The organism is Edwardsiella piscicida, assembly GCF_001896205.1.
In the GTDB taxonomy this organism is placed as follows: Bacteria; Pseudomonadota; Gammaproteobacteria; order Enterobacterales; family Enterobacteriaceae; genus Edwardsiella; species Edwardsiella piscicida.
In genome coordinates this window covers 856,279-957,068 of the sequence record NZ_MPNU01000001.1, presented here as the reverse complement: position 1 = coordinate 957,068, position 100,790 = coordinate 856,279, and the positions used below count along the sequence as shown (strand labels likewise).

Genomic DNA, 100,790 nt, shown 5'->3' with positions numbered 1-100,790 from the left:
TGTCCCGCCAACGCATAGCGGAGCTGGAAGATGAAAAAGAGTACATCAGCAAACGCTTTAAAGAGGCCGATCTGATAGTCGGGAGAAACCTGATCGCCATGCGGGCGGCAATTATAGAGTGGCGAGCCACTGGCGATGCCAAGAGCGGAATGGCGTGGATTTTTAACACTCTGATTGGGCCTGGTGAATTACCAAGTGAAAACGAGAAAAACGCACAAGCTTATTTCGACCGAGAGGATGATCAGATCGATAAGGAAATGATGGATCTTCATAAGTGGTTCTGGGAGCGCAGCAAGCGCATCGAAGCAGAGCGCGGCTGCTGGCGCCAGTAAGGGGGAGTGAGGCATGAGTTATTCAACAGTGGTTTCAGTATGGCCCGGCGAAAAATCAGAGGAACTGGAAGAGTTGCAGAACGCTTATGGTAGTGGTCCGGTCATCTGGAATGACATGGCTGTACGCTATCTCGGTATGGCCAGGAACTCTTACACCTGGGAGATCGATAAAGTCTGGCCTTTACCTAAACGCATGGATATCCCAGAACATAATCGCGCTGTGCTGGCGATGACGTACGACAACATGATCGTCGTTCGAGAAGACTATGCCCGCGCTGCGCAATGCATTCGCCAGTATCTAATTGATTTCCCCGCGGACGAAAGATACGTCAATCACTGGCCTCGAATTGCTGAAATTTTCGAGAGCAATCCTGAATCACCAGCAATCGGTTTATGGCTCACATCTGTTTGCGAAAACCCATTTACTGGGGAATGGAATGAAGATGCTGATGAGTACGATCAGCCAGATTGGTCGAAATACTGGAATGTATTTGAATGGCTGGACGCTGGCACCAGTAAGGGGGAGTGAGATGACTGACATACAAAAGGGGTTCTGGAAAGAGTGGGGGCGCCTGTGCCGATTGTGTGGCAAACGCCACACCCGAACCTATGTTGGCACGCCGAAATTCTACTACGGCGCACTAAGCAAAGCCCAACAGATAAAATGGACGGACTAACCCATGACTGTAGAACTCACAGATAAACGTCGTAGTGGGCAGCGCATCCCCGGCCTCGGTATGGCTAATGGCACATGGTTTGCCGTGCTGGATATACCAGGCATGGAAAAGCTGGTTAATCAGCAGCACACCAATGATCCCCTCAATGTCACGCCAGCCAAGGCGAAAAAGATGGCCGATCTTGTAGAACGGTGGACGCCGCCGAATGGATGGTCTGGGCCGTATCAGGAAAAAATGAAGGGATATATCGTCGAATTTCTTCGCGGTTGCAATGGATTCAGGAGCCACTAACCCATGACCACTATTACCAAAAAGCAGCGCGAAGAACTTCGCATGAAATTTGGCGGTCGCTGTGCTTATTGCGGGTGCGAGCTTCCAGGTAAGGGGTGGCACGCCGATCATGTAGAACCAGCATTGCGTAAGTGGGAGTTCGTTAAAAATAAAACAAGTGGAGTGCTACAAACTGCTTCTACTGGGGAATTTTGGCGACCTGAAAACGATACGCTCGAAAACCTGTTCCCATCCTGTGCTTCATGCAATCTATTCAAGGCAACTTTTAGCATAGAGCTATTCCGAGAACAGATCGCAGAACAGGTAAAACGCGCACGGTCACGCAGTGTCAATTTCCGCACAGCGGAGCGATTCGGGCTTATTGAGGTTATTGATAGGCCGGTTGTTTTCTGGTTTGAGCGGTATCAGGAAGGGGAAACAGCATGACCACTATTACAAAAGAGCAGGCGCTGGCTGTTTCCGATTTGAAGGCCGGATACACGCTGGGTCATGCCGATGTGTCAATCATGAAAGAGCTGGCGCGCATCGCTCTGGCGTCGCTGGATCCAGCAGCGATAGACGAGCGGGCATCGTTCAACGCGTGGAATAACGAAGACAACCTTCCAATTGCAGGGGTTGGTGCGAAAAACGCTGCCTGGTTAGCATGGCAAGCCCGATCTCAATTGGCCTCTCCTCCATCGCCAGCGCCAATGGTGCCGTATGAAATCCCGTTAGGATTAACTAGTCAAATTATTAACCTAATTTCCTCCGATCTACGCGGCCACAACTTGACTCAGAGAATATGGAACGCCTGCCGCGCGGCAATGATTGCAACAGCACCACAGCAGGAGGCCAGCAATGACTAAAGACGTCGTTATCGATACCGAGACCATGGATACCGTGCCCAGCGCCCTACTGCTGTCTATCGGTGCCTTTGCGGTCGATGTCAGCGATCTGGAAGATACCCAGGCCAACATCCTGAAAGTTGCCCGCGATATCGATCTGCAGGACTTCTCCGTACTGGCCTTTTACACCCGGCTCGACGCCACAGATCAGCTGATGCTAGGCCGAACCGTCAGCCAAAAGATCCAGACGTGGTGGAAAGACCAGGCCGAAGATGCACACGAAGCCCTAACCGGCGATCGCGTAGCCCTCAGCGAAGCCCTGATCGGTCTCTCTCGCTGGCTGGATTATCACCCCGGCGCCAGGGTGTTTTTCCGTGGGCCAGATTTTGATGGCGCCATTCTGGAGAACGCCTACCGCATGTGCGGTCTGGAGTGTCCATGGCGTTACAACGGGAAGCGCGACGTTAGGACATACATCGATACCAAGGTCCCAACCCGCGGGCGTAAGGGCTATTTAGAGGGGCACCAGCCGTGCTTCCAGATGATTAAGCACCATGCGCTTCATGACGCTATGAATGACGCAGAACAGATGGCCATCGCGTATCAGGAGGCGTGTTAATGGAAACCTTTGCTAAATACTCAGCCACCGATTGGATGATCATGCTTCAGGTTATAAGCGTCTGGCTCTGGATGACCATCAAAGCGTGGCAGTGGATTTTCGCCATAGCCTTGCGTAAAGGCTGGAGGTGGTTGAATCGCAAGGACGAGAAGTCATTGGCCCTAGAATCATTTTGCGAGGCGTTCAACCTTGAGACCATTCAGCCAGGGTGCTCCATAGTGGTCAAAACCAAAGGTGACATGCTGATTCTCATCAGCAGGACAAAGGAGACCAGCAATGGCTAACTCATTCAAGCAAATGCTGAAAAATGGAACCATCAAACGCCGTGACAGCGGCATGTTTATCAAACTGGATGATATCCATGTACAGCAGGGCTTCAATAAACGTGTGGCCGATGAGCGCACACAGCAGGCCGATGATGAACTGTTCCAGTACATCCTGACCGGCGGCACCGTTCCCCCTATCGAAGTCCGCCCCAGCGATGATGGCGGCGTCTGGGTAGTTGAAGGACATCGCCGTACAGCAGCATTCCGGCGCGTTCGCGCCGAAGGTAAGCCGCTGGAGTGGATCGCCATCGCTCCCTTCACGGGTAGCGATGTGGAGCGCGTAGCGCGCATCATGACCAGCAACAACCAGCTGCCGCTGACGCAGTTCGAACAAAGCCTCGTTGTGAAGGAGCTGGCCGCGTTCAATCTGACACCGGATGAGATCGCCAAGCTGATCCACAAAAGCCGCGCAACCGTAGACAAACTGCTGATCCTCAGCGCGTCAAATTACGACGTACAGCAGCTGGTGAAAGATGGCGAGGTAGCTATGGATGTAGCAGTCGATCGCGTGAAGGAGCACGGTGAGAGCGCCGGGGATGTACTGCAGGAGGATGTGAAGCGGGCGAAAGCCCAGGGGAAAAAGAAAGTTACCCGCAGCGTCACCCGCAACGTCACCGGCAGCCAGTTTAGCGCGACACGCGCCCGCCGGCTGGTTGAACTGCTCAGCGATGCAGAGATCGATGGGGATGGACGCACCCTGGTCCTGCGGGAAGGTATCGGGAGCGAAGTGATGGGGATCCTCAACGACTACATGAAATCAGCGGGGGTTTAGCCGTGGAGCAGTACTCATTAACACTCAATGAGGCGTGCGAGTTCCTGGGCATATCCCGCCCCACAGCTACAGCGTGGATCAGATCCGGGAGGCTGATGGCCACCCGGAAAAATCCGGGGAAACGCCAATCGCAGTACCTAACAACTCGACAGGCATGCATTGCCGCACTGAACTCACCACTGCATACTGTAGCCGTGAGCGCGGCGGATGACGTAGAGGAGAAAACATGTCCATCTTCCGCAGGGGTGAAACCTGGTACGCCAGTTTCACATTGCCAGACGGCAAAAGATTTAAACAGTCTCTTGGGACAAAGGACAAAAGGCAGGCCACGGAACTCCATGACAAGCTGAAAGCTGAAGCATGGCGTGTCAGTAAACTGGGCGAATGCCCGGGGATGACATTTGAAGAAGCCTGTGTGCGCTGGCTTGAAGAGAAGGCAAATAAAAAATCACTGGACGATGATAAAAGCCGAATCAGCTTCTGGCTGAAGCATTTTTCAGGGATGCAACTTAAAGACATTTCGGAGCGGCATATCTATGCCGCGATCCAAAAAATGACCAATAGGAGGCATGAGGAAAACTGGAGGTTGATGGCTGAGGCCGCGACGAAGCGAGGGAAGAAGCCGCCGGAATACGTACCGAAGCTGGCTTCTACGGCAACAAAGGCGACACATTTAGCGTTTATCAAAGCCCTGCTGAGGACGGCGGAGCGTGACTGGAAAATGCTAGATAAGGCCCCGATCGTCAAAGTGCCACAGCCGAAGAACAAGCGCATTCGATGGCTTGAACCACACGAAGCAAAAAGGCTGATAGATGAATGCCCGGAGCCACTAAAATCAGTCGTTGAGTTTGCTCTAGCTACCGGGTTAAGGCGATCAAATATCATCAATCTTGAATGGAAACAGATCGATATGCAACGCCGGGTAGCATGGATAAATCCAGAGGATGCTAAGGCAGGCCGAGCAATTGGGGTGGCACTCAACGACACAGCCTGCCGGGTGTTAAAAAAACAAATTGGTAACCACCAAGAGTGGGTATTTGTCTACAGAGAGAGTAGCACACGCCCAGACGGCACTAAATCACCGGTAGTCAGGAAGATGCGTTACGATGCCAACACGGCATGGAGAGCTGCGCTAAAGCGAGCTGGTATTGAAGACTTCCGGTTCCATGATCTGCGACATACGTGGGCAAGCTGGCTGGTACAGTCTGGCGTACCACTATCAGCACTACAGGAAATGGGCGGTTGGGAGTCAATCGAAATGGTGAGACGGTATGCACACCTCGCACCAAATCACCTTACCGAGCACGCACGGCAAATAGACTCGATTTTTGGTGACGCTGTCCCAAATCTGTCCCACAGAAAAGCGGGTGGCTAAATAATGATGTGTAACTTGTTGATTTTAATGGTGCCGATAATAGGAGTCGAACCTACGACCTTCGCATTACGAATGCGCTGCTCTACCAACTGAGCTATATCGGCACTGAGGGAGTTGGGCGTGTTGCCCGAAGTGCGGGAGATACCATAGTGAAAAACCAAAGGAGCGTCAAGAGCTGGCAAAACGAATGGTTATTTACTCGACAATACACCGTTCATGCTATGGGCCGTGATAGCGTCAACACCGTCACGTTGCCCTACTCGATTTTGCTCTAGGCTGTCTCTGTTAGTCTCTACAACTCGGCGACAAAGGAGCAAATGATGACACAGACAGGAGCGATGAATCGGCGTTTCGTGCTACGCCAGCGGCCCTGTGGCATGCCGACGGAGCAGGACATATCGCTGCAGCAGGTTGCCATCCCGCGGCCCGCCCAGGGGCAGCTCTTGCTGCGTACCCTCTACCTCTCGATCGATCCGTATATCCGAGGACGGATGAATGATGGCCCTTCCTATACTCCCGCCATGCGGTTGGGTGATGTGATGGTCGGCAGCACCCTATGTCGGGTCGAGTGCTCACGCCACCCCGACTATGAGGCTGGGGAATGGGTGCTGGCGCAAAGCGGCTGGCAAGATTATGCCCTCTCCGATGGCGATGGCTTGCAGAAAGTACCCGCGGGGATGGCGCACCCAACCTGGCTACTCGGCGTGCTGGGAATGCCGGGATTCACCGGCTATATGGGGCTGACCGCCATCGGCGATCCGCAGCCCGGTGAGACGGTGGTGGTTTCCGCCGCGAGCGGCGCAGTCGGTTCGGTCGTCGGCCAAGTGGCCCATCTACGCGGGGCCCGAGCCGTCGGGATCGCCGGGGGCGCTGAGAAGTGCCGCTACGTGTGCGATACCCTCGGTCTGGCGGCCTGTATCGATCACCGCGCGCCCGACTTCCCCGCCCAGCTGCGTGCGGCCTGCCCGAACGGGATCGACGTTTACTATGAGAATGTCGGCGGTGCCGTCTTCGATGCGGTGCTCCCGTTACTCAACACCCTGGCTCGGGTGCCGCTCTGTGGCCTGATCAGCCAATACAATAGTGTGCCGAGCGATAACCTCGACGATCGCTTACCGATGCTGATGGGCACCATCTTAAAAAAACGGCTGTTAGTCCGCGGGTTTATCATCGGCCAAGACTTCGGCCAGCATTATGCGGCCTTCTATCAACAGATGAGCCAATGGTTGGCTCAAGGGCAGATCCAGTATCGGGAGGATGTTATCGAGGGGCTAGAACATGCCGTAACCGCGTTACAGGGGCTACTCTCGGGCAAAAACTTCGGCAAACTGTTAGTGAAAGTCGCCGATTGAATCGAGCCCCCCGCTGACAGACCGCGGTGAATGCAACGGCTCACCGATATAGTGAGCCGTTGCAACGCGATCAGGCGCGCACCAGATCGTCGCCGTAGCCGATCCACTTATAGGTGGTCAGCGCCTCCAGCCCCATCGGGCCGCGCGCATGCAGCTTCTGGGTGCTCACCGCGACCTCTGCCCCCAGGCCAAACTGGCCGCCGTCGGTGAAGCGGGTGCTAGCGTTGACGTACACCGCCGCCGAATCCACGCTATTCACAAAGCGTTCGGCCGCGCGCATATCGCGGGTCAGGATGGCGTCCGAGTGCTGGGTGCCGTGGAGACGAATATGATCGATGGCGCCATCAAGGTCGTCCACCAGCACCACGCTGAGATCCAGCGATAGCCACTCATCGTCCAGCGCGGCCAGATCCAGCGCAACCGTCGTCGCCGGGCCGTCCTGCAGCAGCGGCAGCGCGCGCGGACAGGCGTGCAGGGTCACGCCGGCGCGCTTCATCTGCGCGCTGAGCGCCGGCATAAAGGCGGGGGCGATGGCGGCGTTGACCAACAGCGTCTCTACCGTATTGCAGGTGCTGGGGCGCTGGGTCTTGGCGTTGGTGATAATCGTCAGCGCCGCGTCGATCTCCATGCCGCGATCGACATAGATATGGCAAACGCCGATACCGCCGGTGATCACCGGGATCGTCGCCTGCTCGCGGCACAGGCGGTGCAGCCCGGCGCCGCCGCGCGGAATCAGCATGTCGACATAGCGATCCAGGCGCAGCAGCTCGCTGACCAGCGCCCGATCCGGGCTCTCGATCACCTGCACCGCGTCCTGCGGCAGGCAGGCCTGCTCCAGCGCCCGGCGGATCGCCGCCACCGTCGCCCGGTTGGTGCGCCAGGTCTCTTTACCACCGCGCAGGATCACCGCGTTACCGGTCTTCAGGCACAGCGAGGCGACATCCACCGTGACGTTGGGGCGCGCTTCATAGATAACCCCGATCACCCCCAGGGGAACGCGGCGGCGCTGCAGCGTCAGGCCGCTGTCCAGCTGGCGGCCATCGATGATCTCGCCGACCGGATCGTGCAGGCTGCATACCTGACGGACGTCGTCGGCGATCGCCGCCAGGCGGGATTCGGTCAGCAGCAGGCGATCCAGCATCGCGTCGCTCAGGCCATCCGCGCGCGCCTGGGCGACGTCTTCTGCGTTGGCCTGTAAAATGGCCGCGCTGTCCTGCTGCAGGCAGTCGGCGATCAGCGCCAGCGCCCGGTTTTTCTGCGCGCTGCTCAGCAGCGCCAGCTGATATGAGGCCCGTTTGGCGGCCTTTCCCATCTCTTCTAGCATGATGGCTCCTTAGCTAACGATCATATCGTCACGATGTACGGCTACCGGGCCATATTCATAGCCGAGGATCGCACTGATTTGCAGCGAATGGTGGCCGGCAATCATGCGCAGCGCATCGCTATTGTAGCGGGAGACGCCGTGCGCCAGATCGCGCCCGTCCAGCGTGCGGATACGCACCACCTCACCGCGAGAAAAGTCACCGCTCACTTCGCGGATCCCCTTGGGCAGCAGCGAGCTGCCGCGGGTGACGATCGCCTCCAGCGCGCCGTCGTCCACCACGATTTCACCGGCCGGCGGGGCGCCAAAGATCCAGCGTTTGCGGTTTTCCAGCGGCGTCTGCAGGGGATGAAAGCGGGTGCCGACGGAGACGCCGTCGATAACCTCGCCGATCACGCCGGGGCGACTGCCCGCGGCGATAACCACCTCGATACCGGCGCGGCAGGCCACGTCGGCGGCCTGCAGCTTGGTGGTCATGCCGCCGGTGCCCAGCCCAGAGACGCTGTCGCCGGCGATGCCGCGCAGCGCATCATCGATCCCGGTCACTTCACGGATCAGCTCTGCCGCCGGGTTATGGCGCGGATCGGCGGTAAATAGCCCGGCCTGATCGGTCAGCAGCAGCAGTTTGTTGGCCCCGGCCAGGATCGCCGCCAGCGCCGACAGATTGTCGTTGTCGCCCACCTTGATCTCCGCCGTGGCGACCGCGTCGTTTTCGTTGATCACCGGAATGATACGGTTGTCCATCAGGGCGTGCAGGGTATCGCGGGCGTTGAGAAAGCGTTCACGATCCTCCATATCGGCACGGGTCAGCAGCACCTGGCCAATATGGATGCCGTAGATGGCGAACAGCTGCTGCCACAGCTGGATCAGGCTACTCTGCCCCACCGCCGCCAGCAGCTGCTTAGAGGCGATGGTCGCCGGCAGATCCGGGTAGCCCAAGTGCTCGCGCCCGGCGGCGATCGCCCCGGAGGTCACTATCACAATACGGTGTCCCGCGGCGTGCTGCTGGGCACACTGACGGACCAATTCTACGATATGGGCGCGGTTGAGGCGGCGGGAGCCGCCGGTCAACACGCTGGTGCCCAGTTTTACCACCAGGGTCTGACTGCCACTCGTCATGTTCTATAACCGTTGTGTTTTCACAGAATAAAGAGAGGAACCGTGGTTCCCGGCACGCTAATGTGGAGGCGGCGGACGCCCGCGGGCGCCGCCTTACCCCGCCTGCATTTTTATCAGGCGTAGCCCATTATGCCAACAGGTGGGGTGTAAAAGCATACGCAAAGCCGGTGAAAAGGCGCTGCGTATGATCCAAATCAGCGTTCGGCGCGGCTCAGCCGCAGGGAGTCGTCGTCGGCGGGGTGCAGCGACATCGAAAGGGTATCCAGCAGGCGCTGCAGATTGCCGTGGAAAGTGGTCAGGGTCTGCAGCAGGCGCTCACTCACCTGTTGGTCGGCGATCTCCAGCGTCTGCCAGCGTCCGGCTTTATCGTATAGCCCCAGCGCATAGCGGTAGTGAAAACGCTCGCCCTCGGCCTGTAGATCCAGCCACCAGCCCCAGAATTCGCGCTTCTCCGGGTCCGGCTTAACGTTGACGCATACGGCCAGGCAGTCAAAGAAAAAACGGTTGTCAGCACACTGATCGGCGCGCAGGTAAGGTCCCAGCGCCATGAATTTTTTGATCAATCGTCCTTTGGGGTAGCCTTGGGGTAATGTCATTAAGCAATCTCCTTATTACGGTTACCCTCTTTTAACAAAACCGCCAAATTAAGCAATTAAATTAATATGAGTGCTTCTTGAACCATTCACAAATCTGACGTAGCGCACGATCGAACCCTTGGTACAGCGGCGACGAGGAGACCGCCAGCAGCTCCCCCTGCGCGGAGGAGTTGGCGATCAGCTGCGCCTCTTGGCGCGGGCAGAACGGATCGCGATCCCAATAGGCCGCCAGCATCGGCGTTGGGCAGCGGCGCCCCAGCAGCCCCTGGGTCTTCAGCGAGTAGCAGCGCAGCTCCGTCAGCAGCGCGGCATCGGACACCGACGCCATGCCCAGGCGGCTGGCCAGCACGTCGATATACATCGGCGGCACCCGCTGATGAAGGTTGCCGTCGCACAGCAGATGGTGCACCACCGGTCCCAGGCAGGCGACGGCGCGCAGGCGGCGTGGCTCCAGGTAGGCCAGGCGCACCGCCACGTTGGCGCCAAAGCGGAAGCCCAGCGCCGAAATCCGCGTGCTGTCAACCCAGGGCAGATCGGCCATCTGCTGCAGCACCGCCTGGTGCAGGCGGCTGGAGTCCTGCGACAGGGTATAGTGGGATGAGAGGCCTACCGACGGCATATCGATGGTCAGCATGGCCATTCCGGCCGGCGCCAGGTAGTCGCGAAACAGGCGGTGGCAGTCGCTCTGCAGCATATCGAGGCCGCCGCACAGCAGCACGGTGGGATAGGGCCCCGCCTCGCCGCCGTCCGGCAGGTGCAGAAACCCGGTAATCGCCTTGCCGCCGGGCACGCTGAAGGTCAGCTCTCTCAGCTCATATTTCAACAGGCGGGCGGCCTCGCCGTAGGCCCGGTTGGCCAGCGCCTCGGCCTGCTCGGCCAGATCGTCCCCTTTCAGGTGCGGGTAGGCGGCAATGCTGTACAGATTGGCCGCCTGCAGCCACATCTCTCCGGCGCGCTGCTCCTGCGGCTCCTGCTGCGCGCGCTGCTGCCACGTCATCGCCTGATGAGACCACTCATAGATCCAGTTGCCGCTGCGGTAGCCCACCACGGTGTCCAGCAGCCGATCATCGCTGCGCTCGGCGTCGCTGGCGGCAATGCGCGCCAGCACCATTTCGACCTCCAGCGGATCGGCGCCGCGCCAGGCCCACATAACCCGGTTAATAATGCGATACCAGTTTGCCTGCGAACGGCCATCCAGCGCGCTGTTGATGCCGGGGAGAGTCGCGCCGGCGACGCGATTGACCAGCGTGGACGTTTCGCGGTGTTTAAAACGCGGTTTAAACAGCGTTTCCGACAGGTTGGCGCGGGGTTGGTTGATTTCGCTCATAGCGGAACGACGGCCTCCATAGACAGGTTGCTAACGAAAACTGCCGGGCAGCCCTGTCATTATAGGCGGTACGGCAGCACCATTTATCATGCCGAGCCGAAGGGAAATTGGCAACGCAGGACGTACGCCAAAAACAACAGCGCCCGGCATCATGCCGGGCGCTGGAGGGAAAACCGCAGACGAATTAACGGCTGCTCAGGGGCTCAACAAAGCTGACGCCCATATCCCACGGCTGCTCGATCCAGGTGTTCTGCGGGATATCGACCACGTAGTCGTCCACCAGCGGACGGCCGGCCGGTTTAGCGAAAAGGGTCACGAAGTGCGCCTTGGGATACATGTCGCGAATGGCCTTGGCGGTGCCGCCGGTATCGACCAGATCGTCTACCACGATAAACCCTTCACCGTCGCCCTCGGCGCACTTCAGCACCTTGAGCTCACGCTGGTTGTCATGGTCATAGCTGGAGATGCAGACGGTATCCACGTGGCGGATACCCAGCTCACGCGCCAGCAGGGCCGCAGGCACCAGACCGCCGCGGCTTACCGCGATGATCCCGGTCCAGCGTTCGGCGGGCAGCAGGCGGGCAGCCAGTTTACGCGCATGCATCTGCAGCACGTCCCAGGTCACAACGTATTTTTCGCTCATAAAACGTATCCCAGCCAATGATAACAATCTGTTAAATGGCTTATAAATTAGTCGGGGGGAAAAAAGGTTGCGCGAGATTATAGTGACCTGTCACGATAAAAACCAGTCCCGTGATGTCAAAGCGCCGCCGCGCTCGCGCTAATTGTGCTTGAGTGCGCCTGTGCGCCCCCCGCAGCCTGCCCAATAGATGCCAAAGCCGGCCTCTCGGGGGCAAATTGATGTCAAAGCCTGCCCCACCGGGTCAATATGGTGGTATTCTCTGAAAATCTGGCTGTGCCGCGCATATTGTCTGCGGCCAGCGGCGGTGCGCAACCTATTACGCCCGCGTTTGATCGCATGACACCGACTCGGGCATGCACCCTCACAGCACAACCGTATATCAGGAGACTTAACGTGTCTGAAGTGTCTCAACTGTCGCCACAGCCGCTGTGGCAGATCTTTGCCGATATCTGCGCCATTCCGCATCCCTCCTACCACGAAGAAGCGCTGGCCGCCCACATCATGACCTGGGCCAGCCAAAAAGGGATCCACGCCGAGCGCGACGCGGTAGGCAACATCCTGCTGCGTAAACCGGCCAGCCGCGGCATGGAAAAACGCATTCCGGTGGTGCTGCAGGCACACCTGGACATGGTTCCGCAGAAGAATAACGACACCGACCACGATTTTACCCGCGATCCCATTCAGGTCTATATCGACGGTGATTGGGTTAAAGCGCGCGGCACCACCCTAGGCGCCGATAACGGCATCGGCATGGCCTCTGCGCTGGCGGTGCTGGCCGATGACAGCGTGGTTCACGGCCCGCTGGAAGTGCTGCTGACCATGACCGAGGAAGTCGGCATGGACGGCGCCTTCGGCCTTCAGCCTAACTGGCTACAGGGTGAAGTCCTGATCAACACTGACTCCGAAGAGGAAGGCGAAGTCTACATGGGCTGCGCCGGCGGTATCGACGTGATCACCAGCCTGACGCTGCAGCGTGAAGCGATGCCGGCCGGTCTGAGCGTGGTTCGTCTCGGCATCAAAGGGCTGAAGGGCGGCCACTCCGGCGGCGACATCCACCTGGGGCTGGGCAACGCCAACAAGCTGCTGGGCCGCTTCCTGGCCGGTCACGCCGACGAGCTGGGCGCCCGGGTGCTGGACATCAACGGCGGCACCCTGCGTAACGCCATCCCGCGTGAAGCCTTCGCCACCCTGGCGCTGCCGGCGGCAAACCTCGATCGTCTGCAGGCGCTGGCGCAGCACTTCCAGTCGATCGTCGCAAACGACCTGAGCGCCGTTGAGAAGAGCCCGCGCGTCACGGTCGACGCGGCGCAGAGCGCGCTGCTGCCGCTGGACGCCGCCAGCCAGTCCCGCTTTATCGCGCTGCTGAACAGCACGCCGAACGGGGTGATCCGCATGAGCGACGAGGTCAAGGGCGTGGTGGAAACCTCGCTTAACCTGGGCGTAGTCACCACGGCGGAGAGCGAGGCGCAGATTATCTGCCTGATCCGCTCCCTGAACGAAAGCGGTAAAGACGCCGTGGTAAGCCAGCTGACCTCGCTGGGCGCGCTGGCCGGCGCCCGCGTAGAGGCCAAGGGCAGCTACCCGGGCTGGGAGCCGGACGCCAGCTCCCCGGTGATGCACCTGGTGCGCGACACCTACCACAAGCTGTTCGGCACCCTGCCGAACATCATGGTGATCCACGCCGGTCTGGAGTGTGGTCTGTTCAAGAAACCCTATCCGCTGATGGATATGGTCTCCATTGGGCCGACCATCACCGGGCCGCACTCGCCGGACGAGCAGGTCAACATCCCGAGCGTTGGCCGCTACTGGCAGCTGCTGACCGCCCTGCTGAAGGCGATCCCGGAAAAAGCCTGATCCCGCGCTGACGAACGCCGCGCGACGAACGACGCGGCGAATCACGCCTCATCCGCACGCCCTCGGGCGCGCGGATTTTTTTATCGATTCATCGGCCTACCGCATCGGCCCACCGCAGCTGCTCAACCGCAAACCCGAGCGCATCTGCCCGGCGGATATACGCCTGCCTGACCGCGGGCGGCAGCGTCGGCGTTCGCGACAGGATCCACAGGTAGCGGTGGTTTGGCCCACAGACCAGCGCATAGCGGTAGTCATCGTCCAGCGCGATCACGTTGTAGCCGCCGTAAAATGGCCCAAAGAAAGAGACCTTCAGCGCTGCCGTCGTCGGCGCGTCGATAAAGTAGGCTTTGCCCTGACTCTGACGCCAGCGCCGACGCTGCGCGTCGTAACCGCGGTTGAGTACGCTGATGCCGCCATCCTCGCGTAAGGCATAGTGGGCGCTCACCTGCTCCAGCCCGCGCTCAAAGCGGTTGTCCAGACGGGCGACCTCATACCAGGTCCCCAGATAACGCGCGACATCAAACCCCCGCAGCGGCTCGACGCCGCGCGGCGGGGTCGGCGAGCGGCAGGCCGCCAACAACAGCGCCAGGGGGACGGCGCACAGCACGGGCCACGCTTTCATCGGCTCTCTCCTCCTCACTCACGGATAATCTCAGTGTAGTCCGCTTTACGGCGGGCAAAAAAAGAGGCCGCAGTCTTCACTCTGCGGCCTCATCGCACCGAGCGTGTTCACGCCTAGCGCATCACGCCAATACTCAGTAGAACAGGCCGATCAGCGCCGTATGGAAGATAAAGCCCGCGATCAGCGGCACCGAGGTACGCCGCACCACCTCAAAGGGCGAAAGCTTGGCGCCGCTGGAGACGGCGATCACCACCCCGGAGACTGGCGACAGCGCGCGCCCCATATGGGAGGCCTGCTGCATCGGCAGGATCATCGCCACCGCGTTGGCGCCCATACTGCTGGCGATCTGCGGGATCAGCTCCACAAAAGCCAGGAAAGGCGCATTGCCCGATCCCATGATAATCGCGGCGGCGAAGGTCACCAGCGCAAAGACAATGGCCATGGCGAAGGGGGGCAGCCCGACGTGTTCGGCCAGCAGGATCACCTGATCGATGGCGCCGATCACCTTGATGCCGTGCGCAAAGACCCCGGCGGCCACCAGCAGCCCGACCACGCCGGCAAACGCCTGCCCCATCCCTTTCAGAAAGTGGCTAAACCCATCGCACACCGACTTGAAGTCGCGCAGGCGCAGCAGTTCGATCAGCATGCAGATCGCCATGGCGATCATCACGATGGTGACGATATTCAGGTTGATACCGCTGACAAACAGCTTGGAGGAGCCGACCGCCATCAGAATCGGCAGCATCGGCAGCAGCGCGTAAAAGGCGGGCGAGCGGGCGGGCGTGTCCTCCTGCTGCCGCACCGCCGCCTGCGGCAGCGTACCGGCGCGCCGATCGCAGTGACGCTGCCAGAAGACATGGCAAATGCCCACCACCAGCACCGTCGCCAGCGCCGCGGGCCCTTGGTGGTACAGCACATACTCCACCACATCCATCTCAACGGCCTTGGCGCCGCGGATGGCGTCGATCGCCGTCGGGGTATAGGCTACCCCGAGCGACGTCGCGATCACCCCCGCCGCCGACGCGGCGGACAGCCCGAGCCCCAGCATGATGGGAAACATGGTGCCCATCAGCAATACCGCCAGGCCGGTGGCCGACGGAATCGCCAGCTGCAGCAGACTGGCCAGCAGGTAAGAGAAGAACAGCAGGGTATAGGGCGACTGCAGGCGACGCAGCGGGCGGGTCACCACCCGCACCACCGCCTCGTTGGCGCCGATGTGATCCATATAGTGGGCAAAGCCCATCAGCGCCATGATCATCAGCCCCAGATCCGCCGCCCGGGTGCTGAACAGATCGCGCATCACCTCAAAGGGGTCGAGCGCCGCGATCCCGGTCGTGGCCACCCCTTTGGGCAACACGCTGCCCCAGCCCGCCAGCTGGGTACAGAACATCAGCAGCAGGCCGGCCACCAGCAGCACCGGCTCCGCCTTATAGCCGCGCAGGATCAGGCGGGCTACCGCCACGATCACCAGCAGCGCGATAATCACCTGGATCATGCTGTCTCCTCTGCGCTGAAGTGGGCGTGGGTCTCAACGATCGCCGCCACCACCACCTCGCTGGCCGCCCGCAGGGATTTCACCGGCAGATACTCATAGATGGAGTGAAAGTTATGCGCGCCGGTAAACAGGTTGGGACAGGGCAACCCCTTCTGCGACAGCACCGCGCCGTCATAGCCGCCGCGCATCGGCACCGGGCGCGGGGTAATACCGCAGCGCCGGTAGGCGCGCAGGGCGATCTCCACCGGGAAGCTCGCGGCGCCCTGCAGGCTGTTAGCCACGTTGGCATAGCGGTCAGCGAGGTGGGCCACTACGCTCCCCTCGCCCCACAGCGCCTCGCAGCTCTGCGCCAGCTGGCGGATAAATGCCATGCGCTGGCGATAACCTGCTTCGGTAAAATCGCGGATATCCAGCTTGAGCACGGTACGCGCGCTGTTGCCCGACAGCTGCTTCACCCAGTAGTAACCCTCGCGCCCTTCGGTGTACTCCGGCGCCTCGCCCGGCGGCAGCATGGCGATGAACTTGTGGGCCATCAGCAGCGAGTTCTTCAGCTTGCCCTTGGCCGACATCGGGTGCGCCGAGGCGCCGGTAAAGATCACTTCGACATCGCCGGCGTTCCAGTTTTCACACACCAGCTCACCGATGCCGCAGCAGTCCAGGGTATAGGCGAAGTCGGCGCCGAAGGACTCGGTATCAAATGCCTTGGCGCCGCGCAGCCCCTGCTCTTCGTCCGGGACAAAGCCCACCTTGACCGGGCCGTGGGCAATCTGCGGGTTGGCCTGCAGGTGCTGCAGGGCGTTCATGATGGCGGCGATGGCCGCTTTGTCGTCCGCCCCCAGCAGGCTGGTGCCGTCGGTCACGATCAGATCATCGCCAACGTAGTCGGCCAGCTCGGGAAACGCGCTCTGGCGCAGAAAGATCTGCCGCTCGGCGTTCAGGCACAGATCGCCGCCGTGGTAAGGCAGCACCTGAGCGTGGGTATCGGCGCTCTGCTCGGCGCTGGTGTCCAGATGGGCAAAAAAGGCAACCGTCGGCAGCGGGCGATCGCAGTTAGCCGGTAGCGTCGCGGTGACGATGGCATTCTCCCTGACCTGCACCTCCTGCAGGCCGAGCGCGCGCAGCTCCTCTCCCAGACGCTGCGCCAGCACCCGCTGGCCCGGCGACGACGGCATGATGCCCTGGGCCCCTTTTTCACGATCGGTGGTGGTATTAATTTGGGTGTAACTAATAAAACGGTCAATAATATCCATTACTTAGATTCCTTTAGGGTCAACCGCCGGAATTATAAAAGCAAAGGTGTCATAAAAGTTTGAAGCGCCCGCAAGAACGGTGATAAAGCCACGTCCGGCTCAAAGAATATCCAGCGACAGCTGCTTCTGCTGCCCGGGGTCGGGCAGCATCACATGCAGCCCCACCAAGCGCACGCCGCGTCCGGCGCGACGCAAATCCCACGCCTGCCGCGCCACCGCCAGCAGGTCGTCCCGATCCAGATAGGGGTAAACGTGCTCCTGCGTAGTCAGCTGAAAGTCGGCAAACTTGAGCTTTACCCCCTGGCGGGCAATGCGCAGATCCGGCTGAACCCGGGCCAGACGCCGCTCCAGCTCGGGATACAGCTGCTCGATCAGCTGACGACATGCCGCCCAGTCGTCGATGTCCTGCGCCAGCGTCTTCTCCACGCCAACCGATTTGCGCTGCCGAGTGGGATTGATCTCACGCTCATCGCGCCCCAGGCTGCGCTCCCACAGCACGCGGCCAAACTTGCCGAAGCGGCGCAGCAGCGTGGCCAGATCGTAGGCGCGCACGTCGGCGCAGGTATGCAGCCCCAGCTCGGCCAAGCGCGCGGCGGTCACCTTTCCCACGCCGGGGATCTTCGCCAGCGGCAGAGCCAGAACAAAGGCATCGACCTGCTCCGGCGGGATCACATATTGGCCGTTGGGTTTGTTGATGTCAGAGGCGATTTTCGCCAGAAACTTCAGCGGAGCGACGCCGGCCGAGGCCGTTAGCCGCAGCTCGGCGGCGATATCGGCGCGGATCTGCCGGGCTATCAGCGTGGCCGAACCGTGGTGCAGCGGGCAGTCGCTGACGTCCAGATAGGCCTCATCCAGCGACAGCGGCTCGACCAGCGGGGTGTAACGGTGAAAGATGCGTTGGATCTCGGCAGAAACGCCCTTATACACCGCCATCCGCCCCGGACGCAGCGTCAGATGGGGACACAGCTTCAGGGCCTGCGCCGTCGGCATGGCGCTGCGGACACCGTAGCGCCGCGCCGCATAGTTGGCGGTGCTGATCACCCCGCGCCGCTCGCCGCTGCCGCCGATGGCCAGCGGCACCTCGCGCAGCGCCGGAAAATCCCGCATCTCGACCGCCGCAAAAAAACAGTCCATATCGATGTGAATGATCTTACGCATCAGCCTGCCCACGCCTCCATTATACTGTATGAGTATACAGCACAATTAGGGCGATTCAACCGCCGTGCTATCGCGACGGCGACGTCGGACAGAGTCCGCCGGGAAAACCGTTCCCGTCCGTTCGTAAATAATGACGCCGTTAAACTCTACGCACGTTTTAATTACAGCGGAGTGATATTCAGCGCGCGTAAAATACCCTCTGCACAATTATCATTCATAATAATTAAAAACAACCATTGCATAATGTTTCATATGTCACCCACTCTGTTTCATTCGAAATTAGCAATCAAAAGCATTTAAATATTCAGGCACAGGATTTGCATAGTCATGATATTGCGCCACAATTGGGATGACCATCACGCAATAGTACACTTACGGCATAGTTTCATTTGTATTATAAAAGGATCAGCTCGCTTTACGTCGCAATCGGCTTTTTGTCGTGTTTACACTCTTTATTTCATGATGACTGCATATGCGGTGCTAGAATTAAAAACGTTAGCTGAGCAAGCACGACTTATTTTAACCGGCGCGTTCAGCACATTACTACATGCTGTTTTAATACAGCCGATATTTTTGTTTCCAGAAAACAGAGTTAATACATGCAATATAGAGTTTGCTGACATTTCCATAGCCGTTTTCCTTTTCGCTGTGATGCCATGCCACAGGAAAATGGGTCTGCGGCTTATCACTGACGTGATAGAGACCATATCAAGGACATTAAAAATGAAAACGTGTAACTGTAATAATGACAAACAGTGGACAAAATACCGCGAAGAGATGCGTTCTGCATTTCCGTCTGCATTCAGTGACGATCATGATCCTTTAACCAAATCGATAGCCAAAGCCATTGAACAGCTGAATAAGCTACGTCCTGCCGACGGCGGCCCCGCCTATTTGGGACAGAATCCGGCTTTGACTATCGATTTCGATAAAGTCAAAGACATTGAAATGGCCGATAAAATGAGCAGCAGCGACCAGGTCATTGCTGAGACCAGCGCTCTGTTTGAAGGGCTGCCTAACTGGGGCCACCCGCTGACCATGTGTAACGTGATCCCGCAGGCGAATACCGCCTCGATTATCGCGGCCGTGATGTCAGAAATTTTCTCTCCGAACATTTTGGAAGGTGAATACTCCTGGAACGTTCACCGCGCCGAGTTGGAAAGCGCCGGGATGCTGGCCAACATGGTCGGCTGGGACGCCAAACACGCCGGCTGCCTGTACACCTACGGCGGCTCAGGCTGCTGGACTTACCATGTTAAGTATGCGCTGACCCGCGTATTGCCGAACTCCCGCCACAGCGGCGTTCGTACCGATGCCAAGGTGCTGTGCTCTCAGCAGGCGCACTACACGATGCTGAACAGCACCGACTGGATGGGCCTGGGGATGGACAACATCATCCGCATCAAGACCGATCCTGACACCAACGCGATGGATCTGAACGACCTGGAAGCGGTGCTGAAATCGCTGCAGGCCAAGAAAATCCCGGTAGCCTCCGTGGTATGTACCATGGGGACCACCGACGCCAACGCCTTTGACCCGGTGGGCGGAGTACGTAAGCTGCTGGATCAATATCCTAACGCCGCCCCCTACGGCAAGGCCCTGCTGTACTGCGACGCCGTTACCAGCTGGTCATGGCTGGCCTTTAAGAAATATGATTTTGCCAAGAACCCGCTGCAGTTCACCGAAGAGCTGCTGCCGTTCATCGAGGCCAACTGCCGCGCGCTGCAGGAGATGAAATACGCTGACGCCATCGGCTTTGACTTCCATAAAGCCGGCTTTACCCCCTACGCCAGCAGCTGCTTCACCTACCGCAACGCGGAAGAGTTTGAAAGCATCCTGAAACGTCCGGGCTCCGCCTATCTGCAGCCGCGCTCCCCGTACAACCCGCTGGACTACACGCTGGAGGTCTCCCGTGCGGCGACCGGCGCGCTGGCGGGCTGGGCTACGATGAAATACTTTGGCTATGAGGGCTTCCAAGCCATCATGGGCGGGATTCTGGAGAACCAGTATTACCTGCGTAACCTGCTGCATGAAAATGCCGCGACCGTCTGCGTCAACCCCGATGACTACAGCTTGGTAACGCTGTTCCGTATTTATCCGGAAGGTGTTATGGCGCATCAACAATATCAGCATGAGCTGAGTGACCCGGCCTATAAATCTCAGCTGATCGCCAATAACAAATTGACCATGGACGTCGGTAATAAACTTTACGAGTGGTTCCGCAGCGGTAAGAAAATCAACGGACAATATACTCCGTATATGAGCTTCAGCACCGGCTTCCGCGTAACTGAATATAACCGCGACGCGCACGACCCGGATGCAACCGTATTTGCTCTGAAAGTGTATCCGATGAATGTTCATTTAACTCATGAAATTATGCAGCACGTTGTAGACTGCGTCACTGCCGCACGTAATGAGGTGCTTGGCATTAAATAATGCCACGCGGCTGTCCCGTGACGGGGCATCACATCGATGCGCATACCCCGCTGCGGGACACCGCCATCAATATATGCACAGGCCGGGTTATCCCGGCCTATATGCCTCTTTATTTTCGCCTAGCTGACCCATGAAACACGCATAAATCAGGTTTTATCAAGGAGCATTTATGGCCTCCACATCGGACTCCACGACGCAAGGGAAACCTTCCGCCAAGCTCAGCATTGTGACGCTGGCAATAATGAATATCACCACGGTGGTCAGTTTACGTGGTCTGCCATCCGAAGCTGAGTATGGCATTACATCGGCCTTCTATTATCTTTTTGCCGCCGTTTTCTTTTTAATTCCCGTTTCACTGGTTGCCGCCGAGCTGGCGACCGGCTGGCCGCAGAAAGGCGGCGTCTTCCGCTGGATCGGTGAAGCCTTTGGCCACCGCTGGGGGTTTGTCGCTATCTATCTACAGTGGGTGGCGACCACCATTTGGTTTCCTACGGTGCTGATCTTCGCCGCCGTGTCGCTGGCCTTTATCGGGCCGCACCCCGACGCCGACTCCCACCTGGCCGCCAACCGGCTGTATACCGTGGTGATCCTGCTGCTGGTCTACTGGCTGGCCACCCTGGTCGCCCTGCGCGGGATTAAATCCTCCGCCAAGCTGGCGACGCTAGGCGGGCTTATCGGGACCATCATCCCGGCCATCATCCTGATGGTGCTGACGCTGGTGTACGTCCTCAGCGGTAATCCGGTGCACTTTGTGGCGCGCGCCGCCGACTTCTTCCCCGATCTGACCAACCTGAACAATCTGGTGCTGGCCTCCAGTATCTTCCTGTTCTTCGGCGGGATGGAGATCAACGCCGTCCACGTGGTCGAAGTGGACAACCCGTCGCACAACTATCCGCTGGCCATCATCAGCGCCGCGGTCGCCACCGTCGTTATCTTTGTCTTCGGCACCCTGTGTATCGCCACCCTGATCCCCAAGCAGCAAATCAACCTGGTGCAGAGCCTGCTCATCGCCTATAACGCGCTGTTCGACCACTTTGGTCTGCACTGGCTGGGCGAGGTTCTAGCCGCCATGCTGGCGTTCGGGGTGCTGGGGCAAATTACCGCCATCGTCGCGGGCCCGTCCACCGGTCTGCTGCAGGTCGGCCGCTCCGGCTATCTGCCGCCCTTTTTACAGAAGACCAACCGCCACGGCGTGCAGCAGCACATTCTGATCTTCCAGGGCATCGTGGTCAGCATCATCTCCGTTCTGCTGGTGGTGCTGCCCTCCGTGCAGTCCGCCTATCAGATCCTGGGACAGCTGGCGACCATTCTCTATCTGCTGATGTACATCATGATGTTCGCCGCCGCGATTTACCTGCGCTATAAAGAGCCCAATACGCCGCGTCCGTATCGGGTTCCCGGCGGCGCGGTGGGGATGTGGATCATCGCGGGCGCCGGCTTTATCGGCTCTCTGGTGGCTTTCGTCCTCAGCTTCATTCCCCCCTCCCAGATCCCGGTCGGTAATCCGGGCAGCTATATCCTGATCCTGATGATCGGATCGGTCTGCTTCTTCGTTATTCCGCTGATTGTCTACGCCTGCCGCAAGCCCTCTTGGCAACCGGCCAACGCCGATCGGCAGTAACCGCCACACCCGGGCCGCCTCGTGCGGCCCTTTACGCGTGAGTGCCTTATCATGAATTCGCAATCGAGCAGCAAGCCTGCGCTGGCGGCGGTGAGCCTAGGGGCTGGCACCTTCGCCATGATGAACATTACCACCGTGGTCAGCCTGCGCGGACTGGCGGCAGAGGCCGAGTACGGGCTGGCCGCCGTCTTTCTCTATCTGTTTGCCGCCCTGTGCTTCCTGGTGCCGGTCTCCCTGTGCGCCGCCGAGCTGGCCACCGGCTGGCCACAGAAAGGCGGGGTTTTTCGCTGGATAGGCCAGGCCTTTGGCGATCGCTATGGCCTGCTGGCCATCTTTCTACAGTGGCTGGCAACCACCATCTGCTTTCCCACCATGCTGATCTTTACCGCCGTCGCGCTGGCCTACGCGCTGCCCTTCCCCGGCGCCGACGCCCATCTGGCCTCCAACGCATTCTATACGCTGGCCATCGTGCTGGTCGTCTATTGGCTGGCGACCTGGATTAACCTGCACGGCGTCCGCTCGGCGTCACGCATCAGCGCCATCGCCGGGATGATCGGGACCCTGATCCCGGCGGCGATCCTGATCGGCTGCGGCATACTCTACATCGCCCGCGGTAATCCGGTGCACTTTACCCTGGGATGGGGCGCTCTGTTCCCCAACATTACCCATCTGCATAACCTGGTGCTGGCCGCCAGCGTCTTTCTGTTTTACTCCGGGATGGAGATCAACGCCGTCCACGTCCGCGAGCTGAACAACGCATCGCGTAACTATCCGCTGGCTATCGGGATCAGTGCGCTGCTGACCGTGGTGGTACTGGTACTGGGTACGCTGACCATCAGCGCACTGATCCCCGCCGATCGGATCAATCTGGTGCAGAGCCTGCTGGTGGCCTATGACCTGCTGTTTAGCTCGCTCGGTGTCCCCTGGCTCGGCCACGTGGTCGCGCTGATGGTCGCCGTCGGGGTGCTGGGGCAGGTCACGGTGATCGTCGCCGGGCCATCGCGCGGCCTGTTCGAGGTGGGGCGAGAGGGATATCTGCCGTCGCTGCTGCAGCAGAGCAACCGCCGCGGCGTACAGCGCAATATCCTGCTGCTGCAGGGCGCTATCGTTACCCTGATGGCGATCATGCTGGTCTGCCTGCCGTCTGTGCAGGCGGCGTTTCAAATCCTGGGCCAGCTGGCCGCTATTCTCTATCTGCTGATGTATATCCTGATGTTTGCGGCGGTGATCTCCCTGCGCTATACCCAGCCCAATACGCCGCGCCCCTACCGGATCCCCGGCGGTAACGCAGGGGTTTGGCTGGTGGCCGGCGTCGGGCTGGTCGCCGCCCTGCTGGCCTTTGTGCTGAGCTTTATCCCGCCGGATCAGATCCCGGTCGGCTCACCGGCGCGCTACGTCCTGCTGCTGCTGGTCGGCACCGCCGCCTTTGTGGCGCTGCCCCTGCTGCTGCACGCCTACGCTCAGCGCAGCGCGGCGCACCACGGCCAGCCCCATGCCGGCGTCTAGGCGGACAGCGCGCACGACGGGGGAGCCGCGCCGCGGCGTCGGCTCCCGTGGATATGACGCCGTGGCTAGGGTTTACTCGGCGCCCGATAGGCGTCAAAGGCCGCCGAGGCTCGCTCCTCAAAGCCGTGTTCACCCTTGACGATCATATAGATGGGAATATTCATCTGATTGGCCAGCGCCATGGCACGCTCCGGTCCCATGACAAACAGCCCGGTGGACAGGCCATCGGCGGTCATACAGGTCGGCGCCAGCACGGTGATCGAGGCCAGACGGTGCGTGACCGGACGTCCGGTATTGGGGTCAATCTCGTGGGAAAAGCGCTGGCCATCCTGCTCAAAATAGTTGCGGTAGTCACCGGAGGTCGCGATCGCCATCTGCCCCGGTTGGATGATCGTCTGCACCCGCTGCTGGGCATCGATCGAGGGTTTTTCGATGGCGATACGCCACGGCACGCCCTCTCCGTTATGCCCTTGGGTACGCACCTCACCGCCGATATCGACCATATAGTTCTCAATATGCAACGACTGCAGATATTCGGCGACGACGTCTACCCCATACCCCTTGGCGATCGCCGACAGGTCAACGTACAGCTGGGGAATGTCCTTCACCAGAGCGTTGCCCTGCAGCGACAGGTGCTGAATGCCGACCCAGGCGCGACGCTGCGCTATCTGCGCCGCCGCAGGCTCACGATCCGGGCGCCCCTCCGGGCCGAATCCCCACAGATTGACCAGCGGCCCCACGGTGACATCCAGCGCGCCGTCCGTCAGCTTGTTGATACGCAGCGCCTCTTTCACCACCCGCGCCGTGTCCGCCGACACCGGGAACGGCACGTCCACCGTCCGGCTCTGGTTAAAGCGGCTCAGCTCCGAGCCGGGGCGATAGGTGGACATCTGATCGTTGACCCGCTCCAGGCGACGGTCGATCTCCGCCTGAACCACCGTCGGCGCCGGAGCGCCGTCCACGCCGACATATTTAACCGCATAGTAGGTGCCCATGGTTTTCCCGGCGAGATCCACCTGGGTCGGGCCGCAGCCGCTCAGCAGCAGCGCCGCCGTCAGCAGCGCGAGAAAGCGGGCCATCAGCCCGCGTCCGGTTGATTGATGTTTCATCATGCCTATTGCCTGTCTTACGGGGTGCGCTACGCGGCGCACCGTTTATCAATTTATCAATGGCGCACATTATGGGGACAAGGCCCCGTCGGCGTCCAATCCTGTAAAATAGATATAATCAGCGGGCGGAATTCACACCTCTGGTTATAAAAAAAGGGCGTGAGACGCCGCCGCATCGCTTTCCTCATCGTGAACAAAAAAAATCGCTCACGATGCCCTTCGGCTCTGGATTACACTGTGCCCACTTTGGGGAGCGTCAATCGACCTTATCCTAAAAATTCTTGGTATTACTCTCTTTGACAGGGTCTTAAATGGGTAAGATAGTTGCCATGCTGGCGATATGCCTAGCATTGCCGCTGGCGGCGTGCAAATCGTCCGCCAGTGAGTCCGGTACTGCGCCGCGCAGCGGCGTCAATAGTCTGCTGGGATCGCAGGTCTATATTCAAATCTTCAAGGAAGAGCGTCAGCTGGAGCTGTATGCCAAAGTACAGGACAAATACCAGCTGGTAAAAAGCTTCCCGATCTGTAAGTTTTCCGGCGGTCTGGGCCCCAAGCGCACCGAAGGGGACTTTAAGAGCCCGGAGGGCTTCTACCAAATCGACGCCCGTCATCTGAAGCCCGATAGCCGCTATTATCAGGCCATCAACATCGGCTATCCGAACAGCTTCGATCAGTCCCACGGCTATTCCGGTAAATACCTGATGATCCACGGTGACTGCGTGTCGGTCGGCTGCTATGCCATGACCAACGACGGCATCTCGGAAATTTACCGCTATGTGCAGAGCGCATTCCGCCGCGGCCAGACGCTGGTCAATATCAATATCTATCCGTTCCGGATGACCGACAAGAACATGCAGCGCCACCGTAACTCCAGCTACATCGGCTTCTGGCGCCAGCTGCAGCCGGGCTATCAGTACTTTGCCCAGCACGCGCTGCCGCCGCAGGTCAACGTGCAGGATGGCCGCTACGTGGTCAACGGCCCGCTGCCGGGCAGCGATGCGCCGTCACGCCTGGCGTTCACCCAGGCAGAATAGGACATACTCCCCCGGCGCGATGCGCTGCCAGGACTCATCGCAGGTCAGCGGCTGGGTCGCAATCACCGAAACGACGTCGTTCGGCGTCGTTTCGGCCTGAAAATCGATCGCCACATCCTCATCCACCAGCGTCGCCTTGCCAAACGGCGCGCGCCGGGTGATCCAGTGCAGATGGGTGCTGCAGTAGGCCATCACATAGCGGCCGTCCGACAGCAGCATGTTGAACACCCCACGCTCGCGCAGCGCATCGGCGCAGTCGGCGATAAAGCGGAACAATTCCGCGGCACTCTCGGGCTCCGTCGGATAGCGCTCCTGCAATCGATGCAGCAGCCAGCAAAAGGCGTATTCGCTATCGGTCTGCCCTACCGGGCAATACCTCCCCGTCGGCAGCGACAGATAGCCCTCAAGCTGTCCGTTATGGGCGAAAGTCCAGTTACGCCCCCACAGCTCGCGGGTAAACGGGTGGGTATTCTCTAACGAGACGGCCCCCCGGTTAGCCTGACGCACATGGGAGACGACGGCGCAGGATTTGATCGGGTACTCGCGCACCAGGCGGGCTATCGGTGAGCTGTGGCTGGGCTGCGGATCTTTAAAGGTCCGACAGCCTTTCCCCTCGTAAAAGGTGATCCCCCAGCCATCCTTGTGTGGACCGGTACGGCCACCGCGCAGCGCCAGCGCGGTAAAGCTAAAGCAGATATCCGTCGGCACGTTGGCGCTCATGCCCAGCAGTTCACACATTCCCGCTCCTTATCGCGGGACAGGCGCCGCCTGCCCCATCGCCGTCAGGCTGACGCCATCTCTTTTTCGATCAGTTGAATCATAATATGGATCGCCTTGATGTGGATCTCCTGGATACGATCGGCGTAGCCGAAGTGCGGCACCCGGATCTCCACGTCGGCGCTGCCGGCCATCTTGCCGCCGTCTTTCCCGGTCAGGGTGATCACCTGCATCCCCTTGGCGCGCGCGGCCTCGATGGCCTTGATGATGTTGCCGGAGTTGCCCGACGTCGAGATCCCCAGCAGCACGTCCCCTTCACGCCCAACGGCCTCGACGTAGCGCGAAAAGACATAGTCATAGCCGAAGTCGTTGCTGACACAGGAGAGATGGCTGGGATCGGAGATGGCGATCGCCGGATACCCGGGGCGATTCTCCCGATAGCGCCCGGTCAGCTCCTCGGCAAAGTGCATCGCATCGCAGTGGGAGCCGCCGTTGCCGCAGGAGAGTACCTTACCGCCGGCCTTAAAAGAGGCAGCCAGCAGCTGCGCTGCCCGCTGGATGGCCAGGATGTTGGCCTCGTCGGCCAGGAAATTATTCAGTGTCTGCGCCGCTTCGTTCAGCTCGCTACGAATCAGATCTTGATACATGGGCACGCCTCGTCAATGAGTTCAATACGGATACCCCTGCAGTGTAACGGATTGACCAGGCGACGAGAAGCAAGGCGGGCGCGCTTTCCCGCCGCGGCGCTATTTTCTTTTTCGAACGAAAAATGATTATATTCGAACAAAATACCGCCCCGCGGGGAGCGGGCCGGCGGCGCAGCGAGAAAGGAGACGGTCGACGGCGCCGCAGAAGGCGACGCCGCTAGCGGAGAGCGCCGCAGCGCCCCGGGGGTCAGATAGCCTCTTCGTCCTGCTCGCCGGTGCGGATACGAACGACCCGCGCCACGTCGTAGACAAAAATCTTGCCGTCGCCGATCTTGCCGGTCTGCGCCGTCTGCATGATGGTCTCAACGCAGGTATCGACGATATCGTCGGCCACCACGATCTCCAGCTTCACCTTGGGCAGGAAATCCACCATATACTCTGCGCCGCGGTACAGCTCGGTGTGTCCCTTCTGGCGGCCAAACCCTTTGACTTCGGTTACCGTCATCCCGGTAATGCCGACTTCGGCCAGCGCTTCACGCACGTCATCCAGCTTGAACGGCTTAATAATCGCATCAATTTTTTTCATCACTGCTCCTCAGTCACCAGTTTTTGCGGCCAAAGCCGGAGGTAATCGGATAACGGCGATCTTTGCCAAAGTTACGCGCCGTAATGCGCGGCCCCACGGCGGCCTGGCGGCGCTTGTATTCGTTGATATCCACCAGACGAATCACCTTACGCACCACCGCCTCATCGAAGCCGTCGGCCACCAGCTGCGCCACCGACTTGTCCTGTTCGACGTAGCCCTGCAGGATAGCATCCAGAATATCATAGGGCGGCAGGCTATCCTGATCGACCTGATCCGGCGCCAGCTCGGCGGAGGGCGGCCTGTCGATGACCCGCTGCGGGATGGCCGGCGAGAGGGTATTGCGGTAGCGCGCCAGCTGGAACACCAGCGTCTTCGGCACATCTTTCAGCACGTCAAAGCCGCCGGCCATATCGCCGTACAGCGTGGCATAGCCGACCGCCATCTCACTCTTGTTGCCGGTGGTCAGCACCAGACGACGGCGCTTGTTCGACAGCGCCATCAGCACCACGCCGCGGCAGCGCGCCTGGAGGTTCTCCTCCGTCGTATCGCGCTCGGTACCGGCGAACATCGGCGCCAGCTGTCCCATAAAGGCATCGAACATCGGCTCGATGGAGAGGATGTCAAACTCGACCCCCATCGCCAGCGCCTGCGCTTGGGCATCGGCAACGCTGATGTCGGCCGTGTAGCGAAACGGCATCATCACCGCCTGCACCTGCGCCTTGCCCAGCGCATCCACCGCGATAGCCAGCGTCAGCGCGGAGTCGATCCCGCCTGACAGCCCCAGCACCGCGCCCTGGAAACCGTTCTTACCAACGTAGTCACGCACCGCCAGCACCAGCGCCTGGTAGATCTGCGCCAGCGGCGGCAGCTCCGCCGCCGGCGAGGCCATCGGCAGCAGGCGTCCATCGTCCAGGCGAACCTGGGTCACCTGCTCGTCGAAGGCGGCCAGACGGTGCGTCAGCGCGCCGCGGGCGTCAAAGGCCTTGGAGCAGCCGTCGAACACCAGCTCATCCTGCCCGCCCACCTGATTGAGGTACAGCAGCGGCAGGCCGGTACGGCGGCAGTGATCCGCCAGCAGGGTATTGCGTATATAGGGCTTTTCGCGGTTATAAGGCGAGGCGTTAATGGTCAGCAGCACTTCGGCCCCGGCGGCGGCCAGCGCATCGACCGGCGCATCGAACCACACGTCCTCACAGATCAGCAGCCCCAGGCGGTAGCCCTTCAGGGTGACGGTGCACGGGGTATCCCCGGCGCTAAAGTAGCGTTTCTCATCGAACACGCCGTAGTTGGGCAGACACTGCTTGTAGTAGCAGGCCAGCAGGCGTCCTTCGGCAAACACCGACAGGGCGTTATACAGGCACTCGCCGTCGCGCCACGGGTGGCCCACGATCACGGCGATCTCGGCGGAGGCCTGCTGCAGGCGCGCGAGCTGACGCTGACAGCGCTGATGAAAATCATCGCGATACAGCAGATCCTCCGGCGGGTAGCCGCAGAGCGCCAGCTCAGAGAACATCACGACGTCGGCGCCCGCCTGCTGCTGCTGCGCCAGGGTGGCCAGCATACGCTCGGCGTTGCCTTCGATGTCACCGACCAGCAGATTCAGCTGGGCCAGTGCGATGGAGAGGGTTCGACTCATAAATACTCACTGTCCGATATGCCGCAGGGCGCCGCACGCGGCATACCGCAGCCTGACTGATAAAAATCCGCAGGGAGTGTAAATCATTCCGGCGACTTTGTTTAGCGGCAGCGGCGGGCGATCCCCGCCGCGTGAGAGATAATTAGGCGATTACTCTTTGAAATCATTAGGATCTAGCTCATGACGCGACAGCAGCTTATAAAACTCGGTGCGGTTGCGCCCGGCCATGCGCGCCGCATGGGTCACGTTTCCTTTGGTGATCTGCAGCAGCTTACGCAGGTAGTGCAGCTCAAAGTGGTGGCGCGCCTCGACAAAGGTCGGCAGCGCCGTATTTTCGCCCTGTAGCGCCTGCTCCACCAGCGCCTCGCCGATCACCGGCGCCGTCGTCAGCGCCACGCACTGCTCGATGACATTGACCAGCTGACGCACGTTGCCCGGCCAGCTGGCGCTCATCAGCGCCTTCATCGCGCCGCTGGAGAAGCTGCGCACCAGCGGCTTATGGCGCTCGGCGGCCTGACGCAGCAGGTGGGCAGCCAGCAGCGGAATATCCTCCGGGCGCTGGTTCAGCGCCGGCAGGCGCAGGGAGACCACGTTGAGGCGATAGAACAGATCCTCGCGAAACTCCCCCAGCTCCATCGCCTTGGGCAGGTTGCGGTGGGTGGCGGAGATGATGCGCACGTCGATATCGAGGTCGCGGTTGCTGCCCAGCGGACGTACCTTACGCTCCTGCAGCACCCGCAGCAGCTTCACCTGCAGCGTCAGGGGCATATCGCCGATCTCATCCAGAAACAGCGTGCCGCCGGCGGCGGCCTGAAACAGCCCTTCACGGCTGCTGACGGCGCCGGTAAAGGCGCCCTTGGCATGGCCAAACAGCTCTGACTCCAGCAGCTGCTCCGGCAGCGCGCCGCAGTTGATGGCGATAAAGGCCTTTCCAGCGCGCGGACTGGCGCGGTGGATCGCCCGCGCCAGCAGCTCTTTGCCGGTCCCGCTCTGGCCGTTGATCAGGACGCTGACGTCCGACTGGGCCACCATGCGCGCCTGCTCCAGCAGACGCAGCATCAGCGGGCTGCGGGTCACAAATGCCTGACGCCATGCGTCATCGCCCCCCTGCGGCATCGACTGCGCCAGCGCATCGTCGATGGCGCGGTACAGGGCGTCGCGATCGACCGGCTTGGTCAAGAAGCTGAAGACCCCCTGCTGGGTGGCCGCCACGGCGTCCGGTATCGACCCGTGAGCAGTCAGAATGATCACCGGTAGCCCCGGCTGACGTCGCTGAATTTCGCTGAACAGCGCCAGGCCATCCATCTCGTCCATGCGCAGATCGCTGATCACCAAATCGATGGGATCGCGGGCCAACAGACGCAGCGCCTCTTGGCCGCTGGCGGCGGTCGTTACCCGAAACCCCTCGCTGCTCAGGCGCATGCCCAGCAGCTTCAGCAGGCTGGGATCATCATCGACCAGCAGCAGGCTGGCAGAGTGGGCGGATGTCATCCGTTAGGGCTCCTTGCTCATGTCGCCACCGGCCGGCGCCGGGAGGCTTCCCTTCGCCTCCGGGACCATCTGCTTGCGCGATGACAGCTGGCGTTCAATATCGGTTAGGTTTTCCAGCTTACGCTGCGTCTCATCCAGACGCGCCTGCAGCAGCTGGCGCTCATCGCGCAGGCTCTCCAGCTGCGTCTCACTGGCGGAGAGCAGCCGCTGATAGCGGGCCCGCTCCTCCTGCAGGGCGATCGCCTGCGCCTGCTGGGCGCGCCACAGCTGCACCAGCGGCTGCAGCGCCGGCGGGATCTGGCCGTCTAGACTCGCCAGACGATCGAGGATCTGGCGCCGCTCGGCCACGCTGGGGTCGGCGCGTCCCACCAGTAGGCTCTGCTTCAGGGCCGCCTGCCAGCTTTCCCCGCCCAGTCGATGCGCCTGCGCCCGCGCCTGAGTTCGGTTCAGGCGCTCTGCGCAGGTCATGGCGCGCAGCCAGTACAGGCCGTTCCCCATCGCCTGAGCGGACTGCTCCTGCCACAGCGTATCGCAGGCGGCGTGCTGGTAGTCGCGCATCACCGGCGTACCGGCGCAGGTTCGCACCTCGGCGGGCTCCACGGCGCGATCGCCGCCGCGGCTACAGCCGCCGAGCAGCAGCAGCGTCATCAGCCACAGGAGCACAGGCTGTCGCCGCCGCAGACGGCCGCAGTTCGAGGGAGACGGAAGGGGTAAGAACCACATACTCATGCTTGGTGTTATCTCGCTATCGGGAGTTCAATGCGGAAGCAGACGTCGGCATCGGCGTCGGCGACCAGGCGCAGATCGCCGTGCATCCGGCGCAGCGAATCGCGGGCGATGCTCAGGCCGAGGCCGCTGCCCTTGACGGCGCCTTTGCGCTGATGACTCCCCTGAAAAAAAGGCTCAAAAATCATCGCGTGCTCGTTGGCCGGGATCGGAGCACCGCTGTTGGCGACCTCGATCACCAGACGCTCCCCTTCCCTGCGAGTGCGCAGCCAAATGGTACCGGATTCCGCGCCATAGTGCACCGCATTGGAATAGAGATTCTCCAGCACCCGCTCCAGCAGCACCGGCTGCGCGCGGCAGTGGGTCTCATCCAGCGCGTAGCGCGTCTGGATATTCTTGGCCCGCGCCGGCAGGCGGTGGGCGGCGACCACCCGCTCCAGCAGCGCGGCCAGATCCAGCTGGGCGGACTCCGGCGGCGCATCGGCCAGGCGGCGGTTATAGTCCAGCAGCTGTTCGATCAGCACCTGCAGGCGGCGGCTGCTGTCATCCAGAATCGCCACCACCTCGCGCTGATCCGCGCTCAGCGGTCCGGCGACCCCGTCCGCCAGCAGTTCGGTGCCCTCTCGCAGGCTGGCCAGCGGGGTCTTTAGCTCATGGGAGAGATGGCGCAAAAACTCATGGCGCTGGGACTCCAGCCAGGCCAGCCGATCGCTGAGCCACAGAATGCGCTGCGCCAGCGTACGAATTTCACGCGGCCCGCGAAAGGGGGGACACGCCTGCAGGCTCAGCCCCTCCCCCAGGCGCCGGATCATGCGCTCTACCCCCTTCACCGGGCCGATGATCATGCGAGTAAACAGCGCCACCAGCAGCACGCTGACCAGAAACAGCACCAGCGCCTGCCAGCCAAAGTAGCGGCCGCGCTCGGCGATCGCCTGCTGCAGCTGCTGGCCTCGGCCAAACAGCACGTTACGGGTCGCCTGCACCATCGCGCCGTTGGCGCGGGAAAACTGGGCCAGCTGGCCGTCGGCGATCGCCAGCGGCATGCTGTTCTCACAGCGCGGCGCGGCCAGCTGCCGCAGCAGGCTATCCAGCTGCGCGTAGTCGCTGCCGCCGGGCAGCAGCGCGGCGTGGCGCTCCAGCAGCTGACGGTACTGGGCGTGCTGACGCTGATACAGCGCCGCCAGCGTCTCATCCCCCAGCACGCAGTACTGACGATAGCTACGCTCCATCTCCAGCGCCAGCGCGGCCATCGCCTCGCTGCGGCGGGCGTCGCTCAGGGTGGTATGGTTGATATCCGCCGCCTGGGCGCTCAGGTGATTCAGACTCTGGTAGGCCTGGTAGGCCAGCACCAGCAGGGGCAGCAGCACCAGCAGAAAGGCCAACAGCACCAGCTGGCGCAGCGAACGGGGAAACAGGGGCCACGGCATGACGGCATCACTCCCAAAGGTCAAAGGGGGTCGCCACAGGCTAACCGAACGGCCATAACGGGAAAAGCCCGGCGGCGGGAACCGGCGGGCCTGATGGCGTGCCGACGGGACAGCGGCCCCGTCGCGCGGCCTGCGCCTTATCGGCACAGGGCAGAATAGGTGGCGCCTCACTCAACGTGTCGTCCTGTGCCTGATAAAGCGCCGAAGCGACTGTTATCGATATTTCCGGACGGTAGGCACCGTGCTAATGGCGTCATTCAATGTTTTATGGAGCCGGCCATAACTGGCGCTGACATAAAGGGCCGAATGAGCAACCACTAATATGGTTACATAACTCACTCAAAATAAAAAGTGGTCACGATTAATATTTTGTAATATTAGGAGCAATCCCAGCGCCGCGCCAACCGCAGCGCCGCGTTTTTTCCGCGCGCGGCAAACGGCAGAAAAAAAGCGGCCCGAAGGCCGCTCGCTATCCCCCGGGCGACTCAGCCCAGCGCGCGCCGCGCATTGCGGAACATGCGCAGCCACGGGCCATCCTCGCCCCACTCGGCGGGGTGCCAGGAGTTGCTCACCGTGCGGAATACCCGCTCCGGGTGCGGCATCATCACCGTCGCCCGCCCGCTCTGCGTGGTCAGGGCGGTGATCCCGTTGGGGGAGCCGTTCGGGTTGGCCGGGTAGCGTTCGGTAACCTGCGCAAAGTTGTCGACATAGCGCAGCGCGACCAGATTCTGCTGCTCCAGCGCCGTCAGGTGAGCCTCATCGCGCACCTCGACCCGCCCCTCGCCGTGGGAGACGGCGATCGGCAGGCGCGACCCGGCCATCCCCTGCAGGAACAGCGACGGGCTGTCGCTGACCTCGACCAGGCTGAAACGGGCCTCAAAGCGCTCGGACTCGTTGCGGACAAAGCGCGGCCACAGCTCGGCGCCCGGGATCAGCGAACGCAGGTTAGACATCATCTGGCAGCCGTTACACACCCCCAGCGCCAGCGTATCCGGACGCAGGAAGAAGGCGCTGAACTGGTCGCGAGCGCGGGCGTTGAACAGAATCGACTTGGCCCAGCCCTCTCCGGCGCCCAGCACATCCCCGTAGGAGAACCCGCCGCAGGCCACCAGCCCCTGGAATGTCGCTAGCGTCGTCCGCCCGGACAGGATGTCGCTCATGTGCACATCCTGCGCCTCAAACCCGGCGCGATGGAACGCGGCGGCCATCTCGACGTGTGAGTTCACCCCCTGCTCTCGTAGCACCGCCAGGCGCGGACGTGCGCCGCGGGCGATGAAGGGCGCCGCGATATCCTCCTGCGGATCGAAGCTCAGGGTCACGTTAAGGCCGGGATCCTCCTCCACCAGCTTGGCCTGATGCTCCTGATCGGCGCAGAGGGGGTTATCGCGCAGGCGCTGCATCTGCCAGGTGGTTTCTGCCCACCAGGCGCGCAGCGTAGAGCGCGGCTCGTCATACACCGTCTGTCCACCACGCTGGATCCGCAGGCGGTCACCCGGCAGCGCCCGACCGATCTCGTGGCTGACCGCCGCCAGGCCGTGCTCCGCCAACAGCGCCTGCGCCGCCGCCAGATCGCGGCGCGCCACCTGGATCACCGCCCCCAGCTCCTCGCTGAACAGCGCCGCCAGCGCATCGTCGCCCAGCGCGGCGATATCGATATCCAGCGCACAGTGGCCGGCAAAGGCCATCTCGGCCAGGGTGACCAGCAGTCCGCCGTCGCCGCGATCGTGGTAGGCCAGCAGCAGCCCCTGCGCCACCAGCGCCTGCATCGCGCTAAAAAAGCCCGCCAGCTGCGCTGCATCGCGTACGTCGGCGGGCGTATCCCCCAGCTGGCGATACACCTGCGCCAGCGCGCTGCCCCCCAGCGCGTTGCGACCGGCGCCCAGATCGATCAGCAGCAGCGCGTTATCCTGCGCGGGCTGCAGCTGCGGCGTTACCGTACGCCGCACATCCTCTACCCGGGCGAACGCGGTGATCACCAGCGACAGCGGCGCAGTCATCTCCCGCGTCTCGCCCTCCTGCTGCCAACGTGTCTTCATGGACATGGAGTCCTTGCCGACCGGAATAGTCAGCCCCAGCGCCGGACACAGATCCTCACCTATCGCCTTCACCGCCTGATACAGGCCGGCGTCCTCGCCGGGATGCCCCGCCGCCGCCATCCAGTTGGCGGAGAGCTTGATCCGCTTAATATCGCCGATGTAGCAGGCCGCCAGGTTGGTCAGCGCCTCTCCCACCGCCAGGCGGGCCGAGGCGGCGAAGTCCAGCAGCGCCACCGGGGCGCGTTCCCCCAGCGACATCGCCTCGCCGTAGTAGCTGTCCAGACTGGCGCTGGTCACGGCGCAGTCGGCCACCGGAACCTGCCACGGGCCCACCATCTGGTCGCGGGCGACCATGCCGGTCACGCTGCGATCGCCGATGGTGATCAGGAAGGTTTTCTCCGCCACCGCCGGCAGGTGCATCACCCGGCGCACCGCCTCGGCCAGCACGATGCCGTCGCGATCCAGGGCGTGCCCCGTGGCCCGCAGGGTTTCCACCGTGCGCGTCATCTTCGGCGTTTTCCCCAGCAGCACGTCGAGAGGCATGTCGATGGGGCGATTGTCAAAGTGGCGATCGCTCAGGGTCAGCTCTCGCGCCTCCGTCGCCTCGCCGATCACTGCATAGGGGGCACGCTCACGCTCGCAGATGGCGGCAAAGCGCGCCAGATCCTGCGGCGCCACCGCCAGGACATAGCGCTCCTGCGATTCGTTGCACCACAGCGCCAGCGGGCTCATGCCCGCCTCGTCGTTGGGAATGTCGCGCAGCTCAAAGCGGCCGCCGCGGCCGCCGTCGCTCACCAGCTCCGGCATGGCGTTGGAGAGGCCGCCGGCGCCCACATCGTGGATAAAGCGGATCGGGTTGGCATCGCCCAGCTGCCAGCAGCGGTCGATGACCTCTTGGCAGCGGCGCTCCATCTCCGGGTTATCGCGCTGTACCGAGGCGAAGTCGAGATCGGCATCGGACTGACCGGAGGTCATCGACGAGGCGGCGCCGCCCCCCAGGCCGATATTCATCGCCGGACCGCCCAGCACGATCAGGCAGTCGCCGGCGGCGATATCCCCCTTCTGCACGTGCTCGGCGCGAATGTTGCCGAGGCCGCCCGCCAGCATGATCGGCTTGTGGTAGCCGCGCAGCTCCGCGCCGTTATGGCTGTCGACCCGCTCCTCATAGGTGCGGAAGTAACCCAGCAGCGCCGGGCGCCCAAACTCGTTGTTAAACGCCGCGCCGCCCAGCGGTCCGTCGGTCATGATATTCAGCGCGCTAACGATGCGCGCCGGGCGGCCAAAGTCCTGCTCCCAGGGCTGTTCGAATCCCGGGATGCGCAGGTTGGAGACGGAGAAGCCGACCAGCGCCGCCTTTGGCTTGGCGCCGCGCCCCGTCGCCCCCTCGTCGCGGATCTCCCCGCCGGATCCGGTCGCGGCCCCCGGCCAGGGCGAGATCGCCGTCGGGTGGTTGTGGGTCTCCACCTTCATCAGAATGTGCGCCGGCTCCTGATGGAAGTCATAGCAGCCGCTGTCGGCGTCGGCAAAGAAGCGCCCCACCGCGGAGCCTTCCATGACCGCCGCGTTGTCCTTATAGGCGGACAGCACATGCTCCGGCGTCTGCTGATAGGTGTTTTTAATCATCTGGAACAGCGATTTATCCTGCGGCTGCCCGTCGATAACCCAGTCGGCGTTAAAAATCTTGTGGCGGCAGTGCTCCGAGTTGGCCTGGGCGAACATATACAGCTCGACGTCGCTCGGGTTGCGCTCCAGGCGGGTAAAGGCGTTTAGCAGGTAGTCCATCTCATCCTGCGCCAGCGCCAGCCCCAGCCGCTGGTTGGCCTCCTCCAGCGCGGCCCGTCCCCCGCCAAGGATATCCACATACTGCACCGGCTGCGGCGTATGCTGCTCAAACAGCTGCTCGGCCTGCTCCAGCGCAGTGAAGACCCGCTCCATCATGCGGTCGTGCAGCCGATCGCACAGCGTCTGCCACTGCGCCTGATCCAGCGCTTCGGCCTCAATGTAGTAAGCCAGACCGCGCTCCAGCCGACGGATCTGCGCCAGCCCGCAGTGACGGGCGATATCCGTCGCCTTGGATGACCAGGGGGAGATCGTGCCCGGGCGCGGCGTGACCAGCAGCAGCCGTCCTGACTGCGGGCGGGCAGCCTGCGACGGCCCGTAGGTCAGCAGCTGGCGCAGCGTATCGTGCGCCGCCGGATCCAGCGGCGCGCTGACGTCGGCAAAGTGAATGTACTCAGCGTAAATCGCGTCGACGGGCAGGGACGCGTCGCGGCAGGCAGACAGCAGCTGGTTAACACGAAAGGCCGATAAAGCGGGGGAGCCGCGCAGAATTTCCATGATGATTTGATTCTCTCGTCTGCGAGGAAGCTGTTTACAGCCGCCTCAATGGGCGAAACAGGGGGAAACCGGGCGCCATTATAGTGAATCTCCCACGCCGACGAAACCGTTTGCGTAGCCTTTCTTGTAAAGATCGCGATCGGCTCATTTATTGCCCAATAATGCGGTTAAAGTTGCACGCTGGCGTTTTGTTAAGCAAAATGCGCCTGCCTGATTGGCTTTACCTTTATTCCACTTTTAACACCAGCAACCGCATCCCGCTAGACCGTCATGGGATAACTATTTGAAACGTATAAAATATAATTATTACCTTATCGGTATTGTCTCCGCGCTTTTGGCGCTGGCGCTGTGGCCCAATATTCCGTGGCGCAGCGGTAATGAAAGCCAGCTACAGCAGATCCTCGACCGGGGAGAGCTGCGCGTCAGCACCATCGTCTCGCCGCTCACCTATCAGCGTGAGGGCAATGCGATCTCCGGCCTGGACTATGAGCTGGCCAAACGCTTCGCCGACTATCTGGGCGTGAAGCTGCGCGTCACCGTGCGCCCTACGCTGCCGGGTCTGTTTGACGATCTGGATGGACAGGATGCTGATATGGTCGCCGCCGGACTGCTGTACAACAGCGCGCGGCTGCACCGCTATCGCACCGGGCCGACCTATTACTCCGTCTCCCAACAGCTGGTCTACCGCCAGGGCAAAGTGCGCCCGCGTAACCTGGGCGATCTCAGCGGCGCCCTGATGGTGCAGTCCGGCTCGGCCCATATCACCACCCTGGACCACTACCGCCAGCAAAAGTACCCTGGTCTGCAGTGGCAGAGCAGCGACAGCCTGTCGGCAACCGAGCTGCTTAAGCAGGTCGCCGAGGGCAAGCTGGACTATACGGTAGCGGACTCGATGGCCATCTCCCTGTTTCAGCGGATCCACCCGCAGGTGGCGGTCGCCTTCGATATCAGCGATGAAGAGCCGGTCATGTGGTATCTCAACCGCAGCGAGGATGACAGCCTGTACGCGGCGATGCTGGACTTCTTCAGCCAGAGCGCTGAAGACGGCACCCTGGCGCGCCTAGAGGAGAAATATATCGGCCACGTCGGCAGCTTTGACTACGTCGATACGCGTACGTTCCTCTCCGCGATCGATAGCGTGCTGCCGTCGCTGCAGGACTTTTTTACCCAGCATGCGCGCAAAATGGACTGGCGGCTGCTGGCCGCGATCGCTTACCAAGAGTCGCACTGGAACCCCCAGGCCACGTCGCCGACCGGCGTACGCGGGCTGATGATGCTGACCCGCGCCACCGCCGAGGGGCTGGGGGTGAAAGATCGTCTCGATCCGGAGGAGAGCATCGCCGGCGGCTCGCTGTACCTCGAACGGCTGATGGAGAGGCTGCCGGAGAGCATTCCGCAGGATGAGCGGATTTGGTTCGCCCTGGCCGCCTACAATATGGGCTATGGGCACATGCTGGATGTCCGCCAGCTGACCCAAAAACAGGGAGCCAATCCCGACAGCTGGGCCGATGTCAAACAGCGCCTGCCGCTGCTGAGCCAAAAGAAATACTACCAGCGGCTGACCTACGGCTACGCGCGGGGACACGAAGCCTACCAGTACGTCGAAAACATTCGCCGCTATACCGTCAGCCTGCGCGGCTACCTGCAGGAGAAAGAGAAGCGAGAGGCGGCAGAAGCGACCCAGCTGGCGCTGCTCGGTCCGCGCTGAGCCGCGCCGGCCTCCGCTATTCTGCGTCGTCGCGCTCGGCGCTGCGCCGGGCGTCGCGCTCGGCCCTCTTCTGCGCCCGCCGCTGGCGAAAGAAATCGCTCAGCTGCGCCGCGCACGCGTCGGCCAACACGCCGCCGCACACCTCGATCCGGTGATTCATCCCCGGGTGCCCCAGGACATCCAGCAGCGACCCCGCCGCGCCGGTCTTGAGATCCGGCGCACCGTACACCAGCCGCCGAATGCGGCTGTGCACCATCGCCCCGGCGCACATCACACAGGGCTCCAGCGTCACGTACAGCGTCGCCTCCAGCAGACGATAATTCTGCATGATGGCCCCGCCCTGCTGCAGCGCCATGATCTCGGCGTGCGCGGTCGGATCGTGGCGGGTTATCGGCCGGTTCCACCCCTCGCCAATCACCCGATCGTTCAATACCAAAACGGCGCCGACCGGCACCTCGCCCTGCGCTCGGGCCTTTTCCGCCAGCTGCAGGGCATGGCGCATCCAGTCACTGTCATCGCGTTGCGTCACACGTTTCCCCTCTCTATTTCCGGCGCGCATTATACACAGCCCCTGCTCACCCGCCGCGCCTAATTGGCGCTATTGCCCAATTTCTCTGCGCGGGGGCGGACAGCCGCCGCGGCGCAGGCGTATGATACGCCGGCACCTGCCCGCCGTACCGATGGGGCAAAAGGGCACAGCCTAATTATTCTCAGGAGATATCTGGATGTTTGCACAAATTCGGCGCATGAAACAGGGCCTGCTGATGGCAGGCCTGCTGGCGACATCCGCCCCGCTGTGGGCGGCAGAGTACTGGATCGATGTCCGTGTACCGGAGCAATACCAGCAGGAGCACGTCAAGGGCGCTCACAATATTCCGCTCAAAAACCTGGCCCAGCGCATCGGCGCACTGACCCAGGACAAGAATGACACCCTGCACCTGTATTGCAACAGCGGACGCCAGTCAGGCCAGGCGGAAACGCTACTGCAGCAGATGGGCTATCGTCACGCCGTCAATGCGGGCGGGCTGGAGCAGGTCGCCGCGCACCAGCAAATGGTAAAATAGTAACACCCTGCGCGCGGCGGTCCGCCGCAATGCCGCCGCCGCGCCGCCGCATCGTTCAATGTCGACTTTTTATCCACTCAGTAAAAAAATCGCGTTAAGTCGACGTAAAATAGCAACGACATCGGCTAATTATGGCAATTTAATACAAAAAAACCTTAATTGTTAGTTTTCTAAACATTTAATTTTCATCATTCCGTGCGCGGGATCGCTGTAATAATTCATCGACAGGCTATCTTGGTTGTTAATTTAATAACATCTAAGGAGTTGTCGATGACGACCTCAACGTTTTTCATTCCCAGTGTAAATATGATTGGTCACGGTTGCCTGAACGAGGCGGCGGCGACGATGAAAGAGTACGGCTACCATCAGGCGCTGATCGTCACCGACAGCGTGCTCAGCCGTCTGGGCGTCGTCGGCGACGTGCAGGCGCTGCTGGCCAAGGTGGGCATTCAAAGCGCGGTGTATGACGGCACCCATCCCAATCCGACCACCGATAACGTCGCCGCAGGGCTGACGCTGCTGCGCGAACACGGCTGTGACTGCGTGATTTCGCTGGGCGGCGGCTCGCCCCACGACTGCGCCAAAGGCATCGCGCTGGTGGCGACCAACGGCGGGGATATTCGCGACTATGAGGGGGTCGATCGCTCACAGCACCCGCAGCTGCCGCTGATCGCCATTAACACCACCGCAGGTACCGCCTCGGAAATGACCCGCTTTTGCATCATCACCGACGTGCAGCGTCACATTAAGATGGCCATTGTCGACAAGCATGTCACCCCGATCCTTTCCGTCAACGATCCGCAGCTCATGCGCGGCATGCCTAAGGGGCTGACCGCCGCCACCGGGATGGACGCCCTGACCCACGCCGTCGAGGCCTATGTCTCTACCGCCGCGACCCCGATCACCGACGCCTGCGCGCTGAAGGCCATCACGATGATCAGCACCCATCTGCGCGACGCCGTCCGCAACGGCGACGATATGGCGGCGCGCGAAGCCATGGCCTATGCCCAGTTTCTGGCGGGGATGGCCTTTAACAATGCCTCTCTGGGGTATGTCCATGCGATGGCGCACCAGCTGGGCGGCTTCTACGATCTGCCGCACGGCGTCTGCAATGCGATACTGCTGCCCCACGTTCAGAGCTTCAACGCCCGCGCCTGCGCGGGGCGTCTGAAAGATATCGCGGCGGCGATGGGCGTTGCGGTTCAGGAGATGGACGACGAACAGGGCGCCGAAGCCTGCATCGCCGCAATCCGCGGCCTGGCCCACGACGTGGAGATCCCAGCGGGGCTGCGCGAGCTGAAGGTGCGTGAAGAGGATCTGGACACCCTGGCCAACAACGCCCTGAAGGATGCCTGCGGTCTCACCAACCCGATCCAGGCCAGCCATGCGGAGATCGTGGCGATCTTCCGCGCCGCGCTGTGATCCCCGGCCCCGCCGCCGGCGGGACCCTCGATTAAGGCAGGCGCCGCAGCGCGCCCTCCTTATCGACCCGATAGCGAAAGCGGCAGTGGCTCAGCACCACGTCATCCTGGCGGCTATCGCTATAGCCGCTGTACAGCTGCAGCGGACGCCCGAGACAGCGCTCTAGCTGCCGCACCTTTTCCCGCCCCAAACAGCGGCGCGTCAGCGTCCAACCGCCGAAGCGACGGCGCATCTGGGTGCCGATCAGCGTCACGCCCATCAGAATACCGCTGTCGCGATACACCTGCTCCACCAGCTGCTCAGGCGAGCCGGTCAGCAGCCAGACCCGCGTCATCGGACACGCCAAATAGTCATCCAGACGCGCCCGAACCTGGGGAAAGGGCTGAACCCGGCGGCGAAACTGCGCCACGAACCGCGTCTCCAGCCCCCGCAGGCGCCCTTCCGAGCGACCGGCGGTCATACTCCACAGCAGCAGACTGATCGGACGCCGCGCCGCCCGCCCGCCGAAGAGCAGCCCCAGCCCCACCGGCGGCAGGCACAGCAGCACCAGCGGCCAGTTCAGCGGTAGACGCCGCAGCATAAAGCGCAGAAAGCAGCCAAACAGATCCTGGCGGTGCAGCGTACCGTCCAGGTCAAAAAAGACCTGTCTGCGCACCGAATTTTCCCGCTGATGTATCACGACCGCCTCCCGTTACCCACGTCGAGTCTGCGTCGCTCGCGCTGACAAATTATGACGATGGCGTCATGATATGGCGTTTATGCCGCAAGCGAGGTTTCACCTCATAGGGCTGACTATGGCAAACTATCCCCTCGCATGCAAAGGGGACATTTATGAGCAGCTTGGTGAGAATAAAACAGCTTTATCATTCGCTGGCACAAAACGAGCGTAAGCTGGCCGATTTTATCCTCTCCTCGCCGGAGCAGCTGGGCAAGCTGAGCTCTCAAGAGCTGGCCAATACGCTCGGAATCAGCCAGTCCAGCGTAGTTAAGTTCGCCCAAAAGCTGGGTTTCCGCGGCTTTCCCGCGCTAAAGCAGGATATCTCGGCCCATCTGCTGCGTCATCAGGCGCCGGCTAACGAGGCCGCGCTCCAACACGGTATTCTACGCCACGATCCGCTCAAGGTGGTCGGCGAAAAGCTGATGGCAGAAAAGATCGCGGCGCTGCAGTCCACCCTGACCATCAACCATGAGGAGCAGCTGCAGCAGGCGCTGCGCATGCTGCTCAGCGCGCGGCGCATCGTCATTACCGGCCTCGGCGCCTCTGGTCTGGTGGCCAAGGACTTCGCCAATAAGCTGATGCAGATTGGCCTAGCGGCCTACGCCGAATCGGATGCCCATGTACAGATAGTCTGTGCCCAGGCCATGCAGCCGCAGGATCTCCTGATGGCCATCTCTTACAGCGGCGAACGAAAAGAGGTCAACATGGCCGCCGCAACGGCCCGGCGCCGCAGCGCTCAGGTGCTGGCCCTGACCGGCTTCTCCCCCAATCCCCTGCAGGAGCTGGCGTCGCTGACGCTGTACACCGTTATCGATGCCCACGCCGATCAGACGACCGCCATCTCCTCGCGCATTGCGCAAAGCGCCCTGACGGATCTGCTGTATATGGGGATCGTCCAGCAGAACGCGGAGCACGCCTGCCAGCATATCCGCAACAGCTGCGCGCTGGTCAAAACGCTGGAGTAAGCGGCGCAGAAAGGTTTTTCAATGTGCGGGGGAGTGTGCAAAAATACGCGGCATACGCGATCGCGCAGAGGAAGTTAATCACGCTATCTGCATGATATTTAAATTATATTTTTTAAGTGACTAGAATGGCGTTACTGATTACCAAGAAGTGCATCAACTGCGACATGTGCGAACCGGAGTGCCCCAATCAGGCGATCTCGATGGGGGAGCAAATTTACCAGATCGATCCGGCGCGCTGCACCGAATGCGTCGGTCACTACGACGAGCCGACCTGTATGAAGGTCTGCCCGATCGATAACACTATCATCCGCGATCCGGCGCACGCCGAAAGCGAAGAGCAGCTGTGGGACAAGTTTGTGCGACTGTACCACAGCGACGTCCTGTAAGCGGGCCGCCGCCCGCGTTGCTCAGCGGCAGCGGCCGCGGGCGTCGAAGCGGGCTTCGCCGTCCGGCACCAGCGTTTTCTCCACCTGCCCCTCTTCCATGGAGGGCAGTACCGCAAAGTGCCCCTTCATCTCCACGTAAACCGCCTGCCCCGGCGCCGGGCGGGCGTTAATATAGGCCTGCTCGAGCTCGATCGTATTGCTCACTGGATATACGTTGTCCGTCGCGCAGTCGTGGAACGTGGCGGCATCCGCCATATAGCGGTACATCCCTTTCACGTTCATCGCCGTCACCGGCAGCGGCGAGGTGGCCGCCCTCAGCGTGTAGTTGAACGGCGAGTCTATCTCATTACCGCTGGCGTCCAGCAGGCGCATGTCATTCCCGACCGGACGGAAGTAGCGCTTCTCGCCGTCGCTGCCGATCAGCACCAGGCGATCGGCGGTGCGCTGCCAGCGCCCGTATTCGGCGAAGCTCTGATCGCCATCGCGGCTGGCGCGGTAGATCGACTTCAGTACAAAGCTGCCGTCCTTGTCCAAGAACAGCGACATCTCCATGCCGCCGCAGTCGGCGCACGGCAGCGTGCCTTGAAAACTCTGCGCCATCGGCACCAGAGGCTGTTCAGCGTACTGCGTACGCGCATGACACCCAAACAGGGTGATCACCCCCGCCGCCAACAACAGCGAAATAGCCAGTTTTTTCACAGTTTCTCTCCTACTGTGCAAACGAATGCAATATCAAACGGGCGACCTGCATGTCCCCCGGCGCCGCCGACGCGGCGGCAGCGCGAAAAAAGCGTCACGATCTAGCCCGGCGTGACCTTGCCGCGCAGCGACTTCAGCGATCCGCGCCGCGTTTTATCGTCGGTGCGCCGACGACGCGCGCTGCGGCTGGGCGCCGTGGCCCGGCGCGGCTTCGCCACCTCTGTGGCTTGGCGGATCAGCGCCGCCAGGCGGGCCAGCGCATCGTCTCGGTTCTGCGCCTGGGTACGGAACGACTGGGACTTGATCACCACCACGCCGTCATCCGTAATCAGATGGTGCTGCATGGCCAGCAGCCGCTGCTGGTAAACCGGCGGCAGGCTGGAGGCCCGAATATCAAAGCGCAGGTGAATGGCGCTGGACACTTTATTGACATTCTGCCCGCCGTTTCCCTGCGCGCGAATGGCGCTCAGCGAAATCTCCCGTTCGGGGATCGTTAGGCGGGCGTTGATATACAGCATCTCAGACGCTACCCTGCTGCCAGACATCCAGCGCGATCTCGACGCTGTGCGCGGGATCGGAAACCCACAGCTGCCCCTCTTGGCGCGTCACCTGCAAATCCATAGTTCTGGTCGCCAGCGCCGCCAGTTGGCTCAGAGCCTCGTCATCGATAAAATAGATGCTCAGCGGGCGCAGCGTCGCCAGGCGCGCCTGATTCTGCTGCCACCAGACCCGCGCGGCCCGCTCACTATAGGCGTACAGCACCACCTGGCGCGAGAGCGAGCAGGCTTTTTTAAGACGTTTCTCATCCGGCAGGCCCAGTTCAATCCACAGATCCACGCCGTTGTAGTCGTTGCGCAGCCACAGCTCTGGCTCGTCGTCTGCGCAGAGCCCCTTGGTAAACGTCAGCCGCTCATCCGCATGACAGCACCAGGCCAGCAGGCGCAGCATCATGCGCTGCTCCGTCTCGGAGGGGTGCTGCGCCAGCGTCAGCGCGGCATCCTGATAGTGGTGCCGATCCATGTCGGCAATATTGACGTTGGCCTTATAAATGGTTGCCTTCAGTGCCATGCGTTTCCCCATTTCGAATCTTTACTCCATTTTACCCGTTTTTACCGCCCGGCACGAATCCATGCCGGGGGAAAAGCGCACTTTTTATCGTCGGGCGCCGTTGTGCCCCGCTGCCGCCGGCGCAACCCTGTGATATAGTCAAAATGGAGATTTATCCGCAGGTAAGCGCACCTCACCCGCAGGATAACGCCAGCGGGTTACGCTCTATAGGAGAAGACGTTGCAACAATACTCTGCGTTGGTTCGGCGTAGATATGCCGAGATCGCCAGCGGCGACCTTGGCTATATCCCCGATGCAATAGGGTGTGCCTTAAAGGCACTGGATGCGGTTGCGGCCGATGAACAGCTGCCACCGGCCGTTAGGGAACAGGCGGCCTATGCCGCCGCGAACTTATTGGTGAGTGATTATGTCGACGACTGAAGAGTATCAACCCATCAACTGCGATGATTACGACAGCCTGGAGCTCGCCTGCCAGCACCATTTGGTTCTACAGATCGTTCTGCGCGACGGTGAAACGCTTGAGGGACAGGCCAGCGATCTGATCTCCCGTAAGCACGTGGAGTATCTGCTGGTCACCAGCCAGGGCCAGCACCGCGAACTGCGTCTGGATCACATTGCCCGCTTTAGCCACCCGACGCTGGGCACCATCACCATCAGCATGCCGTAGCAGCGTGCGCTCTCCCATTCGGTCGGGGCCCCACGGCGCCCCGACTCTCCATTACGATTACGGCGCCGCCGGCGGCGTCAGGCTGGCATAGTACGCTGCCAGATCCTTCATATCCTGTTCGCTGAGACGCGCGACGTAGGCCGACATGATCCCCGCCTGCCCACCGTGGCGCGTCCCCGCCTTATATCCCTGCATCGCCTCGACCAGGCGCTGCGCACTCAGCCCAGCCAGCGGCGGATAGATCGGCGCCAGCCCCTGCCCCTGAACCCCGTGGCAGGAGGCGCAGGATGCCGACTTCTGCCGTCCAGCGGCAGCATCGCCGCCCGCCTGCGCCGCCAAGGGCAACGCTAGCGCGAGCGCCAGTATCCCCATCACACCCCGTTTCATCGCCATCCTCCTGAGAAATCCGTTGTCGACCGCTACATCCAGTCCTTAGACCAGTGAATATTCCACGCCGTCGCGCCGGCCGTCGCCTGTCCCTCTTGGGTAACAAACACGCCCAGCGCGGCGATCAGGCGCTCACCATAATACAGCATCGGGGTGCGTTCACGCTCCCAGGGCGGAATATGCAGCTCCTGCCAGATTTTTTTTATCGCCCGAGAGTGGCGGCGACCCACGATGCGCAGCACGCCCTGCGCACAAAAACGGATGGTGACGGCTTCGTCGGGCGCGGGTGCCCGTACGCTGACGCCCCGGCTGCCTAGCTGCAGCTCCCCCAGCCCATCGGGCAGCGTCAGCGGCTGGCGCGGATCCCAGCGCAGCACCTCGTCACGCAGCGAGCGCAGCGGCGGCAACAGGTAGAGCCGACGTCGGAAGCGGCGCACCTGACACTTGGCCAGGTGCAGCTGCGGCTCGGCGTCCTCGCGGGCCAGCGCGACCTCATGCCATAGGCGCTGCAGCTGCTCGCGCGTCGGCATCATCACGCCAAAGCAGGCGATCCAGCGCCGCAGCAGCGCATAGCGTTTGGCCTCGGACAGCGGCAGCAAGCCGTCGATGCTCAGGGCATCATCTTCGCTCATCAGCGCCTGCAGCGACTCCATCAGCAGTTCGTCCAGCAGCTGCTCCTGTTCGGCGCACAGGCTGGCGCTGCGCGCCACAGCCTCTGAAAAATGGGGCCAGCGCTCACGCAGCAGCGGCACAATGCGCATACGCAGGAAGTTGCGATCGAAGCGGGCATCGGTATTGCTGTCATCCTCGACCCAGGAGAGATGGTGCGCCTGCGCATAAGCCGTGAGCTGTTCACGGGAGATATCCAGCAGCGGACGCAGCTGTTCGCAGGCGAAAAACGGCATGCTTTGCGCCATCGCCGACAGCCCGGTCGGGCCGCTGCCGCGTTTAAGCGCCAGCAGGAAGGTTTCACACTGATCGTCCAGATGCTGCGCGGTCAGCAGAGTTTCGTGGCTGTCGATCAGTTCGGCAATCCCCCGGTAGCGGGCATCGCGCGCCGCGGCCTCCACGCTGTTGCGCTGGGTATCGACCTGAACGTGCAGTACGTGCAGCGGCACCTGCCACAGATAGCACACCGACTCACAGTGGTCGACCCACTGATCGGCGAAATGGCTCAGCCCATGGTGCACATGCACCACCCGCAGGCGTAAGTGGGGAAGACGGCTGGCGCGCAGCTGTACCAGCGCATGCAGCAGCACCGTGGAGTCCAAACCGCCGCTAAAGGCAACCAACAGATGCTGACGCCCGGCCAGCCTGTCGGCGATGTGCCTCTGGATATCTAGGGTATTCATGGAAGTATTTGCGGCTTTCACCGCCCTGCATCGATAAGTATCAGCACGTTAACCAGCAATTCCGCGAGAAGCAAGCCTCTTGCTCTCCACGCCGCGCCGGGGAGCGTTCCCCCGCGCAAACGCCGTCGGTCTCCGTGCCGTTTGATGCCGCCACGCGGACGGCATCCCCGGCATCCGATTTTACTCTGACACCGCCTGCGGCGCAGCGCGCCGTACCAGCAGCAGGTTAACCAGCCAAATCACGGCCACCAGCGCGACGCATCCCAGCGCCCCCCAGGCGATATCGCTAAAGACGTTGGCGTAGGCCATCACCGAGTGGGTGAGCGCGTCGCCGCCGTGGGCAAAGCTGGATTCGGCGGTCTGATTGGCGATGATCCCGGCCAGATAGTTGGCTACCGATCCGGTCGCCAGCATATAGATCCCGGTGAGGACGCCCGTCACTCCGGGGATCGTCAGGCGCGTGATCTGCGCCATGGCGACCGGATCGATAAACAGTTCTGCACAGCCCATCACCGCCAGCCCCAGCACGGTCAGCCCCATGGACGCCTGCCCATGCAGCGCCGCCCAGCGGGCGTTGAAGGTCAAAATGCCGAAGCCGACGCTGATCAGCGCCAGCCCTAGGGCGAACTTGCCCCAGATGCGCAAAATACGGTTACCGCCGCTGCGCTCGCTGACCAACCAGGCCAAAACCACCCCGCAGGCCATCACGGCAAAGCCGTTCACGGACTGGAACAGCGCCGTCGGCACGGTGAAGGAGAGCAGATGACGATTCACAAAGCGGTCGATAAACAGGCTGATCGAGCTGCCGCCCTGCTGGGCAAAGGCCCAGAACAGCGTACCCAGCGCCATCAGGATCACTATCTGGATTAGCCCACGACGCTGTTCGGGCGTGGCCCGACGAAAAATTTTGCCCAGGATGATCATCGCCGCCGCGCAGACCAGCGCCAGCGCATAGCTGGACCAGTCGCGCCAAAACAGGACGGCGACCAGCAGCGGGGAGAGCAGCAGTCCCAGCAGCAGCCAGCTCCAGTTGGGCAACACGGCCCTGCGCGCCTGCAGCGCCTGACGATTCACCCCGCTCGTATGGCGGAAGTGACGATGTCCGCACATAAAAATCACCAGACCGGCAAACATGCCGATCCCCGCCAGCGCAAAGCCGACGTGCCAACCGTACTGTTCGGCGGCCAGACCACAGGCAATCGGCGCTATGATCGAGCCAATATTTCCCGCCGCATACAGTAAGGAGAAGCCCCCGTCACGGCGCGGATCCTCTGCAGAGTAGAGTTCGCCGAGCAGGCAGCTGATATTCGATTTGAACAGACCATAGCCGCACACAATGATGGCTAGGGCAAGATAGAGAGAGAACGGAGAGACGGCGCTGAGTCCCAGAACGACGTGTCCCAGCGTCATCAGCGCGGCGCCGGTGACCACCGCCACGCGGTTGCCCAGCAGCTTATCGGCCAGGATACCGCCCAGAATAGGCGTGACATAAACCAGCGATGCATAGGCGCTATACAGGCTAAATGCGTGGGTATCGTTATACCCGAGCTGGTGGGTGAGATAGAGGATCAGTAACGCACGCATGCCGTAAAAGCTGAAATATTCCCAGATTTGTAGCGCTACGACATAGTAGATTGCGCGCGGTTGTGAGGGTGTTTTCATAGATTCTCCCTGACGCGGGGGATAGAACGGAGGGTAAAAATAAAGGGCGCCCCCTGACGGGACGCCCTCGGTCATCAATTACTTCTGTTCAGTTTTGAGCACTTTCACAGTGTAACGACCGTCAGCCTGGCGATAGGCACCGTGGATGTCGGTTTCGAAGCCCGGGTAGTGAGCACCGATTTCGCACAGCATCTGCAGGAACTCCAGAACCGGACGGCTTTCTTCGGTCAGCATTTCACCCGGCATTACCAGCGGAACTCCCGGCGGGTACGGCAGGATCATGTTGGCGTTAACTTTGCCGATCATATCCTCGAGGTAAACCTCTTCGGTCTGACCACGCAGTTCCATCTGGAATGCGTTGTGCGGGTTCATCACCATGGTCGGCAGAACTTCGAAGGCACGGTACATCAGATCCGGCAGGTTGTGATGCTGGATCAGCGCGTGGATGCCCTGGGCCAGTTCCTGAATACGCATGTTTTCATAGAACTCCGGATCTTCACGGTACAGTGAAGGCAGCATGTTCTTAACGCGCAGGTTCAGGTCATAGGCACGTTTGAAGTCGGTCAGACCGCGCAGCAGGCTCATTGCCTTGGTCTTGTCGATACCGATGCTGAACAGGAACAGCAGGTTGTACGGGCCGGTCTTCTCAACGATGATGCCGTGCTCGTCCAGGTATTTAGCCACGATAGAAGCCGGGATACCGGTTTCTGCCATGGTGCCATCTTCCTTCATCCCCGGGGTCAGCAGAGTAACCTTGATCGGGTCCAGGAACATGTGGTCTTCATCGATGTCTTTGAAGCCGTGCCAGGATTCTTTCGGATCCAGGTTCCAGCATTTCGCTTCGTCGATGTGCTCCGGCTGCCATACGTCGAAGAACCAGCCATCAGACTCGCTACGCAGACGTTTGATCTCTTTACGGAAGCGAACGGCGCGTTCGATAGAACCGTTGATCAGACGCTTACCAGCGTTACCCTTCATCATCGCCGCGGCGGTTTCGATGGAAGCCACGATACCGTAGTGCGGAGAGGTAGAGGTGTGCATCATGAACGCTTCGTTGAAGGTTTCTTCGTTGATGTCACCTTTAACGTGGATCATGGACGCCTGAGAGAAGGCCGCCAGCAGTTTGTGAGTAGACTGGGTTTCATAGATAACCTTGCCTTCTACACGACCACCGCTCATACCGCACAGACCTTTGTAGATCGGGCTGAAGTTGGTATAAGGAACCCAAGCTGAGTCGAAGTGGATGGATTTAACATCCAGGGTCTTCTTGATGTACTCAGCGTTGTAGAACAGACCGTCGTAGGTGGAGTTGGTCACCACGGCGTGTACCGGCCAGGTTGCGTTCGGGGTGTTCTTCACGCGCTCTTCGATGGTTTCACGAGTGAATTCACTCTTCGGAATGCCACCCAGGATACCGTAGGCGTTACGGGTCGGACGGAAGTAGATCGGCGTAACGTCGCTCATCATCATCAGGTGAGTCAGAGACTTATGGCAGTTACGGTCGATCATGATGGTGCTGCCGGCCGGCGCAGAGTACATACCGACGATCTTGTTGGCAGTAGACGTACCGTTGGTCACCATGTAGCTGCGTTCAGCGTTGAAAGTACGTGCGATGTACTCTTCAGCTTCTTTATGCGGGCCGGAGTGGTCCAGCAGAGAACCCAGCTCGGAGACAGAGATAGAGATGTCAGATTTCATGGCGTTGGCGCCGTAGAAATCATAGAACAGGCTACCTACCGGGCTCTTCTGGAACGCGGTGCCGCCCATGTGGCCCGGAGTACAGAAGGTGTACTTGCCTTCTTTAACGTAGTTGAACAGCGCCTTGGTCAGCGGCGGCAGGATTTCGTCTACGTAAGCGTCGGTGCTCTGACGGATTTTCAGCGCGATGTCTTCGGCTGCACCCAGTGCATATTCGAAGAATTCAACGTTCAGGCGCAGATCGCTCAGGCTAACGTCCAGGGTAGAGTGGGTGTTAGCGAAAGCGTAAACCGGCAGGTGCTCGTTCATCTCGCTGATGTCACGGCACAGATCCAGGTTATAGGTATCCCAGTCGAAGATAACGCCGCACAGACGTGCGTTGTTGTCGATCAGCTTCAGCAGGTCTTCGCGATCGTTCGGATACACGATCTGGAAATTCTGCGCTTCCAGTGCCTTATGCAGTTCACGAATGGGTTCTTCTTTGAAGTAAACACCCATGTGATTCAGGATGGCAATAATATTCATACTTTAATTCTCCAGGCAAAATGCGGGCCTCTCTCTGCCGTTCGGCAGAACTGTGTCGCAGTAGAGAGAGGCTGGATAAAGTCGTTAAATTACTTGCTGTGTGTAATCGTTATGATTACTAAATCGTCTTACTTCTGTACTTATTTACTTATGCCGCGGCGTTACTGTTGTTCTCAGTATTTTGTGCCTTGCGGGTATTCATCTTACGTGCATAGAACATCAGGATGATCAGGCTGACGATGAAGGTACCGGACAGCTCCATGTTGCCTGCGCCCATCAGTGCGATGAAGCAGAAGCAGCAGCCCAGCACAGCGGCAACCAGACTGACGACGTTCTTAACGTTGGCGCCTTCGAAGCGAATCAGGTCAACGCAAGAGTAGAAGTACGGCAGCATGGTCAGCAGTACGGCGATACCGGTCAGCATACCGAACAGGTCAGAGGCTTTACCGCCGCTGGCGTTCAGGATGGTGATCAGCACCATCAGTACGGTCATTTTCACGGAAGCCAGCAGCAGGCCTTTCTTCGGAATGCCGTTCTTATCCATCTCACCGTAAACTTTCGGGAAGTTACCGTCGTTGGCGGCACGAACACCGGCCTGGCCAACCAGCATCATCCAAGAACCCAGAGAGGTCAGGCAGGCGAATGCGGTGAAGGCGGAAACAACCGGACCAGCCCAGTGACCGACCATGGCAGAGGCGGAGACAGCGAACGGCGCGCCAGAGGCAGCCATTTCACTGGCCGGGAACATACCAGCGATAACCTGAGTTGCGGCGATATAAACGATACCAGCCAGGCAGGTACCCATCATGGTTGCCAGCGGAACGGTACGCTGCGGGTTTTTCACCATACCGGTGCTCACGGCAGCGGATTCAACACCGACGAACGCCCACAGGCACAGCAGGATACTTTTAACTACCGCGTGAGTATCAGTACCGCCAGAGGTGTTCCAGTTAGCGTGATAAACAGCCGGATCGAACCAGGCCCAGCCGGCGATGGCGGTGCCCACAACCGGGATCAGCACCAGAACCAGACCGATAGTGGTCAGACGGCTCACCCAGGTACCACCCAGCATGTTAACGAAGGTGAAGATCCAGACGATGGCGATACAGGCGATGCCGGCGGCAATCGGGCTGTTCAGCACCGGGAAGAAGGTGGACAGGTAAGAGACGGCGGTAATGCCGATAGCCAGGTTACCGATCCAGTTAGCGTGGTAATAAAGAACACCGGTCTGGAAACCAAAAGCAGGACCAACCTCACCGGCATAGGCGATAGGGCCACCCTGCTGCGGGTTTTTGGTAGCCAGTCGCGCATAGACATAGGCCAGTGACATGGCGCCAACCAAAGAAATGATCCAGCCGAAAATGGCGATAGAACCTAAACTCGCCAGGTTCGCAGGCAGAAGTGCAATGCCGCTCCCCATCATATTACCGGCGACTACACCGGTACAGGCGATAAGCCCGATTTTTTTGCTCGATGACATGGTCAAGTTGCTCCTGATTAATTTTCAGATAAGTCGAATTTACTCACTGATGTCTGGCGAGTACCCGACTTGATGGCAGGCATAGTAATGACCCCGGAAAGCAAAGTCCTAAAGGTAAAGTTAAATTCTCAGCGTGTCGCAATAAATGACATCTTGATGTTTTTTAGAGGAAGGTAAAAAAACATCAAGACAATTCATATAAAACCTTACAATACAATGTGTTGACACAATATTGACATGAAGAAATAGCGCAAAAAACACGCTAAAATACCAACAAAATGCTCAGAGCTTTCATCACACAAATGGAGTCAAAAAAGCAAATCGGCGGGGGATGTTGAGGTTTTATCTGGAAGATCCTGGGGCAAAAAAAAGCCCGCCTTCATCGCGGAAGGCGGGCGTGGTCAATCATTATACAAATCTATTCAGATTTCTCTGCATCATAATTGAGCAGGTAAGGTGCGACGCGCTCAATATTAGTTTGGAACACACCATTTTTAATCCAGTCCAGCGTATTATGACCCGGGCGAAGATTAAAGGCGGTGATATAGGCATCGGCGGCCTGGTTATTCTGCCCCTTTAATTCATATACCTTGCCCAGCAACACATAGTTTATCCAGGACATCTCCAGCTCAATCCCCTTATTGATCGCGGCGAAGGCCTGATCCACCTTCCCCTGCCCCAGATAGTCGACGGTATAAATCTGCTGAATGATCGGTGTCCCCTGCAGCAACGGGTTGTGCTCTACGTCATTAATCTCTTGGCGCAGCGCCGCCAGCTGCGAAGCGTTGAGGGGCTGATAGGAGTTAAGCAGAATATCGACCAGCGCCTTCTCCGCCTTGGCATACACAAAGTCGGGGTCCTGCTTAATAATTTGCGTCAACAGCCGGTTGGCCTGATTGAGTGATTCGCTGTCGCCCTGCAGCAGCAGCTGATGGGCCTGGTAATACTGCTGCAGCATCTGACTGTGCGTCGGCATCAGCGCCTCATAACGCTTCTCCAGCGAGGGGGGCATACTGACCTTGAGCACGGTAAAGATACTATTGATAAAGTCCTTCTGAACGCTGAGCAGGTTATCCGGGGTAATAAAGTAGCGCTTTTCCAGCATCACCGAGTTATCCGCGTTGTCCACCAGGCGAACCGACAGGAAACACTGCTGCGCCCGATAGTGGCGCTGATTGACAAACTCGATGTACAGCGACTTGCCTGAGCTGCTCTGGCCGCCATAGTTATAGTTGGTCTGATCGTGGACCAGGAAGGTGGAGTAGGTATTCAGCCCCTGGGTGAGATCCTCACTCAGCCCGATCACGTAGGAGAGCTGATTGGTCCAGTTACTGCAGCTGTTACCGCCCTGGATACGGATATCGATATCACGTGGATTAAGCAGCATCGGCTGGGGCGCCACCGGCACCCGGTTACTGAATACCGCCAGCCCGACAAAGGTCACGCACAGCGCCAGCGCTACCAAAAAGGCCACCCAGACCCAGAAGGAGGAGCGCTTGCCGCGCCGCGGCGTCTGCGCGGCGTCCACGGCCAGCGCTGAGGCAGAGGGCATCACCGGCGCACCGCGCGACGGCGCAGGTTGCGCAACGGGGGTCGGCGCAGATGCGGGGGGCGGCGGTGCGGCGCCAGGCTCCGCGACGGAGCCGAGGCTGACACTCACCGACGGCACACTCGCCTCTACCGCCGCGGGGCTAGCCGGCGTCTCTGCCGGTAAAACCGCCGCAACCGGCTGTTCGAGACTCTCCTCTCCACACCAGATAACCGACTCAACCAGCTTATAGCCTCGCTTCGGAACGGTCACGATATACTCTGGCGCTTCGGGACGCCCATCCTTCAAGTACTTGCGCAACTCGGAGATGCACTGAGTAACAACATGATTGGTAACGATATTTCGTTTCCATACATTATCAATCAGCTCATCTCTGCTCAACACCGTATCAGGATGATGAGCAAAATAGCTCAACATGTCGATGAGTCTGGGCTCAAGTACCAACACGCGTCCTTCGCGGGTGATTTTATTGTCTGCTGCCAGTACTAACCACTCGCCTACGCGGAAAGTTTGCTCTTGCATAGTGTACTAATTGCCCGGAGAGAAAAGTCTGAAGCGTGCCATACTAGCATAGTGCTTAAAGTAACACCTACACGCCATCTATTAATTTACCACCGAAACTGTTTTCTTCGCTAACTACACCTGATACAACTCCAGCGGTAATCCATCCGGATCGCGAAAAAAGGTAAAGCTGCGTCCGGTATATTCGTCACGACGTATCGGCTCACACGTCACGCCGAAACGGGCGAGATGCGCAACGGCCTCCCCCAGATGCGTGACGCTGAACGCCAGGTGGCGCAAACCGCAGGCCTCCGGTGAAGATACCCGCGGCGGCGGCGTCGGAAAGGAAAACAGTTCCAGTGTATAAACGCCGTTCAGCGCCAGATCGCCCTTCCATGAGTCGCGCTCAGCGCGATAATGCTCGTGCACCAAGGAAAAGCCGAGGATATCACAATAAAATGCCTTGCTGCGTGCATAGTCTGACGCAATCAAGGCGATATGATGAAGACGATTGAGCTGCACTATATCTCCCGAGGTCCCATAAGGTGTTGCGGATTATGCCGTGTAGGCTACAAAAGCGTTAGCGCCTGACGAGGGAAAACATACAGAAAATAAAGGCATCAAGCCCGTTTCCGGGCTTGATGTAAAGGGATACCACGGTATGGGGATCAGCAGTAACCGTAGTTCATCAGACGCTGATAGCGACGATCGAGCAGCTCTTCTTTTTCCAGGGTATCCAGATCCGCCAGATCGGTCAGCAGCTGCGCCTTCAGGCTCGCCGCCATCGTCTGCGGATCGCGATGAGCGCCGCCCAGCGGCTCCGGAATCACCGAGTCGATCAGCTTCAGCTCCTGCAAGCGCGGCGCGGTGATACCCATCGCTTCCGCGGCCAGCGGTGCCTTGTCGGCGCTCTTCCACAGGATGGATGCGCATCCCTCCGGTGAGATCACGGAGTAGGTGCTGTACTGCAGCATGTTGACTTTATCGCCAACGCCGATAGCCAGCGCGCCGCCGGAGCCGCCTTCGCCGATGACCGTACAGATGACCGGCACCTTCAGCCCAGACATCTCGCGCAGGTTACGTGCGATAGCCTCAGACTGGCCACGCTCTTCCGCGCCCACGCCCGGATAGGCGCCCGGCGTATCGATAAAGGTGACGATCGGCAGGTTAAAGCGCTCCGCCAGCTCCATCAGGCGCAGCGCCTTGCGGTAGCCCTCCGGCGCCGGCATGCCGAAGTTACGGCGGATCTTCTCTTTGGTCTCGCGTCCTTTCTGATGGCCAATCACCATCACCGGACGGCCGTCCAGACGAGCCGTACCACCGACAATGGCCTTGTCGTCGGCGTAGGCGCGATCGCCGGCCAGCTCATCGAAGTCGGTGAAAATATGCTGAATATAATCCAGGGTATAGGGGCGACGCGGATGACGCGCCAGCTGGGCAATCTGCCAGGCTCCCAGATCGGCAAAAATCTTACGGGTCAGCTCAACGCTCTTCTCACGCAGGCGCTGGACCTCCTCGTCGATATTAATATCCAATTTTTCGTCTTGACGGCTGAGAGCGTTCAGCGAATCGATCTTCGCTTCAAGTTCGGCAATCGGCTGTTCAAAATCCAGAAAATTCAGACTCATAGTATTCCTATATTAGTCAAATTCCAGTTCCACCTGTTCACATCCCACCAGCGTGCGCAGATCGAGCAGCAGGCGATCCGTCGGCGTCACGCGCCAGGCTGCACCGAAGCGAACCCGGGCCCGCGCATCCGCACGCTGATAATACAGGTGTACTGGGATCGTCCCCGAACGATGTGGTTCCAGCGCTTCACGGAGACGGTTTAAAAGCTGATCATCAATTTGCCTGTCAGTCAGCGAGATGGCAAGTCCGCGTGCATATTTTTCACGGGCTTCGCTGATATCCATTAACTCGCGGGCGATCATTTTAAGGCCGCCGCTGAAGTCATCAAAGCTGACCTGTCCGCTGGCGATCAGGATACGGTCTTTCTCCAGCAAATGCTGGTATTTTTCCAGCGCATCGGTGAACAGCATCACCTCCAGACGGCCGGAGCGATCGTCCAGAGTGCACATTCCGATGCGGTTACCACGCTTGGTGGTCATCACCCGAGCGCCCAGCACCAGCCCCACGGCGGTGGTCATCTTACCACGATCCGTCGGGTGCATATCCTTCAGACGACCGCCGCCGGCATAGCGTTCGATCTCTTTCAGATACTGGGTGATCGGATGGCCGGTCAGGTACAGCCCCAGGGTCTCGCGCTCACCGTCCAGCACCATCTGGACTGGCCAAGGCGGCACGCTGCCATAGGATTGCTCCACCTGCTCCGGTTCTTCCGCCAGCACGCCAAACATGTCCGCCTGCCCGATGGCCTCGGCGCGGGCGTGCTGCTCGGCGGCCTTCAGCGCATCGTTAAGCGAGCTCATCAGCGCCGCGCGGTGCGGCCCCAGGCGATCGAAGGCACCGGACATGATCAGCTTCTCCATCACTCGACGGTTCAGCTTCTTGGTATCGGTGCGGGCGCACAGGTCAAACAGATCCTTAAAATAGCCCTGTTCGCCGCTGTTGCGCGCCTCGATGATCGCCTCGATAGGCCCCTCCCCCACCCCTTTGATGGCGCCGATACCGTAGACGATCTCGCCCTCATCGTTGACGTGGAAGTGGTACTGCCCGCTGTTGATGTCCGGCGGCAGGATCTTCAGCCCCATGCGCCAGCACTCATCCACCAGCCCGACCACCTTATCGGTGTTATCCATATCGGCGGTCATCACCGCCGCCATAAACTCGGCCGGATAGTGGGTTTTCAGCCACAGCGTCTGGTAAGAGACCAGCGCATAGGCAGCGGAGTGCGACTTGTTAAAGCCATACCCGGCGAACTTCTCCACCAGGTCGAAGATGTGCATCGCCAGCTCGCCGTTGACGCCGTTGTTCCTGGCGCCCTCTTCAAACACCGAACGCTGCTTGGCCATCTCCTCGGGCTTTTTCTTACCCATCGCACGGCGCAGCAGGTCGGCGCCGCCCAGCGAGTAGCCGGCCAGCACCTGGGCTATCTGCATCACCTGTTCCTGATACAGGATCACGCCGTAGGTCGGCTCCAGCACCGGCTTCAGACTCTCATGCTGCCACTCGCGGTCTGGGTAAGAGAGCTCTTCACGACCGTGCTTACGGTCGATAAAGTTATCGACCATCCCCGACTGCAGCGGGCCGGGGCGGAACAGCGCCACCAGCGCGATCATATCTTCGAAGCAGTCCGGCTTCAGGCGCTTGATCAGATCCTTCATCCCGCGCGATTCCAGCTGGAATACCGCCGTGGTCTCCGCGCGCTGCAGGATATCGAAGCTCTTCTGATCGTCGAGCGGAATGGCGGCGATATCCACCGGATCCAGCCCCTGACGCGCGCGGCGGGCGTTGATCATCTCCAGCGCCCAGTTGATGATGGTCAGGGTACGCAGGCCCAGGAAGTCAAACTTCACCAGGCCGGCATACTCCACGTCGCTCTTGTCGAATTGCGTGACCGGGTGGTTACCCTCGGCATCGCAGTACAGCGGCGCAAAGTCGGTGATCTTGGTCGGCGAGATAACCACCCCGCCGGCGTGCTTACCGGCGTTGCGGGTGACCCCCTCCAGCTTGCGCGCCATATCGATCAGCGCCCGCACCTCTTCATCCGCCTCGTAGATCTCCGGCAGCTGCGGCTCCGCCTCAAAGGCCTTGGCCAAGGTCATGCCGGGATCCGGCGGCACCAGCTTGGAGATGCGATCGACAAAGCCGTAGGGATGACCCAGCACGCGTCCCACGTCGCGGATCACCGCCTTGGCCGCCATGGTACCGAAGGTGATGATCTGCGATACCGCTTCGCGGCCATACATATCGGCGACGTGATCGATAACCCGATCGCGCTTCTCCATGCAGAAGTCGACGTCAAAGTCGGGCATGGAGACGCGTTCCGGGTTGAGGAAACGTTCGAACAGCAGATCGAAGGCCAGCGGATCGAGGTCGGTAATCTTCAGCGAATAGGCCACCAGCGAACCGGCGCCGGAGCCGCGCCCCGGCCCCACCGGAACCCCGTTATCCTTAGACCACTGGATAAACTCCATCACGATCAGGAAGTAGCCGGGGAACCCCATCTGGTTGATCACCTTCAGCTCGATCTCCAGACGCTCATCGTAAGGCGGGCGCAGTCGTGCGCGGTCCGCCTCATCGGGGAACAGGAACGAAAGACGCTCCTCCAGCCCCTCGTGCGCCTTCTTCACCAGGAAATCCTCCGTCGACATCTCCCCGGTGGGGAACTGCGGCAGAAAATACTGGCCGAGCCGGATGGTCACATTACAACGCTTAGCAATCTCTACGCTGTTCTGCAGCGCTTCGGGCAGATCGGCGAACAGCTCGCACATCTCCTCCTCGCTGCGCATGTATTGCTGAGCGCTATAGTTACGCGGACGCTTGGGATCGTCTAAGGTGTAGCCGTCGTGGATCGCCACGCGGATCTCATGGGCGTCAAAGTCCGAGGCCTCCAAGAAGCGGACGTCGTTGGTCGCTACCAGCGGTAAATCACGCTGCTGCGCCAGCTCCACCGCCAGGTGCAGGTAGCTCTCCTCATCGGGGCGCCCGGTGCGCACCAGCTCTAAAAAGTAGCTATCCGGAAAGTGCTGTTGGTAGAAATCCACGCACTCACCGACCAGCGTCTGATTACCGCGCAGCAGCAGCTTACCCACGTCGCCGTGACGGGCGCCGGAGAGCAAAATCAGCCCTGCGCGGTACGCGATCAGCCAATCGCGATCGATCGTAGGCCCCTCGGCGCCATAGCCGCGCTGGTAAGCGTGTGAGATAAGCTGGGTCAGATTCTGGTAGCCCTCATTATCGCAGGCCAGAATCGTCAGCGCCGACAGCTCATCGCCCATCGTCTCGCTGCGAACCAGGACATCGGCGCCGACCAGCGGCTTGATCCCGGCGCCGTGCGCGCTGCCATAAAACTTAACCAGCCCGCACAGGTTGGTATGGTCCGTGATCGCGAAGGCGGGCATCCCCAGCGCGGCGACCTTCTTGACCAGCGGCGCGGTTTTAGCCAGCCCGTCAATCATCGAATAGTCACTGTGCACATGCAGATGTATAAAACGTGGTTCCGCCATCGAACGATTACCTTTTAATACCAGAAAACGATGTCATCCCAGAGAGGGATGACAGACTACAGGCCCAGTACCCGCTTCACCGGCCCAAAGCTGCGGCGGTGATGTTCGGTGGCCCCCAGCGCCGCCAAGCGCTCCAGGTGCAGTGCGGTAGGATAGCCCTTATGCTGGGCAAAGCCATATTCGGGATACTGCCGATCCAGCTCGGCCATTTCGCGATCGCGCGTCACCTTGGCCAGGATCGAGGCCGCGCTGATCTCCGCCACCCGGCTATCGCCTTTGACTACCGCCTGCGCCGCCATCGGCAGCGCCGGACAGCGGTTGCCGTCGATCAGGACAAAGTCCGGCGGCAGCGCCAGCCCGGCCACCGCCCGCTGCATCGCCACCATCGTGGCCTGCAGAATATTGAGGCGATCGATCTCTTCCGCCTCTGCCCGGCCCAGGCTCCAGCACAGCGCCTTCTCGACGATCTCGTCATACAGCGCGCAGCGCCGCTTTTCGCTCAGCTTTTTGGAGTCGGCCAGCCCGGCAATCGGACGCGCGGGATCCAAGATCACCGCCGCCGTCACCACCGCGCCCACCAACGGTCCACGGCCGACCTCATCGACGCCGGCGATGCGCTCGGCGCAGGGGTAGACAAAAATATCACTCATTGGAAGACTCCCGAGGATCCGCAGCCAACGCCAGCACCGCCTCGGCGGCTTGCTCATCGGCGCCGCAGCGGATCTGGCGGTGCAGCTGTAAAAAGGTCTGCTTCAGCGCCTGAGTCTGCGCGCCGTCGGCCAGCAGCGGCGCCAGCGCCTGCGCCAGACGCGGCGGCTGACACTCGTGCTGCAGCAGCTCGTCGACCAGTCGACGACCGGCCAACAGGTTGGGCAGAGAGACAAACTCGGTTTTTACCAGACGCTGCGCCAGCCAAAACGTAAAGGGCTTCATGCGGTAGGCCACCACCATCGGGCACTTGGCCAGCATACACTCCAGCGCCGCCGTTCCCGACGCCAGCAGCGCCGCATCGCTGGCGTACATGGCGTTACGCGCCTGACCGTCCAGCAGATGCGCCGGCAGATCCGGCGCCACCTCCGCCTTGATGCGCTCAAACTGCGCGCGACGCCGGGCGTTGACCAGCGGCACCACGATCTGCAGATCGGGGTAGGTCTGCCGCAGCAGCAGCGCAGTACGCAGAAAATCGGCGCTCAGCATCTCGACTTCGGCGCTGCGACTGCCGGGCAGCAGCGCCAAACAGCGCGCATCGGCGGCGATCCCCAGCGCGCGGCGCGCCGCGGCGCGATCCGGCGCCAACGGCATCGCATCGGCCATGGTGTGGCCGATAAAGCGGCACGGTACATTGAAACGGTCGTAGAAGGCTTTCTCAAACGGCAGGAAGGCCAGCACCAGATCGGTGGCGCGGCCAATCTTAAACACCCGCTTCTGACGCCAGGCCCAGACGGAGGGACTGACATAGTGGATGGTGCGAATGCCGCGCTGGTGCAGGTGGCCTTCCAGGGTCAGGTTGAAGTCCGGCGCATCGATACCGACAAACACGTCCGGGCGCAGCGCCGTAAAGCGCTGAGTCAGCTCGCGGCGAATGCGCAGCAGGCGCGGCAAACGCTCCAGCACCTCAACGATGCCCATCACCGCCAGCTCTTCCATCTCGAACCAGGCTTCACAGCCCTCGGCCTGCATCAGCGGACCCGCCACGCCGACGAAGCGGGCGTCGGGGTGACGCGCCCTCAGCGCCCGGATCAGCCCCGCACCGAGAATATCGCCGGAGGTCTCCCCGGCGACCAGACCAATGGTAAGCGGGCGCGAACCCCGCGCTGACGCCACCATGGATTAACGGATGATACCGCGGGTGGAGCGGGCAAAGAAATCGACGAACAGCTGCACCGCCGGCTGTCGCTGAGCCAGGGCCTCGATCTCCGGCTTTGCCTCTTCCAGGGTTTTACCGCTGCGATAGAGGATCTTGTAGGCGTTACGAATCGCCTGCAGAGCATCCTTCTCAAAACCGCGGCGCTTCAGCCCTTCCAGATTCAGGCCATACGGCGTGGCGTGGTTACCCTGGGCAATCACGTACGGCGGTACGTCCTGTGCGACGCCGGAGCAGCCGCCCACCATCACGTGCGCGCCGATCACACAAAACTGGTGTACGGCCGTCATCCCGCCGATGATGGCGAAGTCGTCCACGCTGACGTGGCCGCCCAGCGTGGCATTGTTGGCCAGAATACAGCGGTTGCCAATGACGCAGTCATGGGCAACGTGGGTATTGACCATCAGCAGGTTATCGCTGCCGATACGGGTCAGACCGCCGCCCTGCGCCGTACCGCGATGAACGGTGACGCTCTCGCGAATGCGGTTGCGATCGCCGATCTCAACCCGGGTCGGCTCGCCGGCATACTTCAGATCCTGATTCACTTCGCCGATAGAGGCGAACTGATAGATCTGGTTGTCGCAGCCGATTTTGGTGATCCCGTTGACCACCACATGGGACTTCAGCACGCTGCCCGCACCGATTTCAACCTGCGAACCGATGTAGCAGAACGGGCCAATGTGAACACCGGCGCCAATCACCGCACCGTCTTCGACAATGGCGCTGGGATGGATAAAGGCGGTTTGATCAATCACGTATCAGGCCTCACGGTTACGGGCGCACATCATGGACGCCTCGCACACGATCTTGCCGTCAACCTTGGCAACACCGTTAAAGCGAGCCACGCCGCGGCGCTCTTTCAGAAACTCCACTTCCAGGATCATCTGGTCACCCGGATGAACCGGACGCTTAAAGCGGGCGTCATCGATACCGGCAAAGTAGTACAGTTCGCCCGGCTCCAGTTTACCCACGCTCTTAAAGGCCAGAATACCGGTGGCCTGCGCCATGGCTTCGAGGATCAGCACCCCGGGGAAAATCGGTTTGCCCGGGAAGTGTCCCTGGAAAAACGGCTCGTTAAAGGAGACGTTCTTCACTGCACGCAGGAATTTGCCCTCTTGGTAATCCAGCACACGATCCACCAGCAGGAACGGAAAACGGTGCGGCAGAAGCTCTAAAATCTCTGAAATATTGAGAGTATGAGTGTCAGTAGTCAAAATACTCTTCCTGTAAAAACGGATGTCAAACAACACGGCCTGCCTCACTCCTTCAGGGGACATGATGCAGGCCGCAAATCGAAGTGGGCCACGGGCCCGGCGGGCATTAATCGCTGTGGACTTTCTTTTCTACGGCCTTCAAACGCTTATTGATCTCGTCAATATTCATCACCAGCGCAGCCGTTTTACGCCACGTTTTGTTTGGCTGAAGCGGAATGCCAGAAGAGTAGATACCGGGTTCGGTGATCGGTCGCATCACCATGCCCATCCCCGTCACCACGGCCTGATCGCAAATCTCCATGTGACCATTAATCACGCTGGCACCGCCGATCTGGCAATAGCGTCCAATCTTGAGACTGCCGGCCATGATAACACCGCCGGCAACCGCTGTATTGTCACCAATCATGACGTTGTGCGCAATCTGACATTGGTTGTCGATAATCACGCCGTTGCCGATAACGGTATCATCCAGGGCGCCGCGGTCGATCGTGGTGCAGGCGCCGATCTCGACGCGATCGCCGATTCGTACGCTGCCCAGCTGCGGAATTTTCACCCAGTTGCCGCGATCGTTGGCATAGCCAAAGCCATCGCTGCCGATCACCGTGCCGGACTGCACCAGGCACTGCGCCCCGATCTCCACCTGATGGTAAACGCTAACGTTGGCCCACAGGCGGGTCCCGGCGCCGATCCGGGTAAATTTACCGATGAAACAGCCCGCGCCGATAATCACGTTATCGCCCAGCGCTACGCCCGCCTCAATCACCGCATTGGCGCCGATGGAGACATTATTGCCCAGCGTCGCCGTCGGATCTATTGACGCGCTCGGCGCGATGCCGCTCGCCGGCGCCGGCGTCGTGTCCATGATCTGCGCCATCATGGCGTAGGTCAGGTAGGGGTTCTTCACTACCAGCGCCGCCTGCGGACAGAATTCCAGATCCGCTTGCGTCAACACTACGGCGCCGGCCTGGCAGGCAGCCAATTGCTCACGGTAGCGGCTGTTGGACAGAAAAGTAATCTGGTTCGCTTGTGCTGAATGCATCGACGCCACGCCGGTGATGACGAGATCGCCATCACCGTGCAGCTCGGCATTCAACTGCTGAGCAAGGTCAGCCAGTCGAATTGAAGCCATGCCTTATTTAACCTGTTTCAATACTTGAGCAGTGATGTCGTCAGAAGACTGAGAATAGGCCACCGCGTTGGCATCGATAACCATATCGTAGCCCTTGTCTTTCGCTACGCTGCGCACGGCATCCTGAATACGGCTCAGCAGCTTATTGCGCTCTTCCATCTGACGACGACGGTTATCCTGTTCAAAAGCCTGCGCCTTACGGGCAAAAGTTTCACGCTGTGCGGCGATCTCTTTTTCCATCTTGGTGCGCTCACTGGCCTTCATGGTGGAGGCATCGCGCTGCAGACGCTGCATTTTACCCTGCAGATCGCGCTCCATGCCCTGAAGCTCGGTGGCACGGCCCTTGAACTCGCTCTCCAGCTGCTTCGCCACCGCATCACGCTGCGGAAGCTGTTGGAAAACGCTGGCAACGTTCACTACGGCAATTTTTTCAGCAGCCTGCACATTGGCGGAAACAGCCATCGCTACGCCCAGACCCGCCGCATATAACCACTTTTTCACTTTGAACTCCTTACCATCACCTAGTTGTGTCAATGACACGTCACTGCACAGGCGCCGACCCATCGTGTCTCACCACGTCCAGAGAAAAGAACGCGCTGAGCGGAGCATATGCAAAAAGGGTGCGGGGACATCCCGCGCCTTTATACCCGGAGGCCTGCGCCAGCGTCGCCGCCGAACCACAGCGCCTCCTGCGGATAATCGCGTTTCCGGTTACCAGGTTTTACCGATATTAAACTGGAACTGCTCCGCCTTATCGCCCTCATACTTCTTGACCGGCTGGGCATAGGAGAACACCAGCGGCCCCAGCGGCGACATCCACTGCAGCGCGATACCGGCCGACAGACGCACGTTGGTCGCCTTGCTGTAGTCCGGCAGCGTCGGGTAGGCGGCCTGATCCCAGTTGGTATCCCATACGGTACCGGCATCCATAAAGACGGAGGTGCGCAGAGAGTTGGCATACTGCTCGCTGACGAACGGCGTCGGGGTGATCAGCTCCAGGCTGGCGACCGCCATGGCGTTACCGCCCACCGCGTCGTTGTCGCCGGTCTTGCTCTGATCCACGCTGCCATCGCCGTTCAGGTACACCGCCTTCGGACCGATGTTATTGGACTGGAAGCCGCGTACGGTACCAGAGCCACCGGCGTAGAAGTTCTCATAGAACGGCATCTCTTTGCCGCCGAAGCCGTTACCGTAGCCCAGGCGGGTACGTCCCAGCACCACCCAGGTACGATCCTGGTTGATCGGGAAATAGCTCTGGCTGTCGAAGGTCAGCTTGTAGTATTCGTTGTCGGAGCCCGGCAGCGTGATCTTACCGTTCAGCGAGGCCTTGCTACCGGCCGTCGGGAAGAAGCCGCGGTCCAGGTTGTTGTAGGCCCAGCCGGCGGTCCAGGTATAGTCATCGGCCTTGTAGCTGGCGCGCTGGCTATCGCTCGGATTCTGACCCACGGAGCGCAGATAGCGCCACATCGCCACCTGCGGCTGCATGTCGGACAGGTCGTTGTGTACATAGCCCAGGCCGGTACGCAGCGAGTTGTTCTCGTTGATCGGGAAGCCCAGGGTGCCGTCAAAGCCATAGCTGCTGTTGGTATAGTCAGACAGATCGGCGTCGTTGGCCTTAAAGTCGTTATAGAACAATCGGCCGCCCAGGCTGACGCCGTTCACCGTAAAGTACGGATCGGTCAGCGACAGCTCGGCGTAGGTCTGGTAGTCGTTCTTGGTGCCGTTGATCGCCACCACGTTGCCGGTGCCCAGCCAGTTATCCTGCTGCACCCCGACCTGGAAGCTGACGCCGCTTTCGGTGCCGTAGCCGATACCGAAGTTAAAGCTGCCGGTATTACGCTCTTTCACCTTATAGATAACATCAACCTGATCCGGCGTACCGGGTACGCGCTGGGTCTCCACGTCGACGTTCTCAAAGTAACCGGTACGGTTCAGACGCTCTTTCCCCTGCTCGACCTGATCGCTGCCCAGCCAAGAGCCTTCCATCTGGCGCATCTCACGGCGCAGTACGGCGTCTTTGCTGGTGTCGTTGCCGACAAAGCGGATCTGACGCACATAGTAGCGGTTACCGGCATCGATATTCATGTGCAGGACAACGGTCTTGTCCTTGTCATTGATCTCCGGCTGCGTCTGCACGCGCGGGTAGGCATAGCCATAGCGCCCCAGCAGCTGCTTGATCTCATCTTCCATCTTGGTGACCTTGGCGCCGTTATACAGCTCACCCGGCTCTACCTTGGTCAAGCGGGTGATCTCGGCGCTGTAGCCGGCCATATTGCCGGTGACGTCCACCCCCTCCAGCTTATACTGCTCGCCTTCGGTGATGTTGATGGTGATGTAGATCCCTTTCTTATCCGGCGTCAGGCTCACCTGCGTCGAATTAATGGCGAAACGCGCGTAGCCGCGATCCAGATAGTAGCTGCGCAGCGCCTCAAGGTCGCCGGCCAGCTTCTGCTTCTGGTATTTGCGATCGGCCATCAGGTTCCACCACGGTACATCGTCGCGCAGCTGGAAGTGCCCCAGCAGCTCGGCGCTGCTGAACGCATGGTTGCCGACGATATTAATCTGCTGGATCTGCGCCGATTTACCCTCGGTAAACACCAGCTTCAGATCGACGCGATTGCGCGGCAGCGGTGTAACAACGGCCTTCACGGTGGCGTTGTATTTACCGACGCTGTAGTAGAAATCCTCCAGCCCTTTTTCAATGCTGGATAACGTGGTGCGATCGAGCGCCTCGCCGACGCGAACCCCGGAGGCCTCCAGGTTCTGCTTCAGCATCTCGTCCTTCACTGACTTGTTGCCAGAGAAGGTAATGCTGGCGATCGTCGGGCGTTCCTTAACCTGCACAATCAGATTGTTACCATCACGCAGTACCCGCACATCCTCAAAGTTACCGGTGGCGTACAGCGCGCGGATGGTATTACTCAGATCCTCATCAGAGACGGTATCGCCTACGCGTACCGGCATGTTAAGTAACGCCGCACCGACGGCGACCCGCTGCAGTCCTTCGAAATGAATATTTTTCACTACGAAACCATCTGCACCGTATACGGTTGCGCTGCCAAACAGCAGCGACGCTAAGAGCAACTTTTTCATCGCCATCGTTGTTATGCGTTCTTCCTAACAATCCCGCCCATTACAGCCGCGAGAAATCATTGAAAAGTGCAAGCCCCATAAACAGCATCAGCAAAATCACGCCAATGCGATAGCCGAAAGCCTGAACCCGTTCGGACACCGGCCCGCCCTTGAGCTTTTCCAGCGCAAGAAACAGCAGATGTCCCCCATCAAGAACCGGTAAAGGAAACAGGTTGATGATCCCCAGATTGACGCTGATCAGCGCCAAAAACATCAGGTAATACACCAAGCCATACTCAGCTGACGCCCCCGCTCCCTGTGCTATGGAGATAGGGCCGCCCAGATTGTTCAACTTTACATCACCGGTAATCAGTTTACCCAGCATGGAGACCGTCAGCTTCATCAGCTGCCAGGTCTTGTCCGTCGCCTGATACAGTGCCACGAACGGCCCATACTGGCGAATGGTTTGATACTCCTCCGGCAGCGGGATCACCTGCGGAACCACGCCGGCAAAGCCTTCGGTCTGTCCGCGCGCTACCCGCCGACTCTCCGGCGTCAGCGTCAGCGACACCGACTGTCCCGCCCGCTCGACATCCAGCGCCAGCGCGTGGTCGGGATTATCGCGGATCTGCAGCGCGAAATCACGCCAGCCGCGTATCGGGACGCCATTGACTTTAACTATCCTGTCCCCTACTTGTAAACCTGCTTTCTGCGCCGCCGATCCCTTTTGTATCTCCGCCAGCACCGGCTCAATGGTCGGGCCGCGCGGGATAATCCCCAGCGATACGACCGGGTCCTGACGCTCGGGATCAAACTGCCAGCGCCGCAGGTCCAGGGTCTTTTCACTCACCAGCTGACTGCCAAACGGCCCCACGCCGAGCGTGGTGCTGTTGTCGCCGATCTGACCAACCAGCGCCAGTCGAACGGACTCCCAGTCCGGAGTATCGACACCGTCAACGGACTTCAGTTCCATTCCCGGCGTAATATGGGCGGCGGCGGCGATAGAATCCGGGGTCACGTCGGCGATCACCGGACGCACGCTGGGCACCCCGATGACGAAGACCAGCCAGTAAGCGATGATGGCGAATACGAAGTTGGCGATGGGGCCGGCGCTGACAATCGCGGCACGCTGCAGCACACTCTTGTTATTGAACGCCTGGTGGCGCCACTCCGGCGCCACGCTCTCGACCCGCTCATCCAGCATTTTGACGTAGCCGCCCAGCGGGATCGCCGCGACCACGTATTCGGTCCCCTGGCGATCGACCCGACGCCACAGCGCCTTGCCAAAGCCGATGGAGAAACGCTCGACCCGCACGCCGCAGCGGCGCGCGACCCAGAAGTGGCCAAACTCATGTACCGTGATCAGTACGCCCAGCGCGACCAAGAACGCCAGTACACTCCACAGGATGCCACCCATCGTTCCTCCCTTACCCGTTTAGGCCTGGCCAAAAACCAACAGCATCAGGCAGGCAAATACCGGCACCGCCGCCGTCAGGCTATCGATGCGATCCAGTACGCCGCCGTGGCCGGGGATCAGGTGACTACTGTCCTTAATGCCCGCCTCGCGCTTGAACATGCTCTCCGTCAGATCGCCCAGCACAGAGGCCAGCGCGGCGATAACCGAGCAGACTAACAGCACGCGAACATCGACATCCAGCGGCGCATAGCGCCCAAACAGCCACGAGATCAGCGCAGAGGTCATCAGTCCGCCGATAAGCCCCTCCCAGGTTTTCCCCGGTGACACCTTCGGCGCCAGCTTGTTCTTACCGAACAGCTTGCCAAAGATATAGGCGCCCGAGTCGGCCCCCCATACCAGGAACATGACATACAGCAGCCACCAGGCACCGCGATAATGATTGGCCTCATAGCCATACTGACGCAGCGCCACCATCCCCCAGAAGAAGGGCAGAATGGTGACGATGCCAAACAGCACCTTCAGCGCGCGCGAGTGACGCCACCAGCCAGCTGAGCGCGGGTAAAAGAACACCAGCGCCAGCGCCACAATCCACCAGCCGGCGGCGGTCCACAGCGAACCGGCGATCAGCGGTAGATGAACGCTGCGGGTGAACTCGGGCATCCCCAGCAGCATGGCGGCCAGCACCAGGCCACAGATCACGGCGCCCCAGATACGCTGATTGCGACTGGCGAAACCGGCCAACTGCCCCCACTCCCAGGCGGCCAGCATACAGACGGCAAGCGTCACCAGCGAGAATCCCAGCGGCGGCAGCAAGAACAGGGCGGCAATCACCACCGGGACCAAAATTAATGCAGTAATAATGCGCGACTTCAGCAAAAGTTCCCCCTATGACGCATCGGTTGCGTTGATAGGTGTCGTTCCCCCGAAGCGACGCTCGCGTTGTGCAAATGCATTCAGTGCACCTTCAAAGGTTGTTTCATCAAAATCAGGCCACAGCACGTCAGTAAAATAAAATTCTGAATAGGCAATTTGCCACAGCAGAAAGTTACTGACCCTATGCTCGCCTCCGGTACGGATAACTAAATCCACGGCATCCTGGTCATGCAGGCAGATCTGCTCACCCAGCATCGACTCCGTGATCGCTTCCGGCAGCAGCGTCCCCTGACGCACCTGCTCTGCCAGCGTTTTCACCCCCTGAACGATATCCCAACGCCCACCGTAGTTGGCGGCGATGTTCAGCGTCAGGCCGGTATTCTCGGCGGTCATCTGCTCTGAGCGACGAATACGCTCCTGCAAGCGCGGACTAAAGCGGCTGATATCACCGATCACCTTCAGCCGCACCTGATGCTTATGCAGTCGTTTGACTTCACTATCCAGTGCACGGACAAATAACTCCATCAGCGCCGACACTTCCTGCTGCGGCCGATTCCAGTTTTCGCTGCTAAAGGCATACAGCGTCAGCGCCCTAATCCCCCGGGTGACCGCGAAACGCACCGCACAGCGCACCGACTTAACGCCGGCCTTATGTCCGAATACACGCATTTTACCCTGACGTTTGGCCCAGCGGCCGTTGCCGTCCATGATAATCGCAACATGCCGGGGAACAGAGGCAGCGTTGCTCATCACAGTTGGTTGTGTGGATGACATACGTGTAAATTTTTCCTCAACAAGCCAGCAGGGCGGCCTCAACCTGTCCATCCCGCCGCGCGCAGTCCTGCGGCGACGGTCACTCCTGCGTAAATAAGGCCGTGAATCAGCACGGCCCCCCAATCATCTCAACTCAGACCGCCGCGCACACCCGACGCAGGGGAGCATTCCCCCGCCCTTACGCCGTTCTTTTCGCGGCGCGCGCGCAAAAAACTGGCGCAGACTATATCATCATGCCGTTAGCGCCACAAATCAGCGCACCCGGCCGGACGAATTTAGCGGGAAAAACGCGCGCTCAGCGTCTGGGCCGCCTGGCGAGCGGCGCAATCAATCGCCAGCACCGCCTCAACGCAGTCCGGCTCAGCGCAGCGCAGCTGCTCCACCACGCCGCGGTTCAGCCGGGCGATGTCAGTAAAGCGTAGACGCCCATCGAGAAAGGCGGCAACCGCAATTTCATTCGCCGCATTCAGCGCCGTCGTCGCCGCCTGCCCCTCGGCAAACGCCTCGATAGCCAGCTGCAGACAGGGGTAGCGCGCCATATCCGGCGCCTCAAAGCTCAGCGAGCCCATTCGGCAGAAATCCAGCGGCGCAACGCCGCTCGGCGCGCGGTCGGGATAGGCCATGGCGTGGGCGATCGGCGTACACATGTCCGGATTACCCAGCTGGGCAATCACGCTGCCGTCCCGGTAGCGCACCATGGAGTGGATCACCGACTGCGGGTGAACGATCACCTCCATCTCCTCCGCCGAGGCATTGAACAGCCAGCGCGCCTCAATATACTCCAGCCCTTTATTCATCATGGTGGCAGAGTCGACGGAGATCTTACGCCCCATAGACCAGTTGGGATGCGCGCAGGCCTGCGCCGGCGTGACAGCATCAAAATCCGCCAACGGCAGCTGACGCAGCGGCCCGCCGGAGCCGGTCAGTACGATACGGGTCACCCCGTGCTCACGCAGGCTGGCAAAGCCCAGCTGCTGCTGTACCGCCGTCGGCAGGCTCTGGAAAATGGCGTTGTGTTCACTGTCGATAGGCAGCAGCTGCGCCTGGCTGTGGGAGAGCGCCTCCATAAACAGACGTCCACAGGTCACCAGGGCCTCTTTGTTGGCCAGCAGCACCCGCTTGTTGGCCCGAATCGCCGCCAGCGTCGGCAGCAGGCCCGCGGCGCCGACGATCGCCGCCATCACCTGATCGACCTCATCCAGGGCGGCGAGCTCGCAGGCGGCGTGCTCGCCGCTCATCACGGCAATCGCGCCAAGGCCGCACTCGAACAGGCGCTGGCGCAGCGCGGCGGCGGCACCTTCATCGGCCATACAGACATAGCGGGGGGAAAATTCACGGCACTGCTGCAGCATGACATCAACGTTCTTGCCTGCCACCAGTGCTACCACGCGGAACGCGCCGGGATTGGCCCGCACCACCGCCAGCGTACTGGTGCCGATGGAGCCGGTTGAACCTAAAATGGTCAGCGTCTTCATGAGGATACTCTGAATTACTGGGTCAAATCATTACAGGATACGCTAAGCCAGCGCACCTCCCCAGCGAATTTTGCGCCGTCGGCCAAGGCAGGCCGGCGGCACACAAACAAAAGCGCCGCCGAAGCGACGCTTATTACCGAAACGACGGGCGAGGAGAGGGCCCGCCGCAGAGGCGCTGTGCAGCGGCCGACGCGTACCGCGCCGCCCCAGGGGGGATGCCGCTGCCGGAGCTGGATTAGAAATCCATCAGCTCTTTTTCTTTATCAGCCAGCGCCGCATCGATCTTTTTGATCATCAGATCGGTGATCTTCTGGATCTCGTCCTGAGACTTGCGATCTTCGTCTTCGCTGATCTCTTTGTCTTTCAGCAGCGCCTTCACCTTATCGTTGGCGTCGCGGCGTACGTTACGCACGGAAACGCGGCCAGATTCGGCTTCAGAGCGTACCAGCTTGATCAGATCCTTACGGCGCTCTTCCGTCAACGGCGGCAGCGGAACGCGGATCACGGTGCCGGCAGAGGCGGGATTCAGGCCCAGATCGGAGGTCAGGATAGCTTTTTCGATCGCCCCAGACATGCTGCGATCGAATACGGTCAAGGCCAGCGTACGGGAGTCTTCCGCAACGATGTTGGCCAGCTGACGCAGCGGGGTAGCGGTGCCGTAGTACTCAACCTGAATGCCATCAAGCAGGTTAGGATGCGCACGGCCGGTGCGGATTTTGCTGATATTGCCCTTGAATGACTCGACGCATTTGTCCATGCGCGTTTCGGCATCTTTTCTGATTTCGTTGATCACGTTGCGAACCCTTGAAAACGGTGGTTGTGGTTAGTAGAGTGAATTGTGCACCAAAGGCCAAGCGTTTTTCAATGCGGCCTGCGCAATACGACAGCCGGACGTGCCGACTGTCCCGCACGCACGCAGCGCATTATTTGGTGATCAGCGTACCTTCTTGTTCGCCCATCACTACGCGACGCAGCGCACCCGGCTTGTTCATGTTAAACACGCGGATCGGTAGGTTATGATCGCGCGCCAGAGTGAAGGCGGCCAGATCCATCACCTTCAGCTCTTTCTCCAAAACATCCTGATAATTCAGCTGTTCGTACAGCGTGGCGTCCGGATTTTTCATCGGATCGGCAGAGTAAACGCCGTCCACCTTCGTCGCCTTCAGCACGACGTCGGCTTCGATCTCGATCCCGCGCAGACAGGCGGCGGAGTCGGTGGTAAAGAACGGATTGCCGGTGCCGGCGGAGAAAATCACGACGCGGTTGTTGCGCAGCAGGCTGATCGCCTCCGCCCAGCTGTAGTTGTCGCATACGCCGTTCAGCGGAATGGCCGACATCAGGCGAGCGTTGACATAGGCGCGGTGCAGCGCATCGCGCATCGCCAGGCCGTTCATCACCGTCGCCAGCATCCCCATGTGGTCGCCGACCACGCGGTTCATCCCCGCCTGCGCCAGACCGGCGCCGCGGAACAGGTTGCCGCCGCCAATCACCACGCCCACCTGCACGCCTAATTCAACCAGCTCTTTGACCTCCTGCGCCATGCGGTCCAGCACGCTCGCATCGATGCCAAAACCTTCTGAGCCTTGCAGAGCTTCGCCGCTCAGCTTAAGCAGGATACGCTGGTAAACGGGTTTGGAATTGGTAGCCATGGTGTTTGAGTCCTAAGAAACAGTCAATTAATTAGTCGGAGGTATTTCAATGTACGGTCTGCGCCCCTGACCGCTCATTGAAGTAAGTCTGGCCGGATAAAACAGAACCGCCTCGCGGCGGCTCTGTAGTCAAAGGGGATTAGGCCCCTTTAGACATCGCGGCAACTTCTGCTGCGAAGTCAGTTTCTACTTTCTCGATGCCTTCGCCTACTTCGAAGCGGATAAAGCCGGTCACGTTAGCGTTGTGCTCTTTCAGCAGCTGGCCAACGGTCTTGCTCGGATCCATAACGAAGCTCTGACCGGTCAGAGAGACTTCACCGGTGAACTTACGCATACGGCCTTCAACCATCTTCTCAGCGATTTCGCGCGGCTTGCCAGACTGCATGGCGATGTCCAGCTGGATCTGGTGCTCGTGAGCAACCACGTCTGCCGGTACGTCTTCCGGCTTAACGTATTCCGGCTTGCTGGCGGCGATGTGCATGGCGATGTGCTTGATCAGCTCTTCGTCAGCGCCGGTAGCAGCAACCATAACGCCGATGCGCGCGCCGTGGCTGTAGGTGCCCAGCAGGTCGCCGGTCAGTTCAGACACGCGACGGATGTTGATGTTTTCACCGATTTTGGCAACCAGCTGAGTACGCTGTTCTTCGAACTTCGCTTTCAGGGTGTCGATATCGATGATTTTGTCAGCCAGGGCAGCGGCGGCAACTTCATCAGCGAACGCTTTGAAGCCAGCGTCTTTGGCAACGAAGTCGGTTTCGCAGTTCATCTCAACGATGACGCCATATTTACCGTCAGCGGCAACCTTGGTCAGGATCACGCCTTCAGCGGCAACACGGCCGGCTTTCTTGGCCGCTTTGGCCTGGCCGGATTTACGCATGTTGTCGATGGCCAGCTCGATGTCGCCGTTAGCTTCAACCAGTGCCTTTTTACATTCCATCATGCCTGCGCCGGTACGCTCACGCAGTTCTTTTACCAGGGAAGCGGTAATTTCAGCCATTGTATTTTCCTCGGTTATCTCGCCCAGAGGGAGCCTCTGCGCAAGACGATTGTTCTAGAGATGACATCTTTGCGGGATAGACCACAAAGAAAGGGGGCCATGATAGGCCCCCTAACCAACATATGAATACCGGTTAATAAGGGCTCCTGCGAGCTGTCCTTATTACTCGGCTTCAGCCATGGTTTCTTCAGCCTGGGCAACCAGATCCTGAGAACGGCCTTCACGCACGGCTTCAGCCACGGCGCTCAGGTACAGGGTCACAGCGCGGATAGCGTCATCGTTACCCGGGATAACGAAGTCAACGCCGTCCGGATCGGAGTTGGTATCAACGATAGAGAATACCGGGATACCCAGGTTGTTGGCTTCTTTGATGGCGATGTGTTCGTGATCGGCATCGATAACGAACAGCGCGTCCGGCAGACCGCCCATATCTTTGATACCACCCAGGCTGTTTTCCAGCTTGCCCAGCTCGCGGGTGCGCATCAGAGCTTCTTTCTTGGTCAGTTTGTCGAAGGTGCCATCCTGAGACTGAGTTTCCAGATCTTTCAGACGCTTGATGGACTGACGAACGGTTTTCCAGTTGGTCAGCATACCGCCCAGCCAGCGATGGTTCACATAGAACTGATCGCAGTTCAGGGCAGCGTCTTTTACCGCTTCGCTTGCTGCGCGCTTGGTACCAACGAACAGGATCTTGCCCTTACGGGACGCGATCTTGCTCAGCTCAGCCAGAGCGTCGTTGAACATCGGTACGGTTTTTTCAAGGTTGATGATGTGAACCTTGTTACGAGCACCGAAGATGAACGGCTTCATTTTCGGGTTCCAGTAACGGGTCTGGTGACCGAAGTGAACACCAGCCTTGAGCATATCGCGCATGGAAACAGTTGCCATGATTAGACCTCTATAAAAATTGGGGTTATGCCTCCACGTATCCCATGACGCCGACCACCGCACGCAATTCGCGTCCGACGGCACCCCGGCACATGTGCCGATACGTGTGTGTTGTTTATGCAAATAACACAAAGTGAGATTTACAGCCTCCGCGTACGCCTTGCAGACATACGGGAACTGCGGCGCGCTTTATACCATAAACACGCGATAGACTCCACCTTTTGTTGCATTTTGAGCCAGCCCCCCTGCTGCCATTTGGCAGGGCGTAGCGGGACTGTTACCATAGAAGACATTGCTTCTCATTGTCGCTGCGGCGACGTCCGTGGACAGAATACCTATGGCTATTGCACTGAAAACACCACAAGACATCGAAAAAATGCGCATCGCTGGCCGCCTGGCCGCCGAGGTGCTGGAAATGATCGCCCCGCACGTGGTGCCCGGCGTCACCACCGGCGAGCTGGATCGCCTGTGCGATGCGTACATCACACAGCAACAGCACGCCATCTCCGCCTGCCTGGGCTATCACGGCTACCCGAAGTCCGTCTGCATTTCGGTCAATGAGGTGGTCTGCCACGGTATTCCAAGCGACGATAAGGCGCTTAAAGACGGCGATATCGTCAATATCGACGTCACCGTGATCAAAGACGGCTGGCACGGCGATACCTCCAAAATGTTTATCGTCGGCAAGCCGACAATCCTCGGCGAGCGCCTGTGCCGCATCACCCAGGAGAGCCTGTATCTGGCGCTGAAGATGGTCAAACCGGGCATCCGCCTGCGCAGCATCGGCAAGGCCATTCAGAAGTTCGTTGAAGAGAACGGCTTCTCCGTGGTGCGCGAGTACTGCGGCCACGGCATTGGCGAGGTCTTCCACGAAGAGCCGCAGGTACTGCACTACGATGCCGACGACGGCGGCGTGGTGCTGCAGGCGGGCATGACGTTCACCATTGAACCGATGGTCAACGCCGGTGACTACCGCATCCGCCTGATGAAGGACGGCTGGACGGTAAAAACCAAGGATCGCAGCTTGTCCGCGCAGTACGAGCATACTATCGTTGTCACAGACAATGGCTGCGAGATCCTGACGCTGCGCGAAGAAGAGCATGATTTACCGCGGGTGATCGCCCACGACATGAGCGCCCAGTGAGTGCGCGCCCGCCCCTGCGGGGGCGTCTCACTGCAGCACGCAGATAACCTAGGCCGGCTTATGCCGGCTTTTTTATCAATGGACTGCCTATGGCCGAGTTATCGCACGGCGAACCGGACGCCCTGCCGCCCGTATCGCCGGACACCCTCCCCGCCGACGCGCTGACCTGCGCCGGGCTAAAGCCCCACATGGAGCAGCTGCGTCGCTGGCTGGATCACGCCTTTCGCCGCGGCGAAAGCGCCGAGTCGCTGGTTGCCGCCCGTACCCACTATATCGACCGTCTGCTGGTGCGCCTGTGGCGCAGCTACGGCTTCGACACCCAGCCCGGCCTGGCGCTGATCGCCGTCGGCGGCTATGGCCGCGCGGAGCTGCACCCGCTATCGGACATCGACCTGCTGCTGCTCAGCGCCGAACCGCTGGCGCCAGCGCAGGAGGCGCAGCTTGGCACGCTCATAACCCTGCTATGGGACCTGCGTCTGGAGGTCGGCCACAGCGTTCGTACCCTGGCGCAGTGCCTGAGCGAGGGGCTGGCCGATCTGACCGTCGCCACCAACCTGATCGAATCCCGCCTGCTGAGCGGCGACGTCGCCCTGTTTCTCCAGTTACAAAAACAGCTATTCAGCGACGACTTCTGGCCCTCGCCGCGCTTTTACCACGCCAAGGTGAACGAACAGCGCGAGCGCCACCAGCGCTATCACGGCACCAGCTATAATCTGGAGCCGGACATCAAGGCCAGCCCCGGTGGCCTGCGCGATATTCACACCCTGCTGTGGGTAGCCCATCGCCACTTTGGTGCCACCTCCCTCGATGAGATGGTCGGCTTCGGCTACCTGACGAGCGCCGAGCGCGACGAGCTGAACGAATGCCGCAGCTTCCTGTGGCGCATCCGCTTTGCCCTGCATCTGGTGGTCAACCGCTACGACAACCGCCTGCTGTTCGATCGCCAGCTCAGCGTCGCCCGCCTGCTGGGCTATCAGGGCGAAGGCAACGCGCCTATCGAAAAGATGATGAAAGAGTTTTACCGCATGACCCGGCGGGTGCGTGAGCTGAACCAGATGCTGCTACAGTTGTTCGATGAGGCGATCCTCGCGCTGGACACCCGGGAAAAACCACGCATTCTCGACGACTACTTCCAGCTGCGCGGCCCCCTGATCGATCTGCGCGATCCGGACACCTTCAGCCACGATCCGGTAATTATTCTGCGATTGTTCTACGCCATGGCGCGCAATCCGGAGATCGAGGGCATCTACTCCACCACGCTGCGTCAGCTGCGCTACGCGCGCCGCCATCTGAAGCAGCCGCTGTGCGCCCTGCCCGAGGCACGCAGCCTGTTCATGGCGATCCTACGCCACCCCGGCGCGGTGCGACGCGCGCTGCTGCCCATGCACCATCACAGCGTACTGTGGGCCTATATGCCGCAGTGGGGGAAGATCGTCGGCCAGATGCAGTTTGATCTGTTCCACGCCTACACCGTGGACGAGCACACCATGCGGGTTCTGCTCAAGCTGGAGAGCTTTGCCGATCGGGATAACCACGGGCGCCACCCGCTGTGCGTCGAGCTCTACCCGCGCCTGCCGCAGCCGGAGCTGCTGCTGCTCGCCGCCCTGTTCCACGATATCGCCAAAGGGCGCGGCGGTGACCACTCCCTGCTCGGCGCCGACGACGTGCTGGAGTTTGCCCGTCTGCACGGCCTTAACACGCGCGAAACCCAGCTGGTGGCCTGGCTGGTACGCTGCCATCTGCTGATGTCGGTCACCGCTCAGCGCCGCGACATTCAGGATCCCGAGGTCATTCGCCACTTCTGTGCGGAGGTGCACAGCGAAACCCGGCTGCGCTATCTGATCTGCCTGGCGGTCGCCGACATCTGCGCGACCAACGAAAACCTGTGGAACAGCTGGAAGCAGAGCCTGCTGCGCGAGCTGTTCTTCGCCAGCGAAAAACAGCTGCGCCGCGGTATGCACAGCAGCCCGGACATGCGCGAGCGGGTACGCTATCACCGGCTGCAGGCGCTGGCGCTGCTGCGGATGGACAACATCGACGAACCGGGGCTGATGCGGCTGTGGGGCCGCTGCCGCGCGGACTACTTCCTGCGCCATACGCCCAGCCAACTGGCGTGGCACGCCCGCCACCTGCTGCGCCACCGCGGCGACGGCCCCCTGGTGCTGGTCAGTCAGCATGCCACCCGCGGCGGTACCGAAATCTTCATCTACAGCCCCGATCGGCCTTATCTGTTTGCCGCCGTCGCCGGTGAGCTGGATCGACGCAATCTCAGCGTACACGACGCCCAGATCTTCACCAATCGCGATAACTATGCCATGGACACCTTCGTGGTGCTGGAGCCAGACGGCAGTCCGCTGGCGCCAGATCGCCACGACACCATCCGCCAGGCGCTGGAGCATGCGCTGACGCAGCCGCACTATCACCCGCCGCGTGCGCGCCGCGCGCCGGCGCGTCTACGCCACTTCAGCGTTCCGACGGAGGTCAGCTTTCTGCCAGCCCATAACGCCCGGCGCAGCTACATGGAGCTCGTCGCGCTCGATCGTCCGGGGCTGCTGGCCCATATCGGCGAGATCTTTGCCGAAATGGGCCTCTCGCTGCACGGCGCCCGCATTACCACCATTGGCGAGCGGGTCGAGGATCTGTTTATTCTGGCCGACGGCGAACGGCGCGCATTAACGCCTGAAATGCAGCGGGAGCTGGCGCAACGGTTGACAGAAACCCTGCTTAGCGCCGATAAAGGGTAGATTTTTTTACGCACCCGCCGCGCCAGATCCGGCGCCGGCGGAACGGTTGATATTACGAGGGGAATATAGACAGGATGCAGCAGTTACAGACAGTTATCGAAAACGCCTTTGAGCGCCGCGCCGAGATCACCCCGGCCAACGCCGACAGCATCACCCGTGAAGCCGTCAGCCAGGTCATCGCCCTGCTCGACAGCGGCGCCCTGCGCGTTGCAGAAAAAATTAACGGCGAGTGGGTCACCCACCAGTGGCTGAAGAAGGCGGTGCTGCTCTCTTTCCGCATTAACGACAACCGCCTGATGGAAGGCGCAGAAACCCGTTTCTACGACAAAGTGCCGATGAAGTTCGCCGACTATGACGAAGCCCGCTTCCAGCGCGAGGGCTTCCGCGTCGTACCGCCGGCCTCCGTTCGCCAGGGGGCCTTCATCGCCCGCAATACCGTACTGATGCCCTCCTACGTCAACATTGGCGCCTACGTTGACGAAGGCACCATGGTCGATACCTGGGCCACCGTCGGCTCCTGCGCCCAGATCGGTAAAAACGTTCACCTCTCCGGCGGCGTCGGCATCGGCGGCGTACTGGAGCCGCTGCAGGCCAACCCGACCATCATCGAAGATAACTGCTTCATCGGTGCCCGCTCTGAAGTGGTCGAAGGGGTTATCGTGGAAGAGGGCTCGGTTATCTCGATGGGGGTCTTTATCGGACAGAGCACCAAGATCTATGACCGTGAAACCGGCGAGGTTCACTACGGTCGTGTACCGGCCGGCTCCGTGGTCGTCTCCGGCAACCTCCCCTCTAAACGCGGCGACTACAGCCTGTACTGCGCGGTTATCGTCAAGAAAGTGGATGCCAAGACGCTCGGCAAGGTCGGCATCAACGAGCTGCTGCGCACCATCGACTAAGCCCCATTCTCCCAGCCGCTCGGCCTAGCGCCGGGCGGCCGCTCGCCACCGTACCGCGACGCCTTTACCGCATTACCGCATTACCGCATTACCGCATTACCGCATTACCGCATTACCGCATTACCGCATTACCGCATTACCGCATTACCGCATTACCGCATTACCGCAGAGCCGGTGATAACGCTCGCCTCGCACGGGGTCAATAACGTCACCGCCGCACGTCCGGCCGCTACGCTATCGCCATCGCCATCGCCATCGCCATCGCCCCTCCAGCATAAAGTCAATATCGTCCCTCCGCGCGTCCGGCCGAAATAGAGCGCATCCGCATAATATAAACTTTCTGTGATAATCACTGCGCCCAAAAACACCATGTTACATTTACATAACACAGCGTTAATTCCCCTTATTCACGCTGTTTAAGTTCCACGCATTAATACATCACAGATAATTTATAAATCACAGGAGTGAAGCCATGAAACATAATAAAAAAATATTATTAACGGCACTGATGCCATTCTGCTTTTTTCTGCAAAACGCCGCGGCCCACGAAGGACATTCCCATACGGACGGCGCACCGTCAGTGGCAGAGCAGCCGAAGGCAGGCCAGGATGATAACCATTGCCCCTGTCATCCTCACGAGAAGCAAGATGGCGCCATGCCACTCATGGAAGAGATAGCGAAATAATCGTTACTCTCGCATCCACTGCGCCAAGCAGATCGACACAGCACCGGTGAATCCGTATGAAACATATATATAACCTCTTTCTTGCGAGCCTATTTACGCCATTATTTTATCTGCCGGCCGCCTGGGCGCAGTCGGGAGGCCATCCCCATACCGCCACCCCGCATGCGCATTATCAGGATGACCCCGCGTTTATTACCAAGATGGATAAAATCATGGTCGAGATGCACCAGGGAATGAGCGAGGTTGCACTGACGGGCAATAAAGATATTGACTTCATGATAATGATGATACCCCATCACCAGGGAGCCATTGATATGTCCAGGCTTATTCTGGAAACCTCGCAGGATAAAGAAGTGCAGAATATGGCGCTCTCCATTATCACGGAGCAAGAGAATGAAATCGCCATTATGAATCAATTAATCAAGGAAAAGAAAAATGCGCACTAGCACTCTGCTCTGGATATTATCCTGCACGGCGTTCAACGCCCAGGCTGCCGATGTAGTCTACACCGCCAACCAAAATGACAATACGGTATCCGTGATCGATGCAGATACCGCACAGAAAATTGGCGATATTCGGCTAGGATACCCCGCCGGCGATAAACGCCTGTACAGCCCGCTGTATAATGGTGAAATTAACGTACACGGTTTATCCTACGCGCCGCAGAGAAAAGAGCTGTCCATCGTCTCCACCGTCACGAATTCGGTCGTTCGTATCGACACGGACCGCGGCCGACGGATCGATACTCTCTATGTCGGTCGCAATCCCCATGAGCCTCGCTATACCTATGATGAAAAAGAGATCTGGGTGACGGTGCGCGGTGAAAACCACATTTCGGTCATCGACAGCGACAGCGGCAAAGAGAAGCAGCGTATCGAGCTGGCGTCGGGACCGGGGATGGTCGCTTTCAGCCACGACGATCGCTATGCCTATATCAGCTCCAGCTTCGATAACCACTTCTGGATCGTGGACAGAGCCAGCAAAGCGGTGGTCAAAACGCTCACGCTGGCGTCCCACTTCTCCCCCTTCATCAACACGATCCCCGACGGGAGCGAAGTGTGGGTCGACCATAAAGATATTGGTAAAATCACGCGTATCAGCACCCGAACACATGAGATCATCGAAACCTTTGCCACGGGGAAAATCAGCAATCACATCGGTTTTGCCAACGGTAAGGCGTATGTGACGGTTGGGGGAGAGAACGCCGTATACGTTTACGATTACAGCAACAATAAGGCGAAGCTGCTCAAGAAGATCGCGGCAGAAACCCTGCCGCATGGTATCTGGGCCAGCGCCCAAGGAGACAAGGTCTTCTTCGTCAACGAGGTCAGCGATACCCTGCAGGTGATCGATCCCGTCAGCGATACCATTACCGCTAAAACGGCCGTTGGAGCCCTACCGCAGGCGCTCGTGTACGCCGCCAACGCCACGGGTAATATCGCAACCCTCCGTCAAAATATCGCCACGGAGCCTGCCTTTCGCGGCCCTCGCCGCTAAATACGGTGGTGCCCGCGCCTGGGCACCCCTCTCTTCCGCCGTCCCACGGCGTAAAAGAGCGCAATAATCCCTCTTGTATCACAGGCAAAATGGTTCACCGCATGTATACTTTCACCGCCCTTACCTGCTTTGCTATTTATTAAAAAACGACCACTCACCACCGCGGCCGTATTCATTCCGCCAGGAACCTTCGCTGGCGAAGTCGACGCGTTAACGCATGAAAGGTGCCACTATGTATGACAACCTGAAAAGCCTGGGGATTACCCAACCGGAAGAGATCGATCGCTATAGCCTGCGTCAGGAGGCTAACAACGACATTCTGAAAATTTACTTCCGCAAGGATAAGGGCGAATTCTTTGCCAAGAGCGTGAAGTTTAAATACCCACGCCAGCGTAAAACGATTCTGAGTGACAATGACAGCCAGGGGGTGCGGGAGATCAGCGAGATCAGCCCCAATCTGCGCTATGTCATCGAGGAGCTGGATCGCCTGTGCCTGCGCGATCGTCAGGAGGAGGATCTGAAGCGCAAAATCTTGGACGATCTGCGCCATCTGGAGAGCGTGGTCGCCAATAAGATCGCCGAGATCGAGGCCGATCTGGAGAAGCTCACCGGTAAATAGCGCCGCCGCCGCGCGGCGACAGCGTACAGCGTTTACTCGCCTAAGCGCTGTGCCCAGGCGCTGACCCACGGAGAGGTGACCGTTTCCGGCTCCGGCGCCTGCTGGGCATCCACCTCGAGCAGTTCGCCCAGGCGGGTCGCCCCCTGCGCCTGCAGCAGCGCATCAAACTGATGTCCGGCGCCGCAGAAATGGGCAAAGCCGCTGTCGCCCAGCGCGATCAGCCCATAGCGTAGCGCCGTCTGCTGCCCTACCCCATCGCGCAGCGCCGTAAACAGCGGCGCCAGCGTATCCGGCAGGTCGCCTTGCCCGGTGGTCGACGTCACGACCAGGATATGCTGCTGGGCATAGCGCTGCCAGTCGGCCAGCGTCCCCTCCTCAAACAGCGTCACCTGGTGCCCCTGCTGCTGCAGAATGGCCTGCGCCTCTTCCGCCACCATCAGCGCGTTACCGTATACGGTTCCCACAAAAATGCCCACTTGCGCCATTGCCCACTCCTTCTGTCAGGCCTTTTGGCCGGTCTCTGTCTCATCCGCTCTATCCTGAGGGCAATCGGGCATAAACTCAACCCGATCAAGTTCAGGGAGATAGGCTTGCCAACCCAGTCCGTCCATCAGCGCCTGCCAGCGCAGATCCAGGCCGGCCCGCAGGCACAACGCCTCACCGCTCACCGGGTGCGTCAGGCGCAGTTCGCTGGCGTGCAGCATTAAACCGGGCGTGCCAAAGTGGGCAGCGACGCCGCGATTCTGGCGCAGGTCGCCGTGTGCGGTATCACCGATGATCGGGTGGCGCAGGTGCGCCATGTGGCGACGCAGCTGGTGCTTGCGCCCGGTCTGCGGCATCAGCTCGACCAGGCTAAAGCGTGACGTCGGGTAACGGCCAATGGCCAGCGGCACCTCCGCCGTCGCCAGCCCACGGTAGTGGGTCTGCGCCGGCTGCGGAGCGCGATCTGGAGAGCGGAAACGATCGGCGATCTTATCCAGCTCCGGCGTCAACGGGTAGTCGAGCAGCGCCTCCCCCTGCAGATAGCCGCGGACCACCGCATGGTAGACTTTATGGATCTGATGCTGTTCGAACTGCTGGGCCAGCGCGCGCGCCACCTCGCTCGACAGCCCCAGCAGCAGCACCCCGGAGGTCGGCCGATCCAGGCGATGAACGGTATAGACATGGCGCCCGAGCATATCGCGCACCGTCTGCATCACCACCACCTTCTCTTTGCGATCCAGCCAACTGCGGTGAACCAACCACCCGGCAGGCTTATTGATTGCCACCAGATGCTCATCCTGATAAATAATTTCCATCCCGATACCCGACAAAAAGAAAAAACGCGGCACCTTACAGCATAACCCGCCGGTGGCGCAATCAGGCGCGCAGCGCGGCGGTTTCCCCGACTACTGCGGATCGCCGCCGAGATGCCGATCCAGACGCTGCAGCGCCGCCAGCAGCGGAGCCACCCGCGCCAGATCCTGCGGGTAAGCCATCTCGATATAGGGGGCGATCGCCATCCGCTGCGGCAGGGGTGCTCTGCAGAGCAGCAGAGCGTGCATGCGCGGTAAAAAGACCCACTGCAGCCATTCGGCCGCCTCCAGGGTATCGACGCAGAACGGCTCCTGGCTTGCCAGGGCGTCGGCGGCGGGCGCCTGCGCCTGCCACAGAGACAGCGCACGCATCTGGGCTTCGATCTGCTGTAAATGGCCGTGTACGATGGCGTAATCACTCATGACGGACTCTCTTACGGTCTAATGGGAAAATCGCGCCAGCATACCACCGAGGGCACCGCGCCCAAACCGGGCGGGAGAACGCGGACGCAAAAAAGAGGGGGTGCTGCCATGCAGCACCCCCTGATTCGTTTTATAGCAGTCCCGCTACACAACGTGCTCCCTGCTCATCCGTGAAAACTTTTCCCTGCGGATTTCCTTTTCCGGACACTCCATTGCCTGCGTCCTGTTCGCCATCCGGGCGATATCCCTCAGTCATCCTGACACACCGGCCATCCAAACCGGCTCTCAGTCTCCTTCCTGGAGGTGTCCCTTATTTCATCCTGAAATATCCTGACCGACGTCCTGCGGTACATCCTTTCGCCCATCCTGGGCGGGTCCTCGCCTCATTCTGAGACTACATCATCCTGATGTGTCCTTAATCCGGCGACATCCCTTTCGATGTGTTTACTTTCGCCGATTTTCGCAGGTTTAGCAATGGGGATATTGTCTTACATATGTGATACTTACGTAATCTTTGAATTTTAATATCATGATAACTATCGAATTTACTACGGCGCTTCGCAAAATAATCAGATAATAAAACGAGATCTCTCACAGTGCGTGTAAGAGATCTCTCACACGCCGAGCCGCCGTTACCCTACTTCCTGCGCCAGTGGCTGCAACTCCGCCAGGAACTCGGTCAGCGTCTGCGCCAGCACCCGCCGCTGCGGGCTGCCAAACTGCTCAAGCAAGACGCTACCGCTCAGGTTGCACAGCGTCACCATGCTCAGCTCATCCGCCGTGCTGGCCAGAAACAGGGTCGGCGACAGCTTCAGACGACGCTGAGTGACCAAATGGCCTATCTGGTTCTCCTGCAGGCGCTGCAGGTCATCCTCGCTCCAAACCTGCACCAGATCCATCTCGATCTCGTTCCAGCGCGCGCGCATATCGCCGGCGTACTGGGTGGTAAAAAACGGCGCCAACGACGGGTGCAGCTGGATATCCAGTGCCCGGCCAATGCCCTCCAGATCCTCCCCGCGCCCCGGCTCGGGACGCCAGAACACGCAGTCGTCGCGACTGTAAACCACGCAGGGGGACGGAATACCGTACAGCGCATGGCTGGCCGGCCAGTCGCCGTGCTGCTGCTGCCACTGCGCCACATAGCGCTGAGTAAATTCACGCAGGGCGGCGGAAACCTGATGCTCCATAATATTCTCTCTGTCTCTTGAGGCTGCATCCCATCACGCGCCGTCGCATCGGCGCAGCGCAGAAGACCCACGCCCACAGTTACGGGATACCGCCTGGCGGTGGTAAACTGCGGCAAGCGATGACCGGCCTCTGCGCCGGTTTCCCATTGTACCCTGCTGTCGCACCGCGCACAGCCGCTTTCACCACAGGTTAACCGTATGTCATACCAAGAGAACCCGGCGCTCACCTCCCTGACTCTGGGCAAGGCCACCGAATACCGCGACCAGTATGATGCCTCGCTGCTGCAGGCCGTACCGCGCAGCATGAACCGCGAACCGCTGGGGCTCTACCCCGACGCGCTGCCGTTCCACGGCGCCGATATCTGGACCCTGTATGAACTCTCCTGGCTCAACGCCAACGGCCTGCCGCAGGTCGCCCTGGCCGAGGTCGCGCTGGATGCCTACGGCGCCAATCTGATCGAATCAAAGAGCTTCAAGCTCTATCTCAACAGCTTTAACCAAACCCGTTTCGCTGACTGGGAAACGGTGCAGCGCACGCTACAGCGTGACCTGGCCCACTGTGCCCAGGGGGGGGTCAGCGTCACCCTGCTACGCCTGTCGCAGGTCGAAGGCCAGCCTATCGCCGCGCTCCCCGGCGAGTGCATTGACGACCAGCCCATCCGCATCGACAGCTACTGCTTCGACGCCACCCTGCTGGAAAACGCCGCCGATCCGGCGCGCCAGGTCGAAGAGACGTTGGTCAGCCATCTGCTGAAGTCCAACTGCCTGATAACCCATCAGCCCGACTGGGGCTCCGTGATGATCCGCTACCGCGGCGCAGCCATCAGCCGCGAGGCGCTGCTGCGCTATCTGGTCTCGTTCCGCCACCACAATGAGTTCCACGAGCAGTGCGTAGAGCGGATTTTCAACGATATTCAGCGTTTCTGCCGGCCAGAGGCGCTCAGCGTGTACGCCCGCTACACGCGGCGCGGCGGGCTGGATATCAACCCCTGGCGCAGCAACGTCCCGTTTCAGCCGCCCCGCGGGCGCCTGGCGCGCCAATAGCCAATAGTTGCGGAGAGGCGTTGATTTTTGGCATTTTTCCCCGATAGTCTTGGCAAGACGCCAACGCGCACGGTAAGGTGAAAACGACACGGCGCCGATGCGCGCCGCCCAGAGTAAGACGCCGGCCGCAGCAACGCCCACGGCGACGCGGTAACCGCATCGTTTAGATGCCTAGGAGAGATTTTGATTACACACATCAGCCCGTTGGGATCGATGGATCTGTTGTCACAGATGGAAGTGGACATGCTGAAGCGCACCGCCAGCAGCGACCTGTACCGCCTGTTCCGTAACTGCTCCCTTGCCGTGCTCAACTCCGGCGCAAAAACGGACAACAGCACTGAGCTGCTGTCTCGCTTTGAAACCTTTGATATCAACGTGCTACGCCGTGAACGCGGCGTCAAGCTGGAGCTGGTCAACCCGCCGGAGGAGGCCTTCGTCGACGGGCGTATCATCCGGGCCCTGCAGGCTAACCTGTTTGCGGTCCTGCGCGATATTCTGTTTGTTAACGGCCAACTGATGAGCGCCCAGCGCGCCCAGGCGCTGGATCTGGAAAACCCGACCATCATCACCAACCTGGTGTTTTCGATACTGCGCAACGCCCGCTCGCTGCACGTTGGCGATGAACCTAACATGATCGTCTGCTGGGGCGGCCACTCGATCAGTGAAATCGAATACCAGTATGGGCGCCAGGTCGGCAATCAGCTGGGGCTGCGCGAGCTGAACATCTGCACCGGCTGCGGACCCGGCGCCATGGAGGCGCCGATGAAGGGGGCCGCCGTCGGCCACGCCCAGCAGCGCTACCACGAGGGACGCTTCATCGGCATGACCGAACCCTCGATCATCGCCGCCGAACCGCCCAATCCGCTGGTCAATGAGCTCATCATCATGCCGGATATTGAAAAACGGCTGGAGGCCTTTGTCCGATTCGGTCACGGCATCATCATCTTCCCCGGCGGCGTAGGCACGGCGGAGGAGCTGCTGTACCTGCTGGGGATCCTGATGGATCCAGAAAACCGTAGCCAGGTGCTGCCGCTGATTCTGACCGGCCCGCAGGAGAGCGCCGACTATTTCCGCGTGCTGGATGACTTTATCGTCAATACGCTGGGCGAGCAGGCGCGCCGCCACTACCAGATTATCATTGACGATCCGGCCGAAGTGGCGCGGCGCATGAAGCTCGCCATGCCGCGGGTGAAAGAGAACCGGCGCCAGAGCGGCGACTTCTACAGCTTTAACTGGTCGCTGAAGATCAGCGCCGATCTGCAGATGCCGTTTGCGCCGACCCACGACAATATGGCCAACCTTAACCTGCATCCCAATCAGTCGCCGGAGCAGCTTGCCGCCGCCCTGCGCCGCGCCTTCTCCGGCATCGTTGCCGGCAACGTGAAAGAGGCGGGGATCCGCGCCATCGCCGAGCACGGGCCGTTTAAGCTGCACGGCGATCCGCAGATGATGCAGCACATGGACCGTCTGCTGCAGGGCTTTGTCGCCCAGCAGCGCATGAAGCTGCCCGGCTCGGCCTATGTGCCCTGCTACCAGATCGTCCGCTGAGTTTTTACTCCGGGGCGCGCCGCCGCCCCGCTAATCCGGTTAAATCGCTATGACCATCCATCTGTTAATCGTCGATGCCCTCAATCTAATCCGCCGCATTCACGCCGTGCAGGGCTCTCCCTGCGGCGACGCCTGCGGCGCGGCGCTGCGCCAGCTGTTGGGTCATACCACGCCCAGCCACGCCGTCGCCGTGTTTGACCACGACGATCGCGCAGAGAGCTGGCGTCATCAGTTGCTCCCCGGCTATAAGGCCGGTCGTCAGGCGATGCCGGACGACCTAGCGCAGGAGATGGAGAGCCTGCGCGCCGCGTTTACCGCCCTGGGCGTCGCCTGCTGGCACAGCCCCGGCAACGAGGCGGACGATCTGGCCGCCACGCTGGCGCACAAAGTGGCGCAGAGCGGACATCGGGTGACGATCGTCTCGACCGACAAAGGCTACTGCCAGCTGCTCTCGCCGCAGATCCAAATCCGCGACTATTTTCAAAAGCGCTGGCTGGATCTGCCGTTTGTACAGCGCGAGTTTGGCGTAGTGCCGCAGCAGCTGACGGACTTCTGGGGGCTGGCGGGGATCGGCAGCAGCAAGATCCCCGGCGTCAGCGGCATCGGTGCCAAGACCGCCGCCGCGCTACTGAAGGAGTTCGGATCGCTGGAGACGCTCTACCAGCGCCTGGCGCAGGCGCCCGAACGCTGGCGTCAGCGCCTGACCGAGCAGCGGGAGATGGCGGAGATCTGCCGCCGCGTCGCAACGCTGCAGACCGACCTGGCGCTGCACGGCAATCTGCAGCAGCTGCGCCTGACCGGCCGAGCGTAGCCGCCGCCGAACGGCGGCGGCGCGGGGATTAATCGCGCTGTTCGCGGCGGCGGAACTCCCGCTCGTCGCGGCGACCGGGAATGGCGCCCCAGATGCGTCGAATGTGCACCGTCACCTCTTCGCGATCGTGATACAGCTGCTTGGCCGCAATCTGCGCATTGATGCCGTTCTCTTTCAGCACCTGCGCCAGCGTGGCCAAATTCTGGCTCACCTCTTCGTAGCGCTTCTTCATCGGTAGCTTCAGGTTGAAGATAGCCTCCCGACACCAGCCGTTGACCAGCCAGCGCGCCATCAATGCCGAAACCTTGGCCGGCTTCTCGACCATATCGCACACCAGCCAGTCGTTATCCCCCTCCGGCGTAAAGCGGAAGCCATCGGCGCGGTGATGGGTCACCTGCCCGGTATCCATCAGGCTCGGCGCCATCGGGCCATTGTCGATGGCCTGCACCATCATGCTGCGCTGCACCAGCTGATAGGTCCAGCCGCCGGGGCAAGCCCCCAGATCGACGGCGCGCATGCCGCTGCCCAGACGCTCATCCCACTCATCGGCGGGAATAAAGACGTGGAATGCCTCCTCCAGCTTGAGGGTAGAGCGACTGGGGGCGTCGGCAGGAAATTTCAGGCGCGGGATCCCCATGTAAAACGGCGAGTTATTATCGCTATACGAGTAGCCGACATAGCAGCAGCCCGGCGCAATAAACAGCACGTGCACCACCGGACGATAGGGGTTCTCCTGGCGCAGCAGAGTACGCTGCTCGCGCAGCGCCGCGCGCAGCGGCACGGTGAACTTGCGGCAGAACTTCAGCAGCTCTTTGCTTTCGTTGGTGTCCGGCACCTCGACGCGCAGCTCACCGCCGCCATCGACAACCCCCAGCAGCATGCCGCAGATCGGCGCGATGCGATCCTCCGGCGGCAAATCCTTCAGCAGCTCGCCGACCACCAGCATCTGACGGGCAAAGATCAGCTCTCGGAACGGCAGCTTGCGCGCCAGTTTGTCTGCATCCTCCGGCTGATAGCACTCGAACAGCACGTAGCCGCTGTTCTCTTTCACCCGGGCAAAACCGTACACCTCAAGGGCCGCCGCCTTATCGGTGATCTCCGCCGCACACTCTTTCTCAAAGCCAGGACGGCAATACAAAGCAAGTCTATTCATGGCGTTCCGCCCTCTTTCCCATGCGCATCGCGCCAATCAACATCAATACCCAGCCAATCAGGAAGCAGGTGCCGCCGATCGGTGTGATATACACCCAAATTTTAAGCTGCGATAGCGCCAGACAGTAAAGACTGCCGCTGAACAGCACGGTTCCCAGCGCCAGCAGGGCGCTGCTCCAGTAAAACCACAGATTGCTGCGACGCAGCATCAGCGCCGCCAGGCCCAGGATCGCCAGCGTATGCACCGCCTGGTACTGCAGACCGGTATGCAGCCAGGCCATCTCTTTGGCCCCCAGCGTATTACTCAAAACGTGGGCGCCAAATGCGCCCAGCGCCACAAAGATAAAACCGCTAATCGCGGCGAACAAAATCATGGAACGGCTACTCATTACGCGACCTTTTCACTCTTTTTCCTGACGCACGCCGGCGCCATCCGATTCATAGCGGAAGCGGAATTTCTCCTGCTCACCGGCGGCTCTGGCCAGTATCCACTGGCGAAAAGCGGCTATTTTACCCAAATCTGCCTGCGCGTCTTGGCAAACCAGATAAAAGGCGTTTTTACTGATCAGGACGTCATTGAACGGGCAGACCAGGCGCCCGGCCTCGATCTCCGTCTGCGCCATCACATTATTGACCAGCGCAATCCCCTGGCCGTGTACGGCGGCCTGCACCACCATCGCACTGTGGCTGAAGATCGGCCCCTGCTGCACGTTGATGTGCTGCAGGCCGAGCTGTCGAGTATAGGCCAGCCAATCCCGGCGCGACGTGTCGTGCAGCAGCGTATGATAAGCCAGATCGGCCGGATCTTTTAGCGGATGTTCCCCCAGCAGCAGCTGCGGCGAACAGACCGGCATCAGATATTCGGCATACAGTCGCTCGACCCGCAGCCCCGGCCAGTGGCCGCGGCCATAGAAGATGGCGACGTCGACGTCGTCCGCCAGCTTACCCTCCTCCCGATCCACCGCCTGAATACGCACGTCGATGCCGGGATAGGCGCTATTGAAGCCGGAGAGCCGCGGCACCAGCCACTGAATAGCGAAGCTCGGCGGCAGGCTAACGGTCAGCGCCCCCTTGGCGCTCCGCGCCTGCAGCTTGCGCGTCGCGTCGTTCAGCGCAGAAAAGATCTCTTTAATATCCAGATAATAGCTCTGCCCTTCCTCCGTCAGCAGCAGCGAGCGGTTGCGGCGGCGGAACAGCTTCAGCCCCAGAAAATCCTCCAACGATTTGATCTGATGGCTGACCGCCGCCTGCGTCACAAACAGCTCCTCGGCGGCCTTGGTAAAACTCAGATGTCTGGCGGCGGCATCAAAGACGCGCAGCGCATTCAGAGGCGGTAATCGTTTCGACATATCGGGTCACTTATTATCAAATGGTTACCCACGGTTAACCGGATGTTTACACATTAGTTTTTTTATCCGAGCCATTATAATTTGTCCGTTGAGGATAGGCCAGCAAATACCTATAGTGGCGACACTTCCCAGGCCGGAACGAAAAAGCAGGAATGACTCTTTTCAGGAATGCTTTTGGCTTTGTGGTTGTGATGTTGTGTTTGCAAGTTGTCTGACACCTTTCAGACGTGGTAGCGGCGTGAGCCCCTGCCGTTTTTCACTTCCTGTACATTTACCCTGTCTGTCCATAGTGATTTAGTAGCACCGCCCGTTGCGGTGCTTTTTTTTCGACGCCGCCGCGCGGAAAAGCCCATACAATCGCTTCATCATCGCCCGTTACCAGTTTAAAATGCCCGCCATTAAGGCCCGCGCGCCGGTCCGCTCAACGCGGGCCGCGGTAAATTGTGAGCCCGCTCTCGGATTAATCTTATTAATCCTGAAGCCGGTTTACCTCCCGTTTCCGCGCCGTATTACAGAGATCCCGCCTATGACGTTTGACTTTATGGCGCTGCGCCGCAACTTCCCCGCGCTGGGAGCGGACAGCGTTTACCTGGACAGCGCCGCCACCGCCCTGAAACCGCGGGCGGTGCTGGAGGCCATCCAAGCCTATTACACCGGCCACGGCGCCACGGTGCACCGCAGCCAGCATGCGGCGGCTCGACGCCTTACCGAGCGCTTTGAGAGCGCCCGGCGTCAGACGGCGGCGCTGATCGGGGCCGATGAGCATGAAATTATCTGGAGCAAAGGCGCGACCGAATCGATCAACCTGGTCGCCCAGAGCTACCTGCGGCCGCGCCTGCGCCCCGGCGATCGGATCCTGGTCAGCGAGGCCGAACACCATGCGAATCTGATCCCATGGCTGATGGTTGCCGAGCAGTGCCAGGCTCAGGTCGTCCGCCTACCGGTCGATGCGCGCGGCCTGCCGGATCTCGCCCAGCTTCCGGCCCTGCTCGAATCGCGCCCACGCCTGCTGGCCCTGGGGCAAATGTCTAACGTCACCGGCGGCTGCCCGGATCTGGCGCAGGCGATCGCCCAGGCGCACGCCTGCGGCTGCGTCGTTATGGTCGACGGTGCGCAGGGGGTGGTGCACCACCCCCTTGACGTGCACGCCGCCGACGCCGATTTCTACGCCTTCTCAGCCCATAAGCTGTATGGCCCCTGCGGGCTGGGCGTGCTGTACGGCAAACGCGCGCTGCTGGAGGAGATGCACGCCTGGCAGGGCGGCGGGAAGATGTTGACCCACGCCGACTTTAACGGCTTTGTCGAACAGGCCGTGCCGCACCGCTTCGAGGCGGGTACCCCCAACATTGCCGGGGTGCTCGGCTTTGCCGCCGCCCTTGACTGGCTGGCAGAGATCGACCGCCCCGCCGCCGAGCGTCACTGCGTCGCGCTGGCGCAGCAGGCGGAGGCGGCGCTGAGCCTGCTGCCCGGCTTTATCAGCTATCGGGCACCCGACAGCGCGCTGCTGGCGTTTAACTTTGCCGGGATCCACCACAGCGATCTCAATACCCTGATCGCCGAGCAGGGCGTCGCGCTGCGCAGCGGCGCACACTGCGCGGCACCGCTGATGCAGGCCCTTGGCGTCAGCGGCACGCTGCGCGCCGCCTTCGCCCCCTACAATACCCCCGCCGATGTCCAGGCGCTGGTGCAGGCCGTCGGCCGCGCCGTTTCACTGCTTAACGAGGATCCGCTATGAAGGCACCGCACCCCTTTGGCCGTCAAATCACCGCGCAGACCCTGCGTCAGCGCTTTGCCGGACTGACGCAGTGGGAAGATCGCTACCGCCAGATTATCCTGCTAGCGCGCGAGCTGCCGCCGCTGGATGACACGCTGCGCTGCCCGCAGGCGGAGCTCGCAGGCTGTGAAAACCGGGTCTGGCTGGACGGAGAGCAGCGGGAAGATGGCACCCTGCATCTGTACGGCGACAGCGAAGGGCGCATCGTCAAGGGACTGCTGGCGATCCTGTTGACCGCCGTCGAAGGGAAAACGCCCGCTCAGGTGCTGGAGAGCGATCCGCTGGCGCTGTTTGGCGAACTCAACATCATGGCGCAGCTGAGCGCCTCGCGCAGCAGTGGGCTACAGGCCCTGGCGCAGGGCGTTACGGCGATTGCGCGCCGCTACGCCGACGCGGCGCGCTGAGCGCGGCGAGCCAGCAGTTTCTTCAGCGCATGGGAGACCGCCACAAAGCCAAAGCTGGCGGTCACCATCGTCACTGAGCCAAACCCGGCGCTGCAGTCCATGCGCTTCGGCCCCTCGGCGGTGCTACGCTGCGCGCAGACGCTGCCGTCCGGCTGCGGATAGACCAGCGCCTCGCTGGAGAAGACACAGTCGATGCCCAGCTTTCCCCGGCTGTTCTTCACGATGCGATGATCCGCCTTCAGGCGTTCACGCAGCTTGGCCGCCAGCGGATCCTGAATGGTCTTGGCCAGATCGGCCACCTCAATGCGCGTCGGATCGATCTGCCCCCCGGCGCCGCCGGTGGTCACCAGCGGGATCTTATTACGCCGGCAGTGCGCCAGCAGCGCCGCCTTGGGTCGTACGCTATCAATAGCATCGATCACATAGTCGAAGCGGCCATCGATCAGCGCGGCCACGTTATCCGGGGTAATAAAGTCATCCACGCAGGTCACCCGGCACTCGGGGTTAATCTCCCGGATCCGTGCGGCCAGCGCCTCGCCTTTAGGCTGCCCGACGGTGCTGCGCAGGGCCTGAATCTGCCGGTTGGTATTGGTCACGCAGACATCATCCATATCGATCAGCGTAAGGGCGCCGATCCCGCTACGCGCCAGCGCCTCTACGGCCCAGGAGCCAACGCCGCCCAGGCCAATGACACAGAAGTGGGCGCCGGCGAACGCCTCTAGCGCCGGGCGGCCATACAGGCGCGCAATCCCGCTGAAGCGTTGCCAATAGGCGTCAGAAAATGGTGCAGTCATGGGAAGTCCCCTATCAAGCGTGAAAACTGCCGGGCAGTATAGGGGATAGCGAGAAAAACAAAAGGGGCACGCATGCCCCTCGTGTCCCCTATCCCGCGCGCCTCAGTTACGTACCAGCATCTGCCCGCCGTCGTGGCTAGCGCGCTGCGGGTGATAGGCGTTAAACAGCGGCGCGCCGCTCTGCGGCGTTTTCAGCAGCCAGACCCGGCCATAGTGATTGTAGTAGCCAGCCCAGTGCCCGGCCTCCGGGCCGATCCCCTGATAAATGTCAAAATGCTGTCCCTTGATAGCGCCGCCCACGTCCAGCGCCACCATCAGGCGCATCTGGTAGCGCCCGGTGAATTTTCCCTGCGCGTTGAGCTGCGGTACTTCGGCCAGCAGCACCGATCCCGCCGGGATCAGCGAGCGGTCCGACGCCACGGAGGCCTTGGCGATCAGCGGCACGCCGCTGGCGCCTTTTACCGGTGCAAACTGCTCCGGCTTAAAGAAGACAAACGAGGGATTCTGCTCCAGCAGCTCACGCACCTCTGCGCGGCTGTGGCCATCGGCCCACTGACGGATCGCCTGCATCGACATATCCGCCTTGGCCACTTCGCCGCGATCGATCAGCACCTTGCCAATGCTGTGGTAGGCATGGCCATTTTTACCGGCGTAGCCAAAAAAGGTCAGGGGCTGGCCGTCGCCAAAGTCGACGTAGCCGCTGCCCTGCACCTCCATCATAAAGTTGTCCATCAGCGAGTTACTGTAGGCGATCTCCAGGCCGCGGTTATCCAGGGCGCCATCGTAGATAGCCGAGCGCGCCGGCAGGCGGCCTCGCTTATGCGGCATGCGGTACAGCGGATACTGAAACGCCCCCTGGGGCTGGCTACGCGCCTCCACCACCGGCGTGTAATACCCGGTAAACTGCACGTTGCCAAAGTTATCTACGCCCTCCATCTGGTAGGCGTTCAGGCCAAACTGCGCGAGTTTACGGGTATCGGCCCCGGCCATCAGCCATTCTGTCACCGCCTCAAAATTACCGACGTGACGGCCATACAGCGACGGCGAGGCCTGACGGATAGCGTCCACCTGCTCCACGAAGTCTTTGCCGTTAACCGGCTTCCCCTTGGCATTCGGATGGTTAACCAGCGCCAACGGCTGGTTCAGGGTGCCATCTTTATACTGCTGACCGCGATCCGTCGGCCGGGAGGAGCACCCAGCCATCAGCGCCACCAATAACCCACATACCGCGTATTTTCCCCAACGCCCTTTCATCTCTCGCCTTCTTCTTTTGCAATCGGTTACCACCGGCGAACCATAACAAACCCCTATCGTGAAAGGAATTAGAGCGAATAAAAAAATCACCCACACCCATATCATGATTAAAATTAAATCAAGATGATGAATATTCCCGCGAACACACTGCGGATCGGTGATGTTTGTCAAAAAAATCTTGCATCCCGCCAGATGGCGTGTATTATTCGCCCTCATCGGACGCGGGGTGGAGCAGCCTGGTAGCTCGTCGGGCTCATAACCCGAAGGTCGTCGGTTCAAATCCGGCCCCCGCAACCAATCCGATGCGCAGTACACAATATGATGGTAGTATGACGGACGCGGGGTGGAGCAGCCTGGTAGCTCGTCGGGCTCATAACCCGAAGGTCGTCGGTTCAAATCCGGCCCCCGCAACCAATTGTGTACAGCAGACAATATGATAGCAGTATGACGGACGCGGGGTGGAGCAGCCTGGTAGCTCGTCGGGCTCATAACCCGAAGGTCGTCGGTTCAAATCCGGCCCCCGCAACCAATTTCGTCATCGACAATAAACACCTTAACGGGTGTTTTTTTGTTTTTATCGTCCGCATCCGGCCCGCGGTCGGTGGCGCTTACGCCCGTTCCAACCGCTTCGCCGTCAACGCTTCGCCGTCAACGCTTCGCCAGCTGCGCTCCGCTGGCAAAATAGGCCTTAATCCCCGCCAGAATCGACTCGGCCACCTGCTGCTGAAATGCGCTGGTGCGCAGACGCCGCTCCTCTTCCACGTTGCTGATAAACGCCGTCTCCACCAGAATCGACGGAATATCCGGTGCCTTCAGCACCGCAAAACCGGCCTGATCGACGCGATTCTTATGCAGCTTGTTGACCCGCCCCAAACGGTCGAGCACCTCGCGGCCGAACTTCAGGCTGTCGTTGATGGTCGCCGTCTGCATCAGATCGAATATGGTGTGGTCCAGATACTGATCGCCGCTGCGGCTCACCCCGCCAATCTCATCCGACTCGTTCTGCGTCTGCGCCAGATAGCGCGCGGCGGTGCTGGTCGCCCCCTTGGTGGACAGCGCAAAGACCGACGAACCGCGCACCGTCCGGCTGGTGAACGCATCGGCGTGAATGGAGATAAACAGATCGGCGCGCTGACGGCGCGCCTTGGCCACCCGCACCTTAAGCGGAATAAACACATCCTCATAGCGGGTCATATACACCCGCATATTCGGCTGACGCTTAATCAGCGCGCTGAGGCGATGGGCTATCTTCAGCACGATGTCTTTCTCCCGGGTCCGGTTTTTACCGATGGCACCGGGATCTTCGCCGCCGTGGCCGGGATCGAGCATAATGACGATGGGCCTGTCGCGCCCGGCCTTGCCCTTCTGCGGCCCGGCCTTCGGCAGGGAGCGCTCCAGATCTCCCTTGTTATAATCTTCCAGCAGCGCCAGCAGCGGGTCATCCTCATCGTCCGCCCGCGCGGTGGGGGAACCGGCGACCGGGTAGAGATCCACCACCAGGCGGTTCTTAAATTCGGCGACCGGCGACAGGGTAAACACCTTCGGGCTGACGTTCTGCTTCAGCTCCAGCACCAGGCGCACCGTATCCTGATCAAACTGGCCGACACGGGCATGCTTCAGATAGGGATCGCCCCCCTGCACCTGATGGCCGATCCCTTTCAGGACGCTGTTGAGATGCACCCCCTGAATATCCACCACGATACGATCGGGGCTGCTGAGCGCAAACTGCTTATATTTGAGCGGATGGCTCGACTCCAGCGTGACCCGGGTATAGGTCGACGACGGCCATACACGCACGGCGATCACCTGTGCGGACGCCGCGAAGCCGACGCGGCTGACGCTAAGGAACCAAGTGGCCGCGGCAGCCTGCAATAGGCGGCGGCGCGTTAGGCTATGGTTGGAATCTGTCATGTAACCCCAGGGAACAACGCTGAAATACCCGCTCCGGCACCCCGGCGCCGGGAAAAGACGGGCAAAACTTTAGCGAAACCGTCTGGGGATGTCATTAGAAAATCTGAATAGAGATTTAACAATCTATGTCCTTACCCGCGCGGCGGCGAACCCGCGCGGACAATTTGTCGCTTGCCTTTTGCGCAATAGCAGAATAAAAATACAGAATGAGCGAATAGATATTCACAAAGGGACGATTATGAAGGAGCGCAGCACAGAACTGGTTCAGGGGTTTCGCCACTCGGTGCCGTACATCAATGCCCACCGCGGCAAGACCTTTGTCATTATGCTGAGCGGCGAGGCCATCGCCGAGGCGAACTTCGTCGGCATCATCAACGATATCGCGCTGCTGCATAGCCTGGGCATTCGTCTGGTCGTGGTCTACGGCGCCCGCCCACAGATCGATAAGCTTCTCCGAGAGCAGCGCTGCGATCCTCGCTACCACAAGCAGACCCGGGTCACGGATGCCCGTACGCTGGCGCTGGTCAAACAGGCCGCGGGGCAGGTTCAGCTGGATATCACCGCGCGCCTGTCGATGAGCCTGAGCAATACGCCGCTGGCCGGCGCGCACATCAACGTGGTCAGCGGTAACTTTGTCATCGCCCAGCCGCTGGGGGTCGATGACGGCGTGGACTATTGCCACAGCGGGCGCATTCGCCGCATTGATGAGGCCGCGCTGCGCTGTCAGCTGGACGCCGGCGCTATCGTCCTGCTCGGTCCGGTGGCGGTGTCGGTCACCGGAGAGAGCTTTAACCTCACCACTGAAGAGATCGCCACCCACCTGGCCATCAAGCTGCAGGCGGAGAAGCTGATCGGTTTCTGCGCCGCGCAGGGGGTCAGCAACGACGACGGCAGCATCGCCGCCGAGCTGCTGCCCAACGAGGCCGAGCGGCGCGTCGCGGCGCTGGAGACCACCGGTGAGGGGGCCCTGAGCAGCACGCGCTTTCTGCGCGGTGCGATCGCCGCCTGTCGCAGCGGCGTAGGCCGCAGCCACCTGATAAGCTACCTGGAAGACGGCGCTCTGCTGCAGGAGTTGTTCTCGCGCGACGGCATCGGCACCCAGATCGTGATGGAGAGCGCAGAGCAGATCCGCCGCGCTAACATCAATGATATCGGCGGCATTCTGGCCCTGATCCGCCCGCTGGAGCAGCAGGGGATCCTGGTGCGTCGCTCGCGCGAACAGCTGGAGCGAGAGATAGAGCGCTTTACCCTGATCGAGCGCGATAGCCTGACTATCGCCTGCGCCGCGCTCTACCCTTTCCCCCAGGAGCGCATGGGCGAGATGGCCTGCGTGGCGGTGCATCCAGACTACCGCAACTCTGCGCGCGGAGAGCAGCTGCTGCAGCGAATTACCGCGCAGGCGCGTCAGATGGGGCTGGAGAAGCTGTTTGTCCTGACGACCCGCAGCCTGCACTGGTTTCAAGAGCGCGGCTTCCAGCCGGTAGAGGTCGATATGCTGCCGCAGCAGAAGCAGGCGCTGTATAACTACCAGCGCCGCTCCAAAATCCTGCTGACCGAGCTGTAGCCCCGCCGCGCGGCACGTCGCTTAATCGGCGGCGGCCAGCAGACGGGCCATCAGCCCGCTGCGCCGTTCGGTCGGCGTACGGATGGCCCGCTCCAGCACCGGCCGGGTCGCAAAGAGCGTCAGCTGCTGGCGCGCCCGCGTGATGGCGGTATACACCAGCTCACGCGTCACCACCGGCGACGGTTGGGTCGGCAGCGCCAGCAGCGTATGGTCGAACTCCGATCCCTGCGACTTGTGCACCGTCATCGCCCAGGCCGTCTCATGGGGCGGTAGACGGTTGGGCTGTACCGCGCGCGGCGCGCCGTCGCTGCCCATAAACCACACCTGCCAGCCGCTCTGTTCATCGCCCAGCGTAATACCGATATCGCCGTTAAACAGCGCCTGACTGGCGTCGTTGCGGGTGATCATCACCGGACGCCCGGCATACCAGTGCTTTTGCCCCTCATGCGCGCGCCGGATCAGCCCCGCCCGCTGCAGCGTCAGAGCGATACGCTCGTTGAGACCATGTAGGCCAAAGGGCCCCTCGCGCAGGGCGCACAGCGGACGGAAGCGGGCAAATTCGGCCAGGATCTGCGCCGGGGCCTCCCCGCGCAGGATCCCCTCCAGCATCGGGCGATACCCCGCCAGACAGCACGTTAAGAGCGTCTGGTAGTCTTCATCCTGAGCGATTTCGTGCCAATGCAGATCGGCAAAGCGGTCCGCCAGACACGCCATAGCCATCCGGCGATCGCCCCGATTGACGGCCAGCGCCAGCTGCCCGATCCCTGAACGGGCGTCGAAGCGGTAGCTGTGACGCAGCAGGCTGATGGCGTCACGCAGGGCGACCGCTGGCTGCGTCTCTCCGGCGGGGATCGGCGCATCGCACAGCTGGCTCAGCTCGGCCGCGCGCGCGGCGCTGAAGCCATATTCGGCAAAGCGGCACAGCTCACCCAGCACCGCGCCGGCCTCCACCGACGCCAGCTGATCGCGATCCCCCAGCAGGATCAGCTGCGCCTGCGGCGGCAACGCCTCGATCAGCCGCGCCATCATCGGCAGATCCACCATTGAAGCCTCATCCACCACCAGCACATCCAGATGCAGCGGATTATCCCGGTGATA

General features: G+C 60.5%; 93 protein-coding genes, 4 tRNA genes and 1 pseudogene. 39 read left to right on the top strand and 59 right to left on the bottom strand.

Annotation, left to right across the window (positions count from 1 at the left end; genetic code table 11):
• The 10 genes and pseudogenes from BRD58_RS04270 to BRD58_RS04225 all read left to right on the top strand — a co-directional run.
• Window positions 1-332: pseudogene (locus BRD58_RS04270) on the top strand (ead/Ea22-like family protein); the annotation flags it as partial.
• Between the two features lie 13 nt (window positions 333-345).
• A complete protein-coding gene (locus BRD58_RS04265) occupies window positions 346-861 on the top strand; it encodes a hypothetical protein (protein ID WP_034166087.1) in 516 nt (171 codons plus the stop codon).
• Between the two features lie 151 nt (window positions 862-1,012).
• A complete protein-coding gene (locus tag BRD58_RS04260; protein ID WP_073381656.1) occupies window positions 1,013-1,300 on the top strand; it encodes a DUF7739 domain-containing protein in 288 nt (95 codons plus the stop codon).
• Between the two features lie 3 nt (window positions 1,301-1,303).
• Window positions 1,304-1,726, top strand: a complete 423-nt coding sequence (locus BRD58_RS04255; RefSeq protein ID WP_073381653.1) for an HNH endonuclease — start codon at window positions 1,304-1,306, stop codon at window positions 1,724-1,726.
• Window positions 1,723-2,145, top strand: coding sequence for a hypothetical protein (locus BRD58_RS18180; protein WP_073381650.1), 423 nt, complete (start codon window positions 1,723-1,725; stop codon window positions 2,143-2,145). The genes BRD58_RS04255 and BRD58_RS18180 overlap by 4 nt, the downstream gene beginning before the upstream one ends.
• Entirely contained in the window at window positions 2,138-2,743 is a 606-nt protein-coding gene (locus BRD58_RS04245) for a 3'-5' exonuclease (RefSeq protein WP_073381646.1), read from the top strand. Before BRD58_RS18180 ends, BRD58_RS04245 begins: the two co-directional genes overlap by 8 nt.
• Entirely contained in the window at window positions 2,743-3,027 is a 285-nt protein-coding gene (locus tag BRD58_RS04240; RefSeq protein WP_034168757.1) for a DUF4752 family protein, read from the top strand. Before BRD58_RS04245 ends, BRD58_RS04240 begins: the two co-directional genes overlap by 1 nt.
• Window positions 3,020-3,841, top strand: coding sequence for a ParB/RepB/Spo0J family partition protein (locus tag BRD58_RS04235; protein WP_073381643.1), 822 nt, complete (start codon window positions 3,020-3,022; stop codon window positions 3,839-3,841). The genes BRD58_RS04240 and BRD58_RS04235 overlap by 8 nt, the downstream gene beginning before the upstream one ends.
• Window positions 3,842-3,843: 2 nt before the next feature.
• Window positions 3,844-4,191 carry a helix-turn-helix domain-containing protein gene (locus BRD58_RS18175; protein ID WP_073381640.1) on the top strand — a complete coding sequence of 116 codons (348 nt, stop codon included), beginning with the start codon at window positions 3,844-3,846 and terminating at the stop codon, window positions 4,189-4,191.
• A complete protein-coding gene (locus BRD58_RS04225; RefSeq protein WP_236721617.1) occupies window positions 4,074-5,216 on the top strand; it encodes a tyrosine-type recombinase/integrase in 1,143 nt (380 codons plus the stop codon). Before BRD58_RS18175 ends, BRD58_RS04225 begins: the two co-directional genes overlap by 118 nt.
• Before the next feature lie 28 nt (window positions 5,217-5,244).
• Here BRD58_RS04225 and BRD58_RS04220 read toward each other — a convergent pair.
• Window positions 5,245-5,320: transfer RNA gene (locus BRD58_RS04220), tRNA-Thr, on the bottom strand.
• A gap of 216 nt (window positions 5,321-5,536) precedes the next feature.
• On the opposite strand from BRD58_RS04220, the gene BRD58_RS04215 reads away from it, so the two are divergent.
• A complete protein-coding gene (locus BRD58_RS04215) occupies window positions 5,537-6,568 on the top strand; it encodes an NADP-dependent oxidoreductase (RefSeq protein ID WP_073381634.1) in 1,032 nt (343 codons plus the stop codon).
• Window positions 6,569-6,638: 70 nt separating this feature from the next.
• Here the strand turns inward: BRD58_RS04215 and proA are convergent, their stop codons facing one another.
• The 5 genes from proA to gpt all read right to left on the bottom strand — a co-directional run bounded on the left by proA (window position 6,639) and on the right by gpt (window position 11,574).
• A complete protein-coding gene (proA, locus tag BRD58_RS04210; protein ID WP_012847664.1) occupies window positions 6,639-7,892 on the bottom strand; it encodes a glutamate-5-semialdehyde dehydrogenase in 1,254 nt (417 codons plus the stop codon).
• A 9-nt stretch (window positions 7,893-7,901) separates the two neighbouring features.
• Window positions 7,902-9,008, bottom strand: coding sequence for a glutamate 5-kinase (proB, locus tag BRD58_RS04205; RefSeq protein WP_012847663.1), 1,107 nt, complete (start codon window positions 9,006-9,008; stop codon window positions 7,902-7,904).
• A gap of 194 nt (window positions 9,009-9,202) precedes the next feature.
• Window positions 9,203-9,604, bottom strand: coding sequence for a sigma factor-binding protein Crl (gene crl, locus BRD58_RS04200; RefSeq protein ID WP_012847662.1), 402 nt, complete (start codon window positions 9,602-9,604; stop codon window positions 9,203-9,205).
• Between the two features lie 61 nt (window positions 9,605-9,665).
• A complete protein-coding gene (gene frsA, locus BRD58_RS04195) occupies window positions 9,666-10,931 on the bottom strand; it encodes an esterase FrsA (RefSeq protein ID WP_015461027.1) in 1,266 nt (421 codons plus the stop codon).
• Window positions 10,932-11,115: 184 nt separating this feature from the next.
• Window positions 11,116-11,574, bottom strand: coding sequence for a xanthine phosphoribosyltransferase (gene gpt / locus BRD58_RS04190; RefSeq protein ID WP_012847660.1), 459 nt, complete (start codon window positions 11,572-11,574; stop codon window positions 11,116-11,118).
• A 393-nt stretch (window positions 11,575-11,967) separates the two neighbouring features.
• On the opposite strand from gpt, the gene pepD reads away from it, so the two are divergent.
• Window positions 11,968-13,428: a beta-Ala-His dipeptidase gene (pepD, locus tag BRD58_RS04185; protein ID WP_073381631.1), complete on the top strand. Its 1,461-nt coding sequence runs from the start codon at window positions 11,968-11,970 to the stop codon at window positions 13,426-13,428.
• A gap of 88 nt (window positions 13,429-13,516) precedes the next feature.
• On the opposite strand, the gene blc is transcribed toward pepD, so the two are convergent.
• The 4 genes from blc to dinB all read right to left on the bottom strand — a co-directional run bounded on the left by blc (window position 13,517) and on the right by dinB (window position 17,953).
• Window positions 13,517-14,050, bottom strand: coding sequence for an outer membrane lipoprotein Blc (gene blc / locus BRD58_RS04180; protein ID WP_073381628.1), 534 nt, complete (start codon window positions 14,048-14,050; stop codon window positions 13,517-13,519).
• Window positions 14,051-14,183: 133 nt separating this feature from the next.
• Entirely contained in the window at window positions 14,184-15,545 is a 1,362-nt protein-coding gene (gene dcuC / locus BRD58_RS04175) for a C4-dicarboxylate transporter DcuC (protein ID WP_012847657.1), read from the bottom strand.
• Window positions 15,542-16,795, bottom strand: a complete 1,254-nt coding sequence (pepT, locus tag BRD58_RS04170) for a peptidase T (RefSeq protein WP_012847656.1) — start codon at window positions 16,793-16,795, stop codon at window positions 15,542-15,544. Before pepT ends, dcuC begins: the two co-directional genes overlap by 4 nt.
• Window positions 16,796-16,894: 99 nt before the next feature.
• On the bottom strand, window positions 16,895-17,953 hold the full coding sequence (gene dinB, locus BRD58_RS04165) for a DNA polymerase IV (RefSeq protein WP_034168818.1): 1,059 nt from the start codon (window positions 17,951-17,953) through the stop codon (window positions 16,895-16,897).
• A gap of 723 nt (window positions 17,954-18,676) precedes the next feature.
• On the opposite strand from dinB, the gene BRD58_RS04160 reads away from it, so the two are divergent.
• The 3 genes from BRD58_RS04160 (at window position 18,677) to gadC (BRD58_RS04150) (ending at window position 23,516) form a co-directional block, all read left to right on the top strand.
• A complete protein-coding gene (locus BRD58_RS04160) occupies window positions 18,677-20,389 on the top strand; it encodes a pyridoxal phosphate-dependent decarboxylase family protein (RefSeq protein ID WP_012847653.1) in 1,713 nt (570 codons plus the stop codon).
• A 169-nt stretch (window positions 20,390-20,558) separates the two neighbouring features.
• Window positions 20,559-22,010 (top strand): putative glutamine/gamma-aminobutyrate antiporter GadC, encoded by a 1,452-nt coding sequence (gene gadC, locus BRD58_RS04155; protein ID WP_012847652.1) that lies wholly within the window; start codon window positions 20,559-20,561, stop codon window positions 22,008-22,010.
• A 51-nt stretch (window positions 22,011-22,061) separates the two neighbouring features.
• On the top strand, window positions 22,062-23,516 hold the full coding sequence (gene gadC, locus BRD58_RS04150; protein WP_073381625.1) for a putative glutamine/gamma-aminobutyrate antiporter GadC: 1,455 nt from the start codon (window positions 22,062-22,064) through the stop codon (window positions 23,514-23,516).
• Between the two features lie 65 nt (window positions 23,517-23,581).
• On the opposite strand, the gene BRD58_RS04145 is transcribed toward gadC (BRD58_RS04150), so the two are convergent.
• Window positions 23,582-24,628, bottom strand: a complete 1,047-nt coding sequence (locus BRD58_RS04145) for an FAD:protein FMN transferase (protein ID WP_012847650.1) — start codon at window positions 24,626-24,628, stop codon at window positions 23,582-23,584.
• A 308-nt stretch (window positions 24,629-24,936) separates the two neighbouring features.
• Here BRD58_RS04145 and dpaA point away from each other — a divergent pair, with 308 nt between their 5' ends.
• Window positions 24,937-25,659, top strand: coding sequence for a peptidoglycan meso-diaminopimelic acid protein amidase (gene dpaA / locus BRD58_RS04140; RefSeq protein WP_012847649.1), 723 nt, complete (start codon window positions 24,937-24,939; stop codon window positions 25,657-25,659).
• On the opposite strand, the gene BRD58_RS04135 is transcribed toward dpaA, so the two are convergent.
• The 8 genes from BRD58_RS04135 to purL all read right to left on the bottom strand — a co-directional run bounded on the left by BRD58_RS04135 (window position 25,630) and on the right by purL (window position 37,265).
• The gene (locus BRD58_RS04135) at window positions 25,630-26,397 is read right to left on the bottom strand and encodes a class II glutamine amidotransferase (protein ID WP_012847648.1); all 768 of its coding nucleotides are present in this window, start codon (window positions 26,395-26,397) and stop codon (window positions 25,630-25,632) included. The two genes, dpaA and BRD58_RS04135, sit on opposite strands and share 30 nt — an antisense overlap.
• A 44-nt stretch (window positions 26,398-26,441) precedes the next feature.
• Window positions 26,442-27,023 (bottom strand): D-sedoheptulose 7-phosphate isomerase, encoded by a 582-nt coding sequence (lpcA, locus tag BRD58_RS04130; RefSeq protein ID WP_012847647.1) that lies wholly within the window; start codon window positions 27,021-27,023, stop codon window positions 26,442-26,444.
• Between the two features lie 247 nt (window positions 27,024-27,270).
• Entirely contained in the window at window positions 27,271-27,609 is a 339-nt protein-coding gene (gene glnB, locus BRD58_RS04125) for a nitrogen regulatory protein P-II (RefSeq protein WP_005283058.1), read from the bottom strand.
• A 13-nt stretch (window positions 27,610-27,622) separates the two neighbouring features.
• Window positions 27,623-29,245 (bottom strand): NAD+ synthase, encoded by a 1,623-nt coding sequence (locus tag BRD58_RS04120; protein ID WP_073381622.1) that lies wholly within the window; start codon window positions 29,243-29,245, stop codon window positions 27,623-27,625.
• Between the two features lie 150 nt (window positions 29,246-29,395).
• Window positions 29,396-30,736 (bottom strand): two-component system response regulator GlrR, encoded by a 1,341-nt coding sequence (gene glrR, locus BRD58_RS04115; protein WP_012847645.1) that lies wholly within the window; start codon window positions 30,734-30,736, stop codon window positions 29,396-29,398.
• A gap of 3 nt (window positions 30,737-30,739) precedes the next feature.
• A complete protein-coding gene (gene qseG, locus BRD58_RS04110; RefSeq protein ID WP_015461018.1) occupies window positions 30,740-31,399 on the bottom strand; it encodes a two-component system QseEF-associated lipoprotein QseG in 660 nt (219 codons plus the stop codon).
• Between the two features lie 74 nt (window positions 31,400-31,473).
• Entirely contained in the window at window positions 31,474-32,889 is a 1,416-nt protein-coding gene (locus BRD58_RS04105; RefSeq protein WP_015461017.1) for a sensor histidine kinase, read from the bottom strand.
• Between the two features lie 485 nt (window positions 32,890-33,374).
• On the bottom strand, window positions 33,375-37,265 hold the full coding sequence (purL, locus tag BRD58_RS04100; RefSeq protein ID WP_109579822.1) for a phosphoribosylformylglycinamidine synthase: 3,891 nt from the start codon (window positions 37,263-37,265) through the stop codon (window positions 33,375-33,377).
• 280 nt (window positions 37,266-37,545) lie between these two features.
• Between purL and mltF the strand changes: the two genes are divergently transcribed.
• A complete protein-coding gene (mltF, locus tag BRD58_RS04095) occupies window positions 37,546-38,970 on the top strand; it encodes a membrane-bound lytic murein transglycosylase MltF (RefSeq protein WP_012847641.1) in 1,425 nt (474 codons plus the stop codon).
• 16 nt (window positions 38,971-38,986) lie between these two features.
• Here the strand turns inward: mltF and tadA are convergent, their stop codons facing one another.
• Window positions 38,987-39,499, bottom strand: a complete 513-nt coding sequence (gene tadA / locus BRD58_RS04090) for a tRNA adenosine(34) deaminase TadA (RefSeq protein ID WP_015461015.1) — start codon at window positions 39,497-39,499, stop codon at window positions 38,987-38,989.
• Between the two features lie 196 nt (window positions 39,500-39,695).
• Between tadA and pspE the strand changes: the two genes are divergently transcribed.
• Both pspE and yiaY read left to right on the top strand, forming a co-directional pair.
• Window positions 39,696-40,034 carry a thiosulfate sulfurtransferase PspE gene (gene pspE, locus BRD58_RS04085; protein WP_012847639.1) on the top strand — a complete coding sequence of 113 codons (339 nt, stop codon included), beginning with the start codon at window positions 39,696-39,698 and terminating at the stop codon, window positions 40,032-40,034.
• A 270-nt stretch (window positions 40,035-40,304) separates the two neighbouring features.
• Entirely contained in the window at window positions 40,305-41,456 is a 1,152-nt protein-coding gene (gene yiaY / locus BRD58_RS04080; RefSeq protein WP_012847638.1) for an L-threonine dehydrogenase, read from the top strand.
• A gap of 31 nt (window positions 41,457-41,487) precedes the next feature.
• On the opposite strand, the gene yfhb is transcribed toward yiaY, so the two are convergent.
• Window positions 41,488-42,111, bottom strand: a complete 624-nt coding sequence (yfhb, locus tag BRD58_RS04075) for a phosphatidylglycerophosphatase C (protein WP_012847637.1) — start codon at window positions 42,109-42,111, stop codon at window positions 41,488-41,490.
• 176 nt (window positions 42,112-42,287) lie between these two features.
• Between yfhb and BRD58_RS04070 the strand changes: the two genes are divergently transcribed.
• Both BRD58_RS04070 and BRD58_RS04065 read left to right on the top strand, forming a co-directional pair.
• Window positions 42,288-43,139 (top strand): MurR/RpiR family transcriptional regulator, encoded by an 852-nt coding sequence (locus BRD58_RS04070; protein ID WP_015461014.1) that lies wholly within the window; start codon window positions 42,288-42,290, stop codon window positions 43,137-43,139.
• 125 nt (window positions 43,140-43,264) lie between these two features.
• Window positions 43,265-43,525, top strand: a complete 261-nt coding sequence (locus BRD58_RS04065; protein ID WP_012847635.1) for a YfhL family 4Fe-4S dicluster ferredoxin — start codon at window positions 43,265-43,267, stop codon at window positions 43,523-43,525.
• A 21-nt stretch (window positions 43,526-43,546) separates the two neighbouring features.
• Here BRD58_RS04065 and nlpE read toward each other — a convergent pair whose 3' ends face one another.
• From nlpE to BRD58_RS04050, 3 genes are all read right to left on the bottom strand, one after another.
• On the bottom strand, window positions 43,547-44,224 hold the full coding sequence (nlpE, locus tag BRD58_RS04060) for an envelope stress response activation lipoprotein NlpE (protein ID WP_012847634.1): 678 nt from the start codon (window positions 44,222-44,224) through the stop codon (window positions 43,547-43,549).
• A 101-nt stretch (window positions 44,225-44,325) separates the two neighbouring features.
• On the bottom strand, window positions 44,326-44,742 hold the full coding sequence (gene arfB / locus BRD58_RS04055; protein ID WP_012847633.1) for an alternative ribosome rescue aminoacyl-tRNA hydrolase ArfB: 417 nt from the start codon (window positions 44,740-44,742) through the stop codon (window positions 44,326-44,328).
• 1 nt (window position 44,743) lies between these two features.
• Window positions 44,744-45,292 (bottom strand): YaeQ family protein, encoded by a 549-nt coding sequence (locus tag BRD58_RS04050; protein WP_012847632.1) that lies wholly within the window; start codon window positions 45,290-45,292, stop codon window positions 44,744-44,746.
• A gap of 219 nt (window positions 45,293-45,511) precedes the next feature.
• Between BRD58_RS04050 and BRD58_RS04045 the strand changes: the two genes are divergently transcribed.
• Both BRD58_RS04045 and rof read left to right on the top strand, forming a co-directional pair.
• Window positions 45,512-45,712: a YaeP family protein gene (locus BRD58_RS04045; protein WP_012847630.1), complete on the top strand. Its 201-nt coding sequence runs from the start codon at window positions 45,512-45,514 to the stop codon at window positions 45,710-45,712.
• Complete coding sequence (gene rof / locus BRD58_RS04040; protein ID WP_012847629.1) at window positions 45,699-45,959, top strand: Rho-binding antiterminator; 261 nt, start codon at window positions 45,699-45,701, stop codon at window positions 45,957-45,959. The genes BRD58_RS04045 and rof overlap by 14 nt, the downstream gene beginning before the upstream one ends.
• 57 nt (window positions 45,960-46,016) lie before the next feature.
• On the opposite strand, the gene BRD58_RS04035 is transcribed toward rof, so the two are convergent.
• The 24 genes from BRD58_RS04035 to rpsB form a co-directional block, all read right to left on the bottom strand.
• Window positions 46,017-46,346: a c-type cytochrome gene (locus BRD58_RS04035; protein ID WP_012847628.1), complete on the bottom strand. Its 330-nt coding sequence runs from the start codon at window positions 46,344-46,346 to the stop codon at window positions 46,017-46,019.
• Between the two features lie 32 nt (window positions 46,347-46,378).
• A complete protein-coding gene (tilS, locus tag BRD58_RS04030) occupies window positions 46,379-47,698 on the bottom strand; it encodes a tRNA lysidine(34) synthetase TilS (protein WP_012847627.1) in 1,320 nt (439 codons plus the stop codon).
• A 180-nt stretch (window positions 47,699-47,878) separates the two neighbouring features.
• Window positions 47,879-49,360, bottom strand: a complete 1,482-nt coding sequence (dtpD, locus tag BRD58_RS04025) for a dipeptide permease DtpD (protein WP_015461013.1) — start codon at window positions 49,358-49,360, stop codon at window positions 47,879-47,881.
• Between the two features lie 78 nt (window positions 49,361-49,438).
• Window positions 49,439-51,583: a lysine decarboxylase CadA gene (locus BRD58_RS04020; RefSeq protein ID WP_012847625.1), complete on the bottom strand. Its 2,145-nt coding sequence runs from the start codon at window positions 51,581-51,583 to the stop codon at window positions 49,439-49,441.
• A gap of 148 nt (window positions 51,584-51,731) precedes the next feature.
• On the bottom strand, window positions 51,732-53,063 hold the full coding sequence (gene cadB, locus BRD58_RS04015) for a cadaverine/lysine antiporter (RefSeq protein WP_012847624.1): 1,332 nt from the start codon (window positions 53,061-53,063) through the stop codon (window positions 51,732-51,734).
• A gap of 418 nt (window positions 53,064-53,481) precedes the next feature.
• Window positions 53,482-55,134: a lysine decarboxylation/transport transcriptional activator CadC gene (cadC, locus tag BRD58_RS04010; protein WP_041692712.1), complete on the bottom strand. Its 1,653-nt coding sequence runs from the start codon at window positions 55,132-55,134 to the stop codon at window positions 53,482-53,484.
• A gap of 114 nt (window positions 55,135-55,248) precedes the next feature.
• Window positions 55,249-55,635 carry a VOC family protein gene (locus BRD58_RS04005; RefSeq protein WP_012847622.1) on the bottom strand — a complete coding sequence of 129 codons (387 nt, stop codon included), beginning with the start codon at window positions 55,633-55,635 and terminating at the stop codon, window positions 55,249-55,251.
• Window positions 55,636-55,781: 146 nt separating this feature from the next.
• Complete coding sequence (gene accA, locus BRD58_RS04000; protein WP_012847621.1) at window positions 55,782-56,741, bottom strand: acetyl-CoA carboxylase carboxyl transferase subunit alpha; 960 nt, start codon at window positions 56,739-56,741, stop codon at window positions 55,782-55,784.
• Window positions 56,742-56,753: 12 nt separating this feature from the next.
• Window positions 56,754-60,242 carry a DNA polymerase III subunit alpha gene (gene dnaE / locus BRD58_RS03995; protein ID WP_012847620.1) on the bottom strand — a complete coding sequence of 1,163 codons (3,489 nt, stop codon included), beginning with the start codon at window positions 60,240-60,242 and terminating at the stop codon, window positions 56,754-56,756.
• A 56-nt stretch (window positions 60,243-60,298) separates the two neighbouring features.
• Window positions 60,299-60,892, bottom strand: coding sequence for a ribonuclease HII (rnhB, locus tag BRD58_RS03990; RefSeq protein WP_012847619.1), 594 nt, complete (start codon window positions 60,890-60,892; stop codon window positions 60,299-60,301).
• Window positions 60,885-62,069, bottom strand: coding sequence for a lipid-A-disaccharide synthase (lpxB, locus tag BRD58_RS03985; protein WP_073381618.1), 1,185 nt, complete (start codon window positions 62,067-62,069; stop codon window positions 60,885-60,887). Before lpxB ends, rnhB begins: the two co-directional genes overlap by 8 nt.
• A gap of 3 nt (window positions 62,070-62,072) precedes the next feature.
• Window positions 62,073-62,861, bottom strand: coding sequence for an acyl-ACP--UDP-N-acetylglucosamine O-acyltransferase (gene lpxA, locus BRD58_RS03980; protein ID WP_012847617.1), 789 nt, complete (start codon window positions 62,859-62,861; stop codon window positions 62,073-62,075).
• A gap of 3 nt (window positions 62,862-62,864) precedes the next feature.
• The gene (gene fabZ / locus BRD58_RS03975; protein WP_005282947.1) at window positions 62,865-63,320 is read right to left on the bottom strand and encodes a 3-hydroxyacyl-ACP dehydratase FabZ; all 456 of its coding nucleotides are present in this window, start codon (window positions 63,318-63,320) and stop codon (window positions 62,865-62,867) included.
• A 106-nt stretch (window positions 63,321-63,426) separates the two neighbouring features.
• On the bottom strand, window positions 63,427-64,449 hold the full coding sequence (gene lpxD / locus BRD58_RS03970) for a UDP-3-O-(3-hydroxymyristoyl)glucosamine N-acyltransferase (RefSeq protein ID WP_012847616.1): 1,023 nt from the start codon (window positions 64,447-64,449) through the stop codon (window positions 63,427-63,429).
• Between the two features lie 3 nt (window positions 64,450-64,452).
• Complete coding sequence (gene skp / locus BRD58_RS03965) at window positions 64,453-64,950, bottom strand: molecular chaperone Skp (RefSeq protein WP_015461009.1); 498 nt, start codon at window positions 64,948-64,950, stop codon at window positions 64,453-64,455.
• A gap of 210 nt (window positions 64,951-65,160) precedes the next feature.
• A complete protein-coding gene (gene bamA / locus BRD58_RS03960) occupies window positions 65,161-67,548 on the bottom strand; it encodes an outer membrane protein assembly factor BamA (RefSeq protein ID WP_012847614.1) in 2,388 nt (795 codons plus the stop codon).
• 34 nt (window positions 67,549-67,582) lie between these two features.
• Window positions 67,583-68,938: a sigma E protease regulator RseP gene (rseP, locus tag BRD58_RS03955; RefSeq protein WP_015461008.1), complete on the bottom strand. Its 1,356-nt coding sequence runs from the start codon at window positions 68,936-68,938 to the stop codon at window positions 67,583-67,585.
• Between the two features lie 18 nt (window positions 68,939-68,956).
• Entirely contained in the window at window positions 68,957-69,814 is an 858-nt protein-coding gene (cdsA, locus tag BRD58_RS03950; RefSeq protein ID WP_012847612.1) for a phosphatidate cytidylyltransferase, read from the bottom strand.
• A 9-nt stretch (window positions 69,815-69,823) separates the two neighbouring features.
• Complete coding sequence (gene ispU / locus BRD58_RS03945; RefSeq protein WP_015461007.1) at window positions 69,824-70,585, bottom strand: (2E,6E)-farnesyl-diphosphate-specific ditrans,polycis-undecaprenyl-diphosphate synthase; 762 nt, start codon at window positions 70,583-70,585, stop codon at window positions 69,824-69,826.
• 275 nt (window positions 70,586-70,860) lie between these two features.
• The gene (ispC, locus tag BRD58_RS03940; protein WP_012847610.1) at window positions 70,861-72,060 is read right to left on the bottom strand and encodes a 1-deoxy-D-xylulose-5-phosphate reductoisomerase; all 1,200 of its coding nucleotides are present in this window, start codon (window positions 72,058-72,060) and stop codon (window positions 70,861-70,863) included.
• A 235-nt stretch (window positions 72,061-72,295) separates the two neighbouring features.
• Window positions 72,296-72,853: a ribosome recycling factor gene (gene frr, locus BRD58_RS03935; protein WP_012847609.1), complete on the bottom strand. Its 558-nt coding sequence runs from the start codon at window positions 72,851-72,853 to the stop codon at window positions 72,296-72,298.
• Window positions 72,854-72,983: 130 nt separating this feature from the next.
• A complete protein-coding gene (gene pyrH, locus BRD58_RS03930) occupies window positions 72,984-73,709 on the bottom strand; it encodes a UMP kinase (protein WP_012847608.1) in 726 nt (241 codons plus the stop codon).
• A gap of 139 nt (window positions 73,710-73,848) precedes the next feature.
• A complete protein-coding gene (gene tsf / locus BRD58_RS03925; protein WP_012847607.1) occupies window positions 73,849-74,706 on the bottom strand; it encodes a translation elongation factor Ts in 858 nt (285 codons plus the stop codon).
• Between the two features lie 162 nt (window positions 74,707-74,868).
• Window positions 74,869-75,594, bottom strand: a complete 726-nt coding sequence (gene rpsB / locus BRD58_RS03920) for a 30S ribosomal protein S2 (RefSeq protein ID WP_015461006.1) — start codon at window positions 75,592-75,594, stop codon at window positions 74,869-74,871.
• Between the two features lie 337 nt (window positions 75,595-75,931).
• Between rpsB and map the strand changes: the two genes are divergently transcribed.
• From map to BRD58_RS03875, 7 genes are all read left to right on the top strand, one after another.
• Window positions 75,932-76,738, top strand: a complete 807-nt coding sequence (gene map, locus BRD58_RS03915) for a type I methionyl aminopeptidase (RefSeq protein ID WP_012847605.1) — start codon at window positions 75,932-75,934, stop codon at window positions 76,736-76,738.
• Window positions 76,739-76,827: 89 nt separating this feature from the next.
• Window positions 76,828-79,482 (top strand): bifunctional uridylyltransferase/uridylyl-removing protein GlnD, encoded by a 2,655-nt coding sequence (gene glnD / locus BRD58_RS03910; protein ID WP_073381615.1) that lies wholly within the window; start codon window positions 76,828-76,830, stop codon window positions 79,480-79,482.
• 74 nt (window positions 79,483-79,556) lie between these two features.
• Window positions 79,557-80,381: a 2,3,4,5-tetrahydropyridine-2,6-dicarboxylate N-succinyltransferase gene (gene dapD / locus BRD58_RS03905; protein WP_012847603.1), complete on the top strand. Its 825-nt coding sequence runs from the start codon at window positions 79,557-79,559 to the stop codon at window positions 80,379-80,381.
• Between the two features lie 472 nt (window positions 80,382-80,853).
• Entirely contained in the window at window positions 80,854-81,066 is a 213-nt protein-coding gene (locus BRD58_RS03890; RefSeq protein WP_073381611.1) for a hypothetical protein, read from the top strand.
• 56 nt (window positions 81,067-81,122) lie between these two features.
• The gene (locus tag BRD58_RS03885) at window positions 81,123-81,512 is read left to right on the top strand and encodes a DUF305 domain-containing protein (protein WP_012847600.1); all 390 of its coding nucleotides are present in this window, start codon (window positions 81,123-81,125) and stop codon (window positions 81,510-81,512) included.
• Window positions 81,502-82,563, top strand: a complete 1,062-nt coding sequence (locus BRD58_RS03880; protein ID WP_073381609.1) for a YncE family protein — start codon at window positions 81,502-81,504, stop codon at window positions 82,561-82,563. The genes BRD58_RS03885 and BRD58_RS03880 overlap by 11 nt, the downstream gene beginning before the upstream one ends.
• Before the next feature lie 232 nt (window positions 82,564-82,795).
• Window positions 82,796-83,182 carry a DUF3461 family protein gene (locus BRD58_RS03875; protein WP_012847598.1) on the top strand — a complete coding sequence of 129 codons (387 nt, stop codon included), beginning with the start codon at window positions 82,796-82,798 and terminating at the stop codon, window positions 83,180-83,182.
• Window positions 83,183-83,214: 32 nt separating this feature from the next.
• Here BRD58_RS03875 and BRD58_RS03870 read toward each other — a convergent pair whose 3' ends face one another.
• The 4 genes from BRD58_RS03870 to syd all read right to left on the bottom strand — a co-directional run bounded on the left by BRD58_RS03870 (window position 83,215) and on the right by syd (window position 86,087).
• Window positions 83,215-83,667: a flavodoxin gene (locus BRD58_RS03870; protein ID WP_012847597.1), complete on the bottom strand. Its 453-nt coding sequence runs from the start codon at window positions 83,665-83,667 to the stop codon at window positions 83,215-83,217.
• A gap of 15 nt (window positions 83,668-83,682) precedes the next feature.
• On the bottom strand, window positions 83,683-84,480 hold the full coding sequence (gene truC, locus BRD58_RS03865; protein WP_041692711.1) for a tRNA pseudouridine(65) synthase TruC: 798 nt from the start codon (window positions 84,478-84,480) through the stop codon (window positions 83,683-83,685).
• Between the two features lie 90 nt (window positions 84,481-84,570).
• Window positions 84,571-84,900, bottom strand: coding sequence for a YqcC family protein (locus BRD58_RS03860; protein ID WP_015460999.1), 330 nt, complete (start codon window positions 84,898-84,900; stop codon window positions 84,571-84,573).
• A 632-nt stretch (window positions 84,901-85,532) separates the two neighbouring features.
• Window positions 85,533-86,087, bottom strand: a complete 555-nt coding sequence (syd, locus tag BRD58_RS03855) for a SecY-interacting protein (RefSeq protein ID WP_012847594.1) — start codon at window positions 86,085-86,087, stop codon at window positions 85,533-85,535.
• A gap of 198 nt (window positions 86,088-86,285) precedes the next feature.
• Between syd and queF the strand changes: the two genes are divergently transcribed.
• From queF to xni, 3 genes are all read left to right on the top strand, one after another.
• On the top strand, window positions 86,286-87,131 hold the full coding sequence (queF, locus tag BRD58_RS03850) for an NADPH-dependent 7-cyano-7-deazaguanine reductase QueF (RefSeq protein ID WP_069578241.1): 846 nt from the start codon (window positions 86,286-86,288) through the stop codon (window positions 87,129-87,131).
• 183 nt (window positions 87,132-87,314) lie between these two features.
• Window positions 87,315-88,679, top strand: a complete 1,365-nt coding sequence (gene ppnN, locus BRD58_RS03845) for a nucleotide 5'-monophosphate nucleosidase PpnN (RefSeq protein ID WP_012847592.1) — start codon at window positions 87,315-87,317, stop codon at window positions 88,677-88,679.
• 49 nt (window positions 88,680-88,728) lie between these two features.
• Window positions 88,729-89,490, top strand: a complete 762-nt coding sequence (gene xni / locus BRD58_RS03840; protein ID WP_073381607.1) for a flap endonuclease Xni — start codon at window positions 88,729-88,731, stop codon at window positions 89,488-89,490.
• 28 nt (window positions 89,491-89,518) lie between these two features.
• Here xni and rlmM read toward each other — a convergent pair whose 3' ends face one another.
• The 3 genes from rlmM to BRD58_RS03825 are packed head-to-tail and all read right to left on the bottom strand — an operon-like array spanning window position 89,519 to window position 91,991.
• Complete coding sequence (rlmM, locus tag BRD58_RS03835; RefSeq protein ID WP_034168545.1) at window positions 89,519-90,643, bottom strand: 23S rRNA (cytidine(2498)-2'-O)-methyltransferase RlmM; 1,125 nt, start codon at window positions 90,641-90,643, stop codon at window positions 89,519-89,521.
• The gene (locus BRD58_RS03830) at window positions 90,636-91,031 is read right to left on the bottom strand and encodes a DUF423 domain-containing protein (protein WP_015460996.1); all 396 of its coding nucleotides are present in this window, start codon (window positions 91,029-91,031) and stop codon (window positions 90,636-90,638) included. Before BRD58_RS03830 ends, rlmM begins: the two co-directional genes overlap by 8 nt.
• A 12-nt stretch (window positions 91,032-91,043) precedes the next feature.
• Window positions 91,044-91,991 (bottom strand): transcriptional regulator GcvA, encoded by a 948-nt coding sequence (locus BRD58_RS03825; protein WP_012847588.1) that lies wholly within the window; start codon window positions 91,989-91,991, stop codon window positions 91,044-91,046.
• 526 nt (window positions 91,992-92,517) lie between these two features.
• On the opposite strand from BRD58_RS03825, the gene csdA reads away from it, so the two are divergent.
• Both csdA and csdE read left to right on the top strand, forming a co-directional pair.
• Entirely contained in the window at window positions 92,518-93,726 is a 1,209-nt protein-coding gene (gene csdA / locus BRD58_RS03820) for a cysteine desulfurase CsdA (RefSeq protein ID WP_073383848.1), read from the top strand.
• A complete protein-coding gene (gene csdE / locus BRD58_RS03815) occupies window positions 93,723-94,169 on the top strand; it encodes a cysteine desulfurase sulfur acceptor subunit CsdE (RefSeq protein ID WP_012847586.1) in 447 nt (148 codons plus the stop codon). The genes csdA and csdE overlap by 4 nt, the downstream gene beginning before the upstream one ends.
• Here csdE and tcdA read toward each other — a convergent pair.
• Window positions 94,148-94,963, bottom strand: coding sequence for a tRNA cyclic N6-threonylcarbamoyladenosine(37) synthase TcdA (gene tcdA, locus BRD58_RS03810; protein ID WP_012847585.1), 816 nt, complete (start codon window positions 94,961-94,963; stop codon window positions 94,148-94,150). The genes csdE and tcdA overlap by 22 nt on opposite strands.
• 102 nt (window positions 94,964-95,065) lie before the next feature.
• On the bottom strand, window positions 95,066-96,217 hold the full coding sequence (gene mltA, locus BRD58_RS03805) for a murein transglycosylase A (RefSeq protein ID WP_012847584.1): 1,152 nt from the start codon (window positions 96,215-96,217) through the stop codon (window positions 95,066-95,068).
• Between the two features lie 220 nt (window positions 96,218-96,437).
• Between mltA and BRD58_RS03800 the strand changes: the two genes are divergently transcribed.
• From BRD58_RS03800 to BRD58_RS03790, 3 genes are all read left to right on the top strand, one after another.
• Window positions 96,438-96,514, top strand: a tRNA-Met gene (locus BRD58_RS03800).
• Between the two features lie 40 nt (window positions 96,515-96,554).
• Window positions 96,555-96,631, top strand: a tRNA-Met gene (locus BRD58_RS03795).
• A gap of 38 nt (window positions 96,632-96,669) precedes the next feature.
• Window positions 96,670-96,746, top strand: a tRNA-Met gene (locus BRD58_RS03790).
• A gap of 119 nt (window positions 96,747-96,865) precedes the next feature.
• Here the strand turns inward: BRD58_RS03790 and amiC are convergent.
• Entirely contained in the window at window positions 96,866-98,128 is a 1,263-nt protein-coding gene (amiC, locus tag BRD58_RS03785) for an N-acetylmuramoyl-L-alanine amidase AmiC (protein ID WP_015460994.1), read from the bottom strand.
• Window positions 98,129-98,366: 238 nt separating this feature from the next.
• Between amiC and argA the strand changes: the two genes are divergently transcribed.
• Window positions 98,367-99,692: an amino-acid N-acetyltransferase gene (gene argA / locus BRD58_RS03780; protein ID WP_073381605.1), complete on the top strand. Its 1,326-nt coding sequence runs from the start codon at window positions 98,367-98,369 to the stop codon at window positions 99,690-99,692.
• 21 nt (window positions 99,693-99,713) lie between these two features.
• Here argA and recD read toward each other — a convergent pair.
• Window positions 99,714-100,790, bottom strand: a 1,077-nt coding sequence (gene recD, locus BRD58_RS18170) for an exodeoxyribonuclease V subunit alpha (protein ID WP_236721569.1), incomplete at its 5' end; no start/stop codon positions are given.

Coding starts and splice junctions, on each gene's coding strand:
- BRD58_RS04215 (WP_073381634.1), top strand. CDS start 5,537: ATGACACAGACAGGAGCGATGAATCGGCGTTTCGTGCTACGCCAGCGG.
- glrR (WP_012847645.1), bottom strand. CDS start 30,736: ATGACATCCGCCCACTCTGCCAGCCTGCTGCTGGTCGATGATGATCCC.
- lpcA (WP_012847647.1), bottom strand. CDS start 27,023: ATGTATCAAGATCTGATTCGTAGCGAGCTGAACGAAGCGGCGCAGACA.
- lpxD (WP_012847616.1), bottom strand. CDS start 64,449: ATGGCTTCAATTCGACTGGCTGACCTTGCTCAGCAGTTGAATGCCGAG.
- syd (WP_012847594.1), bottom strand. CDS start 86,087: ATGGAGCATCAGGTTTCCGCCGCCCTGCGTGAATTTACTCAGCGCTAT.
- BRD58_RS04245 (WP_073381646.1), top strand. CDS start 2,138: ATGACTAAAGACGTCGTTATCGATACCGAGACCATGGATACCGTGCCC.
- rnhB (WP_012847619.1), bottom strand. CDS start 60,892: ATGAGTGATATTTTTGTCTACCCCTGCGCCGAGCGCATCGCCGGCGTC.
- glnD (WP_073381615.1), top strand. CDS start 76,828: ATGGCCGAGTTATCGCACGGCGAACCGGACGCCCTGCCGCCCGTATCG.
- mltA (WP_012847584.1), bottom strand. CDS start 96,217: ATGAAAGGGCGTTGGGGAAAATACGCGGTATGTGGGTTATTGGTGGCG.
- lpxB (WP_073381618.1), bottom strand. CDS start 62,069: ATGGTGGCGTCAGCGCGGGGTTCGCGCCCGCTTACCATTGGTCTGGTC.
- crl (WP_012847662.1), bottom strand. CDS start 9,604: ATGACATTACCCCAAGGCTACCCCAAAGGACGATTGATCAAAAAATTC.
- frsA (WP_015461027.1), bottom strand. CDS start 10,931: ATGAGCGAAATCAACCAACCCCGCGCCAACCTGTCGGAAACGCTGTTT.
- BRD58_RS04105 (WP_015461017.1), bottom strand. CDS start 32,889: ATGCCGTGGCCCCTGTTTCCCCGTTCGCTGCGCCAGCTGGTGCTGTTG.
- dtpD (WP_015461013.1), bottom strand. CDS start 49,360: ATGAAAACACCCTCACAACCGCGCGCAATCTACTATGTCGTAGCGCTA.
- proB (WP_012847663.1), bottom strand. CDS start 9,008: ATGACGAGTGGCAGTCAGACCCTGGTGGTAAAACTGGGCACCAGCGTG.
- BRD58_RS04160 (WP_012847653.1), top strand. CDS start 18,677: ATGAAAACGTGTAACTGTAATAATGACAAACAGTGGACAAAATACCGC.
- BRD58_RS04020 (WP_012847625.1), bottom strand. CDS start 51,583: ATGAATATTATTGCCATCCTGAATCACATGGGTGTTTACTTCAAAGAA.
- dapD (WP_012847603.1), top strand. CDS start 79,557: ATGCAGCAGTTACAGACAGTTATCGAAAACGCCTTTGAGCGCCGCGCC.
- arfB (WP_012847633.1), bottom strand. CDS start 44,742: ATGCTGTATATCAACGCCCGCCTAACGATCCCCGAACGGGAGATTTCG.
- csdA (WP_073383848.1), top strand. CDS start 92,518: ATGACGTTTGACTTTATGGCGCTGCGCCGCAACTTCCCCGCGCTGGGA.
- rseP (WP_015461008.1), bottom strand. CDS start 68,938: ATGGGTGGCATCCTGTGGAGTGTACTGGCGTTCTTGGTCGCGCTGGGC.
- BRD58_RS04265 (WP_034166087.1), top strand. CDS start 346: ATGAGTTATTCAACAGTGGTTTCAGTATGGCCCGGCGAAAAATCAGAG.
- BRD58_RS03830 (WP_015460996.1), bottom strand. CDS start 91,031: ATGAGTAGCCGTTCCATGATTTTGTTCGCCGCGATTAGCGGTTTTATC.
- BRD58_RS18180 (WP_073381650.1), top strand. CDS start 1,723: ATGACCACTATTACAAAAGAGCAGGCGCTGGCTGTTTCCGATTTGAAG.
- BRD58_RS04235 (WP_073381643.1), top strand. CDS start 3,020: ATGGCTAACTCATTCAAGCAAATGCTGAAAAATGGAACCATCAAACGC.
- blc (WP_073381628.1), bottom strand. CDS start 14,050: ATGAAAGCGTGGCCCGTGCTGTGCGCCGTCCCCCTGGCGCTGTTGTTG.
- gadC (WP_012847652.1), top strand. CDS start 20,559: ATGGCCTCCACATCGGACTCCACGACGCAAGGGAAACCTTCCGCCAAG.
- BRD58_RS04065 (WP_012847635.1), top strand. CDS start 43,265: ATGGCGTTACTGATTACCAAGAAGTGCATCAACTGCGACATGTGCGAA.
- bamA (WP_012847614.1), bottom strand. CDS start 67,548: ATGGCGATGAAAAAGTTGCTCTTAGCGTCGCTGCTGTTTGGCAGCGCA.
- rof (WP_012847629.1), top strand. CDS start 45,699: ATGTCGACGACTGAAGAGTATCAACCCATCAACTGCGATGATTACGAC.
- glnB (WP_005283058.1), bottom strand. CDS start 27,609: ATGAAAAAAATTGATGCGATTATTAAGCCGTTCAAGCTGGATGACGTG.
- rpsB (WP_015461006.1), bottom strand. CDS start 75,594: ATGGCAACTGTTTCCATGCGCGATATGCTCAAGGCTGGTGTTCACTTC.
- BRD58_RS04135 (WP_012847648.1), bottom strand. CDS start 26,397: ATGTGTGAACTGCTGGGCATGAGCGCCAACGTGCCGACGGATATCTGC.
- amiC (WP_015460994.1), bottom strand. CDS start 98,128: ATGACAGATTCCAACCATAGCCTAACGCGCCGCCGCCTATTGCAGGCT.
- rlmM (WP_034168545.1), bottom strand. CDS start 90,643: ATGAATAGACTTGCTTTGTATTGCCGTCCTGGCTTTGAGAAAGAGTGT.
- BRD58_RS04120 (WP_073381622.1), bottom strand. CDS start 29,245: ATGAGTCGAACCCTCTCCATCGCACTGGCCCAGCTGAATCTGCTGGTC.
- BRD58_RS04145 (WP_012847650.1), bottom strand. CDS start 24,628: ATGATGAAACATCAATCAACCGGACGCGGGCTGATGGCCCGCTTTCTC.
- pyrH (WP_012847608.1), bottom strand. CDS start 73,709: ATGGCTACCAATTCCAAACCCGTTTACCAGCGTATCCTGCTTAAGCTG.
- queF (WP_069578241.1), top strand. CDS start 86,286: ATGTCATACCAAGAGAACCCGGCGCTCACCTCCCTGACTCTGGGCAAG.
- BRD58_RS03880 (WP_073381609.1), top strand. CDS start 81,502: ATGCGCACTAGCACTCTGCTCTGGATATTATCCTGCACGGCGTTCAAC.
- truC (WP_041692711.1), bottom strand. CDS start 84,480: ATGGAAATTATTTATCAGGATGAGCATCTGGTGGCAATCAATAAGCCT.
- pspE (WP_012847639.1), top strand. CDS start 39,696: ATGTTTGCACAAATTCGGCGCATGAAACAGGGCCTGCTGATGGCAGGC.
- BRD58_RS03875 (WP_012847598.1), top strand. CDS start 82,796: ATGTATGACAACCTGAAAAGCCTGGGGATTACCCAACCGGAAGAGATC.
- BRD58_RS04260 (WP_073381656.1), top strand. CDS start 1,013: ATGACTGTAGAACTCACAGATAAACGTCGTAGTGGGCAGCGCATCCCC.
- ispC (WP_012847610.1), bottom strand. CDS start 72,060: ATGAAGACGCTGACCATTTTAGGTTCAACCGGCTCCATCGGCACCAGT.
- BRD58_RS03870 (WP_012847597.1), bottom strand. CDS start 83,667: ATGGCGCAAGTGGGCATTTTTGTGGGAACCGTATACGGTAACGCGCTG.
- map (WP_012847605.1), top strand. CDS start 75,932: ATGGCTATTGCACTGAAAACACCACAAGACATCGAAAAAATGCGCATC.
- gadC (WP_073381625.1), top strand. CDS start 22,062: ATGAATTCGCAATCGAGCAGCAAGCCTGCGCTGGCGGCGGTGAGCCTA.
- tsf (WP_012847607.1), bottom strand. CDS start 74,706: ATGGCTGAAATTACCGCTTCCCTGGTAAAAGAACTGCGTGAGCGTACC.
- pepT (WP_012847656.1), bottom strand. CDS start 16,795: ATGGATATTATTGACCGTTTTATTAGTTACACCCAAATTAATACCACC.
- BRD58_RS04070 (WP_015461014.1), top strand. CDS start 42,288: ATGAGCAGCTTGGTGAGAATAAAACAGCTTTATCATTCGCTGGCACAA.
- argA (WP_073381605.1), top strand. CDS start 98,367: ATGAAGGAGCGCAGCACAGAACTGGTTCAGGGGTTTCGCCACTCGGTG.
- gpt (WP_012847660.1), bottom strand. CDS start 11,574: ATGAGCGAAAAATACGTTGTGACCTGGGACGTGCTGCAGATGCATGCG.
- ispU (WP_015461007.1), bottom strand. CDS start 70,585: ATGTCATCCACACAACCAACTGTGATGAGCAACGCTGCCTCTGTTCCC.
- tcdA (WP_012847585.1), bottom strand. CDS start 94,963: ATGACTGCACCATTTTCTGACGCCTATTGGCAACGCTTCAGCGGGATT.
- BRD58_RS04240 (WP_034168757.1), top strand. CDS start 2,743: ATGGAAACCTTTGCTAAATACTCAGCCACCGATTGGATGATCATGCTT.
- dinB (WP_034168818.1), bottom strand. CDS start 17,953: ATGCGTAAGATCATTCACATCGATATGGACTGTTTTTTTGCGGCGGTC.
- dpaA (WP_012847649.1), top strand. CDS start 24,937: ATGGGTAAGATAGTTGCCATGCTGGCGATATGCCTAGCATTGCCGCTG.
- proA (WP_012847664.1), bottom strand. CDS start 7,892: ATGCTAGAAGAGATGGGAAAGGCCGCCAAACGGGCCTCATATCAGCTG.
- BRD58_RS04255 (WP_073381653.1), top strand. CDS start 1,304: ATGACCACTATTACCAAAAAGCAGCGCGAAGAACTTCGCATGAAATTT.
- BRD58_RS04050 (WP_012847632.1), bottom strand. CDS start 45,292: ATGGCACTGAAGGCAACCATTTATAAGGCCAACGTCAATATTGCCGAC.
- BRD58_RS04035 (WP_012847628.1), bottom strand. CDS start 46,346: ATGAAACGGGGTGTGATGGGGATACTGGCGCTCGCGCTAGCGTTGCCC.
- xni (WP_073381607.1), top strand. CDS start 88,729: ATGACCATCCATCTGTTAATCGTCGATGCCCTCAATCTAATCCGCCGC.
- accA (WP_012847621.1), bottom strand. CDS start 56,741: ATGAGTCTGAATTTTCTGGATTTTGAACAGCCGATTGCCGAACTTGAA.
- BRD58_RS03825 (WP_012847588.1), bottom strand. CDS start 91,991: ATGTCGAAACGATTACCGCCTCTGAATGCGCTGCGCGTCTTTGATGCC.
- BRD58_RS03860 (WP_015460999.1), bottom strand. CDS start 84,900: ATGAGTGATTACGCCATCGTACACGGCCATTTACAGCAGATCGAAGCC.
- yiaY (WP_012847638.1), top strand. CDS start 40,305: ATGACGACCTCAACGTTTTTCATTCCCAGTGTAAATATGATTGGTCAC.
- tilS (WP_012847627.1), bottom strand. CDS start 47,698: ATGAATACCCTAGATATCCAGAGGCACATCGCCGACAGGCTGGCCGGG.
- csdE (WP_012847586.1), top strand. CDS start 93,723: ATGAAGGCACCGCACCCCTTTGGCCGTCAAATCACCGCGCAGACCCTG.
- dnaE (WP_012847620.1), bottom strand. CDS start 60,242: ATGGCGGAACCACGTTTTATACATCTGCATGTGCACAGTGACTATTCG.
- cadB (WP_012847624.1), bottom strand. CDS start 53,063: ATGTCATCGAGCAAAAAAATCGGGCTTATCGCCTGTACCGGTGTAGTC.
- dcuC (WP_012847657.1), bottom strand. CDS start 15,545: ATGATCCAGGTGATTATCGCGCTGCTGGTGATCGTGGCGGTAGCCCGC.
- cadC (WP_041692712.1), bottom strand. CDS start 55,134: ATGCAAGAGCAAACTTTCCGCGTAGGCGAGTGGTTAGTACTGGCAGCA.
- BRD58_RS03890 (WP_073381611.1), top strand. CDS start 80,854: ATGAAACATAATAAAAAAATATTATTAACGGCACTGATGCCATTCTGC.
- BRD58_RS03885 (WP_012847600.1), top strand. CDS start 81,123: ATGAAACATATATATAACCTCTTTCTTGCGAGCCTATTTACGCCATTA.